This window comes from Sphingomonas phyllosphaerae 5.2 (assembly GCF_000419605.1).
GTDB classification, from domain to species: domain Bacteria; phylum Pseudomonadota; class Alphaproteobacteria; order Sphingomonadales; family Sphingomonadaceae; genus Sphingomonas; species Sphingomonas phyllosphaerae_B.
On the sequence record NZ_ATTI01000001.1, the window covers coordinates 2,310,793 to 2,422,531 of the forward strand.

The 111,739-nt window shown below is 68.4% G+C and carries 108 protein-coding genes, 1 other RNA gene and 1 pseudogene (2 of these 110 running past the window's edge); 57 read left to right on the forward strand and 53 right to left on the reverse strand.

The genetic code is table 11. From position 1 onward, the window contains the following. A protein-coding gene (locus SPHPHY_RS0110850; protein ID WP_022686707.1) for a pirin family protein crosses the window boundary here: on the forward strand, positions 1–704 show its 3' portion. It extends 199 nt beyond the left edge of the window; the window shows 704 of its 903 coding nt (coding positions 200–903); its start codon lies off the left edge, out of view; its stop codon occupies positions 702–704. On the opposite strand, the gene SPHPHY_RS0110855 is transcribed toward SPHPHY_RS0110850, so the two are convergent. Both SPHPHY_RS0110855 and nusB read right to left on the reverse strand, forming a co-directional pair. Beyond that, complete coding sequence (locus tag SPHPHY_RS0110855; RefSeq protein ID WP_022686708.1) at positions 691–870, reverse strand: DUF4169 family protein; 180 nt, start codon at positions 868–870, stop codon at positions 691–693. The two genes, SPHPHY_RS0110850 and SPHPHY_RS0110855, sit on opposite strands and share 14 nt — an antisense overlap. A 2-nt stretch (positions 871–872) precedes the next feature. Then, positions 873–1,328, reverse strand: a complete 456-nt coding sequence (gene nusB, locus SPHPHY_RS0110860) for a transcription antitermination factor NusB (RefSeq protein ID WP_022686709.1) — start codon at positions 1,326–1,328, stop codon at positions 873–875. 140 nt (positions 1,329–1,468) lie between these two features. Between nusB and SPHPHY_RS0110865 the strand changes: the two genes are divergently transcribed. Then, the gene (locus SPHPHY_RS0110865; RefSeq protein ID WP_022686710.1) at positions 1,469–1,984 is read left to right on the forward strand and encodes a ferritin-like domain-containing protein; all 516 of its coding nucleotides are present in this window, start codon (positions 1,469–1,471) and stop codon (positions 1,982–1,984) included. Between the two features lie 240 nt (positions 1,985–2,224). Here the strand turns inward: SPHPHY_RS0110865 and hisD are convergent, their stop codons facing one another. Then, positions 2,225–3,520, reverse strand: coding sequence for a histidinol dehydrogenase (gene hisD / locus SPHPHY_RS0110870; protein ID WP_022686711.1), 1,296 nt, complete (start codon positions 3,518–3,520; stop codon positions 2,225–2,227). Further along, positions 3,517–4,182 carry an ATP phosphoribosyltransferase gene (gene hisG / locus SPHPHY_RS0110875; RefSeq protein ID WP_022686712.1) on the reverse strand — a complete coding sequence of 222 codons (666 nt, stop codon included), beginning with the start codon at positions 4,180–4,182 and terminating at the stop codon, positions 3,517–3,519. Before hisG ends, hisD begins: the two co-directional genes overlap by 4 nt. A 46-nt stretch (positions 4,183–4,228) precedes the next feature. Between hisG and SPHPHY_RS0110880 the strand changes: the two genes are divergently transcribed. From SPHPHY_RS0110880 to SPHPHY_RS0110890, 3 genes are all read left to right on the forward strand, one after another. Continuing rightward, a complete protein-coding gene (locus SPHPHY_RS0110880) occupies positions 4,229–5,290 on the forward strand; it encodes a DUF2332 domain-containing protein (protein WP_022686713.1) in 1,062 nt (353 codons plus the stop codon). 18 nt (positions 5,291–5,308) lie between these two features. Further along, positions 5,309–6,187 carry a thiamine-phosphate kinase gene (gene thiL, locus SPHPHY_RS0110885; protein WP_022686714.1) on the forward strand — a complete coding sequence of 293 codons (879 nt, stop codon included), beginning with the start codon at positions 5,309–5,311 and terminating at the stop codon, positions 6,185–6,187. A 78-nt stretch (positions 6,188–6,265) separates the two neighbouring features. Next, the gene (locus SPHPHY_RS0110890) at positions 6,266–8,449 is read left to right on the forward strand and encodes a sodium-translocating pyrophosphatase (protein ID WP_022686715.1); all 2,184 of its coding nucleotides are present in this window, start codon (positions 6,266–6,268) and stop codon (positions 8,447–8,449) included. Positions 8,450–8,532: 83 nt separating this feature from the next. Here SPHPHY_RS0110890 and SPHPHY_RS0110895 read toward each other — a convergent pair whose 3' ends face one another. The 8 genes from SPHPHY_RS0110895 to SPHPHY_RS0110925 all read right to left on the reverse strand — a co-directional run bounded on the left by SPHPHY_RS0110895 (position 8,533) and on the right by SPHPHY_RS0110925 (position 14,957). Then, a complete protein-coding gene (locus SPHPHY_RS0110895; RefSeq protein ID WP_022686716.1) occupies positions 8,533–8,775 on the reverse strand; it encodes a hypothetical protein in 243 nt (80 codons plus the stop codon). Between the two features lie 597 nt (positions 8,776–9,372). After that, positions 9,373–9,696 (reverse strand): YbaB/EbfC family nucleoid-associated protein, encoded by a 324-nt coding sequence (locus tag SPHPHY_RS0110900; RefSeq protein WP_022686717.1) that lies wholly within the window; start codon positions 9,694–9,696, stop codon positions 9,373–9,375. Between the two features lie 13 nt (positions 9,697–9,709). Next, positions 9,710–11,347: a DNA polymerase III subunit gamma/tau gene (locus SPHPHY_RS0110905; RefSeq protein ID WP_022686718.1), complete on the reverse strand. Its 1,638-nt coding sequence runs from the start codon at positions 11,345–11,347 to the stop codon at positions 9,710–9,712. A gap of 638 nt (positions 11,348–11,985) precedes the next feature. After that, positions 11,986–12,083, reverse strand: an RNA gene (gene ffs, locus SPHPHY_RS21405) — signal recognition particle sRNA small type. Between the two features lie 44 nt (positions 12,084–12,127). Beyond that, complete coding sequence (locus tag SPHPHY_RS20975) at positions 12,128–12,463, reverse strand: hypothetical protein (RefSeq protein WP_022686719.1); 336 nt, start codon at positions 12,461–12,463, stop codon at positions 12,128–12,130. A gap of 57 nt (positions 12,464–12,520) precedes the next feature. Further along, entirely contained in the window at positions 12,521–12,820 is a 300-nt protein-coding gene (locus SPHPHY_RS0110915) for a 2Fe-2S iron-sulfur cluster-binding protein (RefSeq protein WP_022686720.1), read from the reverse strand. Continuing rightward, positions 12,817–13,896, reverse strand: coding sequence for a cysteine desulfurase family protein (locus SPHPHY_RS0110920; RefSeq protein WP_028056780.1), 1,080 nt, complete (start codon positions 13,894–13,896; stop codon positions 12,817–12,819). The genes SPHPHY_RS0110915 and SPHPHY_RS0110920 overlap by 4 nt, the downstream gene beginning before the upstream one ends. Further along, the gene (locus tag SPHPHY_RS0110925) at positions 13,893–14,957 is read right to left on the reverse strand and encodes a cysteine desulfurase family protein (RefSeq protein WP_022686722.1); all 1,065 of its coding nucleotides are present in this window, start codon (positions 14,955–14,957) and stop codon (positions 13,893–13,895) included. Before SPHPHY_RS0110925 ends, SPHPHY_RS0110920 begins: the two co-directional genes overlap by 4 nt. Positions 14,958–15,027: 70 nt before the next feature. On the opposite strand from SPHPHY_RS0110925, the gene SPHPHY_RS0110930 reads away from it, so the two are divergent. After that, positions 15,028–15,684 carry an alpha/beta hydrolase gene (locus SPHPHY_RS0110930; RefSeq protein WP_022686723.1) on the forward strand — a complete coding sequence of 219 codons (657 nt, stop codon included), beginning with the start codon at positions 15,028–15,030 and terminating at the stop codon, positions 15,682–15,684. 700 nt (positions 15,685–16,384) lie between these two features. Here SPHPHY_RS0110930 and SPHPHY_RS0110935 read toward each other — a convergent pair. Then, positions 16,385–16,564 (reverse strand): hypothetical protein, encoded by a 180-nt coding sequence (locus SPHPHY_RS0110935; RefSeq protein WP_022686724.1) that lies wholly within the window; start codon positions 16,562–16,564, stop codon positions 16,385–16,387. Beyond that, positions 16,561–17,523 (reverse strand): threonine ammonia-lyase, encoded by a 963-nt coding sequence (locus tag SPHPHY_RS0110940; RefSeq protein ID WP_043130015.1) that lies wholly within the window; start codon positions 17,521–17,523, stop codon positions 16,561–16,563. The genes SPHPHY_RS0110935 and SPHPHY_RS0110940 overlap by 4 nt, the downstream gene beginning before the upstream one ends. 149 nt (positions 17,524–17,672) lie before the next feature. Between SPHPHY_RS0110940 and SPHPHY_RS0110945 the strand changes: the two genes are divergently transcribed. From SPHPHY_RS0110945 to SPHPHY_RS0110960, 4 genes are all read left to right on the forward strand, one after another. After that, positions 17,673–18,905 carry a type III PLP-dependent enzyme gene (locus tag SPHPHY_RS0110945; RefSeq protein ID WP_022686726.1) on the forward strand — a complete coding sequence of 411 codons (1,233 nt, stop codon included), beginning with the start codon at positions 17,673–17,675 and terminating at the stop codon, positions 18,903–18,905. A 108-nt stretch (positions 18,906–19,013) separates the two neighbouring features. Further along, positions 19,014–20,069, forward strand: a complete 1,056-nt coding sequence (locus tag SPHPHY_RS0110950) for a 1,9-bis(guanidino)-5-aza-nonane synthase (RefSeq protein WP_022686727.1) — start codon at positions 19,014–19,016, stop codon at positions 20,067–20,069. Positions 20,070–20,131: 62 nt separating this feature from the next. Further along, positions 20,132–20,557: an MAPEG family protein gene (locus SPHPHY_RS0110955; RefSeq protein ID WP_022686728.1), complete on the forward strand. Its 426-nt coding sequence runs from the start codon at positions 20,132–20,134 to the stop codon at positions 20,555–20,557. 118 nt (positions 20,558–20,675) lie between these two features. Continuing rightward, positions 20,676–21,629, forward strand: coding sequence for an alpha/beta hydrolase (locus SPHPHY_RS0110960; RefSeq protein ID WP_028056782.1), 954 nt, complete (start codon positions 20,676–20,678; stop codon positions 21,627–21,629). Here the strand turns inward: SPHPHY_RS0110960 and SPHPHY_RS0110965 are convergent. Continuing rightward, on the reverse strand, positions 21,595–23,328 hold the full coding sequence (locus SPHPHY_RS0110965; RefSeq protein ID WP_022686730.1) for an asparagine synthase-related protein: 1,734 nt from the start codon (positions 23,326–23,328) through the stop codon (positions 21,595–21,597). The genes SPHPHY_RS0110960 and SPHPHY_RS0110965 overlap by 35 nt on opposite strands. 113 nt (positions 23,329–23,441) lie before the next feature. After that, positions 23,442–24,512, reverse strand: a complete 1,071-nt coding sequence (locus tag SPHPHY_RS0110970) for a LacI family DNA-binding transcriptional regulator (protein ID WP_028056783.1) — start codon at positions 24,510–24,512, stop codon at positions 23,442–23,444. A 178-nt stretch (positions 24,513–24,690) separates the two neighbouring features. Here SPHPHY_RS0110970 and SPHPHY_RS0110975 point away from each other — a divergent pair, with 178 nt between their 5' ends. The 3 genes from SPHPHY_RS0110975 to SPHPHY_RS0110985 are packed head-to-tail and all read left to right on the forward strand — an operon-like array spanning position 24,691 to position 29,238. Next, positions 24,691–25,650, forward strand: a complete 960-nt coding sequence (locus SPHPHY_RS0110975; protein ID WP_028056784.1) for an alpha/beta hydrolase — start codon at positions 24,691–24,693, stop codon at positions 25,648–25,650. 25 nt (positions 25,651–25,675) lie between these two features. Next, complete coding sequence (locus SPHPHY_RS0110980; RefSeq protein WP_043131041.1) at positions 25,676–27,730, forward strand: TonB-dependent receptor; 2,055 nt, start codon at positions 25,676–25,678, stop codon at positions 27,728–27,730. A 35-nt stretch (positions 27,731–27,765) separates the two neighbouring features. After that, positions 27,766–29,238 carry a flavin-containing monooxygenase gene (locus SPHPHY_RS0110985; RefSeq protein WP_022686734.1) on the forward strand — a complete coding sequence of 491 codons (1,473 nt, stop codon included), beginning with the start codon at positions 27,766–27,768 and terminating at the stop codon, positions 29,236–29,238. A gap of 22 nt (positions 29,239–29,260) precedes the next feature. On the opposite strand, the gene glmS is transcribed toward SPHPHY_RS0110985, so the two are convergent. Further along, positions 29,261–31,084: a glutamine--fructose-6-phosphate transaminase (isomerizing) gene (glmS, locus tag SPHPHY_RS0110990; protein ID WP_022686735.1), complete on the reverse strand. Its 1,824-nt coding sequence runs from the start codon at positions 31,082–31,084 to the stop codon at positions 29,261–29,263. Between the two features lies 1 nt (position 31,085). After that, on the reverse strand, positions 31,086–32,432 hold the full coding sequence (gene glmU, locus SPHPHY_RS0110995; RefSeq protein WP_022686736.1) for a bifunctional UDP-N-acetylglucosamine diphosphorylase/glucosamine-1-phosphate N-acetyltransferase GlmU: 1,347 nt from the start codon (positions 32,430–32,432) through the stop codon (positions 31,086–31,088). A 62-nt stretch (positions 32,433–32,494) separates the two neighbouring features. Between glmU and SPHPHY_RS0111000 the strand changes: the two genes are divergently transcribed. The 11 genes from SPHPHY_RS0111000 (at position 32,495) to SPHPHY_RS0111050 (ending at position 42,331) form a co-directional block, all read left to right on the forward strand. After that, entirely contained in the window at positions 32,495–33,166 is a 672-nt protein-coding gene (locus SPHPHY_RS0111000) for an HAD-IA family hydrolase (RefSeq protein WP_022686737.1), read from the forward strand. Beyond that, a complete protein-coding gene (locus SPHPHY_RS0111005; RefSeq protein ID WP_022686738.1) occupies positions 33,163–33,510 on the forward strand; it encodes a hypothetical protein in 348 nt (115 codons plus the stop codon). Before SPHPHY_RS0111000 ends, SPHPHY_RS0111005 begins: the two co-directional genes overlap by 4 nt. A gap of 43 nt (positions 33,511–33,553) precedes the next feature. Beyond that, the gene (locus SPHPHY_RS0111010; protein WP_022686739.1) at positions 33,554–34,753 is read left to right on the forward strand and encodes a sensor histidine kinase; all 1,200 of its coding nucleotides are present in this window, start codon (positions 33,554–33,556) and stop codon (positions 34,751–34,753) included. A gap of 72 nt (positions 34,754–34,825) precedes the next feature. Then, positions 34,826–35,890 carry a substrate-binding domain-containing protein gene (locus SPHPHY_RS0111015; RefSeq protein ID WP_028056786.1) on the forward strand — a complete coding sequence of 355 codons (1,065 nt, stop codon included), beginning with the start codon at positions 34,826–34,828 and terminating at the stop codon, positions 35,888–35,890. Continuing rightward, entirely contained in the window at positions 35,890–37,266 is a 1,377-nt protein-coding gene (pstC, locus tag SPHPHY_RS0111020; protein ID WP_022686741.1) for a phosphate ABC transporter permease subunit PstC, read from the forward strand. The genes SPHPHY_RS0111015 and pstC overlap by 1 nt, the downstream gene beginning before the upstream one ends. A gap of 55 nt (positions 37,267–37,321) precedes the next feature. Beyond that, on the forward strand, positions 37,322–38,530 hold the full coding sequence (pstA, locus tag SPHPHY_RS0111025) for a phosphate ABC transporter permease PstA (RefSeq protein WP_081645422.1): 1,209 nt from the start codon (positions 37,322–37,324) through the stop codon (positions 38,528–38,530). After that, a complete protein-coding gene (pstB, locus tag SPHPHY_RS0111030) occupies positions 38,530–39,330 on the forward strand; it encodes a phosphate ABC transporter ATP-binding protein PstB (protein WP_051148306.1) in 801 nt (266 codons plus the stop codon). Before pstA ends, pstB begins: the two co-directional genes overlap by 1 nt. An 8-nt stretch (positions 39,331–39,338) precedes the next feature. Then, complete coding sequence (gene phoU / locus SPHPHY_RS0111035; RefSeq protein ID WP_022686744.1) at positions 39,339–40,025, forward strand: phosphate signaling complex protein PhoU; 687 nt, start codon at positions 39,339–39,341, stop codon at positions 40,023–40,025. After that, entirely contained in the window at positions 40,025–40,717 is a 693-nt protein-coding gene (gene phoB / locus SPHPHY_RS0111040) for a phosphate regulon transcriptional regulator PhoB (protein WP_022686745.1), read from the forward strand. The genes phoU and phoB overlap by 1 nt, the downstream gene beginning before the upstream one ends. Before the next feature lie 109 nt (positions 40,718–40,826). Continuing rightward, positions 40,827–41,339 (forward strand): hypothetical protein, encoded by a 513-nt coding sequence (locus tag SPHPHY_RS0111045; protein ID WP_028056788.1) that lies wholly within the window; start codon positions 40,827–40,829, stop codon positions 41,337–41,339. A gap of 86 nt (positions 41,340–41,425) precedes the next feature. Further along, complete coding sequence (locus SPHPHY_RS0111050) at positions 41,426–42,331, forward strand: SDR family NAD(P)-dependent oxidoreductase (RefSeq protein ID WP_022686747.1); 906 nt, start codon at positions 41,426–41,428, stop codon at positions 42,329–42,331. Between the two features lie 271 nt (positions 42,332–42,602). Here SPHPHY_RS0111050 and SPHPHY_RS0111055 read toward each other — a convergent pair whose 3' ends face one another. After that, on the reverse strand, positions 42,603–42,947 hold the full coding sequence (locus SPHPHY_RS0111055) for a DUF2794 domain-containing protein (protein ID WP_022686748.1): 345 nt from the start codon (positions 42,945–42,947) through the stop codon (positions 42,603–42,605). After that, positions 42,947–43,639 (reverse strand): serine O-acetyltransferase EpsC, encoded by a 693-nt coding sequence (gene epsC / locus SPHPHY_RS0111060; protein WP_022686749.1) that lies wholly within the window; start codon positions 43,637–43,639, stop codon positions 42,947–42,949. The genes SPHPHY_RS0111055 and epsC overlap by 1 nt, the downstream gene beginning before the upstream one ends. A gap of 157 nt (positions 43,640–43,796) precedes the next feature. On the opposite strand from epsC, the gene SPHPHY_RS0111065 reads away from it, so the two are divergent. Further along, the gene (locus SPHPHY_RS0111065; protein WP_022686750.1) at positions 43,797–44,567 is read left to right on the forward strand and encodes a sulfite exporter TauE/SafE family protein; all 771 of its coding nucleotides are present in this window, start codon (positions 43,797–43,799) and stop codon (positions 44,565–44,567) included. A 174-nt stretch (positions 44,568–44,741) separates the two neighbouring features. Here SPHPHY_RS0111065 and SPHPHY_RS0111070 read toward each other — a convergent pair whose 3' ends face one another. Both SPHPHY_RS0111070 and SPHPHY_RS0111075 read right to left on the reverse strand, forming a co-directional pair. Then, entirely contained in the window at positions 44,742–45,263 is a 522-nt protein-coding gene (locus SPHPHY_RS0111070) for a carboxymuconolactone decarboxylase family protein (protein ID WP_022686751.1), read from the reverse strand. Positions 45,264–45,394: 131 nt separating this feature from the next. Next, positions 45,395–45,940: a peroxiredoxin gene (locus SPHPHY_RS0111075; protein WP_022686752.1), complete on the reverse strand. Its 546-nt coding sequence runs from the start codon at positions 45,938–45,940 to the stop codon at positions 45,395–45,397. A gap of 150 nt (positions 45,941–46,090) precedes the next feature. On the opposite strand from SPHPHY_RS0111075, the gene SPHPHY_RS0111080 reads away from it, so the two are divergent. Both SPHPHY_RS0111080 and SPHPHY_RS0111085 read left to right on the forward strand, forming a co-directional pair. Then, entirely contained in the window at positions 46,091–46,993 is a 903-nt protein-coding gene (locus tag SPHPHY_RS0111080; RefSeq protein WP_022686753.1) for a hydrogen peroxide-inducible genes activator, read from the forward strand. 105 nt (positions 46,994–47,098) lie between these two features. Next, a complete protein-coding gene (locus SPHPHY_RS0111085) occupies positions 47,099–47,770 on the forward strand; it encodes an energy transducer TonB (protein WP_022686754.1) in 672 nt (223 codons plus the stop codon). Between the two features lie 726 nt (positions 47,771–48,496). Here SPHPHY_RS0111085 and SPHPHY_RS0111095 read toward each other — a convergent pair. Genes SPHPHY_RS0111095 through pgsA form a run of 3 tightly spaced genes read right to left on the reverse strand, consistent with a single transcriptional unit; the run spans position 48,497 to position 49,801 of the window. Next, entirely contained in the window at positions 48,497–48,928 is a 432-nt protein-coding gene (locus SPHPHY_RS0111095) for a molybdenum cofactor biosynthesis protein MoaE (protein WP_022686756.1), read from the reverse strand. Beyond that, on the reverse strand, positions 48,925–49,176 hold the full coding sequence (gene moaD, locus SPHPHY_RS0111100) for a molybdopterin converting factor subunit 1 (protein ID WP_022686757.1): 252 nt from the start codon (positions 49,174–49,176) through the stop codon (positions 48,925–48,927). Before moaD ends, SPHPHY_RS0111095 begins: the two co-directional genes overlap by 4 nt. A gap of 58 nt (positions 49,177–49,234) precedes the next feature. Next, entirely contained in the window at positions 49,235–49,801 is a 567-nt protein-coding gene (gene pgsA / locus SPHPHY_RS0111105; RefSeq protein WP_028056789.1) for a CDP-diacylglycerol--glycerol-3-phosphate 3-phosphatidyltransferase, read from the reverse strand. Between the two features lie 128 nt (positions 49,802–49,929). Here pgsA and SPHPHY_RS0111110 point away from each other — a divergent pair, with 128 nt between their 5' ends. After that, positions 49,930–51,225 (forward strand): MFS transporter, encoded by a 1,296-nt coding sequence (locus tag SPHPHY_RS0111110; protein ID WP_022686759.1) that lies wholly within the window; start codon positions 49,930–49,932, stop codon positions 51,223–51,225. A gap of 164 nt (positions 51,226–51,389) precedes the next feature. Here the strand turns inward: SPHPHY_RS0111110 and SPHPHY_RS22290 are convergent, their stop codons facing one another. Next, positions 51,390–51,557, reverse strand: coding sequence for a hypothetical protein (locus tag SPHPHY_RS22290; RefSeq protein ID WP_022686760.1), 168 nt, complete (start codon positions 51,555–51,557; stop codon positions 51,390–51,392). Between the two features lie 87 nt (positions 51,558–51,644). Between SPHPHY_RS22290 and SPHPHY_RS0111120 the strand changes: the two genes are divergently transcribed. Both SPHPHY_RS0111120 and SPHPHY_RS0111125 read left to right on the forward strand, forming a co-directional pair. Then, the gene (locus SPHPHY_RS0111120; RefSeq protein WP_028056790.1) at positions 51,645–52,169 is read left to right on the forward strand and encodes a gamma carbonic anhydrase family protein; all 525 of its coding nucleotides are present in this window, start codon (positions 51,645–51,647) and stop codon (positions 52,167–52,169) included. Positions 52,170–52,286: 117 nt separating this feature from the next. Beyond that, entirely contained in the window at positions 52,287–53,243 is a 957-nt protein-coding gene (locus tag SPHPHY_RS0111125) for an NAD(P)H-dependent flavin oxidoreductase (protein ID WP_022686762.1), read from the forward strand. 461 nt (positions 53,244–53,704) lie between these two features. Here SPHPHY_RS0111125 and SPHPHY_RS0111130 read toward each other — a convergent pair whose 3' ends face one another. Both SPHPHY_RS0111130 and SPHPHY_RS19975 read right to left on the reverse strand, forming a co-directional pair. Beyond that, positions 53,705–54,166 (reverse strand): DUF1465 family protein, encoded by a 462-nt coding sequence (locus tag SPHPHY_RS0111130; RefSeq protein WP_022686763.1) that lies wholly within the window; start codon positions 54,164–54,166, stop codon positions 53,705–53,707. A 93-nt stretch (positions 54,167–54,259) separates the two neighbouring features. Continuing rightward, positions 54,260–54,469, reverse strand: a complete 210-nt coding sequence (locus tag SPHPHY_RS19975) for a DUF465 domain-containing protein (RefSeq protein WP_022686764.1) — start codon at positions 54,467–54,469, stop codon at positions 54,260–54,262. A 180-nt stretch (positions 54,470–54,649) separates the two neighbouring features. Between SPHPHY_RS19975 and SPHPHY_RS21410 the strand changes: the two genes are divergently transcribed. Continuing rightward, complete coding sequence (locus tag SPHPHY_RS21410) at positions 54,650–54,808, forward strand: YdcH family protein (RefSeq protein ID WP_022686765.1); 159 nt, start codon at positions 54,650–54,652, stop codon at positions 54,806–54,808. A gap of 44 nt (positions 54,809–54,852) precedes the next feature. On the opposite strand, the gene SPHPHY_RS0111145 is transcribed toward SPHPHY_RS21410, so the two are convergent. Genes SPHPHY_RS0111145 through SPHPHY_RS0111155 form a run of 3 tightly spaced genes read right to left on the reverse strand, consistent with a single transcriptional unit; the run spans position 54,853 to position 56,275 of the window. After that, positions 54,853–55,284: a hypothetical protein gene (locus SPHPHY_RS0111145; RefSeq protein ID WP_022686766.1), complete on the reverse strand. Its 432-nt coding sequence runs from the start codon at positions 55,282–55,284 to the stop codon at positions 54,853–54,855. After that, complete coding sequence (locus SPHPHY_RS0111150; RefSeq protein WP_022686767.1) at positions 55,281–56,018, reverse strand: prepilin peptidase; 738 nt, start codon at positions 56,016–56,018, stop codon at positions 55,281–55,283. The genes SPHPHY_RS0111145 and SPHPHY_RS0111150 overlap by 4 nt, the downstream gene beginning before the upstream one ends. A gap of 8 nt (positions 56,019–56,026) precedes the next feature. After that, the gene (locus SPHPHY_RS0111155) at positions 56,027–56,275 is read right to left on the reverse strand and encodes a hypothetical protein (RefSeq protein ID WP_022686768.1); all 249 of its coding nucleotides are present in this window, start codon (positions 56,273–56,275) and stop codon (positions 56,027–56,029) included. A 79-nt stretch (positions 56,276–56,354) separates the two neighbouring features. Between SPHPHY_RS0111155 and SPHPHY_RS0111160 the strand changes: the two genes are divergently transcribed. Then, complete coding sequence (locus SPHPHY_RS0111160) at positions 56,355–57,542, forward strand: thiolase family protein (protein ID WP_022686769.1); 1,188 nt, start codon at positions 56,355–56,357, stop codon at positions 57,540–57,542. A 547-nt stretch (positions 57,543–58,089) separates the two neighbouring features. Then, positions 58,090–59,727: a Na+/H+ antiporter gene (locus tag SPHPHY_RS0111165; protein ID WP_022686770.1), complete on the forward strand. Its 1,638-nt coding sequence runs from the start codon at positions 58,090–58,092 to the stop codon at positions 59,725–59,727. Between the two features lie 52 nt (positions 59,728–59,779). Here SPHPHY_RS0111165 and SPHPHY_RS0111170 read toward each other — a convergent pair whose 3' ends face one another. The 6 genes and pseudogenes from SPHPHY_RS0111170 to SPHPHY_RS19980 form a co-directional block, all read right to left on the reverse strand. Beyond that, entirely contained in the window at positions 59,780–60,136 is a 357-nt protein-coding gene (locus SPHPHY_RS0111170) for an L-rhamnose mutarotase (RefSeq protein WP_022686771.1), read from the reverse strand. Next, positions 60,133–60,978: a fumarylacetoacetate hydrolase family protein gene (locus tag SPHPHY_RS0111175; RefSeq protein WP_022686772.1), complete on the reverse strand. Its 846-nt coding sequence runs from the start codon at positions 60,976–60,978 to the stop codon at positions 60,133–60,135. Before SPHPHY_RS0111175 ends, SPHPHY_RS0111170 begins: the two co-directional genes overlap by 4 nt. A gap of 10 nt (positions 60,979–60,988) precedes the next feature. Continuing rightward, positions 60,989–61,708 (reverse strand): SDR family oxidoreductase, encoded by a 720-nt coding sequence (locus tag SPHPHY_RS0111180; protein WP_231370406.1) that lies wholly within the window; start codon positions 61,706–61,708, stop codon positions 60,989–60,991. Between the two features lie 27 nt (positions 61,709–61,735). Beyond that, entirely contained in the window at positions 61,736–62,941 is a 1,206-nt protein-coding gene (locus SPHPHY_RS0111185) for a UxaA family hydrolase (protein WP_022686774.1), read from the reverse strand. After that, positions 62,938–63,243, reverse strand: coding sequence for a UxaA family hydrolase (locus SPHPHY_RS22710; protein WP_196802214.1), 306 nt, complete (start codon positions 63,241–63,243; stop codon positions 62,938–62,940). Before SPHPHY_RS22710 ends, SPHPHY_RS0111185 begins: the two co-directional genes overlap by 4 nt. Positions 63,244–63,261: 18 nt before the next feature. Next, positions 63,262–64,290 (reverse strand): annotated as a pseudogene (locus SPHPHY_RS19980) (aldo/keto reductase); the annotation flags it as partial. Between the two features lie 105 nt (positions 64,291–64,395). Between SPHPHY_RS19980 and SPHPHY_RS0111195 the strand changes: the two are divergent. After that, positions 64,396–65,151 (forward strand): IclR family transcriptional regulator, encoded by a 756-nt coding sequence (locus SPHPHY_RS0111195; protein ID WP_022686776.1) that lies wholly within the window; start codon positions 64,396–64,398, stop codon positions 65,149–65,151. A 13-nt stretch (positions 65,152–65,164) separates the two neighbouring features. Here the strand turns inward: SPHPHY_RS0111195 and SPHPHY_RS0111200 are convergent, their stop codons facing one another. Continuing rightward, positions 65,165–65,539 (reverse strand): hypothetical protein, encoded by a 375-nt coding sequence (locus SPHPHY_RS0111200; protein WP_022686777.1) that lies wholly within the window; start codon positions 65,537–65,539, stop codon positions 65,165–65,167. 68 nt (positions 65,540–65,607) lie between these two features. After that, the gene (locus SPHPHY_RS0111205; RefSeq protein WP_028056792.1) at positions 65,608–66,921 is read right to left on the reverse strand and encodes a sugar porter family MFS transporter; all 1,314 of its coding nucleotides are present in this window, start codon (positions 66,919–66,921) and stop codon (positions 65,608–65,610) included. A gap of 167 nt (positions 66,922–67,088) precedes the next feature. Here SPHPHY_RS0111205 and SPHPHY_RS0111210 point away from each other — a divergent pair, with 167 nt between their 5' ends. From SPHPHY_RS0111210 to SPHPHY_RS0111230, 4 genes are all read left to right on the forward strand, one after another. Then, positions 67,089–70,343: a glycoside hydrolase family 2 TIM barrel-domain containing protein gene (locus tag SPHPHY_RS0111210; RefSeq protein WP_022686779.1), complete on the forward strand. Its 3,255-nt coding sequence runs from the start codon at positions 67,089–67,091 to the stop codon at positions 70,341–70,343. Positions 70,344–70,469: 126 nt separating this feature from the next. Then, positions 70,470–70,889 carry a YbaN family protein gene (locus SPHPHY_RS19985; protein WP_022686780.1) on the forward strand — a complete coding sequence of 140 codons (420 nt, stop codon included), beginning with the start codon at positions 70,470–70,472 and terminating at the stop codon, positions 70,887–70,889. After that, positions 70,874–71,218, forward strand: a complete 345-nt coding sequence (locus tag SPHPHY_RS0111220; RefSeq protein ID WP_022686781.1) for an HNH endonuclease — start codon at positions 70,874–70,876, stop codon at positions 71,216–71,218. Before SPHPHY_RS19985 ends, SPHPHY_RS0111220 begins: the two co-directional genes overlap by 16 nt. 415 nt (positions 71,219–71,633) lie before the next feature. Further along, positions 71,634–72,236 carry a hypothetical protein gene (locus SPHPHY_RS0111230; protein ID WP_022686783.1) on the forward strand — a complete coding sequence of 201 codons (603 nt, stop codon included), beginning with the start codon at positions 71,634–71,636 and terminating at the stop codon, positions 72,234–72,236. Between the two features lie 233 nt (positions 72,237–72,469). On the opposite strand, the gene SPHPHY_RS0111235 is transcribed toward SPHPHY_RS0111230, so the two are convergent. The 3 genes from SPHPHY_RS0111235 to lepB all read right to left on the reverse strand — a co-directional run bounded on the left by SPHPHY_RS0111235 (position 72,470) and on the right by lepB (position 75,015). Then, positions 72,470–73,378 carry an alpha/beta fold hydrolase gene (locus SPHPHY_RS0111235; protein WP_022686784.1) on the reverse strand — a complete coding sequence of 303 codons (909 nt, stop codon included), beginning with the start codon at positions 73,376–73,378 and terminating at the stop codon, positions 72,470–72,472. A gap of 111 nt (positions 73,379–73,489) precedes the next feature. Beyond that, on the reverse strand, positions 73,490–74,245 hold the full coding sequence (gene rnc, locus SPHPHY_RS0111240) for a ribonuclease III (protein WP_022686785.1): 756 nt from the start codon (positions 74,243–74,245) through the stop codon (positions 73,490–73,492). Continuing rightward, a complete protein-coding gene (lepB, locus tag SPHPHY_RS0111245) occupies positions 74,200–75,015 on the reverse strand; it encodes a signal peptidase I (RefSeq protein ID WP_022686786.1) in 816 nt (271 codons plus the stop codon). The genes rnc and lepB overlap by 46 nt, the downstream gene beginning before the upstream one ends. 95 nt (positions 75,016–75,110) lie before the next feature. On the opposite strand from lepB, the gene pgi reads away from it, so the two are divergent. From pgi to gorA, 4 genes are all read left to right on the forward strand, one after another. Next, positions 75,111–76,601, forward strand: a complete 1,491-nt coding sequence (gene pgi / locus SPHPHY_RS0111250; RefSeq protein ID WP_022686787.1) for a glucose-6-phosphate isomerase — start codon at positions 75,111–75,113, stop codon at positions 76,599–76,601. 44 nt (positions 76,602–76,645) lie between these two features. Then, positions 76,646–76,858, forward strand: a complete 213-nt coding sequence (locus tag SPHPHY_RS0111255; RefSeq protein WP_022686788.1) for a type II toxin-antitoxin system VapB family antitoxin — start codon at positions 76,646–76,648, stop codon at positions 76,856–76,858. Then, positions 76,855–77,253 (forward strand): PIN domain-containing protein, encoded by a 399-nt coding sequence (locus SPHPHY_RS0111260; RefSeq protein WP_022686789.1) that lies wholly within the window; start codon positions 76,855–76,857, stop codon positions 77,251–77,253. The genes SPHPHY_RS0111255 and SPHPHY_RS0111260 overlap by 4 nt, the downstream gene beginning before the upstream one ends. Positions 77,254–77,516: 263 nt before the next feature. Next, the gene (gorA, locus tag SPHPHY_RS0111265) at positions 77,517–78,866 is read left to right on the forward strand and encodes a glutathione-disulfide reductase (RefSeq protein ID WP_022686790.1); all 1,350 of its coding nucleotides are present in this window, start codon (positions 77,517–77,519) and stop codon (positions 78,864–78,866) included. Positions 78,867–79,218: 352 nt separating this feature from the next. Here gorA and SPHPHY_RS0111270 read toward each other — a convergent pair whose 3' ends face one another. Together SPHPHY_RS0111270 and SPHPHY_RS0111275 are read right to left on the reverse strand one after the other, a co-directional pair. Next, on the reverse strand, positions 79,219–79,659 hold the full coding sequence (locus tag SPHPHY_RS0111270; protein WP_022686791.1) for a hotdog fold thioesterase: 441 nt from the start codon (positions 79,657–79,659) through the stop codon (positions 79,219–79,221). Next, the gene (locus SPHPHY_RS0111275) at positions 79,656–80,096 is read right to left on the reverse strand and encodes a hypothetical protein (protein WP_043131059.1); all 441 of its coding nucleotides are present in this window, start codon (positions 80,094–80,096) and stop codon (positions 79,656–79,658) included. Before SPHPHY_RS0111275 ends, SPHPHY_RS0111270 begins: the two co-directional genes overlap by 4 nt. Before the next feature lie 116 nt (positions 80,097–80,212). Between SPHPHY_RS0111275 and SPHPHY_RS22660 the strand changes: the two genes are divergently transcribed. After that, positions 80,213–80,341: a hypothetical protein gene (locus SPHPHY_RS22660; RefSeq protein ID WP_269213763.1), complete on the forward strand. Its 129-nt coding sequence runs from the start codon at positions 80,213–80,215 to the stop codon at positions 80,339–80,341. Between the two features lie 22 nt (positions 80,342–80,363). On the opposite strand, the gene SPHPHY_RS0111285 is transcribed toward SPHPHY_RS22660, so the two are convergent. The 3 genes from SPHPHY_RS0111285 to SPHPHY_RS0111295 form a co-directional block, all read right to left on the reverse strand. Continuing rightward, complete coding sequence (locus tag SPHPHY_RS0111285) at positions 80,364–80,804, reverse strand: copper chaperone PCu(A)C (protein WP_022686794.1); 441 nt, start codon at positions 80,802–80,804, stop codon at positions 80,364–80,366. 481 nt (positions 80,805–81,285) lie between these two features. Further along, positions 81,286–83,700, reverse strand: coding sequence for an ATP-dependent helicase HrpB (gene hrpB / locus SPHPHY_RS0111290; RefSeq protein ID WP_022686795.1), 2,415 nt, complete (start codon positions 83,698–83,700; stop codon positions 81,286–81,288). A gap of 150 nt (positions 83,701–83,850) precedes the next feature. Further along, on the reverse strand, positions 83,851–84,843 hold the full coding sequence (locus SPHPHY_RS0111295; protein ID WP_022686796.1) for an adenosine kinase: 993 nt from the start codon (positions 84,841–84,843) through the stop codon (positions 83,851–83,853). An 86-nt stretch (positions 84,844–84,929) separates the two neighbouring features. Between SPHPHY_RS0111295 and SPHPHY_RS0111300 the strand changes: the two genes are divergently transcribed. The 3 genes from SPHPHY_RS0111300 (at position 84,930) to SPHPHY_RS19990 (ending at position 87,341) form a co-directional block, all read left to right on the forward strand. Next, positions 84,930–85,598: an EI24 domain-containing protein gene (locus tag SPHPHY_RS0111300; RefSeq protein ID WP_022686797.1), complete on the forward strand. Its 669-nt coding sequence runs from the start codon at positions 84,930–84,932 to the stop codon at positions 85,596–85,598. Further along, a complete protein-coding gene (locus SPHPHY_RS0111305) occupies positions 85,595–85,969 on the forward strand; it encodes a hypothetical protein (protein ID WP_022686798.1) in 375 nt (124 codons plus the stop codon). The genes SPHPHY_RS0111300 and SPHPHY_RS0111305 overlap by 4 nt, the downstream gene beginning before the upstream one ends. A gap of 70 nt (positions 85,970–86,039) precedes the next feature. Continuing rightward, a complete protein-coding gene (locus SPHPHY_RS19990; RefSeq protein WP_043130021.1) occupies positions 86,040–87,341 on the forward strand; it encodes a cation:proton antiporter in 1,302 nt (433 codons plus the stop codon). A 4-nt stretch (positions 87,342–87,345) separates the two neighbouring features. Here the strand turns inward: SPHPHY_RS19990 and SPHPHY_RS0111315 are convergent, their stop codons facing one another. From SPHPHY_RS0111315 to SPHPHY_RS0111325, 3 genes are read right to left on the reverse strand one after another with little or no spacing between them, the layout of a single operon-like run. After that, a complete protein-coding gene (locus SPHPHY_RS0111315) occupies positions 87,346–87,639 on the reverse strand; it encodes a hypothetical protein (protein ID WP_022686800.1) in 294 nt (97 codons plus the stop codon). Next, a complete protein-coding gene (locus SPHPHY_RS0111320) occupies positions 87,632–89,194 on the reverse strand; it encodes a PepSY-associated TM helix domain-containing protein (RefSeq protein ID WP_028056798.1) in 1,563 nt (520 codons plus the stop codon). Before SPHPHY_RS0111320 ends, SPHPHY_RS0111315 begins: the two co-directional genes overlap by 8 nt. Continuing rightward, positions 89,191–89,511 (reverse strand): hypothetical protein, encoded by a 321-nt coding sequence (locus SPHPHY_RS0111325; RefSeq protein WP_156025089.1) that lies wholly within the window; start codon positions 89,509–89,511, stop codon positions 89,191–89,193. Before SPHPHY_RS0111325 ends, SPHPHY_RS0111320 begins: the two co-directional genes overlap by 4 nt. Before the next feature lie 87 nt (positions 89,512–89,598). On the opposite strand from SPHPHY_RS0111325, the gene SPHPHY_RS0111330 reads away from it, so the two are divergent. The 5 genes from SPHPHY_RS0111330 (at position 89,599) to SPHPHY_RS20000 (ending at position 98,190) form a co-directional block, all read left to right on the forward strand. Beyond that, complete coding sequence (locus tag SPHPHY_RS0111330; RefSeq protein ID WP_022686803.1) at positions 89,599–91,866, forward strand: TonB-dependent siderophore receptor; 2,268 nt, start codon at positions 89,599–89,601, stop codon at positions 91,864–91,866. 67 nt (positions 91,867–91,933) lie between these two features. Then, complete coding sequence (locus SPHPHY_RS0111335) at positions 91,934–93,706, forward strand: type I secretion system permease/ATPase (RefSeq protein ID WP_022686804.1); 1,773 nt, start codon at positions 91,934–91,936, stop codon at positions 93,704–93,706. A gap of 3 nt (positions 93,707–93,709) precedes the next feature. Further along, positions 93,710–95,074: an HlyD family type I secretion periplasmic adaptor subunit gene (locus tag SPHPHY_RS0111340; RefSeq protein ID WP_022686805.1), complete on the forward strand. Its 1,365-nt coding sequence runs from the start codon at positions 93,710–93,712 to the stop codon at positions 95,072–95,074. 155 nt (positions 95,075–95,229) lie between these two features. Beyond that, positions 95,230–97,020, forward strand: coding sequence for an ATP-binding cassette domain-containing protein (locus SPHPHY_RS19995; protein ID WP_022686806.1), 1,791 nt, complete (start codon positions 95,230–95,232; stop codon positions 97,018–97,020). A 60-nt stretch (positions 97,021–97,080) separates the two neighbouring features. Next, positions 97,081–98,190: an ABC transporter ATP-binding protein gene (locus SPHPHY_RS20000; RefSeq protein WP_022686807.1), complete on the forward strand. Its 1,110-nt coding sequence runs from the start codon at positions 97,081–97,083 to the stop codon at positions 98,188–98,190. On the opposite strand, the gene SPHPHY_RS0111355 is transcribed toward SPHPHY_RS20000, so the two are convergent. The 3 genes from SPHPHY_RS0111355 to SPHPHY_RS20005 are packed head-to-tail and all read right to left on the reverse strand — an operon-like array spanning position 98,151 to position 101,091. Then, positions 98,151–98,972, reverse strand: coding sequence for a carbohydrate ABC transporter permease (locus SPHPHY_RS0111355; protein WP_022686808.1), 822 nt, complete (start codon positions 98,970–98,972; stop codon positions 98,151–98,153). The genes SPHPHY_RS20000 and SPHPHY_RS0111355 overlap by 40 nt on opposite strands. 20 nt (positions 98,973–98,992) lie before the next feature. Next, positions 98,993–99,874 (reverse strand): carbohydrate ABC transporter permease, encoded by an 882-nt coding sequence (locus tag SPHPHY_RS0111360; RefSeq protein WP_022686809.1) that lies wholly within the window; start codon positions 99,872–99,874, stop codon positions 98,993–98,995. Beyond that, positions 99,871–101,091 carry an extracellular solute-binding protein gene (locus SPHPHY_RS20005; protein ID WP_156025090.1) on the reverse strand — a complete coding sequence of 407 codons (1,221 nt, stop codon included), beginning with the start codon at positions 101,089–101,091 and terminating at the stop codon, positions 99,871–99,873. The genes SPHPHY_RS0111360 and SPHPHY_RS20005 overlap by 4 nt, the downstream gene beginning before the upstream one ends. A gap of 177 nt (positions 101,092–101,268) precedes the next feature. Between SPHPHY_RS20005 and SPHPHY_RS20010 the strand changes: the two genes are divergently transcribed. The 6 genes from SPHPHY_RS20010 to SPHPHY_RS0111395 all read left to right on the forward strand — a co-directional run. Then, positions 101,269–104,244 carry a TonB-dependent receptor plug domain-containing protein gene (locus tag SPHPHY_RS20010; RefSeq protein WP_231370408.1) on the forward strand — a complete coding sequence of 992 codons (2,976 nt, stop codon included), beginning with the start codon at positions 101,269–101,271 and terminating at the stop codon, positions 104,242–104,244. A gap of 56 nt (positions 104,245–104,300) precedes the next feature. Continuing rightward, positions 104,301–105,245, forward strand: coding sequence for an ABC transporter ATP-binding protein (locus SPHPHY_RS0111375; protein ID WP_022686811.1), 945 nt, complete (start codon positions 104,301–104,303; stop codon positions 105,243–105,245). Beyond that, positions 105,242–106,456 carry an ABC transporter permease gene (locus SPHPHY_RS0111380; protein ID WP_022686812.1) on the forward strand — a complete coding sequence of 405 codons (1,215 nt, stop codon included), beginning with the start codon at positions 105,242–105,244 and terminating at the stop codon, positions 106,454–106,456. Before SPHPHY_RS0111375 ends, SPHPHY_RS0111380 begins: the two co-directional genes overlap by 4 nt. Before the next feature lie 174 nt (positions 106,457–106,630). Continuing rightward, the gene (locus SPHPHY_RS0111385; protein ID WP_022686813.1) at positions 106,631–110,041 is read left to right on the forward strand and encodes a TonB-dependent receptor; all 3,411 of its coding nucleotides are present in this window, start codon (positions 106,631–106,633) and stop codon (positions 110,039–110,041) included. Between the two features lie 94 nt (positions 110,042–110,135). Then, positions 110,136–111,287 carry a sensor histidine kinase gene (locus tag SPHPHY_RS0111390; RefSeq protein WP_022686814.1) on the forward strand — a complete coding sequence of 384 codons (1,152 nt, stop codon included), beginning with the start codon at positions 110,136–110,138 and terminating at the stop codon, positions 111,285–111,287. After that, positions 111,287–111,739, forward strand: partial view of a LytR/AlgR family response regulator transcription factor gene (locus SPHPHY_RS0111395; protein WP_022686815.1) — the 5' portion only. It continues 348 nt past the right edge of the window; only the first 453 of its 801 coding nucleotides appear in the window; the start codon lies at positions 111,287–111,289; its stop codon lies off the right edge, out of view. The genes SPHPHY_RS0111390 and SPHPHY_RS0111395 overlap by 1 nt, the downstream gene beginning before the upstream one ends.

Below are 111,739 nucleotides of genomic sequence, written 5' to 3' on the forward strand. Positions count from 1 at the left end.
CGACCGTCACCTACCTGTTCGAGGGCGCGTTCCAGCACCGCGATTCCCTCGGCAGCGACGTGCGGATCACACCCGGCGCGGTCAATCTGATGACCGCCGGGGCCGGCATCGTCCATTCGGAACGTTCACCCGAAGACGTCCGCGCCGACGGACCGCGCCTCGACGGCATCCAGACGTGGCTTGCGCTGCCCGACGGACAGGAGGATCGCGGCCCGGCGTTCGAACACGTCGCCGCCGACGCGCTGCCGATCGTCACGGCCGGCGGCGCCACGGCACGCGTCGTGATGGGCACGCTGTGGGGCGCCAGCGCACCGGTCACCGCCTATGCCGAGACGATCTACGCCGACATCGTGCTGGAGCCCGGCGCGTCGGTCCCGATCGACGACAGCACCGACGAGCGCGCCATCTACCTCGCCAGCGGCACTGCAACCCTCGACGGGCTGACGCTGGAGCCACAGCGGCTTTACGTGCTGCGCCCCGGTATCGCCGCGACGCTGTCGTCGCCGACCGGCGGGCGCGCGATGCTCGCGGGGGGCGCGGCCTTTGCGACGCCGCGGCATGTCTGGTGGAATTTCGTCCATTCCTCGCGCGATGCGATCCGCGAGGCGAAGCGCGCGTGGATGGCCGGGGAGTTCGCGGGCGTGCCTGGCGACAGCGAGTGGATTCCGCTGCCCGAGGTGCCCAAGACCGTCAGCTATCCGTGAGCTTCGCGCCGTCGAGCAGCGCATCCTTGCGCGCCTGCTCGACCGTGTCCGCCGCCTTCTGCGCCTTCGTGCGCCCGAACGCAGCGCGGTTGGCGCTGGCCTGAGCCTCCCGGGTGGCGCGCGCCCTGGCCTTGCGCGCACCCTTCAGGGAGACGACGTCGCCCATCGCTAGCTGCGGACCTGCTTGCCGATCGCGTCGAGCAGGCCGTTCACGAACCCGGCCTCGCGCTTCTGGTAGAAAGCATGCGCGACATCGACATAGGAGCTGATCGCCGCCCCGACCGGCACGTCGGCACGCGCCAGCAGTTCGTACGTACCCGCACGCAGAATCGCCTTCATCGGCTTGTCGAGCCGCTCCAGCGACCAGCCGGCGGTCAGCCGCTGTTCGACCAGCAGGTCGATCTCGCCCAGCCGCTCGGCCACGCCGCGCACGACGTCGTCGAAGAACGCGACGTCCGCCTCGGCATATTCGACCTCCTCGATCGTCGCGCCTAGCCGGTGCTGGTGGAATTCGTGGAGCAGCACCGGAATCGACGTGCCCTCCATCTCATGCTGATAGAGCGCCTGGACGGCGGCGAGGCGCGCGGCGGCGCGGGCCTTGGTACGAGCAGCGGTGCGGGACATAGGCCGCGCGCTGTAGTCGCTCGCTGCGCGTTCGTCACCCCCTCGCCGCGATTGACCTGCATCAAGCGGTTTTTCGGCAACGTCCGGCGCGCGCCCCTCGTTCGAACCGACGTACCCCCGAAAGACAGAGGAGAACGATCATGGGCCTGTTCACGAAGGACATCGAAACCCTCGACGACCTGTTCCTGCACCAGCTGCAGGACGTCTATTACGCCGAGAACCAGATCACCAAGGCGCTGCCGAAGATGATCGAGAAGGCCACCTCGCCCGAGCTGAAGCAAGGGTTCGAAACGCATCTGCGCGAGACCGAGGGACAGATCGCGCGGTTGGAGCAGGCGTTCCAGGCGCTCGATCAGAAGCCGAAGGCGGTCACCTGCCCGGCGATCGATGGCATCATCAAGGAAGCCAACGAGGTCGCAGGCGAAGTCGCCGACAAGGCGGTACTCGATGCGGCGCTGATCGCGTCGGCCCAGGCGGTCGAGCATTACGAGATCGCCCGCTACGGCACGCTGATCGCGTGGGCCAAACAACTTGGCCACACGCAGGTCGTGTCGCTGCTGCAGGCGACGCTCGACGAGGAAAAGGCCACCGACGAGAAGCTGACCACGCTGGCCGAGACCAAGGCGAACAGCGCCGCGGAACTCGCAACGGCATAATCACAGGCGAAGGGGGGGGCATCGCCCCCCCCATTGCTAGGACCAATCGACATTCAGCCAGCGTCGCCGCAAGCGCCGTCATTGCGAGCGTAGCGAAGCAATCCAAGGCGCGACCAAGACGCTCCGAATCGATTTGCTATGCCGTTACGCCGACACGCAGCCCGATTGCTCCGAACCTGACGCCGAGCGCCCGAAGTGGAAAACCATTCGCATCGAAGCAACCCGCTCGCGCGTCCGGCGCTACCGGTTCGTCCTGATCCGCAACGCCACCGACCGCGCATGCGCCGGCAATCCCTCCGCATTCGCCAGTGCGATCGTCGCCGGCCCCAGCTCGTTGAGCGCCGTCTCGTCCAGTTGCAGGAAGCTGGTCCGCTTCATGAAGTCGGTCACGCCCAGGCCGCTTGCGAAGCGGGCGCGTCGCCCGGTCGGCAGCACATGGTTCGGCCCCGCGACGTAATCACCGATCGCCTCGGGCGTGTGCCGGCCGAGGAACGCCGATCCGGCATGTCGCAGCCGATCGAACAATGCCTGCGGATCGTCACACGCGAACTCGACGTGCTCGGGCGCCAGCCGGTCGACCAGCGCGATCGCCTCGATCAAGGTCGGCACGATCACGACCGCGCCATTATCTTCCCACGCCACGCGCGCCACGGCCTGCGTCGGCAACGCCTGCAACTGCCGCTCGACGGCCTCGATCACGCGCTCGCCGAATGCGGCATCGTCGGTGAACAGGATCGACTGCGTAGTGGTGTCGTGCTCGGCCTGGCTCAGCAGGTCGGCGGCGATCCACTCCGGATCGTTCGCACCATCGGCGACCACCACGATCTCGCTCGGCCCCGCGACCATGTCGATCCCGACCACGCCGTAGACCTGCCGCTTCGCCTCCGCGACCCAGGCGTTGCCCGGCCCGGTCACGACATCGACACGCGCGATCCGCTCGGTTCCATAGGCGAGCGCCGCAACCGCCTGCGCGCCGCCGACCCGCCACACCTCGTCCGCGCCCGCCAGATGCGCCGCGGCCAGCACCAGCGGGTTCACCTCGCCCCCCGGGGTCGGCGTCACTACCACCAGCCGCTCGACCCCCGCCACCCGCGCCGGGATCGCGTTCATCAGCAACGTCGAGGGATAGGCCGCACGCCCACCGGGAACGTAGATGCCGGCGGCGTCCACCGCGCGCCACCGCGCGCCCAGCCGCACGCCCGCCGCATCGGTGAAGCTCGTATCCTCGGGTCGCTGCTTCTCGTGATAGGCGCGAATGCGCGTCGCCGCGAGTTCCAGCGCCGCGCGCAATTCCGGCTCCAGTCCCGCGAACGCCGCCGCGCATGCCGCCGCATCGACGCGCCATCCGGTGTCGTTCAGGTCGTGACGGTCCAGCTTCTGGGTGAACGCGTGCAGCGCCGCATCGCCGTCGTCGCGCACCGCACGAACGATCGTCGCCACGTCGCGCGCGACGTCGCTCGCCGCCTCGCGCCGTGCATCGACCAGCGTGTCGAAGCGTCCGGCGAAATCGCCGTCGCGCGTGTCGAGGCGGATCATGCCGCCACCGCCGCGCGGAACGCCTCGACCAGCGGGAAGACGTGCGCGCGCGTCTTCATCGCCGCGCGATTGACGATCAGCCGCGCCGACACCTCCATGATCCGCTCCACCTCGACCAGCCCGTTTTCCTTCAACGTCCGCCCCGACGACACCAGATCGACGATCCGCGTCGCCAGCCCCAGCGTCGGCGCCAGCTCCATCGCGCCGTTCAGCTTGATGCACTCCGCCTGGACGCCACGCGCGGCGAAATGCTGCGCGGTAACGTGCGGATATTTGGTCGCGACCCGCACGTGGCTCCACCCCCGCGGATCATCACCCGCCGCCATCTCCACCGGCTCGGCCACCGACAGCCGGCAATGCCCGATGTTCAGGTCGACCGGCGCATACAGTTCGGCATAGTCGAACTCGGCGAGGACGTCGGAGCCGACGATCCCCAATTGCGCCGCGCCATGCGCGACGAATGTCGCCACGTCGAACGCACGCACGCGGATCAGCTCGATACCCTCGCGGTCGGTGCGGAAACGCAAGGCGCGGCTGCGCTCGTCGCCGAACGCCGGCTCGGGCACGATCCCGGCGCGCGCGAGCAGCGGCAGCGCTTCCTCGAGGATGCGCCCCTTGGGAACGGCGATGACGATCGGGGTTGGCTTCGACGGCTCGGACATGCGCGCGGCTTTACGGGGGCACCCTCATCGGCGCAATGAGGCGCGCATGGCAGACGAACCGAGCAACCGCGCCGCCTTCGAGGTGCAGGCGCAATATTGCGAGGCGATGGCCGCGCCGCTGACCGCGCGCCTGTGCCGCGCACTCGCCCGCGTGCTGACGCGTGACACCGCGATCGGCACGCGCGTGCTCGACTGGCCGGGCGAGCCGGTCGCCGATGCGGTCGTGCTTCGGCTCGTCGGCGGTCTCCACGCGCTTGCCCGCCGCGGCGACGCGGACGCGTTCGCAGCCACGGATGCCGAACTCGCCGCGCTCCTCGTCACCCACGACACCGCGCTGCTGCCGTGGCTCGACGGCCCGCCGCAGACCAACGAGGCGCAGCGGTCCGCCGGGCTGATGACCGGGCTGCTCCACGTCGCCGCCACGCTCGGCCCGCGCGTGGAGGTGCTGGAGATCGGCTCCAGTGCCGGTCTCAACCTGCTCATCGACCGCATGCGTTTCGATCTCGGCGGCGTAATGGCCGGCCCAGCCGGTTCGCCGCTGACGATCGCGCCCGAATGGCGCGGCCCCCCGCCTCCGGCCGCGCCGGTCGCCATCGCACGCACGCGCGGCGTCGATCTCGCGCCGGTCGACGTCCGCGACCCCGCACAGGCCGAGCGCCTCGCCGGCTACGTCTGGATCGACGCCGCCGAGCGGCTCGCCCGCCTGTCGACCGCGATCGCGATGGTCCACGACCGCGCGGTCGAGCTGACGCAGGGCGATGCTCCCGACTGGGTGGAGGCCCGCCTTGCCGAGCCGCAGGACGCCGGCACCACGCGCGTGCTGATGCACTCGGTGGTCTGGCAATACCTTCCCGCCACCGCTCGCGAGCGCATCCGCGGCGCGATGGAAGCGGCCGGCGCGCGCGCCACCCGCGAGCACCCGCTGGCCTGGGTGATGATGGAGCCGAACCGCGATCTCCACCGCCACGAGGTACGCGTGCAATGCTGGCCCTCCGATCAGCCGATGCAGCTCGTCGCGCTTACCCATGCGCACGGCGCCTGGGTCGAAGGTCTGGCGCCTCCCTATGAGACGCGCGACTATGTGATGCGGCGCGGCGCGTATGAATGATCGCTCGACGGCGCTGTCATGAACGAAGCCGCTTTCCTCGCCCGCCTCCGCACGCTCCCGCTCCATCCCGGCGCCGGCGGTCTGACCGACGACACCGCAACCATCGCCGGCCTGACCGTCACCACCGACACCCTGGTGGAAGGCGTGCATTTCCTCGCTGCCGACCCGCCGCAGGATGTCGCATGGAAACTGGTCGCCACCAACCTCTCCGATCTCGCCGCCAAGGGCGCGATCGTGGAGGGCGTGCTGCTCAACTACCCGCTGCGCGACGCCGCATGGGACTCCGCCTTCCTCGATGGGCTCGATGCGGCATTGGCGGCGCTCGCCTGCCCGCTGCTCGGTGGCGACACCGTCACGCTTCCCGCCGGCGCGCCGCGCATCCTCACCGTCACCGCGTTCGGTCGCGATGCCGCCGCTCCACCGCGCAGCGGCGCGCAGGCAGGTGACGCGCTCTGGGTCACGGGCACGATCGGCGACGCGGGCGCGGGCCTCGCCATTGCGCAGGCCGGCACCGGCGACGCCGCACTGCTCGCCCGCTATCGCCGCCCTGCGCCGCGCCTTGTCGAGGGTCGCGCGCTTGCCCCGCTGGTCCATGCGATGATGGACGTCTCGGACGGCCTGCTGATCGACGCGGCGCGCATGGCCGCTGCCAGCCGCCTTGCGGTCACGATCGACCTCGCGCACGTGCCGCTCGCGCACGGCGTCACCGACGCGCTCGCCGCCGCAACCGCCGGCGACGATTACGAGTTGCTGTTCGCCGCCCCCGCGGCCGCCGCCCTTCCGGTCGCGGCGACGCGCGTCGGTACGTTCGCACCCGGCGCAGGGCTGACCTTGATGCAGGATAACCGCTTGATTCCACTGCCCGGGCGGCTGGGATACCAGCACGGCTTGCGCTGACGCAGGCACCTGTTAGCCTCACCCCCCGCGCGACGTACCGGCGACAGACCGGACGCGCCACTAGGAGGGATGAAGGGCATGACGATCGTCTATCTTGCCATCGTCTGCGGCCTGATCGCCGTACTCTATGGCTTCGTGACCAGTCGACAGGTGCTGTCCGCTTCGCCCGGTAACGAGCGAATGCAGGATATCGCCAGCGCCATCCAGGAAGGCGCGCGCGCCTATCTCGGGCGGCAATACACCACCATCGCGATCGTCGGCGTCGTCGTCGCGGTCGTGCTCGCGGCGACGCTGGGCACGCTGTCGACGATCGGCTTCGTCATCGGCGCCGTGCTTTCGGGTGTCGCGGGCTTCGTCGGCATGATGATTTCGGTGCGCGCCAACGTCCGCACCGCGGAGGCGGCGCGCGGCTCGTTGCAGGGCGGGCTGACGATGGCGTTCCGTTCCGGTGCGGTGACCGGGATGCTGGTCGCCGGTCTCGGCCTGCTCGCGATCGCCTTGTTCTTCTGGTATCTTACCGGGCCGTCCGGCCTGCTTCCCAACGATCGAGCCATCATCGAGGCGCTCACCGCGCTGGCGTTCGGTGCGTCGCTGATCTCGATCTTCGCGCGGCTCGGTGGCGGCATCTTCACCAAGGCCGCCGATGTCGGCGCCGATCTGGTCGGCAAGGTCGAGGCCGGTATTCCGGAGGACGACCCGCGCAACCCGGCCGTCATCGCCGACAACGTCGGCGACAATGTCGGCGACTGCGCCGGCATGGCCGCCGATCTGTTCGAGACCTATGTCGTGACGCTGGGCGTGACGATGGTGTCGATCGCGCTGCTGATCCAGGCCAGCCCCGCCGAGCTGATGCGGCTCATGAGCCTGCCGCTCGCGGTCGGCGGCGTCTGCATCATCACCTCGATCATCGGCACCTACATGGTCCGGCTCGGGCGCGGCACGATCATGGGCGCGCTCTACAAGGGCTTCTGGACCTCGGCACTGCTGTCGGTCCCGGCGATCTGGGCGGTGACGCACTGGGTGCTGGGCGACATGAGCGCGACGATCGGCGGTGCCGGGTTCCTCGATGCCGACCGCGACGCCGCCTTCGACGCGATCGCCACCGGCGGCGTCGACAGCGCGACCGCCGGTGTGCCCGCGGCGTCCGCCTTCACCGGCACCGACCTGTTCTGGTGCATGATGATCGGGCTGGCCGTCACCGGACTGATCGTGTGGATCACCGAATATTACACCGGCACCAACTATCGCCCGGTCAAGTCGATCGCCAAGGCCAGCGAGACCGGCCACGGCACCAATGTGATCCAGGGCCTCGCCATCAGCCTGGAGGCGACCGCGCTGCCGACGATCGTGATCGTCGTCGCGGTGATCGCCGCCTACAAGCTCGCCGGGATCATCGGCATCGCCTTTGCGGCCACCGCGATGCTGGCGCTGGCGGGGATGGTCGTCGCGCTCGACGCTTATGGCCCGGTCACCGACAATGCCGGCGGCATCGCCGAAATGGCGGGGCTGGATGAGGAGGTACGCGAGCGGACCGACGCGCTCGACGCGGTCGGCAACACCACGAAGGCGGTCACCAAAGGCTATGCGATCGGCTCGGCCGGGCTTGCCGCGCTGGTGCTGTTCGGCGCCTACACCACCGATCTCAAGACCTACTTCCCCGACATCACCGTCGATTTCTCGCTCAGCAATCCATACGTCATCGTCGGGCTGCTGCTCGGCGCGCTGCTCCCCTATCTGTTCGGCGCGTTCGGGATGACCGCAGTCGGCCGCGCGGCGGGCGCGGTGGTCGAGGAAGTGCGCGAGCAGTTCCGCGAGAACCCCGGCATCATGGCGGGCACCAGCCGCCCCAATTACGCCCGCACGGTCGACCTCGTCACGCGCGCCGCGATCCGCGAGATGATCATTCCCTCGCTGCTGCCGGTGCTCTCGCCGATCGCGCTCTACTTCATCGTGCGCGCCGTCGACGGGCAGGCATCGGGCTTCGCGGCGCTGGGCGCGATGCTGCTGGGCGTCATCGTCTCAGGGCTGTTCGTCGCGCTGTCGATGACCAGCGGCGGCGGCGCGTGGGACAATGCCAAGAAATACATCGAGGACGGCAACCACGGCGGCAAGGGTTCCGAGGCGCACAAGGCCGCGATCACCGGCGACACCGTCGGCGATCCCTACAAGGACACCGCCGGCCCGGCCGTCAATCCGATGATCAAGATCACCAACATCGTCGCGCTGTTGCTGCTCGCAGCATTGGCCGCGCACGGCGGGTGACCGTTCGGTGGACAGGGGCCGGGCGCTGCCGCCCCTGACCGCCGCACTGGCGGGCTGCCGGTCATCCGACAGCCCGCCGCCATTTACTTCCCGTCGGTGGCGCCGTCGATCGCCGAGCCGGCCTTGTCGGCGGTGCTCTCGACGCTTTTCGCGGCCGACGTGACCGCGTTGTTCTTGGCTACTTCGCTGTCGTTGCGCACGAAGAGGAAATAGGCTCCGACGATCACCGCGATCAACACCGCCAGGCCGATCAGCATCCCGCCACCGCCGCTGCGCCGCTCGATGATCGTGGTATGCGGCGTCTGCGTCACGCGATCGTCACTCATGGCTCTCTCCCTTGTTGGTGGAGCCGAGAATGCCAGCGCGCCGGCAATGTTCCGTTACCGGAAGGACGTGCGCGGGGTGCGGCCCGCAGGTGCCCCAAAGCGGGACCGAAGTCCTGCCCCGTCGATGCCGCACTCCCGCTTCCGGACGCCGCCTTGAGCGTCGCGGCAGCGGATCACGGCTGCGGCGAGCGATAGAATCGGTCTCGCTCACCGCCACCGCGACCAGCATTCGATAGCGAGCGGAACGGCACCAACCGACCCGTCATCGCGACCAAGGCAACGCGCTTGCAACGACCCGATGCCATCCCGCGCCAAATTCGAAAGCCATCCGCACCTACGCGATGTATTGTCGCGTCACGTCGCGCTCCGATCTGCGCCAAGCGATATTCACCGGGTTTCCCTGCAAAAGCCGTCATCGCAAGCGTAGCGAAGTGATCCAGGGCGTTGTGCGGAACGCTGGATCGCTTTGCTACGCTCGTAACGACGGGTGGAGGGAGCAGGTCTGCCCGATAGCGCGAACGCGGGATCGACAATCTCCGCTGGTGAGCAGTCCGGCACCCGTGCGGCGCTGGATGTCGATCCCGCGTGGGCGACCGCTCAGAACGGCAGCTTGAACCCCGGCGGCAACGGCAGGCCGCTGGTCATCTTCGACATCTCGGTCGACGACACCGCATCCGCCTTAGCCCGCGCATCGTTGATCGCGGCCGCGATCAGGTCCTCCAGCATCTGCTTCTCGGACGGCACGATCAGCGAATCGTCCAGCGCAACGCCGATGATCCGCCCCTTGGCCGATGCCTTGATCTTCACCAGCCCGCCGCCGGCGACGCCCTCGACCTCGATCGTGTCGAGGCTGTCCTGCGCCTTCTGCAATTCGTTCTGGACGTTCTGGGCCATCGCCAGAATGTCGTTGAGGTCCTTCATATGATGCTCTCCATCAGGTGATGCTTCGTTGTGCGGGTTTCGGGTCGACCAGTTCGGCGCCGGGAAATGCGTCGAACGCCGCGGCGACGATCGGGTGCGCGCGCGCCGCATCGTGACGCGCCTGCACCACGTCCTGCTCGGTCTCGTACATCGTCGGCGCACCGGGCACGTCGGCCATCGCGATCTTCCACGGCATGCCGGTCGCGTCGCGCAGCACCGCCGCCAGTTCTGCTAGCGAGTCGGTCGACAACGGCCGCGTTCCGCTGAAGACGATCTCGGGCGGCGCATAGCGCACCAGGCTCGCGCCGCGGCGCATCCTCACCAGCAGGTCCAGCTTGCCACGCTCGTCGAGCAGCGCGAGCACCCCCGCAAACTCCTTGGGCGCGCGATCTTCGGGAGCGGGCGGCGGCGCTGGCGCGGCAGGCGCAGCCGCGGGTGCGACCGCCACGTCGCCGCCCGCGATCCGCCGCGCCAGCTCGCCCGGATCGGGCAGCGTGGAGGCGTGGATCGCCCGCAAAATCGCCATCTCGGCGGTCTCGATCGGCAACGCGGCACGCCCGACCTCTTCATGCCCCTTCAGGAACAATTGCCACAGCCGGTGCAACGCCGGGAAGGACAGCTTGCCCGCCCACTCACGATACGCCGCGCGTTCCTCGACGGGTTGCGCGGGATCGTCGGGGGCCCCGACCTTCACCTGCGTCACGCCGTGCACCGCTTCCAGCAGCGCACGCATCACCCCCAACGGATCGACGCCAAGATCATATTGCCGCCGCAACGCCGCCAGTGCGCCCGGCGCATCCGCGGCCAGCACCAGCGCCAGCAGATCGCGCACCGCGTTGCGGTCCGACAGCCCCAGCATCTCGCGCACCGCGTCGGCGCGCACGCCGCCGCCTTCCAGGTCGGCATGTGCGATCGCCTGGTCGAGGATCGACAGTCCGTCGCGGGCCGATCCCTCCGCCGCGCGCGCGATCAGCGCCAGCGCCTCCGCGTCGGCCTGCGCCCCCTCCGCCTCCACCACACGCGCGAAATGCTCCGCCAGCAGTTGCGCCGGGATCCGTCGCAGGTCGAAGCGCTGGCACCGCGACAGCACCGTCACCGGCACCTTGTTCACCTCGGTGGTGGCGAACAGGAACTTCACGTGCGCCGGCGGCTCCTCCAGCGTCTTGAGCAGCCCGTTGAACGCCGCCTTCGACAGCATGTGGACTTCGTCGATGATGTAGATCTTGTAGCGTGCCGACACCGCCGCATAGCGCGACGCCTCGATGATCTCGCGCACGTCGTCGATGCCGGTGTGGCTGGCGGCGTCCATCTCGATGACGTCGATGTGACGCCCCTCGGCGATCGCGCGGCACGGCTCGCACACGCCGCACGGATCGATCGTCGGCCCGCCCTGGCCGTCGGGGCCGATGCAGTTCAGCGCCTTGGCGATCAGCCGCGCGGTGCTGGTCTTGCCGACGCCGCGCACCCCGGTCAGCAGGAAGGCATGCGCGATCCGGTCACGCTTGATCGCATTGCCCAGCGTCTGGACCATCGCGTCCTGCCCGATCAGCGCATCGAACGTCTGCGGCCGGTATTTGCGCGCCAGCACGCGATAAGGCTGCGCGCTGGCCACTGGCTGCGGCGGGGCGCCGAGATCGAGGGAGTCGGACATTGCCGGCGGATATAGGAGCCGGCGCGGCGCTTGTCGAAGCCATAGTCCCGCCGCGCCCCCCACAGCCCTTCGCTGAGGAACGGCCCGGCCCGATCGACATCCAGCCGGTTCTTCCCTGCAAACGCCGTCATGGCGAGCGTAGCGAAGCAAGTCAGGGGTCGTGCGGAACGCTGGACTGTTTCGCTGCGCTGCCGATGACGAATGGAGGGAGCAAGTCTGCCGATCGTCGGCGCGCAGTTCACCCGAACAGAGCGATCATCTTCACTGGCCAGCAGTCCGGCACCCGCGAGGCACTGAATATCGATACCGCCTCGACATATGCGGGTGCAGGCCACCCTCGCGCAAGTCACTGCCAAGTCGATTAATCGGCACCACAACCGTTCGACATCCGGATTCTATCATGGGGCCAGCGCCGCTCCGCGCTCTCGGCCACCCGATCGCGAGCGTCCGGCTTCTGCTGGGGTCGACAAACACCGGGGCACGGATCAAGTCCGTGGCAACGATAGCGGCCGATCATTCATGGAGGTATGCGCCGGCGCATCAGGACGCGTAGCCGCATCGTCAGACGCGCTCGGCACCGCCTAAGTGCCGGCGGCGCTCGCCGCCGTGGAGCGGCATCGGCGCTCTCTGGCCCGCTGCACGGTGGGAGCCGGGACGACCCGCGGCGAAATCGTTGTGGCTGCTTCCGTCAGGACCTGACCAAGTTGGCGACGACCACGTCCGCCCGACTCCCGCGCGCCCTATGGCGGAGCCGGGCGGCGCAATCAAGCCGTCAGGCGATCACCGCACGCGGAAGCACCGACGCTGCGGTCCGTCATAGCCGTCGACCCAGCGGCAGACGGTGCGCGCTTCCCGCCCGCGATAGCCGTTCCAGGCGTAGCGATTGTCCCGCCAGCCGCGATCGCCGCGCCATCCACGGCCGCCACGATCCCCGCGCCAGTCGCGTCGGTCGTCGCGTCGGTCGTCACGCCGGTCCCAGCCGCGCGACCCGTCCCAGCCGCGCCGGTCGTCATCCCTGTAGTGCCGCCCGCCATGGCCGGGCTGTGCGGTCGCCGCGCTTGGCACCAGGGTGGTCGCCGCCAGCAATCCTGCGAAGCTCAAGGTGATCAGTTTCATACGCTCTACTCCCGAAATCCCCTGCCCTGCCGGTAACTTGGACCCGGAGCGCTGCACTTATCCTGAACTTGCTGGTAAGCTGACAGACAGCTTGTCGAGCGCCGGCGTCAGCACGATCTGGCACGCCAGCCGGCTGGTCCGCCGCGCGTCGGCGACCAGGTCGAGCATGTCCTCCTCCTCCTCGCGCGCGGGCGACAGGTGCTCGAACCACTCGGCCGCGACGATCACGTGGCAGGTGGCGCACGCCAGGTCGCCGTTGCAGGTGCCTTCCAGCCGCAGGCCGTTGCGCCGCGCGACATCGAGCAGCCGCTCGCCCGCGGTCGCCGCCAGTTCCACGTCGTCGACGATCACCTTCATGCCGCCACCCGCTGCGCGTCCGCCGCCGCCACGATCCGGTCGAGCGCCGCCACCAGTTCCGCTTCGCTCGTGTAGCGCCCGAATCCGATCCGGATCGTCGCGCGTGCCTCGGCTTCCGACAGCCCGATCGCGCGCAGCACGTGGCTGGTCCGCCCCGAGCCGCTCGCACACGCCGAACCGGCCGAGAACGCCACGTCGCGCACGTCGCTCATCAACCGGGCGACGTCGAGCCCGGCGCGCCGCACGCTCAGATTGCCCGGCCACCGCCCGTCCGCTGGGCCGTTCGACGTCCACCCCGCCAGCTTCGCCTGCGCCACGGCGTGCAATCGGGCGGTATAGGCGGCATCCTCCGCCATCCGCGCCGCAGCCAGCGCCGCCGCCGCGCCGAACCCCGCGCACAATGCGGGGCTGAGCGTCCCCGAGCGGCCACCTTCCTGATCGCCGCCATGCAGCAGCGGCGCCAACGTCACGCCGTCGCGCACCCACAAGGCACCGATGCCCTTCGGACCGTAGATCTTGTGCGCCGATACCGCCACCAGGTCGCACTCATCCGGCACCACAACGCGCCCGAACCCCTGTACCGCATCGCACAGCAGCAGCGCACCCAGCGGTCGCACCGCCGCGGCCAGCTCCGCGACCGGCTGGATCGTCCCGATCTCGTTGTTGATCAGCATGACAGCCACCAATCGCGCGCCGGCATCGCGTACCGCCGTGGCGACCGCTGCGGGATCGACACGCCCGTCGCGATCCACGGGCACCACCACCTGCGCGCGCCCGCTCGCCGCGATTGTGTCCAGCACCGCGGCATGTTCGGTCGCCTGGGTCACGATCGCGCCGGACAAGCCCTTGATCGCCCAGTTCAGCGCCTCGGTCGCCCCGCTGGTGAACACCACCCGCCCCCCGGCGGGCAGCAGCGCCGCGACCCGCGCGCGCGCCACCTCCACCGCCGCCTTTGCGGCGCGTCCGGCGCGATGCGGCGAGTGCGGGTTGGCATGCTGGTCGCGCAACCACGGCAGCATCGCGTCCAGCGCCTCCGGCGCCAGCGGCGTCGTCGCCTGATAATCGAGGTACGTCATGCCGCGAACCGCCCGGTTGCACGCGCCACGCCACGCCACGCCGCGATGAAGCGCTCGACGTCCGCATCGCTGGTCGTCCGCCCGAAGCTGACCCGCACCACCTCGCGCGTGGCGTCCTCGCTCCACCCCATCGCGCGCAGCACGTGGCTGGGCTTCAGGCTCCCGCTCGCGCACGCGCTCCCCGCCGATACCGCGATGCCCTGCATGTCGAAGCGGATCAGTTGCGCCGCCGATGCCACCCCCGGCATCCGGTATGCGCCGATCGCCGCATGCCGCTCCACGTCCGCGGCGACGACGATCCCGCCTGAGCGTCGCACCGCATCGTCCAGCCGCGCGCGCCGCGCCGCGTGATCCGGCTCCGGCACGGCCAGCGCTGCCGCATGCCCCAGCACGCCCGGCAGGTTCTCGGTGCCCGGACGATAGCCGCGCTCCTGCCCTCCGCTCGGGTGCAGCATCGCGACATCGCGCACCAGCAGCGCGCCCGTCCCCGGCGGCCCACCACGCTTGTGCGCCGATACCGCCACGAAATCCGCGACATCCGCCAGTTCGTCGCCAGCCGGCATCTGCGCGGCGTCGACCAGCAGCAGCCCGCCGCCGTCACGCACGGCCGCCGCGATCGCCGCGATCGGCTGCTTCACCCCGGTCTCGCTGTTGCACCATTGCACCGCCACCAGCGCGCCGGACACGTCGCCGAGCCGCGCCGGATCGACCCGCCCCGCTGCATCGACCGACAGCACCTCCGCCTGTCCGCCCGCGCGCAGCACCGCATCATGTTCCACCGCCGACACGATCCGCCGCTCCGCCGTGCACCGCCGCAGCGCGATCGCCAGCGACTCGCTCGCCCCGCTGGTCAGCAACACCTCGTGCCGCCACCCGTAAGCCGCCGCGATCTCCGCCCGCGCCGCCTCCAGCGCGGCACGCGCCGCGCGTCCCGCCGCGTGCGGGGAAGACGGATTGGCCCACGTCGCCATGCCCCGGCGCACCGCTTCCACGGCGGCGGGCGTCAGCGGAGTCGTTGCGGCGTGGTCAAGGTACAGCGGCTCGGTCAAGACACATTCCATTTTTGGCGTTCCGGCCTATATAGCGCGCTTCCCGCCGGCCCCAACGCCCGCCGACCAGTACAAGGTTGCCATGCCCGAAGTCATCTTTCCTGGACCCGAAGGCCGTATCGAGGGCCGCTTCGCCCCGGCCCCGCGCCCGCGCGCGCCCGTCGCGATGATCCTCCACCCGCATCCCAATGCCGGCGGCACGATGAACAACAAGATCGTGCAGGATCTCTACAAGACGTTCCAGCGCCGCGGCTTCGCGACGCTGCGCTTCAATTTTCGCGGCGTCGGCAAGAGCCAGGGCACGTTCGATAACGGCATCGGGGAATTGTCCGACGCCGCGTCCGCGCTCGACTGGGTGCAGAGCTTCCATCCCGAGGCACAGACGACGTGGATCGCCGGCTTTTCGTTCGGCGCGTGGATCGGCATGCAGTTGCTGATGCGGCGTCCGGAGATCCGCGGCTTCATCTCGATCGCTCCGCCCGCGAACCTCTACGACTTCTCGTTCCTGGCGCCGTGTCCGTCGTCGGGAATCATCATCCAGGGTGCCGAGGACGAGGTCGCCACGCCGCTCGCCTCGCAGAAGCTGGTCGACAAGCTGCGCACGCAAAAGCACATCACGATCCACCACGACGTGATCCCGCGCGCGAACCACTTCTTCGAGCACGAGATGGGCGACCTGATGAAGTCGGTCGACAATTACCTCGATATGCGCCTGGACCCGAACTCGCCGATCAAGTGAGACTGGCGCGAGCGGATCGGCCGCGCTGATCCGCTCCTCGCCCGCCGGCCCGGCCGGCGGCGCCGCGCGCCGACCGGCGGCACGGGCTTACCCGTGCCTAGATCGGCATCGACCTTCGGCACCGTTCCGAATACCCCGGTGATCTGAAACAGGTGCGTCGGCTGGCGCGGTTCCCGATCATGTTGCGCCATCGGCACGGAGGGAATTCGATCCGCCGCGAGGCGCTAGGGGGGGCGACGCTTTGCCGTCGTAACCGGGGAGCAACGCCGCGGCGGGCCGAAATCACCCCGCGGCGTTGCGGACGCCCGAAGGGCGATGACGGTGGTGCAACGTAGTCGGAAGCCGCTCTGGATGAACGCGGCGCGGATAGTCGCTTGCGCCACAGCAGTGACCATACGCACGCAACGCTGTCCTACACGCCAGTGCAGGTCGTATCATGTCGCTGCGATGCGCAAGCCACCCACACTGCCGCCGGCCGAAGCCTCGACGTCCAAACCCCGCGCGCTAACGCCACACGCAGCCAGCGTCTCAACATTCATAACATTCGGGGCCGCAACACGCCCTGCCAGCGTCCCAACAGTCACAACATTCGCGACCGCAACATCCCCCGCCGGCGTCTCAACATTCACAACATTCGCCGCCGCAACACGCCCCGCCAGCGTCTCAACATTCACAACATTCGCGCCGCGCCGCGACGCCCTCACAGCGTCCAGATCAGCACATTCCCCACCAGCACCGCCGCCATCACCAGCATCAGCACGCCCTTCAGCCGGTCGCGCCGCTTGGCGATCAGCCACGCGCCCCCGATCGCACACGCGAACGCCGCCAGCATCGCCACCACGGGCGCCGCGCCCGCGACGCCGGTCAGCGCCGGGTTCATGCCGCGTCTCCCGCCAGCACGCGCGCATAGGCCGCCATGTCGACGTTTCCGCCCGACAGCATCACCACCATGCCGGCCGCAAGCGCCACGCGCCCGGACAGCACCGCGGCGAGCGCCACCGCCCCGCCCGGCTCCACCACCAGCCGCAGGTGCGTCGCGGCCCAGCGTTGCGCATCGCGGATCGCCGCCTCGCTCACCGCCACCCCGGTCGCATCGCGCCGCGACAGCACGTCGAAGGTCAGCGGCGACACTCGCGTCGTCTGCAACGCGTCACATGCGGTGGCCGGCGGGTTCGCCCCGACCGGCTCGATCCAGCTCGCCTCCAGGCTGCGGCGCATATCGTCCCACCCCTCCGGTTCGACGACCGTGATCCGCGCATCCGGCAACGCCAGCGCGATCCCCGCCGCCAGCCCGCCGCCGCCGCACGGCACCACGACATGATGCGGCACGCCCAGCCCGGCCGCCGCCATCTGCGCCGCTACCTCGATGCCGGCGCTGCCCTGCCCCTCGATCACCCACGGGTCGTCGAAACTCGGCACCAGCGTCGCCCCGCGTGCCTCCGCCAGCCGCGCCGCGATCGTCTCGCGCGATTCGGTGGCGCGATCGTACGTGACCACCTCGGCCCCCAGTGCCAGCGTCGACTCGCGCTTGGCGGCGGGCGCGTCGCCGGGCATCACCACCGTCGCCGCCATCCCCAGCCGCCGCGCCGCCCACGCGATCCCCTGCGCATGATTCCCGGACGAGAAGGCAACCACCCCGCGGCGGCGCGCATCCTCGCTCAGGGCCGTCAACCGGTGCCATGCGCCGCGCACCTTGAACGCGCCGACCGGCTGCAGACATTCCGCTTTAAATGTGACATGCACCCCATTGATTTCTCGGGTGAAAACTGGCGTCTCGGGAAGGATTGCCGCTACCTTGGCCGCCGCATCGCGAACCCCGGCTCGGGTTGGTTGTCGCATTATCGTCACAAATGAACCTTTCGTCGCAAAGGCCACTTTACAATAAGCCCCGGCGATCATATTTCGCGCCTCCGCTGCCCCATGGGACTTCCAACCGCAAGGCAGCTTTTTGTCACCGTATGCCGAAAGGCAATTGGAGGTCCCTTGAGTTGCACCAGCATCATCGCGCGCTGGGGTTAGCGCCCCTCTCGACCGTCCCCGCCGATCACGTCGCCGGGGCCATCGACATCGCTATTCGGCGACCGGTTCAGCCGGTCACGATCGTTCGTCCGCACGCCGCGGCACGGGCCGCCCGCTTCTTCACGGAGAAGTTTCCGGGCCGGACCATGTATGCGGTCAAGGCGAATCCGAGCCCGGAGCTGCTACGCACGCTCTACGACAATGGCGTGACGACGTTCGACGTCGCCTCGATCGCCGAGGTGCGTCTGGTCGCCCGTACGTTGCCGGACGCGACCCTGTGCTTCATGCACCCGGTCAAGGCCGAGGAAGCGATCGCCGAGGCGTATTTCACGCACGGCGTGCGCACCTTCTCGCTCGACAGCATGGAAGAGCTGGCGAAGATCGTGTCGGCCACCCGCAGCGCTGCCGACCTCACACTGTGCGTGCGGCTGCGCGTGTCGTCGGAGCACTCCAAGCTCAGCCTCGGCGCCAAGTTCGGCGTCGCGCCTGACGAGGCCAAGGAATTGCTGCTCGCCACGCGGCAGGTCGCCGATGCGCTCGGCATCTGCTTCCACGTCGGTTCGCAGGCGATGACGCCGGATGCCTACGCGCAGGCGATGGAGCGCGTGCGTCAGGCGATCGTGTCCGCGGCGGTGACGGTCGACGTCATCGACGTCGGCGGTGGCTTCCCCTCCGCCTATCCGGGCATGAATCCGCCGCCGCTGGAGCGTTATTTCGAGACGATCCACCGCGCGTTCGAGAGCCTGCCGATCAGCTATTCGGCGGAACTCTGGGCCGAACCGGGCCGTGCACTCAGCGCGGAGTACAGTTCGGTCGTGGTCCGCGTCGAGCGGCGCCGCGGCGAGGAACTGTATATCAACGACGGCGCCTACGGCGCATTGTTCGACGCGGCGCACATCGGCTGGCGCTATCCGGTCGCGTTGCTGCGCGAACCGGAGTCGACCGTCCGCGATCACGCGTTCAGCTTCTGGGGTCCGACCTGCGACGACATGGACTATATGGCCGGGCCGTTCCCGCTTCCTGCGGACGTCACGGTCGGCGACTATGTCGAGATCGGGATGCTGGGCGCTTACGGTTCGGCGATGCGCACGGCCTTCAACGGCTTCACCTCGGACGAGACGGTGGTCGCCACCGACGAGCCGATGGAGTCGATGTACATCGCGTTGCCGCAGCAGGTTACCGGCAACGTCGTGAAGCTGTAACGTAATCACTTCAGTGATCCGGTGGCGGCGTGCGGATGTTCCGCACGCCGTCATCGTTCGGGTTTTCGCGTCCCCATGAACGACGTGTATTTCCCTGTGGGAGCCCCCATGACCGACACCAAGATCAACGACCATCGCAAGGCGGAACTGCTGTCGAAGCAGGTCAAGCACATCGACATCAAGAGCTTCGACGCGCGCCCGATCGTCGACGCGATGAGCGATATGAGCTTCACCAGCCGCGATCTCGGTCGCGCGACGAAGATCTACAACCAGATGCTGGGCGACAAGGACTGCACCGTGGTGCTGGTCATCGCCGGCTCGACCTCGGCCGGCGGCTGCATGGATCTCTATGCAGAACTGGTGCGCAACAACATGGTCGACGTGATCGTCGCCACCGGCGCGACCATCGTCGACATGGATTTCTTCGAAGGCCTGGGCCACAAGCACTATCAGGCGCTGGAGGTGCCGGACGACGACACGCTCCGCTCGCTCTACATCGACCGCATCTACGACACGTACATCGACGAGGAGCAGCTGCAGGACTGCGACCACACGATCTACGAGATCTGCAACCGCATCGAGCCGAAGGCTTACAGCAGCCGCGCGTTCATCCGTGAGATGGGCAAGTATCTCGTCGAGAACGGCAAGAAGGAGAACAGCCTCGTCAAGCTCGCCTATGAGCATGACGTGCCGATCTTCTGCCCGGCCTTCGTGGACAGCTCGGCAGGCTTCGGCCTCGTCAAGCATCAGGTCGACAATGCCAAGGCTGGCAAGCCGTACCTGATGATCGACGCGGTCGCCGACTTCCGCGAACTCACCGACATCAAGATCCAGGCCGGCACCACCGGACTGCTGATGATCGGCGGCGGTGTGCCGAAGAACTTCATCCAGGATACGGTCGTATGCGCCGAAATCCTTGGCCATGAGGATGTCGAGGTGCACAAATATGCGGTGCAGATCACCGTCGCCGACGTTCGCGACGGCGCCTGCTCGTCCTCGACGCTGCAGGAAGCGGCGAGCTGGGGCAAGGTGAATACCGGTATCGAGCAGATGGTGTTCGCGGAGGCCGGCTCGGTCATGCCGCTGCTCGCATCCGACGCCTACCACCGCGGCCTGTGGAAGGATCGTCCGGTTCGCAAGTGGGCGTCGATCTTCGACAAGTGATGTTGCGCCCGCGGGCGGATTGAGACAGCCTCCCCCGGCGACGCTCCGGGGGAGGCTTTTTCATGCACAGCGACATCCTGCGCCCGATGGTGGTGCTGATCGGCTGGACGCTGGTGATGCTCGCGTGGATGATCGCCACCCGCATGCCGGCGATGAAGGCCGCCGGGATCGATCTGCGCACGCTGATCGGCAGCAAGGGCGCTGATGCCGATCGCGCACTGCCCGCACATGCGCAGTGGAAGGCGCACAATTACAACCACCTGATGGAACAGCCCACGCTGTTCTACGCCGTGTGCACCGTCATCGCGCTCAGCGGAACCGGAAACGGCGTCAATGCATGGCTTGCCTGGGGCTATGTGATCGTGCGGGTGGTGCACAGCGCGCTGCAAGCGACCGTCAACCGCGTCGCGCCGCGGTTCGCCTTGTTCCTGCTCTCCAGTCTGCTCCTGGCTGCGCTGACCCTGCACGCCACCATGGCCGTCTTCTGAGCGACGGGATCTATCGTCGCCGCAACGATGCGCCGAACCGCACTACGATACTCCACCGTTGCACCCACGGGCGACCATGCCATAACCCGCACCGACAAAACGACGAAGGGACAAGAGGATGCGCATCGATCGACGGGCGATGATCGGCGGAGCCGCCGGTCTCGTGACCCTTGCCGCCGCCTCCGATGCGCTGGCGCAGGGCACCACCGACACGGCATGGCCGCCGCGCGAACATTTCCGCCTCTGGCCGAAGCAACCGCCCAACAGCCCGCGCCGCCTGCCGACGCCCAATGACGAGATGAGCGGCCAGCCACCGCGCCGCGAACTCCACCTGCGCGGAGTCGCGGATCCCGTCGTCGCCATCTACCGCCCCGCGAAGCCCGACGGCCGCGCGCTCCTCGCGATCCCCGGTGGCGGTTACCGCTTCCTCTCGGTCGAGAACGAAGGGATCAACGTCGCGAAGACCTTCAACCCGCAGGGAGTGACCGTCTTCGTCCTCGCCTATCGACTGCCCGGCGAGGGCTGGCTCGATCCGCAGGATGTGCCCCTCCAGGACGCGCAGCGCGCGATGCGGCTGATCCGCGCGCGCGCCACCGACTATGCGATCGATCCCGCCACGCTCGGCGTCGTCGGGTTCTCGGCCGGCGGGCTGCTCGCTGCCAGCATCGCCACTGCCTACGCCGATCCGGTGTACGACCGCATCGACGCCGCCGACGAAATCATGGCGCGCCCCGCCTACGCCGGCCTCGTTTATCCGGTGATCGGCGGCGACATGATGCGCGTCGGCACGCTCGGCGCAGCGCGGTTCGACACCGACCGGCGCGTCAACCGCGGCACGCCACCGATTTTCATTGTCCACGCGCTCGACGATCCGATCGTCCCCGCGGCGCAGCCGATGGCGATGCTGGCCGCCTGCCAGGCCGCGCAGGTGCCGGTCGAAGCGCACTTTCTCCAGCAGGGCGGCCATGGCTTTGGCCCGGCCTATCTGCCGCCCGAGCTTCCCGGCTCGCATTGGCCGCAATTGTTCGACCTTTGGATCAAGCGGACGCTGGCCACCCGAACAGCCGGCTGAGGCTCCGCTCGAGCACCAGCAACCGCCACAGCAGCACGGCATGGTCCGCTTCTCCGGCGCGATGCGCAGCGGTGAGCCGGGCCACACGATCGAGGTCGAACCAGCCAAGCTCGGCCAGCAACGCCGAACGCGCCACGTTCCTCATCGCTGCGTCAAGCGGCCCGCGCAGCCACGCCGCGACCGGCGGTGCAGGTGCCTCGACCCGCATCGCCGGCAAATGCCGTGCCATCGCCGCCGCCAACGCCGATCCGCCGCCGGCCGGCAACCCATGCGCAAAGGCCACCAACCGGTGATCCGCGAACGGCGCGCGCCATTCCACGCCCGCCGCCATCCCGGCCCGATCGGCAAGCGTCAGCGCCGTCGCGGGCAGCAGCAACGCCAGATCCGCCGCCATCGCGCCGGCCAGGGGATCACGGCCCGTCCAGTGCGCCACGAACCGCGCCTGTGGCCGGTGTCCCGCCAGCGCACGCCGCCCCGCCGCGCTCCACACGTCGTCGCACACCGCCGCTGGCAGCATTCCGAGTGCGGCGCCATGATCCGTCTCCGCCTTACCCAACAGACCCGCGGCCCAGCCCGGCATCCACCCGGCACGTCGCAGCCGTTCGCGCTGCGCAAACCCGCGCCACCGCCGCGCGCCATCCAGCACCAACGGCGCCCCGGTGCCGGCCAGCGCCACGACCCCGGCACCCCGCGCTGTCTCCGCGGCGGCGAGTGCCGCAATCGCCTCCGGCATGGCAAACGGCTCGTCGAACGCCGCCGCGAGTACCGGTAGCCACGCCGTCACGTCGCTCGCCTCGGCGGTGCGATGTGCGGTGGCAAAGCGCGCCGCGACCGCCGCGTCGTCACCCGCCGCTACCGTCCGCACCGCCTTCACACTCGTTTCGGCCAGCAAGGCGACGATCGCGGCGTCGGCCATCCCGCCCAGCAGCAGTGCCCCCGGCACCGCTCCCGTGCTCGCGCGCGCCACGGCGCCGCGTAGTTCGGGCAGCAACGCATCCGGCGTGCTCGCCCCCGCGTCGCGCAACGTCCACCAGCGCCGCGGCGCGCGCACCATTCGTCCGCGTTCGATCAGCAGAAAGTGCCCCGCCGGCAGCTTCTCGATGCCCGCGATCACGCAGGCATCGTCGGGCACATGACCGAGCGCCAGAAAGTCCGCTATCGCCGCCGCATCGGGTGCACGGCGCAACAACGGATGCGCCAGCAGGCCCTTCAACTCCGAAGCGAACGCCAATGAGCCGTCGGGCAGCGCCGCATGGTGCAACGGTTTGGCTCCCAACCGGTCCCGACCCAGAAGCAGCGTCTGCGTCGCGGCGTCGTGAACGACGAGCGCAAATCCGCCTTCCAGTCGGTCGAGTAGCGCCGGGCCCCATGCCGCGAAGCCGTGTAGCACCACCTCCGCATCACCCTCGCCCGTGAAGCCGTGCCCAAGCGCGCGCAACTCCTCGCGCAGCGTAGCGTGGTTCAGGATCGTCCCATCCAGCATCGCGGCATAGCGCAGGTCCGGAGTCGCAACCGGCTGCGTCGCCGTCGCGCCGCCCACCGTCGCCAACCGGCGGTGCGCGAAGCCAATACCAGGGGCGGTCCACTCGCCTGCGCCGTCCGGCCCGCGATGTGCCATCGCCGCCACCATCGCGCGCAACCGCGCCGGATCGACCGGCTTGGGCGTGGCCGGATGGAATATCCCCGCGATCGCGCCCATGTCAGCGCCGCCCCGGCGCCATGCCGCACCGTCGTGCGCTCACCACCCGTACCTTCTCACCCCCGACTTTCTCACATCGCAGCATCGCCGCGCGCTAACACGCGCTGCCGCGTTCAGCGACCCCGCACGGATGGGCGTCGTCGCGGCGCCGCGTCGGATCGCCGCCGCACCAACGTGTAGTCGAGCGTGATCCGCTTGGCCTCGCCGCGTCCCGCCTCGCGCCGGTCGAACAGCATCGTCGCCAGCAACTGCACCGCCGCGCGGCTCATGTCCGCGATCGGCTGGCGGATCGTGGTCAGCTCGGGCCAGATCGTCGTCGCCAGCGCACTGTCGTCGAACCCGCACACCGTCAGGTCTCCCGGAACATCAAGTCCGCGGCGATGCGCCACCGCAACCGTCGCCGCTGCCATATCGTCGTTGCTCGCAAAGATCGCGGAGGGAGGATCGGAGAGGTCCAGCAACTCCTCGGCCGCTTCCAGCCCCGACCGGTAGTTATAGAGGCCACGGGCGATCAAGGTCTCGTCGACCGGCTTGCCATAGTCGGTCAGCGCGTCGCGATATCCCGCCAGCCGTTCGCCACTGGCATGGATGTTGTCATCGCCGCGGATGAACCCGACGCGCTCATGCCCCAGCGCGAGCAGGTGCGTCGTCATCTCGTGCGCCGCCGCACGGTCGTCGATCGCGACCACGCCGACCTGCGCGGGCGGCGAATTGGTCGCCACCACCACGGTCGGGATGCCCGCGGCGAGCAACACCTCCAGCACGATCGGCGAATCGCACAGCGGCGGTGGCAGGATGACCCCGTCCACGCCGCCGCGGATCAATCGCTCGGCCACCTCGCGCTCGTGGTCGCCCAGATCGCATTTCTGCACGACCAGCTGGATGTCGGATCGCCCGGCCTGGTCGAGGCTGCCGAGCAGGAATGCGCTCAGATATGCCTCGCTGGGATTGCTGAACAGCAAGCCCATGCGCACCTGCGCCGCGCCTGCCAGCCGCCGCGCCGCCGGATTGGGCGCATAATCTAGCTGGCTGATCGCCGCGTTCACGGCGTCGCGCGTTTCCGCGCGCACGTTGCTCTCCGAATTGATGACACGCGACACCGTCATCGGCGAGACGCCGGCCAGTCGCGCGACATCTGCGATCGTGGGCACTCCCGAGCGCCGCTTACGTTTCTCCCCCGTCATGATGCCTGCTTAGCAGGCTCGCGCACGCAGGTAAGCCTGTCGTCGCGTAATTTGCTGGTAGCGTTCACACACCGGGTCACTTAGACGAAGCGCCAATGAATCGAGGAGGATCGCGCGTGACGTGTTGCACCCGGATGGCGCCGACAGCACCGTGCGTGGTGCAGGTATGAACAGCGATATGACGCGCCGTGCACTGCTCGGCACGCTTGCCGCCGCCCCACTCGCCCCCTCGCTCGCTGTGGCGCAAGCGACCGCCGATACGATCCCGTTGTGGCCAGGCAGCCCTCCCGGCGCACCCGCGAAGCTCCCGACGCGCAAGGTCGAGCAGCGCTCCAAGACTGTCGGCTTCGACGATCGCTGGCTCACCGGCATCGCGACGCCGGCGCTCACCGTCCGTCGCGCGGCACAGCCGAACGGCGCGGCCGTGATGCTGATCCCGGGCGGCGGCTACGGGTTCCTGGCTTCGGATAACGAGGGCGAGGAGCAGGCGCGCTGGCTCACCGCGCGCGGCGTCACCTGCTTCATCCTCACCTATCGTTTGCCGGGCGAGGGCTGGCGTGACCGCGCGCTCGTCCCGCTTCAGGATGCGCAGCGCGGGCTGCGGCTGATCCGTGCACGTGCCGCCGATTTCGATGTGGACCCTAAGCGCGTCGCGATCCTCGGCTTCTCCGCCGGCGGGCATCTCGCCGGCAGCCTCGCGACCCGTCATGCCGAGCGCACCTATGCGGCGGTCGACGCCGCGGACCGCGTGTCGGCGCGTCCGGACTTCGCCGGACTGATCTACCCCGTCGTCTCGCTGGTGGAGCCGTACACCCACGTCGGATCGCGCGACAATCTGCTCGGCCCGGCGTCCAGCGAAGCCGCGCGCCGCATCGCCTCGGTCGAAACCCGTATCGACGCGCAGACCCCGCCAGTCTTCCTGGTCCACGCCAGCGATGACGGCACCGTGCCGATCGCCAACAGCATCGCGCTCTACCAGGCGCTGCTCGCCGCAAAGCGCCCGGCGGAACTCCACGCCTTCGATCAGGGCGGTCACGGCTTCGGGGTTCGCCTGCCCGCGACCACGCCGGCAGCGGCATGGCCGACGCTGTTCGCGGCTTATGCCGCTCTTACCGGCATCCTTGCCCCCGCGGCCTGACCGACCGACGCGGAGAATGTCGATCATGAAGCGCTTGCCCGCCGTCCTGTTGCTCGCCGGCACCGTCGCCGCACCCGCCACCGCGCAAGAGGCGGAGGACATCGTCGTGCGCGGCCGCGGCCTCGCGCCCCGCCCCGGTGACAAGGCTGCCTCCGTCGTCACCATCGACGCACGCCGCATCGCCGACAACGCCAGCAACCGGCTGGAGAGCGTCCTCGCCGACGTTGCCGGGCTCCAGCAATTCCGCCGCGCCGATTCGCGCTCCGCCAACCCGACCAGCCAGGGTATCTCGTTGCGTGGAATCGGCGGCAATGCGTCGAGCCGCGCACTGCTGATCCTCGACGGCGTGCCGCAGGCGGACCCCTTCGGCGGCTGGGTGCCGTTCCCCGCCTATGCCACCGACCGGATCGGCCAGATTCGCGTCACGCGGGGCGGGGGCAGCGGCTATTTCGGCCCCGGTGCGCTCGCCGGCACCGTCGAGATCGAGAGCGCCGGCCCGCGCGACCAACCCGCGTTCGCGGCGGATCTCGCTTATGGCAGCCGCAATTCGGTGGATGCGTCCGCGTCCGCGCTGCTCGATCGTGCCGCCGGTTTCGCGACGCTCTCCGCCGCCTACGCGCGCGGCGATGGCTTCACGCCCACGATCGCGGGCCAGCGTGGCCCCGCCGATCGTCCCGCCCCCTACGAGCAATTCTCCGCCGCGGCGCGCACGGTCGTCACACTCGCACCCGCCACCGAGTTGCAGGCCAGCGTCTCCGGCTTCACCGACACGCGCGAACGCGGCACCGCCTTCACCCGCAACCGCAGCGAAGGCGCCGACGCCAGCCTGCGCGTCGTCGGACGCGGTGCGCTCGGCTGGTCTGCGCTCGCCTATCTCCAGACACGCGCCTTCGCATCGCAATTCGCCAGCGTCGATGCCGCGCGCCGTACCGCGACGCAAACCCTCGACCAGTACAACACCCCCGCCACCGGCATCGGCGGCCGCATCGAGTTGGCGCCGCGCCTCGGCAGCGGAAGCGACCTGCGGCTCGGCGCCGACGTTCGCCGCGTCGACGGACGTACGCAGGAGGCGTACACCTACGTCGCCGGGCTGCCGACCCGCCGCCGCGTCGCCGGCGGCGCCGCGCTCACCTACGGCGTGTTCGGCGATGCCAGCCTGACGCATGGCCCGCTGACCTTCACGCTCGGCGGCCGCGTCGATCGCTGGGAGCTGAACGACGGTCGCCTGCGCGAAAGTACGCTCACAACCGGCGCCGCACTCACCAGCAGCGACTTCGCCGATCGCCGCGGCACCGAGTGGACCGGCCGCGCCGGCGCCGCCTGGACGATCGCCGCCCCGCTCACGCTGCGCGCCTCGGGCTATCGGGGCTGGCGGCTCCCGACGCTCAACGAACTGTATCGCCCGTTCCGCGTCGGGGCCGACGCGGTCGCCGCCAACGCCGCGCTCGCGCCCGAGCGGCTTACGGGCATCGATGGCGGTGTCACGCTCGTGCCCGGTGGTGGCGTCACCCTGACCGGCACCGTCTTCTGGAACCGGCTGGACGGTGCGATCGCCAACGTCACCGCCGGCCGCGGGCCGGGCACCTTCCCCGGCGTCGGCTTCGTCGCTGCCGGCGGCACCTACCGCGTCCGCCAGAATCTCGACGCGATCCGCTCTACCGGCCTGGAGCTCGACGCGCGCTGGGACCATGGCCCGTGGTTCGCGCAAGCCTCGTGGAGCCACGTCGATCCGCGCGTCCGCGCCTCTGCCGCCGCCGCCGCGCTCGACGATCTCCGCCCCGCGCAGACCCCGCGCGACCTCGTGTCGACCGCGCTCGGCTGGCGAAGCGGTGCCGCTGCGCTGTCGGCGACGCTCCGCCACGGCGCCGCACAGTTCGAGGACGACCAGAACACGCGCCGGCTCGCGCCTGCCACCACGCTCGACGGATATGCCGCCCTGCCGCTCACGCCGCGGATCGCGATCGAGGCGCGCGCCGAGAACGTCTTCGATGCACGCGTCGAGGCCGGCATCAGCGGCGCGAACATCGTCGAGCGCGCCACGCCGCGCACGCTGTGGCTCGGCCTGCGCCTCCGATCGTGACAGGCCCAGGCGCGCGGCGGTAGACTGCGCCCGGCATGAACGACCGCGTAGAACAACTCGACGTCCTGATCGTCGGCGCCGGCCTGTCCGGCATCGACGCCGGTTACCGTATCGGGCACGCCGCGCCTGCGCGGCGCTGGGCGATCCTCGAAGCGCGGGATGCGATCGGCGGCACGTGGGACCTGTTCCGCTACCCCGGCATCCGTTCCGATTCGGACATGACCACGCTCGGCTTCCCGTTCAATCCGTGGCGCGGCGAGAAGGCGATCGCGGACGGCGCCGACATCCGCGACTATATTCGCGACACCGCGCGGACTTTCGGCATCGATCGGCACATCCGCTTCGGCCACCGTGTCGTCGCTGCCGACTGGTCGTCCGCAGATGCGCGCTGGACGGTCACCTGCGAGACCGGCGGCCAACGGACGCGGCTTACCTGCGCGTTCCTCTATCTCTGCTCGGGCTATTACGACTATGCCGGCGGCCACGCCCCCGATTGGCCGGGCATGAGCGACTATACCGGCGCGATCGTCCATCCGCAGGCTTGGCCCGCCGCGCTGCGGGTCGCAGGCCGGCGCATCGTCGTGATCGGATCGGGCGCGACCGCGGTCACGCTGGTGCCGGCGCTGGTCGCGCAGGGCGCGACACACGTCACGATGCTCCAGCGGTCGCCGACCTACATTGTGGCGATGCCGGCGCGCGACCGGCTCGCGGCCGCGCTCCGCCGCCGCCTGCCGACGACACTTGCCGAGACGGCGATACGCTGGAAGAATATCGGTTATGGCATCTTCGCCTACACGCTGGCGCAGCGGCGCCCCGCGCTGGTCAAGCGACAGATCGCGAAACTGCAACGCGCCGCGCTCGGCGAAGGCTACGACATCGCGACTCACCTTACCCCACGCTACGGGCCATGGGACCAGCGGCTCTGCCTCGTTCCCGACGGCGACCTGTTCACGGTATTGCGCGACGGCCGCGCCACGATCGTCACCGACCATATCGATCGCTTCGTGCCCGAAGGTATCGCACTCGCGTCAGGCGAGATGCTCCCTGCCGACATCGCCGTCACCGCCACGGGGCTAAACCTGCAACTGCTCGGCGGCGCGACACTCTCGGTCGACGGGGCGGTGATCGATCCCGGACAGCACCTGCTCTACAAGGGCGCAATGCTCGGCGATGTCCCCAATCTGGCGTTCGCGATGGGCTACACCAACGCATCATGGACGCTCAAATGCGATCTGACCGCCCGCTTCGTCGCGCGGGTGCTGGAGCATATGACTGCGAGCGGCCACGACACCGTCGTCGCGCGCGCACCGGTCGACGGCAGCCTGGACGCCCCCGTCCTCAACCTCGACTCCGGCTACATCCGCCGCGGCGGCGGGCTCCTCCCGCGGCAAGGCAAGCGCGCGCCGTGGCGTACCCACCAGAACTACGCCCGCGACGCTCTCGCCATGCGCGGGCGGCTGGAGGACGGAACATTGCGGTTCGAACGACGGGGTCCCCGGGAAACGTAACCCGTGACCGATCGCCGCCGGATCACTCCACCGTCACGCTCTTCGCCAGATTGCGGGGCTGATCGACATCCGTACCCTTCGCGACGGCGACGTGATACGCCAGCAACTGCACTGGCACCGCATAGACGATCGGCGCGATCAGCGGGTGGACCTTGGGCATCGTGATCGTCGCGACGCAGCCCTCGCCGGCCGCCTGAACCCCATCGTAATCGCTGATGAGAAGCACCTTGCCGCCGCGCGCCTGCACTTCCTGCATGTTGCTGACGGTCTTCTCGAACAGCGGGCCGGACGGTGCGATCACCACCACCGGCACGTTTTCGTCGATCAACGCGATCGGACCGTGTTTCATCTCGCCTGCGGCATAGCCTTCGGCGTGGATGTAGCTGATTTCCTTCAGCTTCAACGCGCCCTCCAGAGCCAGCGGGTAATCGGTGCCGCGCCCCAGATACAGCACGTCGCGCGCACCCGCGATCACGCCCGCGATCGCCTCGATCGACTCGTCGTACGCCAGTGCGCCATTGATCGCCGCCGGCGCCTCGGCAAGCTGGCGCACGATGTTGCGCTCCTCGCTTTCGGTCAGCCGCCCCTTCGCCTTGGCGAGATTCGCCGCCAGTGCCGCCAGCACCGCCAGCTGGCAACTGAATGCCTTCGTGGAGGCGACGCCGATCTCCGGCCCGGCGTGCGTCGGCAGCAGCAGGTCGGCCTCGCGCGCCATCGTGCTGGTCGGCACGTTGACCACCACCGCGATCGTCTGCTTCTCGGCGCGTGCGTGGCGCAGCGCGGCCAGCGTGTCGGCGGTCTCGCCCGACTGGCTGATGAACAGCGCCAGCCCACCCTCTTCCATCACCGGCGCGCGGTACCGGAACTCGCTGGCCACATCCAGGTCGACGGGTACGCGCGCGAATTGCTCGAACCAGTATTTGGCGACCATCCCCGCATAGAAGCTCGTCCCGCACGCCACGATCGTGACGCGCTTGATCCCGGACAGGTCGAAGTCGGGGATCGGCAGCACGATCTTGCCCTCGAACCGCTGGAGGTAGCTGCGCAACGTCTGCGCGACCACGATCGGCTGTTCGTAGATCTCCTTCTGCATGAAGTGGCGGTGATTGCCCTTGTCGATCAGCGCGCCCGTCACGCCGCTGATCGTCACCGGCCGGTCGACCGGCTGGTTCTCGCGATCGTAGACCTGCACGCCCGCGCGCGTGCAGACCACCCAGTCGCCCTCGTCCAGATACGCGATGCGCTGCGTCAGCGGTGCCAGCGCGAGGGCGTCCGAGCCGAGATACGTCTCGTCGTCGCCATGGCCGACCACCAGCGGCGACCCGAGCCGCGCGCCGATCAACAACTCGGGGTGGCTGCGAAACAGGATCGCCAGCGCGAACGCGCCGTGCAGCCGTGGCAGCACCTCTTGCACGGCATCCTGCGGTGACTTGCCCGCCTCCACCTGCTCGCTGATCAGGTGTGCGACCACCTCGGTGTCGGTCTCGCTGGTGAATACACGCCCGCGCGCCTGCAATTCCTCGCGCAGCGGCTTGAAGTTCTCGATGATGCCGTTGTGAACCACCGCCACTTCGTCGGTCGCATGCGGATGCGCGTTGTTGGTGGTCGGCCCGCCGTGCGTCGCCCAGCGCGTATGCGCGATGCCGGTCGTGCCCGGCAACGGGTGCGCCGCCAGCTCCCTGCCCAGGTTGACCAGCTTGCCCGAGGCCCGCCGCCGCGCGATCGCACCATCGACGATCGTCGCGATCCCGGCCGAGTCGTAGCCGCGATATTCGAGCCGCTTCAGCCCGTCGAGCAGGCGGTCGGCCACATCGTCATGGCCGAGGATTCCGACGATACCGCACATCTTACTTGCCCTTCTTCTTGGCCGTCATCGCGTCGCGAAACCGCTTCGCCCAGCCGCCGCGCTCTTCCTGCCGTCCGCGCGCCACCGCAAGTGAATCCGCGGTAACGTCGCGGACCACGACCGAGCCGGCCGCGACGATCGCGCCGGCCCCGATCGTGACGGGCGCGACCAGCGCGCTGTTCGAACCGACGAACGCGCCTTCCCCGATCACCGTGCGGTATTTGAAGAACCCGTCGTAATTGCAGGTGATCGTCCCGGCGCCGATGTTTGCCCCGGCGCCCACTTCCGCGTCGCCCAGATAGGTCAGGTGGTTCACCTTCGCCCCGACGCCTACGCGCGCCTTCTTGATCTCGACGAAGTTGCCGACCTTGGCCGCGTCGGACAGGATCGCCCCCGGACGCAGCCGCGCATACGGGCCCACCGCCGCATCCCTGCCAACCTCGGCGCCCTCCAGATGGCTGAAGGCATGGATCGTCGCACCGTCATGCACGGTCACGCCTGTGCCGAACACGACGTTCGGCTCCACCGTCACGTCGCGACCCAGTACCGTATCATGCGAGAAGAATACGGTTTGCGGCGCAATCAACGTCGCACCATCGGCCATCGCCTGCGCGCGCCGTGCCTGCTGCCACGCATGCTCGACGGCGGCGAGTTCTCCGCGGCTGTTGACGCCAGCCACTTCCCCCGCGTCCGCCTCGATCACCGCCGCGGCGCCCGACAGCTCGACCACGTCGGTCAGGTAATATTCGCCCGCCGCATTGTCGTTGCCCAGCTTGGCGAGCAGCGCGAACAACGCCGCGCCGCGCGCCGCCATCAACCCTGAATTGCAGAGTGTGACCGCGCGCTCGGCCGCGTCGGCGTCCTTGAACTCGACGATCTTTTCCAGCCGATCGCTGCCCGGCGCGACGATCAGCCGCCCGTACGCGCCCGGATCGTCGGTGCGGAAGCCCAGCACCACCACCGCCGGCGCGTCCGGCGCGTCCAGCCGGGCGACCATGGCCCGCATCGTCTCGGCCCGCACCAGCGGCACGTCGCCGTAGAGGATCAGCACGTCGCCATCGAAACCGGCCAGCGCATCCCTGGCCTGCATCACCGCGTGTCCGGTGCCGAGCTGCTCGGCCTGCACCGCGATCTGCGCACCTCGTGGCGCAACCGCCGCCTCTACCTGCGCGCGCCCCGCCCCCGTGACCACCACCGTCCGCTCCGGCGACAGCGTGTCCGCGGCGGCCAGCAGGTGGAGCAGCATCGGCCGCCCCGCCACCGGGTGCAGCACCTTGTGGAGGTCGGATTTCATGCGCGTGCCCTTGCCCGCGGCGAGGACGACGACGGCGATGTTGCGGCTCGACATGCACGACGCCCTGCCACCCTTTGCTTGCCAATTCCAGTATCGCACGGCAACGCGCCAGGCAGATGACCAGCTTTCCCTTCGCGATCGTCGGGTTCGACCTCGACGGCACCTTGCTCGACACGTCCGGCGACCTCGCCGCGGCGCTCAACCATGCGCTCGCCAGCGCCGGCCGCCCGACGTTGCCGGTCGAGCGGGTCAAGCCGATGATCGGTGGTGGTGCGCGCCACATGCTGGCGCAAGGGATGGCCGTCACCGGTGGTTGCACCGAAGTGGAGCTCGACCTGCTGCAACGCCGCCTGCTCGATCATTACGAGGCGAACATCGCCGTCCTCACCCGCCCGTTCCCGCAGGCGCTGGAGGCGCTCGACCGACTTGCGGCGATGAACGTCACGCTCGCGATCGTCACCAACAAGCTGGAGGCGCTCGCGCGGCAGATCCTCGCCGAACTCGACCTCACCGATCGGTTCGCGACGATCATCGGCGGCGACACGATGGGGCCGGGCAACGGCAAGCCTTCACGCCTGCCGATCGACGCCATGGTGGAGCGCTGCGGCGGCGGGCGGGCGGCCTTCGTCGGCGATTCGATCTACGACATCCGCGCCGCGCATGCCGCCGGGCTGCCGGCGATCGCCTGCTCGTTCGGATTCCTGATGCAGCCCGTCGAGGAACTCGGTGCCGAGCAGGTGATCGACGCTTTCGACGCTCTCATCCCCGCACTGGAGCGACTGGCATGACGCAGGTCCGCGTTCCGTGGTTCTTCGCGCTGATCGTCGCCGTCGCCTTCGCGGTCGGTATGGCGCTGATTCCGCACCCGCCGCAAACCGTCGAGGTCGGCGACAAACTGCAGCACATGGGCGCGTTCGGCACGCTCACGCTGCTGTCGGTGCTGGCGTTTCCCGAAGGGTCGTTGCTGCGGATCGGCGAGCGGTTGTCGTTCCTCGGCGCGATGATCGAGGTGCTGCAATCGATCCCCGCGCTCCACCGCGATTGCGACATCATGGACTGGGTGGCGGATACGACGATCATCGTCGGCGTGCTGCTGGTGGTGCGCGTCGGGCGCAGGGCGCGGCGACGCTGATCCCCCCTGCCTTTCGCGGTGACGCTGCGCTATCGCGACACGCGTGATCGATGAAATCCCCCTGCGCGCCTGGCTGGCGGTCGCGATCGCGGTGGCGACCGCCGCCGTCGTGCTGGTGCTGTCGCGCGACGGACAGGCGGCGCTTGCCGCGCTGGCGGGCGGCGCGGCGCTGGTCGTCATCATCGCCACCATTCCCGAAGATGCCGCCGACGAAGCCGCCGAGCCGGACGCCCCCGTTCCCGATCTCTCCACCGCCGCGATGGTCGAGGCGATCGCCGATCCGGTGCTGGTGCTGCGCGGCGGGCGGGTCGCGCTGGCCAACGTCGCCGCGCGCAAGCTGCTCGGCGACCACATCGTCGGCGAGGATGCGCGCGTCGCGATCCGGCATCCCGGTGCCGCCGAGCATCTCTCCGAAGGCGCCACGCAGCCCGTAGACCTCGTCGGCATCGGCACGCTCGATCAGCGGTGGGAGATGCGCGCCGCCCCGATCGGCGCCGACGCGCGGCTCGTGCAGCTCGTCGACCGCACCGGACAGCATGCCGCCGAGAAGATGCGCGTCGATTTCGTCGCCAACGCCAGCCACGAATTGCGCACCCCGCTCGCCTCGATCCTCGGCTATGTCGAGACACTCGCCGACGAGGCCGGCGACGATCCCGGCATCCGCAAGCGCTTCCTCGGCATCGTCTTCGACGAGGCGCGCCGCATGGAACGGCTGGTCGAGGATCTGATGAGCCTGTCGCGGATCGAGGCCGAGAAATTCCGCGAGCTGCGCGCCGCGGTCGATCTTGCCGACCTGACGCGGGAAGCGTGCGACGCGCTGGCGACCACCCACGGCGATCGCGGCGGCGATATCCAGCTCGACATCGCCGACGCGTTGCCCGCGGTCATCGGCGATCCCGTGCAGTTGTCGCAGCTGGTCCACAATCTGATCGGCAACGCGATGAAATATGGCCGCGCCGCCACCCCGGTCGAGGTAACGCTCTGGGCGCACGCGCAGAACGTGTGCCTGCGCGTCGCCGATCATGGCGAGGGCATCCCGCCCGAGCACTTGCCACGCCTGACCGAGCGCTTCTACCGCGTCGATCCGGGCCGCAGCCGTTCGGTCGGCGGCACCGGGCTCGGCCTCGCGATCGTCAAGCACATCGTCGAGCGGCATCGCGGGCGGCTCGACATCGCCAGCACCGTCGGCGTCGGTACGCGCGTCACGATCACGCTGCCCGCCGCACCGGGTGCGCTGTCATGAAGGCGTAACCTCTATGTCACACGGCGCGCTGCATGAGGGCGCCGTGTCGGCGCCGTCCGTTCCGGGGGAATGATGTCGCGCTTCGTTCAGGCGCTTGCGGCCATGTTGTCGCTCGCTGGTGCGGGCGGGCTGGCGGCGTGCGTCGATCAGGCAGCGGGCGGCGGCGCGGGCGCACGGGATCAGATCACCGCCGTCGGCTCCTCGACGGTCTATCCCTTCACCACGATCGTCGCCGAGCAATATCTCGCCAACGCGCCGCAAGCGCGCCCGCCGGTGATCGAATCGACCGGCACGGGCGCGGGCGTGAAGTTGTTCTGTGCCGGCGTCGGTGCCGCGCATCCGGATATCGAGGACGCCTCGCGCCGACTGCGCCGCGGCGAATATGCCGAATGCGTGCGTCACGGGGTCGATGCGATCCTGGAGGTGCAGATCGGCATCGACGGCATCGCCTTCGCAGAGGCACTGTCCGGCCCCGGCATGGCGCTGACCCCGGCCGACATCTACCGCGCGCTCGCGATCGCGCCGCACGGCCGCCGCAACACCGCACGGCTGTGGCGCGACGTGAATCCGGCGCTCCCCGCGATCCCGATCCAGGTCTATGGCCCACCCGCGACCAGCGGCACACGCGACGCGCTCGCCGAGCTTATCCTCGCGAAGGGCTGCGAGACCGTCGAGCCCGACACGATCGGCATGCACGAACGCGATCCGAATACCTTCGCGACCCGCTGCCAGCGGATCCGCGAGGACGGCGCCTATGTCGATGCGGGCGAGAACGATAATCTGATCGTGCAGAAGCTGCGCGCGAACCCCAACGCGCTCGGCATCTTCGGTTATGGTTATCTCGAGGAGAATGCCGATGTCGTGCGCGGCGTCGCGCTGAACGGCGTCACGCCGGGCTATGCCACGATCGCGTCGGGCGCCTACCCCGGCGCTCGCCCGCTCTACATCTACGTCAAGAAGGCGCATCTGCGCGCGATTCCGGGGCTGCGCGCGTTCCTGCGTCGATATGCCGCCTTGTGGGGCGCCGACGGCCCGCTGGTTAAGCGCGGGCTGATCGCTGCGCCGCCTGTCGTCCAGCGCCGCTCCGCCGCGATCATCGCTGGCGAGATCGCACTCGACCCGCGCGAGCTGCGCTGATGTCCGCGCTGGCACTCCTCTTCCTCATCGCCGCCCTTGCGCTGATCGGCTGGGTCAGCGCCCGTGCGCGCGCCGCACGCTTTCGCAGCACAACCGCACGCCGCTTCAGCTCGCTGCCGCAACATCACGGCTGGTTCGTCGCGATGTGCATCCTGCTTCCGGCGTTCGTCTTCCTCTCGGTGTGGCATTTCGTCGCCCCGGCGCTCGTCACCGATGCGGTGATCGCAAGCCCCGGTGCCGCGTCGTTGCCCGCGCCGGGGCTCGACCGTGCCGCAATCCTGTCAGAGGCGCGCAACCTCGCCAACGGCGATGGCTGGGGTGCCTTCCATCCGCTGTCCGAACGGCTCGCTCCCGCCTATGCGCGTGCGCAATCGCGCTACGACTGGATCGCCACCGCCGTCGCGCTGCTGCTCGCCTTCGCCGGCGGCGCGCTCGCCTTCCTCCGTATCCGGCCCGGCTTCTCGGCGCGCACCCAGGTAGAGCGTGTGGTGATGGCGCTGCTGCTGATCGCTTCCCTGATCGCGATCCTCACCACGATCGGCATCGTCGCCTCGCTGCTGGTCGAAAGCGCGCGCTTCTTCCGGATCGTGCCGATCACCGAATTCCTGTTCGGCACGCACTGGAGCCCGCAGGTGATCGACGCGCGCGATCCCGGCGCGACATTGGGCGCGGTCCCGCTGTTCTGGGGCACGTTCTTCATCGGCGCGGTCATCGCGATGCTCGTCGCGGTACCGCTGGGGCTGATGAGCGCGATCTACCTCACCCAATATGCGCACGCCACGACGCGCCGCTGGATGAAGCCGATGCTGGAGGTGCTCGCGGGCGTTCCCACCGTCGTCTACGGCTATTTCGCGGCACTGACGGTCGCTCCCGCGGTCCGCGACCTCGGCGTCGCGCTCGGCATACGCTGGGCATCGTCGGAAAGCGCGCTGGCGGCCGGCGTCGTGATGGGGGTCATGATCATTCCCTTCGTCTCCTCGATGGCCGACGATTCGCTCTCCGCGGTGCCCGCATCGATGCGCGATGGCAGCCTCGCCATGGGCGCGACCAGTTCGGAGACGATCCGCAAGGTGCTGGTGCCCGCCGCGCTGCCGGGGGTCGTCGGCGGCGTGCTGCTCGCGGTCAGCCGCGCGATCGGCGAGACGATGATCGTCGTCATGGCCGCCTCGGGGGTCGCGACGCTTACGCTCAACCCGTTCGCCAGCACCACGACAGTCACGAAGCAGATCGTCGACCTGCTGACCGGCGAGGCGGCGTTCGACTCCGCCAAGACGCTCGCCGCCTTCGCGCTCGGGCTGACGCTCTTCGTCATCACGCTGCTGCTCAACGTCATCGCCTTGATCGTCGTGCGGCGTTACCGCGAAGCTTATGAATAAGCCGCTCGCCCCCGCAGCGGCCGAGCGCCGCCCGACCGACTGGCAGACACCGGCGATGCAGCGCCGCGTCCGACGCCGCTACGCTGCCGAGCGTCGCTTCCGGCTGCTCGGGCTGGCGGCGGTGTTCGCCTCTGCGGCGTTCCTCGTCTACCTTCTGGCCACGATGCTCGCCCAGGGTGCCAGCGGCTTCACGGAGACGCGTATCGCACTCCCGCTCGACTTGCGCCGCCATGTCGCGGTCACGCCAGCCCAACTGCACGGCGCCGGTGCCGATCTCGCGCTCGCCGGTGCCGGGCTGGAGGGCGCGGTCGATGCCGCCGCCAACGCCGCTTATGGCCGGCAGGGCGGCGCATCCTTGCTGTCCGATGGCGCATGGCTGCGTGTCCGTGACGCGATCAAGCGCGACCCGGAGCTGCTGAGCGCCCCCGCCACGATCGACGTGCCGGTCGCGACCGCCATCGACATGGCCTACAAGGGTGACGGCACGCCGGAGAGCGAAGCGGCGGTCGCCCGCCTCGGCAATCGCCTGTCGCGCGGGCTGAACGTCAGCTTCTTCACCGGCGCCGACGCGACCGACCCGACGCGCGCCGGCATCTGGGGGGCGCTCAAGGGCTCGCTGCTGACGATGATCGTCACACTCGGCCTCGCCTTCCCGATCGGCGTCCTGTCGGCATTGTACCTGGAGGAATACGCCCCTCGCAATCGCTGGACCGACCTGATCGAGGTGTCGATCAACAACCTCGCCGCGGTGCCCTCGATCATCTTCGGGCTGCTCGGGCTCGCGGTGTTCCTCGGCACCTTCCACATGCCGCGCTCCGGCGCGATCGTCGGCGGGTTGACGCTGGCGTTGATGACGATGCCCGTCATCGTCATCGCCGGGCGCAACGCGATCACGGCGGTTCCGCCGTCGATCCGCGACGCCGCCCGCGCGCTGGGCGCCTCGCCGATCCAGGTGGTTTTCCATCACGTCCTGCCGGCGGCGCTTCCCGGCATCCTGACCGGCACGATCATCGGCATGGCGCGCGCGCTGGGCGAAACCGCACCGCTGCTGATGATCGGGATGCGCGCCTTCATCGCCGCGCCGCCGGGGAAGCTGACCGATCCGGCCACCGCGCTGCCGGTGCAGATCTTCCTCTGGTCGGACGAGGTGCAGAAGGGTTTCGTCGAGAAGACCTCCGCCGCGATCATCGTCCTCCTGGTCGTGCTGCTCGCCATGAACGGCGTCGCAATTTACCTCCGCAACCGTTTCGAGACCCGCTGGTGATGTCCAACGCTCATGAAAAGGCCCCCGCCTCGCGGGCGGCGGATGGCCCAAAGATGACCGCCGCCGGGGTCAACGTCTTCTACGGGCGAAAGCAGGCGATCCGCGACGTGTCGATCGACGTCCGGCGCGAGGACGTCACTGCGTTCATCGGCCCGTCCGGGTGCGGCAAGTCCACCTTCCTGCGCACGCTCAATCGCATGAACGACACCATCCCCGGCGCGCGGGTAGAGGGCGACATCCGCCTGGACGGGGAGGACATCTATGCCAAGGCGATGGACGTCGTGCAGCTGCGCGCGCGCGTCGGCATGGTCTTTCAGAAGCCGAACCCGTTTCCCAAGTCGATCTTCGAGAACGTCGCCTATGGGCCGCGCATCCACGGCCTCGCCCGCTCGAAGGCCGATCTCGCGCAGATCGTCGAGCGCTCGCTGGCGCGGGCCGGCCTGTGGAACGAGGTGAAGGACCGGCTCACCGAAAGCGGCACCGCGTTGTCGGGCGGGCAGCAGCAGCGGCTGTGTATCGCGCGCGCGATCGCTGTCGATCCGGAAGTGATCCTGATGGACGAGCCGTGCTCGGCGCTCGATCCGATCGCCACCGCCAAGATCGAGGAGTTGATCCACGAACTGCGCGGCCGCTACGCGATCGTGATCGTCACCCACAACATGCAGCAGGCCGCGCGCGTCAGCCAGCAGACCGCCTTCTTCCACCTCGGACAGCTCGTCGAATACGGCGACACCTCGGACATCTTCACGAACCCGCGGCAGGATCGGACGAAGGATTATATCACGGGCCGCTACGGCTGAGGACGAACATGGCAAACACGCAGGAACATACCGTCAAGGCGTTCGACCAGGACATCGGCCAGCTCCGGGGGCTTATCTCGCAGATGGGCGGCCTGGCCGAAACCGCGATCGCCGATGCGATGGTCGCGCTGCAACGCGGCGACGCCGTGCTTGCCGCGCGCATCGCCGCCGACGACAAGAAGATCGACGCGATGGAGACCGAGGTCGAGCGAACCGCGGTCCGCATCATCGCGCTGCGCGCGCCGATGGCCGACGACCTGCGCGAGGTGGTCGCCGCGCTGAAGATCGCCAGCGTGATCGAGCGGATCGGTGATTACGCCAAGAACATCGCGCGTCGCGTCCCCAAGATCGAGAGCGAGCATCGCATCGAGCCGTTGTCGATCCTGCCCGCGATGGGGCGGATGGCCGCCGCGATGGTGCACGACGTGCTCAACGCCTTTGCCGCGCGCGATCCCGAGGCGGCGCTGGCGGTGTGCGAGAGCGACAATGCGCTCGACGATTTCTACGACAGCATCTTCCGGACGCTGGTGACCTTCATGGTCGAAAATCCCAAGACGATCAGCGAGTGCGCGCAATTGCTGTTCGTGGCCAAGAATCTCGAGCGGATCGGCGACCACGCCACCAACGTCGCCGAGATGGTCTATTTCGCCGCAACCGGGGTGCGGCTCGTGGAACGCGAAAAGGGAGTCGATTGATGGCCAAGGCCCGCATGCTGCTGGTGGAGGACGACGCCAGCCTGGCCGAGCTGCTCGTATGGCACTTCACCCGCGAGCATTTCGACGTGCAGCACACGATCGATGGCGAGGAGGCGCTGCTGCTGGCGCGCGAGACGCCGCCCGACATCGTGCTGCTCGACTGGATGGTCGAGGGGATTTCCGGGATCGAGGTCTGCCGCCGGCTGCGCCGCGCCGCCGAGACGCAGAACGTGCCGATCATCATGCTCACCGCGCGTGGCGAGGAGGAGGATCGCGTGCGCGGGCTGGAGACGGGCGCCGACGATTACGTCACCAAGCCGTTCTCGCCGCGCGAATTGGTGGCACGGGTCGGCGCAGTACTGCGTCGCGTGCGTCCCGCACTGGCGGGAGAGCAGCTCACTTACGCCGATCTGGAGATGGATACCGTCGGCCACAAGGTCCGTCGCGGCGGCGACGTCGTCGCACTCGGGCCGACGGAATTCCGTCTTCTCAAGCACTTCCTCGAACATCCCGGGCATGTCTTCTCGCGCGAGCGGTTGCTCGACAGTGTCTGGGGACATGACAGCGACATCGAAAGCCGCACCGTAGACGTCCATATCCGACGACTTCGGAAAGCCATCAATGAAGGCGGTCGCCCCGACATCATCCGCACCGTCCGTTCGGCGGGTTATGCGCTCGATACGGGTCACTGAGTCTTTCCACTCGCGCAACGATGGACCTTTTCTCTGCCGTGGGGCGTTGGCCGGACCGCGTGATAACGACGCGTTTCTCACCGAACGCACACGGCAGGAGAAATATAAGATGAAGACCATTCTTCTCGCAGCAGCTGCGATGATCGCCGTCCCGACGACGGCCATCGCACAGGATACGCCGCAGACGACGACGGCTACCCCGGACACGGGCGCCGCCCCCGCCACCAGCGCCGATCCCGCTGCCGATCCCAACGCCGCGCCGATGGCGCCGCAGGCGGATCCGAACGCGGCGCCGATGGCGCCCCCGGCCGATCCGGCCGCGACCACCCCGCCGGCCGATCCGGCCGCCGGTGCGCCGATGGCACCGCCGGCAGGTGGCGCGATGACGCCGCAGTCCGGCGGCGCGATGGGCACCGAATCCGCGGGCGGCTACCAGCCGTCGCAGCCTGCCGTCTCCGGCACGCCGCAGCCCGGCGCTACGGTTCGCTTCCAGCCGGCTCCTTCGCCGGCGCAGGCGTTCCCGGCTCCGGCGGCCAAGGAAAGCTACCCGGTCTGCAAGAAGGGCCAGTATGATGGCTGCATGCAGGCCAGCGACCGCAAGCCGGCACGTCGCCGCCGCTAAGCGGAGTGTCGGCGAACGGGCATTGCGCCCGTTCGAAGGCTGAGTATGGAAGGCGCTTCATCCATAACGGAGGGAGCGCCTTTTCCATGTCGATCCGTTTCGACGATCGTGTCGCCATCGTCACCGGCGCCGGTGGCGGGCTGGGGCGGCACTATGCACTCGAACTCGCCCGTCGTGGCGCGCGGGTCGTGGTCAACGATCTCGGCGCGAACCGCAGCGGGGATGGCGCATCCGACGCCGCGCTCACGGTTGTCGAGGAGATCCGTGCGGCCGGCGGCACCGCAATCACCGACGGCGGCAACGTCGCCGATCACGAACAGATGACCGCGATGGTGGCGCGCGCGCGTGAGGCGTGGGGCGGCGTGCACATCCTCATCAACAACGCCGGCGTGCTGCGCGACAAGACCTTCGCGAAAATGACGCCCGAGGACTTCTCGTTCGTCGTACAGGTTCATCTGCTCGGCAGCGCCTATGCCACGAAAGCCTGCTGGGACGTGTTCCGCGAGCAGAATTACGGCCGCGTGCTGATGACGTCGTCATCCTCCGGCCTGTTCGGCAATTTCGGCCAGGCCAACTACGCCGCTGCAAAGCTCGGCATCGTCGGGCTCGCGCGGACGCTCCATCTCGAGGGTGCCAAGCACGACATCCGCGTCAACACGATCGCCCCGACGGCGGGCACGCGCATGACGGAGGGGTTGTTCCCCGACGCCGCCTTCGCCGCCTTCGCACCGGAGAAGGTAGCGCCCGCCGCGCTCTTCCTGGTCAGCGACGATGCGCCCTCCGGCCAGATCGTCGGCGCCGGCGCAGGCGTGGTACAGGCCAGTTACATCACCTTGACGCCCGGCGTGGCGCTCACCGGCGAAGACCTCTCCCCCGAGGGCGTCGCTCGCCATTGGCAGGCGATCACCGACCGCGCGGGCGAGATCGTGCCGGGCTCCGGCGCGGAACAGGCAATGCTGATCGGGAAAACGCTCTCGACGTCGGAGGCGTAGCGCCCCGCCGTTCGCGTTACGACAAGCCTCGCGATCACGTGGGGCCGGCGCGGCGATCGCCGTCTGCATCCTACAGCTTCGCCGGACCAGGCTTATAGCCGCGCTATCCACCGGTACAGGCACAGGCGACCTCCTGCCTCAGGCCAGACCTCGGCGAAGATGGGATCGTCCGCTCGCGAGACAAATTCCGTTTTGATCTCTCGACCCGCGTACCGATCGCTCCCGAGTATCGCGCGGTGCCGCCGAGGTGCTGGCGACGAGCCCGCGCCGCCTATTCCTCGACCAGCTTCATCAGCCGCCGCTCGACGGGTGCCAGCACCGGTCCCAGCTCGTGCCCGCGCCGAATCACCTGCCCGGCCTCGCCGACCAGCGCCCACATCCCCTGGCGGTTGCGCAATGCCGGGCGCTTTTCGACCCGGAACTCGGGCCGCTCCGCCGAGCGACGAAACATCGAAAACACCGCCGCGTCGCGCCCCATGTCGATCGCATAGTCGCGCCAATGACCGGCGGTCACCATCCGGCCATACAGGTCGAGAATGCGCATCAGTTCGGCACGCTCGAAACCCACCTGCCGCGGCTGGCGTGCGTCGGCGGGAAAAGGCGTCACGATCCCCATCAGGCGCGGTCGCGCTCCCGGTCGCCGTCCTGCACCTGTTCCTCGACCAGTGCATCGAGGCGCTTTTTCATCGCCTCCAGTTCGCAGCGCAGCGTCTCGATACGCTGCGTCGCGGGGTCGAACATTTCGCGGCACGGCGTTCCATACGGGACGAAGCGCGGCTCCGGCGCCGCGCCGCCCTCCACGACGGTCGGTCGCGCCGGGATGCCGACCATCACCGCGCCGGCGGGCACGTCACGCGTCACGACCGCGTTGGCGCCGACCCGCGCGCGCGGGCCGACCGTGATCGGCCCCAGCACTTGCGCGCCCGATCCGATGATCGCGCCGTCGGCGATCGTCGGGTGCCGCTTGCCCGCGACACCGTTGTCGGGGCTGGTCCCGCCCAGGGTGACGCATTGATAGATCGTCACGTCGTCGCCGATGTGCGCCGTCTCGCCAATCACGACGAAGCCGTGGTCGATGAAGAAGTTACGACCGATCGTCGCGCCGGGATGAATATCGATCGCGGTCAGCGCGCGCGAGAAATGGTTCACGATCCGCGCCGGCAGGTACAGCCCGGCGCGATAGAGCCGATGGGCGACGCGGTGCCACGCCAGCGCCCAGACGCCCGGATAGGTCAGCACCTCCAGCCGCGAATGCGGTGCGGGGTCGCGCGCGCGGATCGAATCCAGGTAATCGGTCAGTCGCGACATCCGCGTTCCCTTGTTCTCTCGCGCCAAGATAGAGCGTTGCCGCGCCGGTTTCCATAAGCAGCGCTATCTTGCCCGAAACCGTATTTTCCTATCGCCATTGTGGGATATGACCGATGAGAAAGGAACGCGGGCGATATGGTTCGCGTGGGGAGACCTAATGCAGGCGCTGACGCAACTCGACTTTTCCGCCTTGTGGCCGTTCATTGCGGTCGGTTTCGGCGCGCAGCTCGTCGACGGCGCGCTCGGCATGGCGTTCGGCGTCATCTGCAATACGTTGCTGGTGGCGGTGATGGGGCTTCCCCCGGCGCGCGCTTCGGCGAACGTGCATATCGTCGAGACGTTCACCACCGCGATCTCCGGGATCAGCCACGCGATCACCGGCAATATCGACAAGACGCTGTTCCTGCGCCTGTTGGTGCCGGGCGTGCTCGGGGGCGTGGCGGGCGCGTATCTGCTGACCAATATCGATGGTGCGACGATCAAGCCCTTCGTGCTCGGCTATCTCGTCTGCATCGGCATCTACCTGTTGGTACGCGGATTGTTGTTCCCGCCGCGCGTCAGCAAGCCGAAGGTGGTGGAGCCGCTGGGATTGTTCGGCGGCTTCATGGATGCGGCGGGCGGCGGCGGCTGGGGGCCGATCGTGACGTCAAACCTGCTGGTGCAGGGCGTCGAGCCGCGCAAGGTGGTCGGCACGGTCAGCGCGGTCGAGTTCTTCCTGACCGCCACTGTCTCGGCGACCTTCATCTATCATCTCGGGCTGAAGGATTTTGCGACCGCCACCGTCGGCCTGCTGATCGGCGGCGTCCTTGCCGCGCCGTTCGGTGCCTTCTTCGCCAAGCGCATTCCGATGAAGGTGATGCTGGTGCTGGTCGGCACCGTCCTCACCATCACCAGCACCTACGGCTTCATCCGCGCCGTGCTGATGTAGCGCCGCGCCTCTCTTCCGTCATTGCGAGCGCAGCCAAATAACACAGAGCCGGACCCAACGCCGTGGCCCGATTAGCTACGCTCGCGATGACGCGCCGGCCTGATGTTACGCCGAGCCGCGCCCGGCTCCGCCCTGCGGAACCGTCCAGCGACCCGGCACGACGTAGCGGAAAGCTTACGCGCTCACCGCATGAACAGTCGCCACCGCCTTCATCACCGAGGCGATGCGGGCCGCGGTCTGGATCATCTCGGCGGTCGCGCCGGCCTTCTTCAGTACCTGCTCATGGCTGTCGATGCACATGCCGCAGCCGTTCATCGCGCTGACCGCCAGGCTGAACAGTTCGAAATCGAGCTTGTCGATCCCCGGCGCGCCGATCACGTTCATGCGCAGCTTGGCCGGCATCCGCGCATATTCCTCGTTGCTGGCGAGGTGCGTGAAGCGATAATAGACGTTGTTCATCGCCATCACCGCGGCGGCGGCGCGCGCCGCATTGGCGGCCTCCGGCGACAGCTTGTCCGCAACTTCCGCTTCGGTCGCCTCGACAAGCGGCTTGTAGCCCGAACCGTGCGCACAGGCGAGCAATGTGCCGTACTTGCGCTGATCGTTCAGCACCGTCTCGTTCAGCAGCGAGCCGACGTTGAGCCGGATGTCCTTGGCGAAATCGGGCAGCGCGCCCGCGAATTCCTTGAGTGCCATTGTCTGTCTCATCTGAAAACACCTCACCCCGACGCAGACTGGGGTCTCCCAGTGACGGAGAGACCCCAGCTCGCGCCGGGGTGAAGTGCGGGAGTTGAAGGGGCGGGAGCGATCGTCCCGCCCCGGATAAATCAGGCAGCGACCTGCAGGACGTCGTCGCCCTTGTTCCAGTTGCACGGGCACAGCTCGTCGGTCTGCAGCGCGTCGAGCACGCGCAGCGTCTCGGCGGGGTTGCGACCGACGTTCAGCCCGTTCACCTGCACCGCCTGGATGACGTTGTCCGGATCGACGATGAACGTCGCGCGGAACGCGACATGCTCGTTCTTGTCGACGATGCCGAGCGCGTCGGCCAGCTTGCGGCCGTTATCGGCCAGCCACGGGAAGTCCGCAGCGGCCAGGTCCGGGTCCGACTTGCGCCAGGCCAGATGGACGTGCGCGGTGTCGGTCGACGCGCCGATCAGCACGGCGTCGCGGTCCTCGAAGTCACCCTTGATCTGGCTGTAGCCGACGATCTCGGTCGGGCACACGAAGGTGAAGTCCTTCGGCCAGTAGAACAGCACCTTCCACTTGCCCGGATAGGCAGTGGTCAGGTCCAGCGTCTCGCCGTTCGGCAGTGCGCTCGTCCCCTGCTGGACGGGGACGGTCAGGGCGGGGAAGGTATCGCCGATGGTCAGCATAATCTGGCTCCTGTTGTGAATTGCGGAGTTCCAGTCATCCTCTGCACCTGGATCGCTCGACCGCGATCTCTCGTTGCATGCCCGATATAGGGGCTTCGCGTGATCGAACAAATCGTCTATCTCATCAGCAGTGATCGCCGGAGACGATAAATGGCCGCGACCTATCTGCCGACCCTGAAGCAGCTGCAATATCTCGTGGCATTGAAGGAGCATGGCCATTTCGGCCGTGCGGCGGAAGCGTGCTTCGTGACGCAATCGACGCTGTCTGCGGGCCTCCGCGAACTCGAAACGCTGATCGGCGTGACACTGGTCGAGCGTACGCGGCGGGTCGTGCGCTTCACCCCGCTTGGCGAGCAGATCGCCACCAAGGCGCGGGTCGTGCTGCGCGAGGCGGAGGAACTCGGCGATCTCGCGCGCGCCGCCGGGCGGCCGCTGTCGGGCGAAATGCGGATGAGCGTCATCCCCACGATCGCGCCCTTCCTGCTGCCGCGCATCCTGCCGCGGCTGCGGCGCGACTATCCCGATCTCAAGCTGTTCCTGCGCGAGGAACCGAGCGGCCCGGCGTGCGAGGCGCTCCACAACGGTCGCACCGATTGCGTGCTGCTCGCGCTTCCGTATTCCTGCGGCGAAGTGACCGTCCTGAAGCTGTTCGACGACCGCCTCTTCCTCGCCTTCCCGGAGGGCGAGATGCCCGCCGGCATCACCACCGTACAACCCGCCGATATCGACGAGACGCGGCTGCTGCTGCTCGAGGACGGGCATTGCCTCAAGGAACATGCGCTCGCCGCCTGCAACCGCGCCGAATTGCGCGCCGAGGCGACGATGCTCGGCACCTCGCTGCACACGATGGTGCAGATGGTCGACAACGGACTGGGCGTCACGATGCTGCCCAAGATCGCGCTCGACGCCGGCATCCTCGACCATACCAATGTCATCGCGCGCCCGCTCGACGCCGCCTCGCCGGTCCGCACGCTGGCGCTGGTCTGGCGCCGCGCCTCGCCGCGCGAACGGGATTTCCAGCTGTTGGGCGAGGTGCTGAAGGCCGCCGCCTGATGGCGATTGACGCGCAGTCGCAACAGGCGCAGCTTCTTCTTCTGGAGTTCGCCGTCTGTCGGGCATCGTGCCCGCCGCGGCCGCTCCGGTCGGGAGGTGTGTCTCATGGCTTATGCGGCTCGAATGGACAATTCGCGGCGTCTCACCACGATCGCCGGCGTCGCCGCGATCCACGGCCTGCTTGGCTACGTCTTCATCAGCGGGATGGCGGCCAGCTTCGTTCACAAGATGGTCGATCCCTTCACCGTCACCAACATCCCGATCGAGACCCCGCCGCCGCCGCTGACGCCCAAGCCGCCGACCCTGGAAAAGGTCACCCCGCAACAGACCACGGTCGCGCCGCCATTGACCGCCGTCGTGCCGATCATCACGACGCACACCGTCGATCCCGTCGTGGTGGTGCCGCCACCACCGATGACCGGCACGTTTGGCAATGGTGTGGTCACCGTCGATCCTCCCGTCGCGCCGGAAGCGGCGAGCAAGGCGGCCGGCGTCCTCGCCCGCGGCGACCGTAACCAGTGGATCACCACCGACGATTACCCGCCCTCGGCATTGCGCGGAGAGGAGCAGGGCGTCGTCGGGATCGCGCTGCGCATCGCTGCGGATGGTCGCATCGACTCCTGCACCGTGACGGCGTCGAGCGGGCACGTGGCGCTCGATCAGGCGACATGCCGGCTCTATCAGCGCCGCGCGCGCTTCACGCCGGCGCGCGACGATGCTGGCACCCCGGTGGCCGGCACGTTCACCGATCGGGTGCGCTGGCAATTGCCGCTGTAACTGGAAACCCGCAGCGGAGGAACACGAGCAGGACCGGGTGCGTCATTGCGGGCGTCGCGAAGCAATCCAGGCGCCCTGGTCCGGCGCCGAATTGGTTCGCCGCGCTCGCCATGACGAGCGTGAACGCACCGGCCGTCAGCGTTCGCGTTCCAGAAAAGTCAGATCCCATCGCCCCGTACGTGATCCGCGGCCTCGCCCTTCCGCCGTCAAGTCAGCAGCGTGCTCCGGCTCATGCCCGGAGCGACGGGATCAGGGCGTCCCCGTCGAGAAACGGCGCTGCCTGGGCCGGCGCCCCCGATCATCGATCGCGGCCTGGGCGGGATTGACGTTCAGCGCCTCACGGGTGCCCGGCTGCTCTCCGATGAAGATCGTCGACCTGCTCCGGCGAACCACGCTCCCGCGACCGGGCAGACTTGCTCCCTGCGCCCGTCATCGCGAGCGTAGCGATGCAAGCCACGTTGTCGTGCCTAACGCTGGATGCTTCGCCACGAGCGCACCGACGGCGCCTGCGGGTAATCGGGCTGATCGTCGATCGCGCCCTGGAGCGGTTTCGGATCATGTTGCGCCATCGGCACGCAGGGAGTTTCGATCCGCCGCAAGGCGCGAGGAGGGCGCGCTGCTCTGGCATCGCAACCGGGGAGCAACGCCGCGGCGGGCCGGAATCACCCCGCCGCGTAGCGGGCGCCCAAGGGCGATGACGGTGGTGCAACGTGGTCGGAAACCGCTCTAGCTCCAGCGCGCCGCCGCATCGTCGTCGGCGGCGCGCGCCTCCACCCAGCGCGCCTCGCCACCTACCGTCTCACGTTTCCAGAACGGCGCATCGGTCTTCAGCCGGTCGATCAGGAACGCACACGCCGCCAGCGCCGCGGCACGATGCGCCGAACATGCACCGACGAACACGATCCGCTCGCCCGGTGCCATCGGCCCGACGCGGTGAACGATCGTTGCCGCCGCGAGCGACCAGCGGGCGCACGCCTCTTCCGCCAGCCGCGTCAGCGCCGCCTCGGTTGCGCCGGGATAATGTTCCAGCTCCAGCGTGGCGACCCCGTCGTCGGCGCGCACCAGTCCGGTGAACGTCGCGACCGCCCCGCCCTGTTCCAGGGACTCAAGCTCGCGCGCCACATCGATCGCGTCGCGCGCGACGATCACGCGGATCATCCGCCAGTCACCGGCGGGAAGATCGCCACCTCGCGCGCACCCGCGATCGGCGCATCCAGCGCCACGAACGTCTGGTCGACCGCGGCGCGCAGCCGTGCCGGGTTCGCGAAGGCAGCGGCATGGCCTTCGCTACGCTGCGCCAGCCACGCGATCAGCCCGGCGACGGTGGCCACGTCGGCAGGCGGCGCGACGTCTTCCTCGCCCGTCCCGATCCGCTCGCGTACCCACGCGAAATACAACAGCTTCATGTGCGACCCCGATGATGACCGCGGACGAACGCGCGATCCGCCACGAAAGTGGCGTCGTTCAATCCATGTGCCGCAGGCCGACGCGCAGGTAATCCCACCCGGTGACGATCGTCAGCGCCGCCGCCCCCCACAGGCTGGCCAGCCCGGCGACCTTGATCCACGCCTCGCCCGGCGCTGCGCCCGACAGGATCAGCGCGCCCAGCGATACCAGCTGCAACGTCGTCTTCCATTTCGCCAGCCGCGATACCGGCAACGATACCTGCAACCCCGCCAGGAACTCGCGCAGCCCGCTCACCGCGATCTCGCGCAACAGGATCACCAGTGCGGCGATGATGTGCACGCCGGTGATCGCCGCGACATCGTCGTGCCGCGTGCCGACCAGCATCAGGATGACCGCGGCCACCATGATCTTGTCGGCGATCGGGTCCAGGAACACCCCCAGTTTCGAAACGGTGCCCTGCGCGCGCGCCAGGTATCCGTCGAAATAATCGGTGATCCCCATCAGGCAATATAGCGCGAAGGCGATCGCGAACCCCAGCGACCAGCTCGGCCACCACAGGAACGCCACGAGCAGCGGCACCATGACGATCCGCGACAGCGTCAGGATGTTGGGCAGGGACAGCATGGTCGCGACGTGGACCCATGGCGCAGGCGACGCAAGCACCTCCGCCATGAAAATCGCCGTTGGAACGCGCGCAGGCAGCCGCTATGGCTCGCCGGATTGTCAACTATCCGGGGGCCCGGTCCCGCGTCATGATAAATGCCCTCGGGCTTATGAAACGGCGGCGGTTCCTGCCGCTGTTCACCACGCAATTCCTAGGCGCCTTCAACGACAATCTCTTCAAGACCTCGATGGTGCTGTTCGCCACCTACGAGATATTTGCCGACGAAACGCAGGAAAGCTTTTTCAACGCGCTCAGCGCAGCGCTCTTCATCCTGCCGTTCTTCATCCTTTCCGCCCTGTCGGGGCAGCTGGCCGATTCGTCGGACAAGGCGCGGATCATCCGCATCGTGAAGACCGTCGAGATCGCGATCATGGCGGTCGGCGGTGCCGGGCTGCTGCTCGCGCGCACCGGCGCGGTCACGCTGCCGCTGGTGCTGATGCTCGCCGCGGTGACCGGGCTCGGCGTGCATTCGACGTTCTTCGGGCCGATCAAATACGCGATCCTGCCGCAGCATCTGGACGAGGACGACGTGCTCGGCGGCACCGGGCTGGTGGAGGCGGGCACTTATCTCGCCATCCTGCTCGGCACGATCGTCGCGGGCTTCGTCTATCGCTCGCCGGTGCTGGTCGTGCTGCTGACGCTCGGCGCGGGGCTGCTCGGGTGGCTCAGCGCGCGCGCGGTGCCGCCCGCCCCGCGGCTCGGGCCGAAGCTGAAGCTCGACTATAATCCGGTACGCGCGTCGTGGCGGCTGATCGCGGGCACGATGCACATACCGCGGCTGTTCCTGGCGATCTGCGCGATCAGCTTCTTCTGGACGATCGGTTCGGTGCTCATCATCGTCTTCCCGCCGCTGGTGAAGAACGTGCTCACCGCCGACGCCAGCGTCGCCAGCCTCGTGCTGGCGGTGTTCTCGATCGGCGTGGCGATCGGCTCGGTGGTGATCAACCTGATGCTGCGCGGGCAGATCTCCGCGCGCTTCTCGCCGATGTCGGTGATCGCGATGGGGCTGGCGGTGCTCGCCTTCTGGTGGGTGGTCGGGCTGTGGACACCGGCCCCGGAAGGGCATCTGTTCGACATGCTCGACTTCATCCGGCAACCGCACGCCGTGCCGGTGCTGCTCGCGCTGCTGGGCGTCGCGATCTTCGGCGGCATGTTCGTCGTCCCGCTCTACGCCTTCCTGACGACGACCGTCACCAAGGACCATACCGCCCGGACGGTCGCGGCGAACAACGTGGTCAATGCCGGCGCGATGACCTTCGGCTCGATCGCTGTCGCCGGCATCACCGCGCTTGGTGTCACCCCGTCGCAGTTGCTGCTGGTCGTGGTCGGCATGTGCGGCGTCTCGGCGCTGCTCGCGCAACGCCTGCATCGCGCGTGCGATTGAGGCGGAAGCGCTGAAGCTGGCGGAGGACGGACGCGAGGTCCGTCCTTCGGCGGGCGTCCGGACCTGACGCCGATCGATGGAACAGTAGCGACCTGCCTGACTGTTCGGGTGGCGCGGTCCGGTCGCCTCTCCACGCGGGATAGAGTGCGGGCCGCAACCCGGGGCTAGAAGAACAGCGTCGAGAAAGTGACGAAGAACGCTGCGAAGCTGAGCAGGAACAATCGCACGTCATTGTCCCCGCTCACGGCCGCCGGGACGCACGGCGGCGGCGGCAGGGTGCGGCGGAAGGGGTGCCCGGCACCCTCGTTCGTCATGACCAGTCGGCGTTGCATAGTAATGTCTTAACGCACCGTTTACGCTTTCGGCTACCGCACGCTGCGCGCACCGCTGTATCGTGTCGGGACATGCAGGAGACCGCGATGCCGCTCTACGCCTTCAAGGGGCAGCGCCCCGTCCGCCACCCCTCCGCCTGGGTCGCGCCCAGCGCCGACGTGATCGGCGACGTGGTGCTTGGCGAGGATGTCGGCGTGTGGTTCGGCGCGGTGATCCGCGGCGACAACACCACGATCCCGATCGGCGCGCGCAGCAACGTGCAGGAAGGCGCGATGCTCCATTCCGATCCCGGCACCCCGCTTCGCGTCGGCGAGGATTGCACGATCGGCCATCACGCGGTGCTGCACGGCTGCACGATCGGCAATCGCGTGCTGATCGGCATGGGCGCGATCATCCTCAACCGCGCGGTGATCGCGGACGATTGCATCGTCGGCGCAGGCGCGCTGGTGACCGAGGGCAAGACCTTTCCGCCCCGCTCGCTGATCGTCGGGAGTCCGGCACGCGCGGTCCGCGAACTCGACGACGCCGCGGTCGCCGCGCTCAAGGTCTCGGCGGCGCATTACGTCGCGAACGCCCGCGCTGCCGCCGACGGACTGGAACGCGTCGAATAGCGAACGGGACCGCCAGCACGCTCTCGGCAGGATTGCACGCCGCTCGGAAAAACCCGCTCCAGGGTGACGTGGCGTCAATCTTGCCACGCCCCTGCGCGCCGCACATAACCCGCACCTATGTCGATCCCGCCTATCCTGTCGCAGCTGCGGCTTCCCGTCATCGGCTCGCCGCTGTTCATCATCTCCAACCCGGATCTGGTGATCGCGCAGTGCAAGGCCGGGATCGTCGGCTCCTTCCCCGCGCTCAACGCGCGGCCCGCGGCGATGCTGGACGAGTGGTTGCACCGCATCACCGAGGAACTCGCCGCACACAACCGCGCACATCCGGATGCCCCTGCCGCACCGTTCGCGGTCAACCAGATCGTCCACAAATCGAACGACCGGCTGGAGGCAGATCTCGCAACCTGCGCCAAATGGAAGGTGCCGATCACGATCACTTCGCTGGGTGCACGCGAGGAATTGAACCGGGCCGTGCATGGCTGGGGCGGCATCACGCTCCACGACGTCATCGACGACCGTTTCGCGCGCAAGGCGATCGAGAAGGGCGCCGATGGGCTGATCGCGGTCGCCGCCGGTGCGGGCGGGCATGCCGGGCGGCTCTCGCCATTCGCCCTGATCCAGGAGATCCGGGCGTGGTTCGACGGCCCGCTCGCGCTGTCGGGCGCGATTGCCAGCGGCGGCGCCGTGCTCGCCGCGCAGGCGCTGGGCGCTGACTTCGCCTATATCGGCTCGGCGTTCATCGCCACCGACGAGGCACAGGCGGATGCGCGCTACAAGCAGGCGATCGTCGACGGTCGGGCCGCCGACATCGTCTATTCGGACCTGTTCACCGGCGTCCACGGCAATTACCTGCGCGCCTCGATCGTCGCTGCCGGGCTGGACCCCGATGACCTGCCCCACGGCGACCTCACGACAATGAGCTTCGCCTCGGGCGGCGCGGCCAAGGCATGGCGCGACATCTGGGGCTCGGGCCAGGGAATCGGAGCGATCGACGCCGTGGTACCGGCGTCGGAGCGCGTAGCGCGGCTGGCGGAGGAGTACCGGGCCGCAAGGACGCGTCTGCTACAAGGCTGACCGCCTGGCGCTCCTCGTCGCATCGAACCTGGCAGCGAGCCGCTAACCGCACCGCTCGCAAGCATTTCGTGGCTTGGGCTTAGGCTCCCTGCGGCCGCGAACAATCGCGGCCTCGGATCAGCCCGTGCCGACGACGAGCAAGCTCTCTCGCCGCCGCGCTTGAACCGAAGCTCCTGCCCGCGTCGACCTTGCCGACCGCCACGCTTGATCCGCAATCCCGACGGTTATCGACAGAAGAAGAACCGGCCCCTCGACTCAAGCCGGGGAGATGGAGCCAGGATGACGCGGAGCGCAGAAGCGAGCCGGCGCGTCACGCGGACGCTGGATTGCTTCGCTACGCTCGCGATGACGGGTGGACGGAGCGAACCTGCCCGATCGTGGGAACGCTGTCCCCCCGAACAGATCGATAATCTTGTTGGCGAGCAGTCCGGAACCCGCGAAGCGCCGACTGTCGATGCCGACTAGAAAGCCGTCGCCAGCCGGTCGAGCATCGAGCGTGCGGGACTTGCCACCGGCAGCTCGCCCGCGTGCGCGGCGTCGAGCAGCGCGACCCGGCGGTGCAACTCCACGCTGCTCACGATCACGCCGCGCGCCTGCGCCGGGAAGCGCTCCAGCACTTCGCCCTCGGTCGACGGCGCCGTACCCAGCCGCCGCGCCGGATCCAGCGCCTGCAATGCCGGCAGCTCTCCGGCCGCGACCGCGCGTTGCGTCAGCAGCCAGGCGATGACGTGCATCAGCCGCGTCGTCACCTTCAGTGATTCGCAACTGAACGCCACCCGTTCCATCGGCGGCAATGCCTCGCGCTCGGCACGCCCGCCCTCGTCGAAATAATGGCGCGCCTCGTCGGCCAGCACCATCGCCTCCGTGTAGAAGGAGTCGACAAGCCGTCGTTGCAATCGCGGATCATGGACGTGGTCGGCCATCCGCTTTCCTTGCCACGACCCCGCACGCGCCCCAAGCGCGTTCATCACCTTTGTCGCGGCATTCTGTCCCGTTATGCGCCGCCGCGCCGTAGATCAGGCGATGATGTCCGGGATCATGTCGTCTTCGATCGAAGCGATTTCGTCACGCAGCCGCAGCTTGCGCTTCTTCAGCCGCATCAGCTGCAACTGGTCGGACGATCCGCCATCGGCCAGCGCCGCGATCGCGGCATCCAGGTCGCGGTGCTCCAGGCGTAATACGCCCAGCCGCGCCGTCGTTTCCGCATCATCGCCAACGTCGTTCATCGCACGCGCCCCCGACCCCGAGTCGCGCCTGCATAGCGCAGCGCGCCGCGCGGCGGTGCCCCCTTTTCGCGACCCGTCGCACGATAGCCGCGAGTGGCCGAGGGCAAGCAAAAGTCACGGGACACAAGGTACGTTTCGTGGTTTCTTCCTTCTGCCTCTCAACCACGAAGGAGACTGCCCATGCAGACCGCTCACATCTCGGCCCTCGAGGCCAAGCATGCGACGCTCGACCAGCGCATCGCCGCCGAGTCGCAACGTCCCGTGCCCGACACGATCGTGATTGCGGAGCTGAAGAAGCAGAAACTGCGGTTGAAGGAGGAAATCACCTCCTCGCACTGATTGAAGCAAGGCGCCCGGCAGACACGGTTCCGCCGGGCGTTTCCTTACCCCTGGCAGCCCACGAGCCCGGCCAGCGGGATCACGACCGTGTCGCGCCCCTCGCGATCAAGCCGCAGCGTGGCACTCGGCACCGCGGCACCCGCGGTCAGGTTCTGCCGCATCTCTATCGTCAGTTGTACCGTCGCCACCGCGTCGCCAGCGCGGTAGACGTTTTCGGCATTGAACCCCAGCAGCGCGTTGCCGGTCGCGCCCGTTCGCGGCAGGTCGGTCACCTTGCCGTCGATCGTCACCCGCAGCGCCGCCGGGTCTGCCGTCACCATTGCCGCCAGCGTTCGCGTCGTTCCGGTCGTGAAGAGATACGCCGCGCAGCCACGCGACGGCAGCGCCTGTTGCGGCAGCGGACCGATCGGCAATCCATCGATGGTGGCGGTGGGTGCGGCGGCCTGCGCCGCCGCCAGCAAAAACGCGAACATCATGCCGCCATGCCTATCATGAGCAGCCACGCCGGGTAAGCCGCGATCGCCAGCAACGTCCCCAGCGGCAGCGCATCGTTTGCCGCGACCGCGCGCCCGCGCACGCGCTCGACCAGCACCCAGCCCAGCCCGATCAGCCCGGCGACCAGCAGCACCGCCGGCAGCATTCGCCATCCCAGCGCCAGGCCGATCGCGCCGAACAATTTGGGGTCACCGCCGCCCAGCCCGTCACGCCCCCGCCATCGCCGATAACCCGCCCCGATCAGCCACAATATCGCGAAGCCGCCCGCGCCACCGATCACCCGCTCGCCCAGCGCAGGCGGCGCCACCCACGCTCCGGACAGCGCCACCAGCGCCAGCGCCGCGACCAGCGGGTCCGGCAGCCAGAAATCGCGCGCATCCATCACCGCCAACACCAGCAACAGCCACCCGAATGCTGCCCCGGCCAGCGCGACCGGCGGGGCCGCGACCAGCGCAGCCGCCGCGCCTATCCCCGCGCACCCGATCTCGATCGCCGGGTGTAGCGGGTCGATCCGCGCCGCGCATAACCGGCACCGCCCGCGTGCGATCACCCAGCTCAGCAGCGGCACCAGTTCGTGCGCGCGCAGCGTCCGCCCGCACCCGTCGCACGCCGATCGCCCGCGCAGCACCGAACGGTCCTCTGGCCAGCGCACCGCGATCGTCGCCAGGAAGCTGCCGATGATGGCGCCAAGAATACTTAACGCCACCACTGACATCGACCGTCTCAGTCCCGCTTGCGAATCAGGTAGCGATACACGCCAAAGCCGTTGATGCCGAGCAGGACGCCGTTCTGCACGCCCAGTGGTTCGTCGCCGGTCAGCCACGCGCCGGTGATCCACGCGATCGAGGATGTGACGAAGATCGCCATGCCCCACCCGGTCACCCGGCGGCCATTGTCCAGCGACACCATGAACGCCGCGGCGATCCCGCTGATCGCGGCATACCATTTCAGTGCTTCGTCAATGCTTTGCATGAAGCCGCGCGTAGCGGTTTGCGCAAGGGGGGACGAGTGCCTAGATGGCGATCAAGATCAAGAGAGGAACCGCGGAACCATGGCCACCGATCCCATCGTCATCCTGTCCTATGCGCGCACCCCGATGGGCTCGATGCAGGGCAGCCTTTCCGCCCTGTCCGCGGCCGATCTCGGTGCCGCCGCAGTGAAGGCGGCCGTCGCCCGTGCGGGCGTGGACGCTGCCGCGATCGAGCGTATCTACATGGGTAACGTCCTGTCGGCCGGTGTCGGCCAGGCTCCCGCCCGCCAGGCCGCGATCCGCGCCGGGCTTGGCGAGCATGTCGAGGCGACGACGCTCAACAAGGTTTGCGGCTCCGGCATGCAGGCCGCGATCCTCGGTGCCGAGGCGCTGGGCGCCGGCTCGATCGACCTGCTGGTCGCCGGCGGCATGGAGAGCATGACCAACGCGCCATATCTGTCGAAGGCGCATCGTGGCGGCGCACGCTTCGGCCACGATCGCCTCTTCGATCACATGGCGCTCGATGGCCTAGAGGATGCCTACCAGCCCGGCACCGCGATGGGCGTGTTCGCCGAGGAGACCGCGCAGGAATATCAGTTCACGCGCGAGGCGCAGGACCAGTTTGCGATCGCCTCGCTCACCCGCGCGCAGGCGGCGCAGAAGTCCGGCGCGTTCGACCGCGAGATCGTCGCCGTCGAAGTGACCGGCCGCAAGGGCACCACCACCGTCGCGATCGATGAACAGCCAGGCAAGAGCGACGCCGCCAAGATCCCGACGCTGCGTCCCGCCTTCACCAAGGACGGCACGGTGACCGCCGCCAATGCGTCGTCGATCTCCGACGGCGCCGCCGCGCTGGTGCTCACCCGCTTGTCGGTTGCCGAGAAGCTCGGGATCACCCCGGTCGCGCGGATCGTCAGCCATGCCGCGCACGCGCACGCGCCGGCACGCTTCACCACCGCTCCGGTGCCGGCGATGCGCAAGGCGCTGGAGAAGGCCGGCTGGTCGGTCGGTGACGTCGACCTGTGGGAAGTGAACGAGGCGTTCGCATGCGTCGCGATGATCGCGATGCGGGAACTCGCGCTCGATCATGAGAAGCTGAACATCAACGGCGGCGCCTGCGCGCTCGGCCACCCGATCGGCGCCTCGGGCGCACGCATCCTCGCCACGTTGCTTGGCGGCCTTCAGACCACCGGCCAGAAGCGCGGCGTCGCCTCGCTGTGCATCGGCGGCGGCGAAGGCGTCGCGATGGCGGTCGAACTGATGAACTGACCGACAGCCTGCGGCATGGCGGGTCCGGCCTCGCGCCGGGTCCGCCATGCCGGGCTTATGGCTTCTCACGGTCGAATAGCCCCGCTCACCCTCCCTTCGTGCTCGAAGGGAGAGTGAGAGGATTGATCGGACGAGCGGCAATCCGAACTCGATCATGGTCCCGCGATCCAGAAAGCCGACCAAGGCGGGCTGGCCTGCTTCGCCAGGCTCGCAAGGCCTGGTGGAGAGAGCAGGTCCGCCCGATCGTGAGAGCGCGGTTCGCCCGAACAGGTCGATCAGCACCATTCGCCCGCAGGCCGGCACCCGTGAGGCGCTGAGTGTCGACCCCACCCGGCCCGCACGCGGACCAGTTCGGCTTGCCAGATCATAGGACCGCAACCGGGCTGCCGCGGCCCACGCGCCAGACATCGCACGGCCGACGCCACGAACACCGCTCGTCAGGCAGCTATGCTCCCGATGCACGTTAACCGATAATCGCCCTCGCGCGGTTGCGCTGCGCGCCACTTCCGGCGATCTCCCGCCACACCCCATCGAGGAGAAGAACGCGTTGGAAGTAGTATCGATCGTCCTCCTGTTGCTCCTCGCCGTGGTCGTCAGCGGCGCGATCGCGCGCATCCTGCCGGTCAACGTGCCCGCACCGCTCGTCCAGATCGCGTTCGGCGCGGCGATCGGCATGGCGGCGGATCTGCGCGTGACGCTGGTGCCGGAGCTGTTCCTGCTCGTCTTCCTGCCGCCGCTGCTGTTCATCGACGGCTGGCGCATCCCCAAGGACGAGTTGCTGAAGGACGTGCCGGTCGTCGTCGAACTCGCGCTCGGACTGGTCCTCACCACCGTCGTGGGGATCGGCTTCTTCATCGACTGGCTGATCCCGGCGATGCCGCTCGCCGTCGCCTTTGCGCTCGCCGCCGTCGTCTCGCCGACCGACCCGATTGCGGTGTCGGCGATCGCCGCGCGCGTGCCGATCCCGCGCCGCATGATGCACATCCTAGAGGGCGAGGCGCTCCTCAACGACGCTTCGGGCCTCGTCTGCCTGCGCTTCGCGATCGCGGCCGCGCTGACCGGCGCCTTCTCGCTTGCGGAGGCCGCGGTCGGCTTCGTGTGGCTCGCCAGCGCCGGCATCGCGATCGGCATTCTCACCACGCTGGCGATCACCCGTGCCAAGGCTTGGGTGTCGCGTCGCTTCGGCGAGGACATCGGCTCGCAGGTGCTGGTCAGCCTGTTGATCCCGTTCATCGCGTATATCGCCGCCGAGCACGTCCACGCCTCCGGCATCCTCGCGGTCGTCGCAGCGGGCGTCACGATGACCTTCGCCGAGCTTTCGCGGCAGGCGCTCCCCGCCACGCGGATGCGCCGCAACTCGGTGTGGGACACGCTGCAATTCGCGCTCAACGGCATCATCTTCGTGCTGCTAGGCGAGCAATTGCCGGTGATCCTCTCCGGCGCGCGGGAGACGGTGAAGCTGACCAACCACGACAATCCATGGTGGCTCGCGCTCTACGTCCTCGCGATCGTCGCGGTGCTCGCCACGCTGCGCTTCGTCTGGGTGTGGCTGTCGTTCCGACTGACCGTCCTGCGCCGCGGCGTGAACGATTCGCCGCTGCGCAGTCCGGACTGGCGCGTGTTCGCGGCGATGTCGCTGGCGGGCGTGCGCGGAGTCATCACGCTGGCCGGCGTGCTCACGCTGCCGCTGACGCTCGCCGACGGCACGCCCTTCCCCGCCCGCGACCTCGCGATCGCGCTGGCGGCCGGGGTCATCATCGTATCGTTGGTCGCGGCCAGCATCGGACTGCCGCTGGTGCTGCGCGGGCTGGCGCTTCCACCCGAGCCGTCCAAGCAGGGCGAGGAGAACCGCGCGCGCGTCGCCGCGGCGCGCGCCGCGATCCGCGCGGTCGATGCCGCGCAACACGATCTCGCGCAGCGCGAAGACGATGTCGACGTCTATACCGAGGCGGCGACGCGGATCATGGATCTCTATCGTGAGCGAATCCGCGTCCGCGTCGACGGCGCGCCCGAGCTGGCGCTGATCCAGCAGAACGAGCGGATCGATCGCCTCCTGCGCCTGTCCGCGATCCGCGCCGAACGCGAGGAGGTATTCCGGCTGCAACGCACCCGCGCCATCGGCAGCGAAACCGGCCGCAAGCTCACCCGCGAGCTGGATCTGCTGGAAGGACGGCTGCGCGCCTAAGACGCGCATCCGGTCGCCCGGTCATCCCGGCGCGCGGGGATGACCGGGTCCGCTAGTCCTGTTCGGCCAGCGAGAAGATGCGCCGTGCCTCGACCCACTTCACCCCCGGCGGCGCCCACGGCAATCGCCGCTGCACAGTGTCCATCTGCGCTTCCCACGCCTGCACGTCGGCACTGGCGGCGTCCCTCGCCGCCTTCGCGTCCGCATCGAACGTGTCGTCGGTCTCCATCACCATCACCAGCCGGCCACCGCTGCGATAGATGTCCATCGCAGTGATGCCGGCGGCGCGGATGCTGGAGACGATCGGCCCGGGCACCGCGCCCGCGGCGTGCCATGCCTCATAGGCCGCGGTCGCCTCCGGCTCGTCGATGATATCGACCAGCAGGACGTGGCGACCTGCCGCGCTCATGCGCGATGCGCCACGACGGTCTGCCGCTGCGTGCCGAGCCCGTCGATACCCAGCTCCATCACGTCACCTGCCTTCAGGAACACCTGCGGCTTCTGCCCCATGCCCACGCCCGGCGGCGTGCCGGTCGAGATCACGTCGCCGGGCTGAAGCGACATGAACTGGCTGACGTAATGGACCAGGAACGCCGGCTTGTAGACCATCGTCGCGGTCGATCCGTCCTGGTAGCGGTGGCCGTTGACCTCCAGCCACATGCCAAGCGCGGTCGGATCGGCGACCTCGTCGCGGGTTACCAGCCACGGGCCGATCGGCCCGAACGTGTCGCAACCCTTGCCCTTGTCCCACGTCCCCTGTCGTTCGAGCTGGAACGCGCGCTCGGAGACGTCGTTGATCACGCAATAGCCGGCGATGTGGTTCAGCGCTTCGGCCTCGTCGACGTAGCGCGCGGTGGTGCCGATCACGATCCCGAGCTCGACTTCCCAATCCGTCTTCGTCGATCCGCGCGGGATCTCGACATCGTCGTCGGGGCCGATGATCGCGCTGGTCGCCTTGGTGAAGATCACCGGCTCGGTCGGCACGGTCGCGCCGGTCTCGGCGGCATGATCCGAGTAGTTCAGCCCGATGCACAGGAACTTGCCGACCGCACCGACGCACGGGCCATAGCGATCGACCTCGACCACCGGCAACGTCGCCGGGTCGATCGCCGCCAGCTTCGCCAAAGCGGCATCGCCCAGCATCGCGCCCGCGATGTCCGCGACGTGCGCCGACAGGTCGCGCACTGCGCCGTCGGCATCGATCATCCCGGGCTTCTCGGCGCCCGTCGCACCGTAACGTACCAGTTTCATGCGCTTTTCCTCAATTGACCCAACCGCCGTCGATGACGTGCACCGCGCCGGTCGTGAATCCCGCCTCGTCGCTGCCCAGATAGGTCGCCAACGCCGCAATCTCTTCCGCCACGCCCAGCCGCCCCATCGGCTGCCGCGCGACGAACGCCGCCTGTGCCGCCTCATAGTCGCCGGTCTCGCGCAGACGCTGCTGCAGCGACGGCGTATCGACAGTGCCGGGGCAGATCGCGTTGCAACGCACGCCCTGCCCGACGAAATCCGCCGCCACCGACTTGGTGATCCCGATCACGCCGGCCTTGGTCGCGGTATAGGCGAAGCGGTTGGGTATGCCCTTCACCGAACTCGCGATCGACGACATGTTCACGATGGCGCCGCCGCCCGCCGCCAGCATCCCGGGCAGCACCGCGCGGATCGTGCGGATCATGCCGGTCATGTTGATCGCGACTGCCTGGTCCCATTCGGCATCGGTCAGGTCGAGGATCGTCCCCGAGTGGACGATGCCCGCGATGTTCGCCAGCACGTCGATGCGGCCCACCGCGGCGACCAGCGCGTCGATCTGCGCGGCGTTCGTCACGTCCAGCGCATGATGCTCGCATCCGTCCAGCCCCGCCAGTGCGCCCGCGTCGATGTCGGTCGCGATAACGCGCGCGCCTTCCGCGGCATAGCGTTCGGCGGTCGCACGACCGATCCCGCGGGCCGCCGCGGTGACCAGCGCCACCTTGCCCTTCATTCGGCCTTCCATTCAACGAACCCCCATTCAACGACTACGTGCAGCGACCGGCAAGCACGCCGGACCGACCGGATCGAACGCCTTGTAGGTCAGAATGAATTCGCGGTGGCCCAGCGCTTCCGAGACGCTGGGCTGCCCGCCCGCAACCGCCATGATCGCGTCGACGATCTCGCTGCCGACCTCGTCCAGCGTCGCCGCGCCCTCCAGGATGCGGCCGGCGTTGATGTCCATATCCGCCGCCAGTCGCCGCGCCGTCTCGGGATTGGCGCAGATCTTGATGACCGGCGCGATCGCCGAGCCCACCACCGATCCGCGCCCGGTCGTGAACAGCGTCAGGTGACACCCGCACGCGATCATCTCGACGATCTCGGCATTGTCGGAGATATTGGGGAAGCCGAAGCGCGGCTCGCCGTCGGGTACCACGTCCAGCAGGTAGAGGCCGCCGGCCGGCGGCACGTCGCCGGGCTTGATGATCCCGCTGATCAGCGACGATCCCGATTTGGAATACGCCCCCATCGACTTCTCTTCCTGCGTCGTCAGCCCGCCTTCGGCATTGCCGGGCGCGAAGCTGCCGAAACCCATGATCGTGTAATATTCCTCGGCCTTGCGCACGCAGGCGACGATCTCCTCGCCCAGTTCCGGGGTCAGCGCGCGGTCGGCCATGATGCCCTCGCACCCGACCAGTTCGCCGGTCTCCTCGAAGATGCAGGTCGCGCCGTCCGCGACCAGCCGGTCGAATGCCCGCCCGACGGCCGGGTTCGCGGTGATCCCGCTGGTCCCGTCCGATCCGCCGCAGATCGTGCCGACAATCAGTTCGTCGACCCGCATCGGCACCCGCGGCACCTCGGCGATCTGCGCCTTGACCCGCGCGACCGCCTCGAGGCCGGCGCCGATCGTCGCCGCAGTGCCGCCCGTCTGCTGGATCACATAGAGCTCGACGGGACGCCCGCTGTCGCGGATCACCTGTTGCAACCGCTCGCGGTCGAAGCTCTCGCAGCCCAGCGACACGATCACGACGCCGCCGACATTCGGGTGCGTCGCCACTGCCTCCATCACCCGCGCCGCATAGGCATTGGGGTAGCAGCCGGGAAAGCCGATCAGATGCACGTCGGCGTCGTCGGCCTTGTCGACGATCTTGCGCGCGACGTGATGCGCGCATTCGACCAGATAGGCGACCGCGACGGTGTTGCGGATGCCCTTGCGCCCGTCGGCGCGCTGCCATGCCTGGATCATGCGCGCTGCTCCGTCACGGTGCTGCGCGTATGGCTTGCGATATAGTCGCTCTTCATGTTGTGCATATGGACCCATTGCCCCGCGACCGCCGCATCGGTCATCGACCCGATCGGTGCGCCATACTTTATGACCTTCTCGCCCGGCGCCATCGGCACGCGCGCGATCTTGTGCCCGACGGTCACGCCCTCGCGCGCCGGGATCGTCCCACCGGACACGGTCAGGATGTCCCCCGCCGCGATCGGCGCGACGCAGATCAGGACGTTGTCGTCGGGATGCAGCAGGATCAGCTGTTGCTGCTGCACCGGCCCGTCCAGCGCCCGCCAGAGGTCGTCGGGCACCGGCACCGCGATTCGGGCGGCGAGATCGGCGACCTCGGCCGGACTGGCCAGCCCCGCCACCACGCACGCGACCGCTGGATGACGAAGCGGAAACTGGATCGCGGCGGCCGGCAACGACACGCCTGCGGTCGCGCAGGTGCGTGCCAGCGCCTGCGTTCGCTCGACCAGCTCCGGCGAGGGCGCGGCATAATCGTAATGCGACTGCGCGGGATCGGCCTCGGCCGGGTCGCGCGCCAGGATGCCGCTGTTATACGCCCCGCCGATGATGACGCGCACACCTTGGGCGTGGCAGCGATCGAGGAACGCCGCAGCGCTGCGATCGAGCAACGTGTAGCGTCCCGCCAGCAGGATCACGTCGAGCGCGACGCGATCGAGCAGTTCCTCGCACACCGCGATCTCGTTCACCCCGATGCCGATCGCGCGGACCACGCCCGCTTCACGCAATGCGACCATCGCGGGATAACCGCCGTCCAGGAAATCGCGCAGATGTCGCGCATGGTCCTCGCCATGGGTCAGCGTGCCGAGATCATGCGCAAGCAGCACGTCGACCCTGTCGCGTTGCAACCGGGCAAGGCTTCCGTCGAACGACCGCCGCACGCCATCGGCGCTATAATCGAAAACCGGCGCGAACGGATCGGCATCGACGAAGCCGTGCCGTTCACCACGCGCCTCTGTCGGCACCAGCAGCCGCCCGACTTTCGTCGACACCGCACATGCCTGCGCCGGATCAAGCCGCGCCAGCGCTGTGCCCAACCGCCGTTCCGCCAGCCCGAAACCGTAATGCGGCGCGGTGTCGAAATAGCGGAACCCGGCGTCGAGCGCGGCCGCCACCGTCGCTTCCGCGGTGGCATCGTCGATCGCGCGATACAGGTTGCCGATCGTCGCCGTCCCCACGCCGTAGCGCGGCAATGCGCCGCGCGGACCTCCTGTAGAAGGTGTAGGGGAACGTACCGGCTCGATCATGCGCGCTTCCTCTCGCGACGCCACCCTGATCTGTGATCGTCGCGGCATCAACCTAGCCCGCCGATGCGCGGATTGAAATGTAAAATTAGTTTTTATCGGCGCGAACTGGAGGTGCTGGCGCGGACACCGCGCTGCGGCTAGGCTGCCGTCATCATGACCAGCACGCCGCGTTACCAGGCTCCCGCGCTCAAGAAGGGGCTGGAGATACTCGAACTGCTCGCCACCGCCGAACGCGCGTTGACGATGTCCGACATCTCCGGCGCGCTCGGGCGCTCGGTGGGCGAGATCTTCCGCATGCTTCAGGTCCTCGAGGAGCATCGTTACATCGCGCGTGACGACGATGGCTATCGGCTGACCAACCGGTTGTTCGCGCTCGGTATGGGACGACCGCCGGTGCGTGACCTCACCGTCACCGCCGTGCCGATCATGCACGGTCTGGCGCATGCCACCGGCCAAAGCTGCCATCTCGCGGTCGCATCCGGAGCGGAGATGGTGGTGATCGCCGGCGTCGAGGCACCCGGTCTGTCGGGTTTCGCGGTGCGCGTCGGTTATCGCCGCCCGCTGCATCGTTCGGCCTCCGGCCGTATCCTGCTCGCTTTCCAAAGCCCGGGGGTGCGCGATGCCCTGCTCAGCGAGATCCGCGCTGCCGGCGGCGATCCCGAGGCCGAGACCCTGCTGCCGCGTCTGGACGCGCTTGCCGTCGCCGGCGACAGCGTCACCCCCAGCCCGGTGCTCGACGGCATCACCGATCTGTCGGCGCCGATCCTTGAACATGATGCGGCACGCGCCGCGTTGACGGTGCCATTCGTCGCGGGGCGCACCGCACGTGCGTCGCTGGAGGAAACCCGTGCGCTGCTACGCGACGCCGTGCGCGCGATCAGCGGACAGCTTCAGCCGACGCTCGACTGAGGCGGCGCGGGCGTCAGCCCGCCAGCGCCAGCATGATCCGCGTCGAACACAGCGAGCAATCCAGCGCCTTCGCCGCCCCCTCCGCGCACCCGAGGCATGCGCGCGGCCGCTGCGACCCTGCGAGCATCCCGAGCAACAGCCGTTCGTCGGCCGACAACCTGCTCGCCACCCCGACCGCGAAGCGACGCCCCATTGCCGCCTCGCACAACGTCATCAGGCTGTCGAACACCGGCGCCAACATCCCGCCGTCGCGCGGCGCGAGCAGCCTGTGCAGCCGCTGCTGCGTGCACGCGCCCTGATCGCGTGCCGCGCGCCAGCCGCGCGCGAGCAACGGCAACAATTCCTCGATCCTGCCGAGGTTTGGCGGGCGCATCGCCTTGTTCGTCATGCCTGATCCTCCACGCCGCTTCGCGGATCAGGGCATAACCTAGTTGATAATCACTCGCAACTGCTCCGTCAGGCGTCCGCGCCGATCGCCTCGAGCGAACGGCGCTTGGTCTCGGGAAAGAACAGCAGCACGACCACGAACTGCACCGCCATCATCGCCGCGAACAACACGAAGGGCAGCCCGCGCGTGTGTGCCGCGACGACCGGGAAGGCCATCGCGATCACCGCGTCCATCGCCCAGTGCGTCGACGAACCCAGCGCCTGCCCGCGCGCGCGCACGTCGGTGGGAAAGATCTCGCTGATGTACACCCAGATCACCGCGCCCTGGCTGAACGCGAAGAAGGCGATGAACGCGATCAGCAAGGCGAGCAGATATTGCTGTCCCTGACCGCTCAGGAACACCGCCGCGGTGCCGGCCAAGGCCAGCGTCAGCCCCACCGACCCGATCAGCAGCAACGTGCGCCGCCCCAGCCGGTCGATCACCGTCAGCGCCAGCGCGGTGAAAACGAAATTGCACAATCCGATCGTCACGGCCTGGCGGTCTGCCGATACGGCGTCATACCCCGCCGCCGCGAAGATATCGTTGAGATAGTAGAGGATCGCGTTGATCCCGGAGAGCTGGTTGAACGACGCGATCGCGAAGGCGAGCAAAATCGGCTTGCGATGCCGTGTCCACGACAGCCGCGGCGCGCTGCCCACCGCCACCGCCGCCGCGGCGCGCGCATAGCTGTCCAGGTCGGCGCGCGGGTCGGCAACGCCCAGCCGCAGCAGCACGTCCTCGGCCTCCGCCTCGCGCCCCTTCGCGGCCAGCCAGCGCGGGCTGTCCGGGATCGTGAACATCAGTGCCAGCAGCAGCAGCGCCGGCAACGCGCTCACGCCCAGCTTCACCTGCCAGTCGCCCGCGCCCGGCGCCAGGCTGCCGACGATCGCGTTGCTGAGATAGGCGACCAGGATGCCGAGCACGATGTTCAGCTGGAACGTGCCGACCATCCACCCGCGGCGTTCGGCCGGCGCGATCTCCGCGAGATAGACCGGCGCCAGTACCGACGAGGCGCCCACCGCCAACCCGGCCATCACGCGGAACACGATCAACGCGGGCCAGTTCCACGCGATCAGGCAGCCCAGCCCCGACACGCAATAAAGCAGCGCGATGCCCTTCAGCGCATTGCGCGCGCCATAGCGGTCGCCCGGCAAGCCCGCCAGCAACGCGCCCGCCAGCGTGCCCCACAGCGCCGCCGACACCGTCACCCCGACGCCCCCGGCATCCAGCGCGAACGCCGCGCGTATTCCCTCGGTCGTACCGGCGATCACCGCAGTATCGAAACCGAAGAGCAGGCCGGCCAGCCCGCCGACGAGCACGCCGCGCAGCAAGGTGATGTTCAAGGGCTTATGGCTCCGCCAGCGACGCCCGCGCCTGCCGCGGACCGATGCCGCGAACGGACCGGAAAGCAGCGCGCGCGTCAACCCGCCCCGGCTGCGCGGCCCGACCCTTGGCAAAGCCCGGCATGGCCGGTAGTTGTCTTACAAAATGACATAAGGGGAGGATCATCGTGCATCACGTCGGCCATCGTCGGACCGTTGCTTTCGCCGCAGCGCTGCTCGCAGGCGTCTCGACGCAGGCCGCCGCGCAGGATCAGCGCCCGCTGCCCCCGACCCCGCTCAAGCCGCAGATCGATCCTGCCCGCCCGGACTGGGAAAATCCGGCGATCAATTACATCGGGCGGATGCCCGCGCACGCCACCGGCTTCCCGTTCGAGACCCGCGCGAAGGCGCTGGCCGGGCACCGGACGCAGTCCGCGCGCTTCATGTCGCTGAACGGGCAGTGGCAGTTCAGCTTCTCGCCCGACGCCGACACGCTGCCGACGGGATTCGAGCGCCCCGATTACGACGCATCGCAGTGGAAGACGATCAAGGTCCCGGCCGACTGGCAGACCGAGGGCTACGACCAGGCGCGCTACAACAACATCACTTACCCGTTTCCTGCCAATCGCCCGCTGATCCCGCACGCGACCAATCCGGTCGGATCGTACCGGCGCACGATCGACCTGCCGGCGGGATGGAGCGGACAGGATGTCGTGCTCCACGTCGGCGCGGCCGGCTCCGCCTACAAGGTCTGGGTCAACGGTGAGCAGGTCGGCTATTCCGAGGACAGCAAGCTGCCGTCCGAGTTCGACGTGACGCGCTTCGTGAAACCCGGCGCGAACACCGTAGCGATCCAGATTTTCCGCTGGTCGGACGGCAGCTACCTGGAGGACCAGGATTTCTGGCGCGTCTCCGGCATCGAGCGCGAAGTCTATATGATGGCCGCACCGAAGACGCGCGTTCGTGACTTCTTCGTCCACGCCGGGCTCGATGCGGCGTATCGCGACGGCAAGCTCGGCGTCGACGTGACGGTGGCGTCGGGTGCGGCGGTCAACGCGCGCTACGTGCTCATGGACGGCGCCCGCATCGTCGCGCAGGGCCGGACCGCCGTGGCCGCGTCGCAATCCGAGCGCAAGGTGACGCTCGCCGCGACCGTGCCGGGGGTAAAGCCATGGAGCGCCGAGACGCCCAACCTCTACATGCTGCTGGTCGAGCTTTACGACGCCAGGGGTGCGATCATCCAGTCGACCTACCAACGCATCGGCTTTCGCACCGTTGAGATGAAGAACGGGTTGGTCAGCGTGAATGGCAAGCCGATCACGATCCGCGGCGTCAACCGCCACGAACACGATCCCGAGACGTTCCACGTCGTCAGCCACGAGTCGATGGAGCGCGACATCGTCTTGATGAAGCGCAACAACATCAACGCGCTGCGTACCTCGCATTACCCCAACGATCCGTATCTCTACGAACTCGCCGACCGTTACGGCCTGTACGTGATGGACGAGGCGAACATCGAGAGCCACGCCTACATGGAAATGGGGAACAACTTCCCCGACCATCGCAGCGTCTACCAGCTCGGCTTCGATCCCGCGTGGAAGTCGGCGCATGTCGATCGGGTCCTCAACATGGTCGAACGCGACAAGAACCATCCGTCGGTGATCTTCTGGTCGCTCGGCAACGAAGCCGGCATCGGCCCGAACTTCGCCGCCGCCGGCACCGCAGCGAAGGAGCGCGATCCCGGCCGTCTCATCAGCTATCTCGGCTGGGGCACCTATGAAGGCGTGCAGCAGCACCGCACGAACTGGTTCGCGGACATCTACGCGCCGATGTACGACCCGGTCACCAAGATGATCGATTACGCGACCAACTGGAATTACAAACAGCCGATGATCCAGTGCGAATATGCCCACATGATGGGCAATTCGGGTGGCAACATGAAGGAATATTGGGACACGATCTACGCTCATCCCGACAAGTTGCAGGGCGGGTTCGCATGGGACTGGGTCGATCAGGCGATGTACCGTTATACCAAGGACGGCCGTCGCTACTGGGGTGACGGCGGCGAATATGGCCCCAATCCGGGCGGCGAGATCGAGTTCGGCGACGGTATGCTTCAGGCGGACCGCACCCCGAACCCGCAATTGTACGAGGTGCGCAAGGTCTACGCCCCCGTGCAATTCACCGGCTATGACGCCGGCACCGGGCAGCTCACGATCGCCAACCACCACGATTTCCTCGGTGCGGACGCCTATGACTATAGCTGGGAGCTGCTCGAGAATGGCGTGCCCGTCGCGCGCGGCGCAATGCCCGCGCCCACCGTGGCAGCGCACCGGACGGCACAGGTCGCGCTCACGCCGAGCGGCTTCACCCGCCGCGCCGACGCCGAATATTATCTGACCGTCAGCTACCGCGCCAAGGCCAACGTCACGCCCGGCGTCGCCGCGGGCACGCTGGTCGGCTGGGAACAATTCGCGCTCGGCACCGCCCCGGCGCCGGTCGCGCTGGCCGATGCCGGCGCGGTGAAGCTCGACAATCGCGGCGGCACGATCCGCCTCGGCGCCGGCGACACCGAGTTGGTGATCGATCGCAGGACCGGGCTGGTCGAGCGCTACGCGAAGGGTGGACGCCTGCTGCTTTCCGGTGGCGCGCCGAACTTCACGCGCGCGCTGACCGACAATGATCTGGGCGTCGGCACCGAAAAGCGCGACCTGCCATGGCGACGTGCCAGCGCCGAGCGCGTCGTCGAGGGCATCGACACGCAGAAGCTGCCCGGCGGCGGTGCGGCAGTGACGGTTCGCTGGCTGACGGGTGGCAACGTCGCACGCTTCACCGCGCAATATCGGATGGCGGGTGACGGCAGCGTCGCGGTGACCGGCGACTTCCAGCCGCTCGACACCACCCTCGGCGATCCGCTCCGGATCGGCATGTCCTACGTCACGCCGCGCGATTACCGCACCGTGCAATGGTACGGCCGCGGCCCGCACGAAAGCTACAGCGATCGCAAGACCTCGGCACCGATCGGGCTGTGGCGCGGCGACATCGCCCGCCAGGACCACGACTACATCCGCCCGCAGGAAACCGGCAACAAGGTCGACGTGCGCTGGATGGAGCTGGTGCGCGGCACCGACGGCGGCTTGCGCGTCGCCGGCGAGCAGCCGCTGTCGATGAATGCGCTCGCCTTCCCCTATGCGGAGCTCGACCGCCGCACGCCGGGAACGCGCAAGAGCACCGACATCGTGCCGGGCGCGAATGGCAGCCTCCTGATCGATGCGGTGCAGTCGGGCGTTGGCGGCGATACGCAGTGGAGCGATTGGGGCCGTCCCCTCCCGGCCTATCGCATCAACGTCGCGCCGTTGCGCTACGGCTTCACGCTCTCGCCGGTCGGCGATGATGCGCACGGCGCCGGCGCGAAACCGGCGACCGCGACCGGCGAGGAATAAGCGATGGTCGTCGCCCCGTCGCCGGTCGCGCGATGGGGCGACGCCACCGACGAAAGCCCTTGCACGGCACCGTCCGTTCGCGCGATGCTTCACCCTTCGTCGCAGCACGACAGGAGCCGGCGTCCGATGCTTCCCGCCGACCCGCCTCGCCAGACCCGCCTGCGGGCCGCCGCACGCCTCGGCTGGCTGGCGCTCGGCTTCGTCTGCGTCGCGCTCGGGATCATCGGTGCGCTGCTGCCGCTGATGCCGACGACGATCTTCCTGATCCTCGCCGCCGGTTGCTTCGCCCGCTCGTCGCCGCGGCTCGAGGCGTGGTTGCTCGATCACCCGCGCTTCGGGCCGACGTTGCGCGCGTGGCGCCGCGACCGCGCGATCCCGCGCCGCGCCAAGCTGCTCGCCTGCACCGGGATCACCGCGGGCTATGCGATCTTCCTCGCCACGGCCGCGCCGCATTGGCCGCTGGCGCTCGGCGTCGCCGCTGCAATGGCCGCGTGCGCCGGGTTCATCGTCACCCGCCCGTCGCCGCCCGAATGGTCGGACGGGTAAGGCGCAAGGCAGGGCTGGTCGCCGCGGCCGCGCTCGCCGGGCAGCGCGCCGCAGTCCCGGCCGTCTGCGCCTTGTGCAGGCGCCCGCTCGGCACACGCGTCGAATGGCACCACGTCGTTCCGCGCAGCGAGGGCGGAACCGATACCGTCCCGCTCCACCCGATCTGCCACCGCGCGATCCATGCCGCCGCCGACAATGGCACGCTCGCGCGGGCGGGAACCCTCGACGCGATCCGCGACCTCCCGGCGCTGGCGCGTTTCCTGCGGTGGATTGCCGACAAGCCGCCCGACTTCCACGCCCCGACCCGCCGGGCCCACGATCCCGCCTAGGTGCGATCGACGCCACGCCTGAACGTCGACGGCCCGCGCGTTACGATATCGACGGATAATCGCGGTCACGCGCCTCTCGGATCGAAGGTTCGGGGACCGTTCCGCTGGTCGGCACCGACGCTGGCATCGGCGATCATGTGGATCGCCGACGAGCCGCCCCGACCGTCGAGCGCGACCATCGATCCGCTCCAATAAGGCACCTTTGTGACGGTTGACCCCGACTATGGCCGAGATGCGGCGGGATCGTTCATCGCGCCGACAGAAAGCGTGGCCATTCCGCCACACCATCGCGGTTCCTTACAGTCCGCGCATCTTTTCGAGCAACCAAGCCGTGGGGTTCTGGTTAGTGCAGTCCCGGCCCGGTCGCACCGTGCGTCGCGATAAACCGGGCAACGACACTGTTCTGAGGTATATTATGCGTAAGCTAGTTCTTGCGGCCGTTGCCGCGTCCGCCGCGTTTGTCGCCACCCCGTCGCTGGCGCAGGATGCCACCACGACCGATACGGCAACCGCCCCCGCCACCGCGCCGGACGGTACCCGCGCGTTCGGGATCGAGCCGTACGTCGCCGTTCGTGGCGGCTGGGAAGAGTTCCAGAGCGACAGCGTTCCGGGTGCACCGCGCTCGAACAAGCTGAACGGTTCGCTGGTCGAGGGTCTCGCCGGCGTCAACATCCCGCTCGGGCCGGTGTTCGTCGGTGCCGAGGGCAACGTCGCCAAGGGCGTGTCGGGTGATATCGACTGGCAGTACGGCGCCGCCGGCCGCTTCGGCTTCCGCGCTGGCGACAGCGGCCTGATCTACGGCAAGGTCGGCTACCAGTGGGTCAACTTCGACAAGCGCGTGAACACCGATCGCGACTTCCACGACATGACCTACGGCATCGGCTTCGAGGTCGGCCCGAAGGACATCGGTCTCGGCGGCATCACCAGCAACTCGGGCATCCGTCTGCGTGGCGAAGTGTCGACCTATGGCTGGACGAACAGCTTCCGTCCGACGCTGGGCATCGTCGCGCACTTCTGATGCGCTGACGATCAACGGTTCCGGTCGTCAAGGGAGCACCAGGCGACCGGCCGCACCTGTAGCGTTTCGTGCGGGAAGAGAAGGGCGTGGCCGCAAGGCCGCGCCCTTCTCGCGTTGGCGCGCAACGCCATTCGAGCAATGGTGTCGCGACAATCCGGTTCGCGTTCGGTATGCGCCAGGCTCGTTGGGGTCAGGATCGCCTTCGGGACGACCACGTCCGGCGTCGATCCGGCTCAGGAAGCGGCCGCACACCCGCCCGGCAGCCAGTCGGACAAAATCGCGTTCACATCCGCGGCGGCTTCCTGCTGCACCCAGTGCGACACGCCCGGAAGGCGGCGGATCGTCAGCTCGGGGACGAACTGCTCGGTGCCGTCCAGCGTCTCCGGACCCAGCGCGCTGTCCGCCTCGCCCCACACGATCAACGTCGGCAAGTCGACGCATCCTTCGTTCGGCAACGCGCGCGGCGGCGGGTTGAGCGGGATCGCGCGGTACCAGTTGAGCATCGCGGTAAGCGCGCCGGGCCGCAGCGCCGACGCGGCATAGACGTCCAGCACCTCGTCCGGGAACTTGGACGGATCGACGGCGCGGCGATGGAACGTCCCGCGCAGGCCGGCCGCGTCGTTGCGCCCCAGCATCCGCTCGGGCAGCTCCGGCGCCTGGAATGCACCGAGATACCAGCTGCGCCGTTGCTGCGGCCATTGCCGCAGCGCGCGCGCGAAGCAGCGTGGATGCGGCATGTTCATCACCACCAGCCGCTCGAGCGGGCGCAGGCGATGGATCGCGAACGACCACCCGACCACGCCGCCCCAGTCATGCCCGATCAGCGTCAGCCGTTTCGCCCCGCTCGCCTCGAACAATGCCACCACGTCCGCGGTCAGCCGGTCGATCCGGTAATCCTCGATCGCAGTCGGCTTCGACGTCGCGCCATAACCGCGCTGGTTGGGTGCCCATACGCGATAGCCCATCGCCGCCAGCACCGGGATCTGGTGCCGCCAGCTGAAGGCGAGTTCGGGATAACCGTGCAGGCACAACGCCAGGTGATCGCCCGCGCCCGCCTCGACGACTTCGAAGGACAGGCCGTTCGCCTCCACCCGACGAACCGTCATCCCGCTTTCGGGGGCGGGCTGCCAGCTGGGGATCATCCCCGCTTGCCCCTGCGAACTGACAACGGCCGCGGCCTGGTCATCGACGCGCTCCCTGCACTCTCCGGCCGTCGATCATAGATCATGGAACGGTCGCGGCAAGTCGCCGCGTCAGCGCCGCCGCTTGCGGCGCGTTGCCGGCTGTTCGCGCAATATGTCGAGCAGCGCCCGTGCCGCGGCGGTCTCCGCCTCCTGCTTGCTCGTCCCTTCCGCGGTCACCTCGTCCGTGCCGACCGCCGCGCGGATCGTGAAGCGCGGCGCGTGGCCGGGGCCGGAGCGGTCGACGATGCTGTAGGCGGGCACGCCGCGCCGGTTCGCCGCCGCCCATTCCTGCAAGGCGGATTTAGGATGCTGCGGCGCGCTGTCGTCGGCGTGGATGCGATCCGCCCACAGCCGCCGTACCGCCGCACGCGCCGCCTCCAGCCCCGCCGTCCGGTATAGCGCGCCGAGCAGCGCCTCCATCACGTCGCCGAGCAGATTGTCGCCATGCTGCGCCCCGTCGTCGCGCGCCTGCTTGCCGAGCCGCACGTACGCGGTGGCACCGATCCCGCGCGCCACCTCGGCACACACCGCACCGGTGACCAGCGCATTGAAACGTCGCGACAATTGCCCCTCGGGCTCGTCGGGGAAAGCTTCCCAGAGCCACTCGGCCATCACCAGCCCGAGCACGCGGTCGCCCAGGAATTCCAGCCGCTCGTAGCTGCCCCCCGCCTGCCCGACGGCGTGGCTGGAATGGGTCAGCGCGCGGACGAACGGCGCGGGATCGTCGGGGTGGACGCCCAGCGCCTCGCCCACCCACGCCGCCACGTCGTCGCTCACGTTCAGAAGCCGTGCCCGATCCGGCTGAGCCTCGCCGCCGATGCCCATGTCCACGGCTTCAGCCATTCCGCGCCGCCGTCGGTCGACCAGAAGGTGACCAGCGCCTTGCCCTCGATCCGCTCCATCGGGATATAGCCCATGCCCTCGGGTGGTGCGAAGCGGCTGTCCGCGCTGTCGTCGCGATTGTCGCCCATCAGGAACACGTCGCCGGCCGGTACGCGGTAGAGATCGGTATCGTCGGCGATCGGCATGTCGCCCTGGTCCAGCACCTCGTAGCTGCGCCCGCCCGGCAACGTCTCGCGGAAGCGCGGGTAGCGGCAGATCGGCTTCCCGGTCGCATCGACGTCCTGGAACTGCACGCCGCATTTCTCGGCCGGGAAGTTCGCGGTCAACGGCACGATGAAGTCGGCGATCCGCTGCTTCGGGATCGCCTTGCCGTTCAAAAACAGCTGTCCGGTCTTCATCTGGATCGTATCGCCCGGCAGCCCGATCACACGCTTGATCACGTCATGATCGTCCGGCCCCATCGACCGGAACACCACCGTATCGCCTCGCGTCGGCGTGCTTGCGAAGATGCGTCCCGGAATCAACGGGATGCCCCAGGGCAGCGACCAGCGGGAATAACCGTAGTTCCACTTGGAGACGAACAGATAGTCGCCGATCAGCAGCCGCGGCAGCATCGATTCGGACGGGATCGAGAACGGCGAGAAGATGAAGCTGCGCAGCACGAAGACGAACAGCGCCAGCTTCAGCAGGAAGCGGATCGTCTCGCTCGTTTCCGAACGCGCGGGCTTGCCGGGAACAACGGGGGTGGCCATGAAGCACCGCGTCGCGCAATGCCTGCGCTTCGTCAAGCGGAGCGTTCATCGCCGCGAACGGTTGTGGCCCGGAATTGGTCGGAAGGAACGTACAGATGGCGGATTGGTCGAAGATCGAGGCGCTTCCCAAGGAACGGCTCGAGACATTGTTCGCAAACGAGCCGGACCGGCTCGCGCGGTTGTCGCTCGACGTCGCGGGCATCCACTTCGACTGGTCGAAGACGCATTTGACCCCGGATGCGGTCGCCGCATTCGAGGCGCTGGCGAAGGAGACCAATCTCGCCGGCAAGCGCGAGGCGATGTTCGGCGGCGAGCACGTCAACGTCACCGAGGACCGCCCGGTCGAACACACCGCCGAGCGCGGCGAGGGCAAGGCCGAAAGCGTGTCGCGTTCGGCATCCTATCACGCGCGGATGCGCGCGGTGATCGACGCGATCGAGGCCGATGCGTTCGGCGCGATCCGCCACGTCCTGCACGTCGGTATCGGCGGTTCGGCGCTCGGCCCGCACCTGCTGGTCGACGCGCTGGGTCGCGACAGCGATCGCTATGACGTCGCGATCGTCTCCAACGTCGATGGCATGGCGCTCGACGACGTGTTCGACCGCTTCGATCCGGCGACCACTCTGCTGGTCGTCGCATCCAAGACCTTCACCACCACCGAGACGATGATGAACGCCGAAAGCGTCATCGCGTGGATGAGCGGTGCCGGGGTCGACGATCCCTATGGCCGCGTGATCGCGCTCACCGCCTCGCCGGAAAAGGCGATCGAATGGGGTGTCGACGAGACGCGCATCCTGCCGTTCTCTGAGGGCGTCGGTGGGCGTTATTCGCTGTGGTCGTCGATCGGCTTTCCGGCCGCGATCAAGCTTGGCTGGGAGCAGTTCCAGGAACTGCTCGAAGGCGCCGCCGAGATGGACCGCCACTTCCGCCTCACCGCGCTGCACGAAAATGCCCCGGTGCTCGCTGCATTCGCCGACCTTTACTATACGCAGGTCCGCCATGCCGAAACTCGCGCGCCGTTCGCCTATGACGAACGCCTGCGCCTGCTGCCCAGCTATCTCCAGCAGCTGGAAATGGAATCGAACGGCAAGGGCGTGACCGCCGACGGCCAGCCGGTCGGTCGCCCCACCGCGCCGATCACGTGGGGCGGCGTCGGCACCGATGCGCAGCATGCGGTGTTCCAGTTGCTGCATCAGGGCACGCATCTGGTCCCGGTCGAGTTCCTCGCCGTGATCGAGGCGAGCGACACCCTGCCGCCCGAGCACCACCGCCAGCTGCTGCTCAACGCATTCGCGCAGGGCGCGGCGTTGATGCAGGGCAAGCAGGCCGATGATCCCGCACGCAGCTATCCCGGCGACCGCCCGTCCTCGACGCTGCTGCTCGACCGCCTCGATGCGCGTACGCTGGGCGCGCTGATCGCCTTCTACGAGCACCGCGTGTTCGTGAACGGCGTGCTGCTCGGCATCAACTCCTTCGACCAGTTCGGCGTCGAGCTGGGCAAGGAAATGGCCAAGGCCGCTGCGAAGGGCGGCGGCGACTTCGACCCCTCCACCACCGATCTGATCGCGCGCGCCGGACTGGCGTAGCCGCGGGTGACCGATTATGTGTATGGCTCTGCGGAGCCATACACATGCGGACCAACATCGACATCGACGACGCGCTCATGGCCGAGGCCATGGAAGTGCTGGGCGTGAAGACCAAGCGAGACGCGGTTGTCGAGGCGCTGCGTCGATCGATCCGCGCACGCCGGCAGCTCGACGCGATACGCGGCCTACGCGGGCTTGGCTGGGAGGGTGACCTCGACGAGATGCGTACCAGCAAGTACCTGTCCGAAGGCGAATGATCCTGGTCGACAGCAGCGTGCTGATCGACACGTTGAGAGCACGTACCACCCTGCAAACACGGCAACTGGAGGCGTTTGCGATCGACGAACAGGAGCTTGCCGTCGGCGATCTGATGATCGTCGAAGTCCTGCAGGGCACGCGCAGCACGGGCGCCTTCGAACAGGCCCGGGTCTATCTGTCCACCTTCTCGCACATTCGGATAAGCGATGGCACGGTCGCCGAACAGGCCGCTCGCAACTACCGCACGCTGCGCGCACTCGGCATCACGATCCGCAAGACGATCGACACGCTCATCGCCACGCGTTGCATCGTCGACGGCATCCCGCTTCTCTACGCCGATCGTGACTTCGACCCGTTCGTCGAGCACCTCGGGCTGCGCTCGGCGATGCAGTGAGCCGCTGTCCTACACCGGCACGCGTTGATATCGACGTCACCGCCCGGCCACGTACCGATCTGCCAATCCGACGCGCCATCGTCTCAACATTCGCAACATTCGCGCCGCCATCTGGACCGCCCGCTGCCGGCTTCCTTGTCACCGCGCTGTCCTACGCCGCGCCCTGCTGCTAGGCACCCGGGTTGCAAGACGGGTGCCCCGTATCGACATTCAGGCGCGACCCCCTCAACATTCGCAACGTTCGCGCCCTCACGGAGCCTTTCATGTCCGACTTCGACTACGACCTTTTCGTCATTGGCGCCGGTTCCGGCGGCACGCGCGCGGCGCGCGTGGCGGCGGCGCACGGCGCGAAAGTGGCGGTAGCGGAGGAATATCGCGTTGGCGGCACCTGCGTGATCCGCGGTTGCGTGCCCAAGAAGCTGCTCGTCTACGGTGCACACTTCGCCGAGGATCTGCGCGACGCGCGCCACTTCGGCTGGGACGTGCCGGATGATTGCGCCTTCAACTGGCCGCGGCTCCGCGACAACGTGCTGAAGGAGGTGGACCGCATCAACACGGCCTACACCACCACGCTCGGCAACGCGGGCGCGGAGATCATCCACCAGCGCGCCACTGTCTCCGGCCCCAACGAAGTGACGCTGGGTGATGGCACGAAGAAGACCGCGAAGACGATCCTCATCGCGGTCGGCGCGCATCCGGCGGTGCCGGAATGTCCCGGTCACGAACATGGCATCACCTCGAACGAGGCGTTCCACCTCGAAAGCATTCCCAAGCGGATCCTGATCGCGGGCGCCGGCTATATCGCCAACGAATTCGCGGGGGTCTTCCACCAACTCGGCGCGCACGTCATCCTGATGAACCGCACCAAGGAGATCCTGCGCGGCTACGACCTGCAGATCCGCGACCGGCTGCTCCAGATCAGCATGATGAAGGGCCTGGAGTTCCGCTTCGACGCCGCTTTCCAGGGCATCGAGAAGCACGAAAACGGCTGCCTGACGGTTCATATGTCGAACCACGAGCCGGTCACCGTCGACCTCGTGATGTTCGCCACCGGGCGCAAGCCCAACACCTTCGGGCTGGGGCTGGAGACGGCCGGGGTAGAGCTCGACGATCACGGCGCGGTGAAGGTCGATGACGACAATCGCTCGACCTGCGCATCGCTCTACGCGGTCGGCGACGTCACCAATCGTATCCAGTTGACCCCGATCGCAATCCGCGAGGGGCAGGCGTTCGCCGACAACCTCTACGGCGGCAAGGCGACGAAGGTCGATTACGACTGCGTGCCATCTGCGGTGTTCAGCCACCCGCCGCTCGCCGGCGTCGGGCTAACCGAGGCGCAGGCGCGACAGAAGCTGGGTTCGGTGAAGGTCTATTCGTCGGACTTCCGCCCGATGAAAAACGTGCTGGCGGGCCGCGACGAACGCGCGCTCTACAAGATGGTGTGCGACGGCGAGACCGATCGCGTCGTCGGCATTCACATGATCGGCCCGGACGTGCCGGAGATCATCCAGGCCGCGGCCGTTGCGGTGAAGGCCGGGCTGACCAAGGCGCAGTTCGACGCCACCGTCGCGCTCCACCCGACGATGGCCGAGGAACTGGTGCTCCTGAAGTAAGTACGTCTGGCTCGCGCTGCCGTCCGTACCGAGGCGGCAGCGCGAGACGTCTGGATGCCGGCTCGAAGCACTGCTTTTCGACACACTGCTTCGTCAGGCTCGCCCTTTCGTCGGCGCGGGCGGCCGATGCGTACCAAGCGGGATCGACATCCAGCGCTACGCGGGGGCCGAACCGTACGCGACTGAAGATCATTCATCTGTTCGGGCGAAGCTTCCACGATCTCTCCGTCCGTCCGTCGTTGCGAGCGTAGCGAAGCAATCCAGCGTTCCGCGCGACGCCCTGGTCTGCTTCGCTACGCTCGCCACGACGGCGTTCGCAGTGGAAACCGGCGCGATGTCGATCGGCCCTAGCTCACCCGACCTCGCCCCGCACCGCGGCGATCACCGCTGCGGTCATCCGCGCGAGGCACACGAGCCGCCCGGCCTGGTCCTCGACCCGGATCGTCCACACCTGCGACGTACGCCCGCGCGCCTCGCAGGTGGCGGTGGCGTGGACGAAGCCTTCACCCACCGGGCGCAGATGGTTGGCGTTGATCTCCATGCCGACCGCCGCCGCCGTGGCCGGATCGAGCGTCGCCATCGCTGCGACCGAGGCCACCGTCTCGGCCAGCGCCACCGAAGCGCCGCCGTGCAGCCGGCCATACGGTTGGCGGGTCCGCTGATCGACGGGCATCCGCGCGCGCAGCCAGTCGTCGCCTGCCGCGACGAACGTGATTCCCAGGAAGCCCGGCATCGATCCGGCGCAGGCGGCGGTGACGGCGTCGAGGTCGATGGGGGTGTGCCAGATGCTCACGGGCGTTCTCCGAACGGAAGGATCGATTCGTATTGCGTACGATCCGGCGCACCCGGCACCACCGCCCCGCGCCGCAGCAGGAAGGCATGCCGGACGATCTCGGCCTGCTGCTCGATGCCATAGCGCTCCAGGCGCCAGCCGGGGCGGATCGCGTAGTGATAGCGGCAGAACGGATGGCGTTTCAGCGGCAGGAATATCCCGCGCTGATGCTGCCAGACATGGCACAATTCGTGGATCAGCAGCCCTTGCGCGTCGAGCGAAGCCGCAGCGAAATCCTCGCACCACAGCGTCCCGCCCGGATGGAAATGGATGCACCCGCGCGGCGCCATCACCGTGTCGCGAGGCTGGAAAAACGCCCATTTCCGCTGCACCAGTCGCACCGGCGCATAGTCGATCGCATCGCCATACACCGACCGGGCCAGTGCCACCTCCCCCATGGTCAGCGCGCGTCCGGTCACCACGGTGACAGCGCCTCCAGCACGAGTTCACCGGCACCATGCCCGGTAAGATGCCGGCAAGGCCGGTCGATCCACGATAGTGCGATCCCATCGCCATGACCGACATCGACCCGCTCGGTCCTCACCAGGCCGGGCACGACGAAATCCGCGATACGCGCGACGGCAAGCTCCACGCCCGGGAACCTAGCGAACACCACCCGCCCCGCCGCGCCGTCGAGACTTGAGCTGGATCGACGATGCGACGGATCAGTCGGGCGCGGCATCGCCCGCCGCTATCACCTTCGCGGGAACGGCAGTCGAGCTCCCATCGGCGAAGCGCATCGTCAGCGGCAGGGTTGCGCCTGCTCTCACCGACGCCGGCACGTCGAACAGCATCACGTGCCGCCCGCCCGGCGCGAAGGCGACGTCCGCTCCCGTCGGAACCGGCACGTTCGGCAGCGAGTCCATCGTCGCCATGCCGTTGCCGGTCATGCGGCTGCCATGCAGTTCGGCGCGCGGAACGCCCGCCGCCTCTACCTTTACCAGCGTTGCGTCCTTCGCTCCGCCGCGCATCATGAAATAGCCCGCCGCCGGCCGGCCCGGCACCGCAGCCAGCCGGATATAGGCATCCTTCACCACCGGCGTCTGCGGCTGCGCGGAGCAGGCGGCGAACAGCATCAGCGGCGCAATCGTCCAGCGGCGGTCCATCACATCTCCTCGTATCGTGGCGCCGGTGTAGGTGCGCCGCCGCGCCCCGACAAGCCAGCGCCGGTCGACACCCGGCGTCCCGAAGCAATCCGCTTCGTTCGCGCTCTCGGGACGGCTTGATCTACCAGCCGAGGTCGCCCTTCTCGCGCCGATCGACAATCAGCGCTTCGCGGGTGCCGGACTGCTCGCGAATGAAGATGATCCATCGGTTCGGGCGAGCCGCGCTGCCACGATCGGGCAGGCTTGCTCCCTTGCTCCGTCATTGCGAGCGCAGCGAAGCAACCCAGCGTTCCGCACGACGCGCTGGCTTGCTTCGCTGCGCTCGCAACCACGGGGGAGCCGGCTGGCTGTCGATCGGCTCCAGAAGCAGGCAGACCTCGCAATCCGTCGCCCCGGCGTGGCACTTCGCCCTTCATCTGCAAGTTGAAACCGCCGAAACGCATTCAGCGCGACGGCCGCCATAGCCGAAGGAGGTCCTCGCCTAGCGCCGCGCATCCGCGCGCTTTGTGCGCAGCGTCGGCGCCGCCGCCGCGGGATCGTCCGGCCACGGATGCCGCGGGTAGCGCCCGCGCATCTCGCGCGCCACCTCGCGCCAGCTACCCTGCCAGAACCCCGGCAAGTCGCGGGTCGTCTGGATCGGGCGCCCCGCCGGTGACGTCAACGACAGCACCAGCGGCACGCGTCGTTCGCCGACCAGCGGATGCTCGGCCAGCCCGAACAGGGCTTGCACGCGCAACTCCACCGTCGGGCCCGCTTCGGCGCCATAATCGATCGCATGCGTCGATCCTGCCGGGCTCGTGAACTCGGCCGGCGCGAGGCGGTCGATCTGGCGCAGCGCATCCCAGCCGATCAGCTGCCGCAAAGCCTCGGTCAACGCACCCGGCGCGATCGCATCCAGCCGCCGCCGCCCCGCCACCAGCAGCGGCAGCCATTCGTCGAGCCGCTCGACCAGCACCGCATCGTCGAGCGGCACGCCCGCGAACAGCGCGCGCGTCCGCAGCGCCGTCGCGCCATCGGACCACGGCAGCAACGCCACCCCGTGCACGCGCACCCCCTCCACCAGTGCCGCCGCCAGCACCGCCGGATCGGCCTGTGGGTCGGGGCCGCTCGACAGCCGGATCGCGCCGATCCGCCGCTCGCGCAGCGACTGCACGGCACCGGTCGCCGCATCGAAGGTGGCGGTGCGATGCGTCACGATCCGGTCGGCGAACAACGCCTCGACCTCTCCCGCGTCGATCGCCGCGGCGGACAGGATGCGCGCGCCCGCCGCCATCCCCTGCGTTTCGGCGACCGCCAGCCATTCCGCACGCGCCAGCGTCGACGTGGCGTCAAGCCGGAAGCCGCGCCCGCCCGCCGACACCCACCGCTCGCCACTGGCATCGCGACGCCGCGCGACGCGGTCCGGGAAGGCCAGCGCGACACACGCCGCGATCGTCTCCGCCGCGCCGCCGCGGCCCGCCATCCCCGCCCAGCGCTTCGCGAGTGCCCGCGCGCTTTCCGCCTTGGCGGAACGATCGCCGCGCCAGCGTCGCAATCGCAGTTCGAGGTCGGCGTCAGGCCCGCCCAGCCCGCGCTCCTGCAACAACACCGCGATCTCCGCGGCGAGCCGCCTGTCGCCCGCCTCCAGCAGCATGTGCGCCAGCCGCGGCGTCATCGGAAGCGCAGCGATGCGCTTACCGTGCGAGGTCGGCCGCCCGTCCGCATCGATCGCCCCCAGCGTCAGCAACCGTGCCCGCGCTTCGGTCACCGCGACTTCCGGCGGCGGATCGAGCCAGCGCAGCGCCCGCGGATCCGCCACGCCCCACATCGCGCACGCCAGCACCAGCGCCGACAGGTCCGCCTCGAGGATTTCGGGCGGGTCGAAGCGCGGTGTCCCCGCGGTACCCGCCGCTTCCCAAAGGCGATAGGCGACGCCCGGCTGCTGCCGCGCGGCGCGACCGGCGCGCTGCGTCGCCGACGCCTGGCTGGCGCGCTCGGTCACCAGTCGCGTCATCCCCGCCGCGCGGTCGTAGCGTGGGCGTCGCGCCAGCCCGCTGTCGATCACCACCCGGATACCGTCCAGCGTCAGGCTCGTCTCCGCGATCGACGTCGCCAGCACCAGCTTGCGCGCGCCGTCCGGCTCGGCACGGATCGCGGCGCGCTGGGCGCTCGGGTCAAGGCTGCCGTGCAGCCGGTGGACGCGCACGCCAGGGATTTCGGCGATCCGCTCCGCCGTTCGCTCGATCTCCGCCACGCCGGGCAGGAACGCCAGCACCCCGCCCTGCTCCTCCCCCAGCGCACGGCGGATCGCCCCCGCCATCGCATCCTCGATCCGCGCCTCGGCGGCGCGCCCGATGTGGCGCAGCTCGAGCGGATGGCTGCGTCCTTCGCTCTCGACCACCGGCGCGCCGTCCATCAGCGTCGCGAAGCGCGCACCGTCCAGGGTAGCGGACATGGCCACGATCCGCAGGTCGGGCCGCAAGCCACCCTGCGCGTCAAGGGCGAGCGCCAGCCCGAAGTCGCCGTCCAGGCTCCGCTCGTGCACTTCGTCGAACAGGATTGCGGACACACCGGTCAGCTCGGGATCGTCCTGCAGCCGTGCGGTCAGGATGCCTTCGGTCAGGACGGTGACCCGCGTGGCCGCCGACCGCTTCGTATCGAGGCGCGTCGCATAGCCGAAAGTACCTCCGACCGGCTCACCCGCCTGTGCGGCCATCCGCTCCGCGGCGGCGCGCGCGGCGAGGCGGCGGGGGCTGGTGACCAGCACCTCGCCGCTGCACCACGCCGCGCCGATCAGGGCGGGTGCGACGGCGGTGGTCTTGCCCGCTCCCGGCGGGGCCACCAGCACCGCCGACGATCGCTCGGCGAGGACGGCGAGCAACTCGGGCAGGACGGCATGGATCGGCAGCGAGGTCACGCGCCGGTGTGTGGCAGATCGTAGCGCGGTTGAGAACCGCAACGCCCGGCATCGCCCGCCGCGAAGGTCATGGGAGCGCCACCCCGGCAAGAGCGGACATGGCGCGCCACGCAGGAGGTTCCAGCGTTCGCCGGAACGACGATCGCTCGGTCAGACCGCGGCGGTGATCGCCTTCAGGTCGACGATCGGTCGTGCGCCGAAATGCTGGATCACCTCCGCCGCACAGATCGCGCCGAGCGTCAGCGACGCTTCGAGCGTCTTGCCGCGGGCCTGCCCGTGCAGGAAGCCGGCCGCGAACAGGTCGCCCGCACCGGTCGTGTCGACGACCTTGTCGATCGGCTGCGCCGGCACCGTGGTGCGCTCGCCGCCGGAAATCGCCATCGCCCCACGCTCCGCCAGCGTGACCACGACCAGCGGCACCTTGGCTTGCACCGCCGCGACTGCCGCGTCGACCGAGTCGGTCTCGGTAAGGAACATGATCTCCGCCTCGTTGGCGAACAGCACGTCGATCAGGCCGTGCGCGATCAGCTCGTGGAAGGCGGCGCGGTGGCGATCGATCACGAACTCCGCCGACAGCGTGAACGCGACCTTGCGCCCGGCCTGGCGCGCGATGTCGATCGCGGCGCGCATCGCCGCGCGCGGCTCCTCCGGGTCCCACAGATAGCCTTCGAGATACAGATAGCGCGCCGCGGCGATCAGCGTCGCGTCCAGCGCCTCGGCCGGCAGATAGTGCGATGCGCCCAGGAACGTGTTCATCGTGCGCTGTCCATCGGGCGTCACGAAGATCAGGCAACGCCCCGTGGTTGGCGCACCGGCGCGCGATGGCGTGTCGAAGCGGATGCCCGCCGCGCGGATATCGTGTGCGAAGACCTCGCCCAGCTGGTCGTCGGCGACCTGCCCGATGAAGGCGCACGCGCTGCCCAGCGCCGCCATTCCCGCGATCGTATTCGCCGCCGAACCGCCCGACACTTCCTGCCCCGGCCCCATCTTCGCATAGAGCGCGTCGGCTTCCTCGGGCGAGAAGACCAGCGCCATCGCGCCCTTGGTCATGCCGTTGTCGGCGATGAAGTCGTCGGCGGCGGGCGAGAGGATGTCGACGATGGCATTGCCGATCGCGACCACGTCGTAGCGGGGTTCGGTCAAGGTCGTGGTTCCTGGCAGCGGGAAAGCGCCCGCCTAGAGCGCGCCCGCGGGTTGCGCAACGGCCAAGCGTGGCGCATCGCCTTGCCATGATACGCGCTTTCCTGCTGTCGCTGCGGCAACTCGCCGATCCGCCGGTGCTGCGGGTGCTGGCGCTGTCGCTGGCGATCACGCTAGTGATGTTCGTAGCGCTCGGCGGGTTGCTGTGGTGGGCGATCGATGCCGCGCTGGCCGGGTGGAGCTGGCACGGCGCGCTGGCGGGCGTGGCCGCGACGGTGGCGACCGTGCTGGGCGCATGGCTGCTGTTCCGCGCCGTCGCGATGGTGGTGGTCGGGCTGTTCGCCGACACGATCGTGGCGGCGGTGGAGCGGCGGCATTACCCCGATGCGTTGGCGACGGCGCGGCCGGTGTCGCTTGCGCGCGGGCTTCGCATGGGGCTGGCCTCGGCAGCGCGGTTCATCGCGGTCAACCTGCTCTTCGCGCCCGTCTATCTGGCGCTGCTGGTCACCGGAGTCGGCACCGCCGCGGCGTTCTTCGTCGTCAACGGCTGGCTGCTCGGGCGCGACCTGGGCGAGATGGTCGCGGCCCGCCACTTGCCCGGTGCGGCGATGCGAGACTGGCGTGCGGCCACCGCGGGGCAACGCTTCGTGCTGGGGCTTGCCGCGACCGGGCTGTTCGTGGTTCCGCTGCTCAACATCCTCGCGCCCGTCATCGGCGCGGCGATGGCGACGCATCTTTTCCACAGGAACCGCCGATGAAGCCGTTCGTCCCGGCCGCCCTCCTCGCCCTGCCGCTCTTGGCCGGGTGCGCGACCACCACCGTGCCACGCCCCACCGTGTCGCGCGCGATCCCGGTCGCGCTCCCGACGCTCGGGCTGGAGGCGGTGATGGGGCAGGATGTCGCGCAACTGACCCGCACCTTCGGGCAGCCCGATGCCGACGTGCGCGAAGGCACCGCGCGCAAGCTGCAATTCTCCAGCGCGATCTGCATCCTCGATGCCTATCTCTATCCCACCGCCGGCCATGCCGAGCCGCGCGTCACCTGGGTCGATGCGCGGCAGCGCGACGGCAGCAGCATCGATCGCGCCAGCTGCGTCGCGGCACTCAACCGGCGGACCGGCGGGCGGTAGCACGACCATAAGACCGTTGAGCGCGTCCGGCCACGGCGCTAACCCTCAGTAAAACGGAGGGGGACAATCGATGGCACCGGCACAGCTGAGCGTCATTTTCTTCATGCAGCTGTTCGCGATCGTCGCGGTGTCGCGCGCGGTCGGCTGGCTCGCGAAGCGTTATCTGGGGCAACCGCAGGTGGTCGGCGAGATGATCGCGGGCGTGCTGCTCGGGCCGTCGCTGCTGGGGCTGTTGGCGCCGGAGTGGCAGGCGGCGCTGTTCCCGAAGGAGACGCGCGGGCTGCTTTATGCCGTCGCGCAACTCGGCGTCGGGCTCTACATGTTCATCGTCGGCCTGGGTTTCCGCGCCGATCATTTCCGCAGCAACGCGCGCAGCGCCACGGCCGTGTCGCTCTCCGGAATGATCGCCCCGTTCGTGCTGGCGATCGCGATCGCGCCGTGGCTTCGGTCGATCCCTGGATTGTTCGGGCCGAGCGTCACCGCGACGCAGGCGGTGCTGTTCACCGGCGCATGCATCGCGATCACCGCCTTTCCGATGCTGGCGCGGATCATCCACGAACGCGGCCTCTCCGACACCCCGCTCGGTACGCTGTCGCTGTCGTCGGGGGCGATCGACGACGCCGGGGCGTGGACGGTGCTGGCGGTCGTGCTCGCGACGTTCGGCGACGGGCCGGGCGTGGCGGTGAAGGCGATCGGCGGCGCGGCCCTGTTCGCGTTGGTCGTGCTCGGGCTCGGGCCACGGCTGCTGCGGCCGCTGGGCGCGCGTGCGGCGCGGGCCGGGCGGATCGGTCAGGGCGATACCGCCATCGCGCTGATGCTGTTCCTGCTCGCCGCCTTCGCGATGGATGCGGTCGGGATGCACGCGGTGTTCGGCGGGTTCCTGCTGGGCGTCGCGATGCCGCGCGGCGTCTTCGCGGACGGTTTGAAACAACAGCTGGAGCCGCTCACCGTCCTGCTGCTGCTACCGTGCTTCTTCACCTTCTCGGGGCTCAACACCCAGCTTGGGCTGGTCGCCGATCCGGCGCTGATCGGCGTCACGCTGGTCGTGCTGGCGGCATCGGTGCTCGCGAAAGGCGGCGCCTGCTGGGCCGCGGCACGGCTGACCGGGCAGGACAATGCCACCGCGATGGGGGTCGGCGCGCTGATGAACGCGCGCGGGCTGATGGAACTCATCATCATCAACATCGGGCTGGCCCGCGGCATCATCGGCCCGGCGCTGTTCTCGATGCTGGTGCTGATGGCGATCGCGACGACGCTGATGGCCTCGCCGCTCTTCGAACTGGTCTATGGCCGCACGGCACGCGCACGCGGCGAACTCGGCGCGCTCGGCGAAGCGGAGGACGGCACGGTGCGCGAGGCGGTCGCCTCCTGACGGATCAGCGGCGACGCAGCGTCCGGCGCACGGGATAAAAGACCGCGCCGGGCGCCACCGACAACGCCAGTACCACCGCAACCGCGGCGATCGACGCGCAGGTCAACAGCCGTACCCAGCGCTCGCCATCCATCGGCGTACCGACGCGCACCAGCGCCAGCGCGATCAGCACCGCCGCGCCGCTGCGCAGGGCGCGCACCGCCCGTTCGCCGGATACGCCCGCCTCGCGCCGGAACTTGTAGGACGCCGCCGCCAGCAGGACGAACGCCAACGCACACAGCAACACGCCTTCACACATGCACCATCTCCTTGACACGACGCGTCGCGCGCACCGCCTGCGGCCGGCCTGCCCGCCACGCGGCGGCTCCCAGCAGCACAGCCGTCACCAGCATCGCCAGATCGAACCCCACGAACAGCCAGTCGCCAGCTTGCCACGACGCGAGCAGCCCCCGCGACGTCGTCAGCGCGTTCGCCACCGGGATCGCGACAAAGACCAGCGCACCGATCGCGAAGAGCGCTGCCCAGGCCTGTCGCGCCGGGCGCAGCAGTTGCAGCAGCGCCGCCGCACCCCAGGCGTAGAACATCGTCGCCACCTCGGCATCGGCGCGCCCCGTCGCCGCGGCGGGGATCAGCCGATTGGCGAGCAGAAAGGCACCCATCCCGATCGGTAGCCCGGCGATCGTCGCGATGTTCAACCGCTCGACCAGTCGCAGGCCGAAGAACGGCGTCGCGCCCGGGCGCCGACGCGCCGCGGTCCACAGCAACAGCCCGGTTCCCACCATCGCCGCGCCGGTCAACCCGAGCAGGAACAGCACCCAGCGCAACCCGGGCGCGGCATATTGCGCGATGTGCAGTCCCAGCATCACGCCGACGGTCGATACCGCCGCTCCGCTGTTGCTCGGCGACTGCAGCAACGCGCCCGTCGCACCCGAATAGACCGCGGTGCCGGTGCGTGCGTTCAGCGCACTCACCGTCGCCGCCGAGATCGCCACGGTCGCGGCGGCGTCGCCGGGATGGCGCACCACGACGCGCGAGACCGGCGCCTTCAACCGCGCCTCGGCATCGCGGACCAGCGGCGCGATCGGGACCAGCGGCGCGGGCCGCTTGCTCGCCTCGGCATCGACCGGCAGGCCGTAGGCCTCGCGTCCGAAATCCAGCGGCTGCTTGTAGTTGATCGCGATCGGATACGGCAGGTACATCAGCACCAGCGTCATAAGCCCGGTGTAGGTGATGACGGCATGATAAGGGAGCGCCAGCACCGCGGAGACGTTGTGCGTGTCCAGCCAGCTGCGCTGTCCCTTGTTCCAGCGCAGCGTGAAGAAGTCCGCGAAGATCCGCTTGTGCGTCACGACTCCGGAAACGATCGCTGCCAGCATGAACATCCCGCAGACACCTGCCAGCCAGCGCCCCCACGGATGCGGCAACTGCAATTGGAAGTGGAAGCGATAGAAATGCTCGCCGCCGCGCGTTTCGCGTGCATGGATCGGCTTGCCCGTCGCCGGGTCCAGCTCCAGCTCGCCGCCGCGCTTGCGCCGCTTGCCGGGGGCGGGCTTGGCGGTGGCATCGGGCTGCGGGATCGTGAAGACGCGCGTGATCGCGGTGCGATCGTCCGGCAGCATGATGAACCATTGCTGGTCGCCGCCGTTGCTTCGCGCCAGTTCCGCGACCGCCGCCTGCGTGGCCTGCGCGCCGCTCGTGCGGTGCATCGGCAGTTCGGGCTGCATCCAGCGCGTGATCTCCGGCCGGAAATAGCTGGCGGTGCCGGTCAGGAACATCGCGAAGAGGATCCAGCCCGCCAGCATGCCCAGCCAGCCATGGATCCACGCCATCGACTGGCGCAGCGACCGCGTCATGGCCGCACCCCCAGCAGCCACACCGCGCCGCCCGCCACGATCGCGCTGCCCCAGACCCACGCCATCACCCGGCCGGTCCGGGGTTCATGGAAACACCACAACGCCACCACCGCATAGAAGAGGAACGCCGGCACCATCGCCCAGACGGTCGCCTCAACCCGCGAGATCGGAAGGAGCCGCGCGATCAGCGTCGCCACGATGGCGGTCAACGCATAGCCGCCCAGCAGCGCGGTTACGCACCGCGCCGCCATTGCCACCGCCGCGCGCCGCAGATGACGCGCAGGATGGGCCGGCGTCGAGGGCTCCACCCGCTGCATCAGCATCCTTTACTTTCCCCTTGCCCGACACTCAGTAGCCCTATAGCGGCGATTGCGACTGACTAGCAATAGTAATCGGGAGGTGACATGCGTAACGGACGATGGTCCGCGGCGGTGCTGGCGGCTGCGCTCGGCGCCGTGGCGGGACCGGCAATGGCGATGGCCGAGGCGCGGGCGGATGAAACGGGCACGGACCGGTCAAGCGACGAGGGCGTTGCCGATCGCGACGAAGTGCTCGTGACCGGCGAACGCCTGCGCCGTGGCGGGGCTGTCGGCGCGAAGAGCGAGACGCCGCTGATCGAACTGCCGCAGACCGTCACCGTCATCGACGGCGAGGAGTTGCGCCGCCGCAACGCGCAATCGATCAACCAGGCGCTCGGCTATGTCGCCGGCGTCGCGCCCAACCAGCGCGGCAACGTCGCGACCCGCTACGACCAGTTGTTCATCCGCGGCTTCACGCCCGGCTTCTTCGTCGACGGCATGCGCGCACAGGGCGGCGTCTACGCATCGTCGCAGACCGACTTCCACCTCGTGGAGAGCGTCGACATCATCAAGGGCCCGGCCTCTGTCCTGTATGGCAGCGGTACGCCGGGCGGGCTCGTCAATCTCACCAGCAAGCTGCCCTATGCCGAGGCGGGTGGACGGATCGAGCTGGCGACGGGCAATTTCGCGCTGCTTCGCTCTTCGATCGACGTGAACCAGCCGCTCGACGACGCCGGGCATTGGCAGTTCCGCATCATTGGCGGCGGCGAGAAGTCGGATGGCTACCTGACGCAGACCTATAACCGCCGCTACTATCTGCGCCCGATGCTGACCTTCGCGCCCGATGCGGCGACCAGCGTCACGCTGATGCTCAGCTATCAACGCGATCCCGAAGCGGCTTCCTACAGCGGCGTGCCCGCGATCGGCTCGGCGCTCACCAACCCGTTCGGGCGCTTTCCCGTCGACTTCAACACCTCGGAGCCGTCGTACGAAGCGTTCGACCGGACGCAAAAGTCGGCGACCCTGTTGTTCCGCCATCGCTTCAACGACGCGCTGACCTGGACCACCAACGCGCGCTATTATGACGTCGACCTGCACTACCGGCAGATATACCTGAGCGCCTTCGCCACGACCGGAACCGGCGCGGCACGCACCGCCGACTTCTCCACCGCCGTGCGCGGCGGCGGCGGATCGGACGAGCACTTCCGTACGCTGACGCTCGACAATCGCCTCGCGGCCCGCGTTTCGACCGGACCGGTCGAGCACACGCTAATCGCCGGGCTCGACTATGCCCATAACGAAGGCCGCGCCGAGCAGCAGTTCAACACCGGCGAGACCACCAACCCGAACACCAGCATCCCCGACCTGGACCTGTTCGCCCCCCGCTATGGCGGGCCGATCCCCAACTTCGCGCTCACGCAGTCGCGCACGCTGCGCCGCATCGATCAGGTCGGCGCCTATGTGCAGGACCAGCTGAAGCTCGGCGGGCTGAACCTGATCGCGAGCGGCCGGTGGGACTGGTACGACCAGCTCACCCGCAACCGCACCAACGGCGCGGTCACCCCATCCTCGCAGACCGCGTTCACGACGCGGCTGGGCGCGCTCTACGAAAGCAAGCTCGGCCTCTCGCCGTTCGTCAGCTACTCCGAAAGCTTCGAGCCGCAGGGCGGCGCACGGTTCGACGGCTCGCCGTTCGTGCCCGTGACCGGGCGTCAGTATGAGGCGGGCCTGAAGTTCCAGCCGCGCGGCGGGTCGGCGATCTTCACCTTCTCCGCCTATGATCTACGCCGCCAGAATGTGCCGGTCGCCGACCCGGATCACGCCAATTTCTCGATCCAGGTCGGGGAGGTGAAGGTCCGCGGACTGGAACTGGACGGGCGTGGCGAGATCGCGCCCGGGCTCGATCTGGTCGTCGCCGGCAGCTACACCGATGCGCTGGTGACGCGCGGCAACCCCGCCGTCGGCACCGGCCCGCAATTGTCGGGCGTCACCGGCACGCGCCCGCTGGGCGTGCCGAAGTGGAGCGCGTCCAGCTTCGTGTCGTGGGATCTCGGTCGGATCGCGAGCGGCGCACTGGGTGGCGTGACGATCGGCGGAGGCGTCCGCTACGTCGGCGAATCGGACGGCACCGTCAGCTATGCACGCGGCGTCGCGACGGTCGTGGAGCGATTCGGTTCGCCCGGTTTCGTGCTGGCCGATGCGCTGGTCGGCTACGATCTCGGTCGGCTGGGGGCGAGGTTCCAGGGCCTCGAGCTGAACGTCAACGCCGCCAACCTGTTCGACACGCGCCACATCGCAAGCTGTTTCTTTAACAATAGCTGTTACTTCGGCGCATCTCGCACGGTGGTCGGCACGCTGCGGTATCGTTGGTGACGGGATTGTGGTCATCTGACGGGGAGAGTGTCGCCACGCTGTAACCGTAATGCTAGGCATTGCTCCCATGAGACTGACCACAAATCCCGGCTCCGAAGGCCCGATGCGGGCGGCACTGGCGTTGTGCCGCCGCCATGTTGTGGCGGCTTTCGGGTTCAGCGCGCTCGTCAACCTGCTGTATATCGCGCCCACCCTGTACATGTTGCAGGTGTACGACCGGGTGGTGCCCACGCACGGGCGGCTGACGCTGGTGTTCCTGACCGTGGTGTTGCTGTTCGCGCTCGTCACCCTGTCGCTGCTCGATCGCATCCGTACCCGCCTGCTCGTGCGCGCCGGTGTCGGGCTGGATGCCGCACTGGCGCCGGTCCTGCTCGACGCCACGATCGGGCGCCCGGATCAGCCGGTCGCCCGCCAGGCGCTGCGCGAGTTCGATACCGTCCGCCAGACGCTGAGCGGGCCGGGCGTGCTCGCGCTGTTCGACGCGCCTTGGACCCCGATCTACGTCGCGGTGTGCTTCCTCGTCCACCCGGCGCTGGGGATCGTCGCACTCGTCGGCGGATCGATCCTGCCGTTCCTGGCGTGGCGCAACGAGAAGGCGACGCGCAGCGCGATGGAGCGCGCGCAGATCGCCGCCGCCACCAGCTACGCCAGCCAGGAAGCGATGCTGGGCGGCGCGGAGGCGGTCCGTGCGCTGGGGATGCGCCGTGCGATGGTGACGCGCCAATTGCGTCACCGCGAAACGATGCTGGCGTTGCAGACGCGCGCCGGCTTCGTCGGCGGCAACTACATGACCGCCACGAAGTTCGTGCGCCTCGCGTTGCAAAGCCTTGCGCTCGGGCTGGGCGCGCTGCTCGCGATCGACAACCAGATATCGGGCGGCGCGATCTTCGCCGCCTCGTTCCTGATCGCACGCGCGCTGGCCCCGATCGAGCTGCTGATCGGCAGCTGGAAGGGTATCGCGCAGGCGCACGGCAGCTACCTGCGCCTCGACAAGTTGCTGGCCGAGGCGCAGGGCACCGGCGTGGTGACGCAGCTTCCCGCCCCCAGGGGCGCGCTGACGCTGGAGAATGTCACGGTCCTCAACGACACCCGCGACGGCGCGATCGTCAACGACGTCTCGCTCTCGATCGCGGCCGGCGAAGTGATCGCGATCGTCGGCCCGAGTGGCGCGGGCAAGTCGACGCTGGCGCGCGCGATCGCCGGCGCGATCCGCCCGGATCGCGGGCGCGTCCGCGTCGACGGTGCCGATGCGGGCGACTGGGATCCTGAGCGATTGGCCGAGCACGTCGGCTATCTTCCGCAGGACCCGTCGTTGTTCGCAGGCACCGTGAAGGAGAATATCGCGCGCTTCCGCACCGAGCTGGAAGCCGACGAGACGGCGCTCGATGCCGCCGCGATCACCGCCGCCGAGCGCGCGCGGGCGCGTGAGCTGATCCAGCGGCTGCCGAACGGCTTCGATCATGAGCTGAAAGCCGGCGGGCGCGGCCTGTCGGCCGGTCAGGCGCAACGCGTCGCGCTGGCACGCGCGATGTTCGGCGATCCCGCGGTGCTGATCCTGGACGAGCCCAATGCGCATCTCGATGCCGAGGGCGACAGCGCGCTGCTGGCCGCGATCGACCATTACAAGCAGGCCGGGCACACCATCCTGGTGGTCAGCCACAAGCTCGGCATCCTGCCGGTGGTCGACAAGCTGCTCGTGATGCGCGGCGGGCGGGTGGAGATGTTCGGCCCGCGTGACGAGATCCTGCCGAAGATCGCGCCGCGCCGACCGCGCGCCGTGCCCAATACCGCCGTTTCCGGCCCCGCCCCTACTATCAACGCCCCGACCGCGAGCGCCTGACCCATGGCCACCCTGCCCCTCTCCGATCCCTATGCCGCGGTCGCCGACGACAAGGTCCACTTGCCCGCGGACCCGCGCCGCGACATCCGCAACGGCCTGATCGTCGCCGCCATATTCTTCCTCGGCTTTCTCGGCTGGGCGACGTTCGCGCGGCTCGACGCGGCCTCCTATGCCGAAGGTGTGCTGGCCGTATCGGGACAGCGCCAGTCGGTGCAGCACCGCGACGGCGGCGTGGTCGAGAAGATCTTCGTTCGCGACGGGCAGCGCGTGAGGCAGGGCGAGTTGCTGCTCCGCCTCGGCTCGCCCGAAGTGTACGCCAGCGAGCGCGCGCTCGCCTCGCAGACGATCCGGCTGCTGGCGCAGCGCGCCCGGCTTCAGGCCGAGCAGCTCGGGCAGACGCGCGTGCCCGAACCGCGCGAGTTCGCGACGCTGAACAGCGAGGACCAGGCGGAGGCACGGCTGGCGATGCGGCTCCAGCAGACCGAATTGAGCGCGCGCACCGCCACGCTCGCGGCGCAGCGCGATGCGCTGGGTCAGCGCGGCGCGCAGTCGAACGAACAGGGCCGCGGTTATGGCGAGCAGGTGCTGTCTGCACAGGAGCAGCTGAAACTGCTCGAGGCGCAGCTCGACGCGTTGCGCCCGGTCGCCGCCAAGGGCTTCGTCTCGCAGACGCGGCTGCGCGAGCTTGAGCGGATGCGCGCCGAATTGCAGGGTCAGCGCGGCCAATATGCCGCCAGCGTCGCGCAGACGCGCGAGGCGGCGCGCGAGAGCCAGATCCAGCGGCTGGAGGCCGAGCGTACCTTTACGGAGCGAACCGCCGCCGATCTGCGCGACGTCGAGGTGCGGCTGGGTGAGCTCCTGCCGAAGCTGGGTGCGGCGCGCGAGCAGCTGGCGCGTACCGAGATCCGTTCGCCCGCGACCGGCGCCGTGGTCGGGTTGACCGTCTTCACACCCGGCGGCGTGATCCAGCCGGGGCAGAAGCTGATGGACATCGTGCCCGAGGAAGCGCCGCTCCGCATCCAGGCCCGTATCTCGCCCGACGATGCCGACGACCTGAGGGTCGGTCAGGCGACGAGCGTGAAGTTCCCCAGCCTGCACGAGCGCGACATCCCGCCGCTCAACGGCACGCTCACCCGGCTGTCTGCCGACAGCTTCACCGACGAGAAGACCGGCGTCAGCTATTTCACCGGGGAGGTGACCGTGTCGCCCGCAGAGCTTCACGTCCTCGCCCGGTTCCGCGGCGAACAGTTCAAGCTGCGCCCCGGCATGCCCGCGCAGGTGCTGATCCCGCTGCGCAAGCGGACCGCGCTCGATTACGCGCTGGAGCCGCTGGTCGGCGGTTTCTGGTCATCGTTCCGCGAGCATTGATCCCGATCGAATGACTCTCCGCCCCGGCCCCGACGCGCATCGGGGCCGGGGCGACAATACGATCCGTTAACCATGGCGATGCTAGGAGATGGTCATCCCGGTTGACCGCGAGCGCGGCGGCGGGTGCACCGTCAACTCCGTTTCGTGAGGTCGCCGTGGCCGCGTCCATTCCCGCAGAGCGTCAGGGCTCGTTCCAACTCGTCCGGCGCGCCATCGCGTTGCTCCGTCCCGAACGGCTGAAGGCCGGCTCGCTGCTCGGCGCCGGTGCGCTGGTGGCATTGTTGCAGGTCGCCGAGCCGCTGCTGTTCGGTCGCGCGGTCAACGGCCTCACGACCGGCGCGAACCCGATGCGCTACGTCGCGATGTGGTGCGCGATCAGCGTTACGGTGTTCGGGGCGGGCGTGGTGATCGCGCTGCTCGCCGATCGCATGGCGCACCGCCGGCGGCTCGCGGCAATGTCCTCCTATGTCGAGCATCTGCTCGCCTTGCCGCCCGCGTTCCACACCCAGGCGCGTTCGGGCCGGCTGATGCGGATCATGATCTCGGGCTGCGATGCGCTCTTCACCCTATGGCTGCCGCTGCTGCGCGATCAGATCACCAACATCGGCATCCTCGCACTGCTGCTGCCGATCGCGCTGCTGACCAATTGGCGCTTGGCGATGGTGCTGGTGGCGCTGATGCTGGTCTATTCGGCCGTGAACCTGGTGGTGATGCGCCACACCGCGACCGGTCAGGCGCGCGTCGAGGATCGCTTCACCGACATCTCGGGCAATCTCGGCGACCTGTTCGGCAACGTCACGGTGCTGCAAAGCTTCCTCGCGGTGCCCGGCGAACTCGGCAATGTCCGCCGTTCGCTCCACGACCTGCTCCATGCCCAATATCCGGTGCTCAGCTGGTGGGCGGTGTCGGCGGTGCTGACGCGCGGCGCATCCTCGATCGCGATCGTCTCGGTGTTCGGGTTCGGTGCGACGCTGATCACGCGCGGTCTGGCGACGATCGGTGACGTGGTGTCGTTCGTCGGGTTCGCTACGCTGATGATCGCGCGCCTGGAAACGGTCACCGCCTTCATCGTCAACGTCGCGCAACGTCTGCCGGCGCTGCACCAGTTCTTCGATGTCCTCGACCAGCAAAGCCACATCGCCGAAGCGGAGGACGCGCAGCCGCTGTCGGTCGCCAAGGGCCGCGTCACCTTCGAGGACGTCTCGTTCCGCTACCCCACCGGCTCCGGCGCGGTGCACGATCTCAGCTTCGAGGTCGCGCCGGGCGAGACGGTGGCGATCGTCGGCCCGACCGGATCGGGCAAGTCGACTGCGCTCGGGCTGTTCCAGCGCGCCTGGGATCCGGAAAAGGGCCGGATCCTCGTCGATGGACAGGATATCGCAGCTGCCACGCTTGCCTCGTTGCGCGCGGCGACCGGCGTGGTCTTCCAGGAAGCAGGGCTGTTCAACCGCTCGATCGCCGAGAACATCGCGATGGGCAATCCGGACGCCACGCTGGAGCAGATCGAGGATGCGGCCCGCATCGCCGGCGCCTACGACTTCATCATGCGCAAGCCCGACGGTTTCGCGACCGCGGTCGGCGATCGTGGCGCCGGCCTGTCGGGCGGCGAGCGGCAGCGGATCGCGATCGCGCGCGCGCTGCTGAAGAACGCGCCGATCCTGCTGCTCGACGAGGCGACCAGCGCGCTCGACGTCGCCACCGAGGCGCGCTTGCAGGAAAGCCTCGAGCGATTGCGGCACGGCCGCACCACCTTCGTGATCGCGCACCGGCTGTCGACGGTGCGTGCCGCCGACCGGATCGTGGTGCTCGACCAGGGCCGGATCGTCGAACAGGGCGGGTTCGACGAGTTGCTCGCCGCCGGGGGGGCCTTCGCGAAGCTGGCGCAGGACGGCGGCCTCACCACCCCCGCGGCGAACGACGATGCCGGGGCCAGGGCGGCCGCATAGATCGTCGTCCGGGCGCCGCTAAGCGCTTGAACTCCGGTCCGGCACCGTCGAGGATGCGCGGTGGCCAGCGTCGACATCCATGAGCTCGGCAAGCGCTTCGGCGCTGCGACCGTCCTTCATCCTACCAGCCTGACGATCGCGGATGGCGAGTTCGTCGTCATCGTCGGCCCGTCCGGCTGCGGCAAGTCGACGCTGCTGCGGCTGATCGCCGGGCTGGATAAGCCGAGCGGCGGAACGGTGCGGATCGGCGACCGCGACGTCACCCACGCCGCCCCCGCCGACCGCGATCTGGCGATGGTCTTTCAATCCTACGCGCTCTACCCGCACCTGTCGGTGCGCGAGAACATCGCCTTCCCGCTGAAGGTGCAGCGCCTGTCGCGCGGCGAGATCGCCGCCCGCGTCGAGGCCGTCGCCGCCACGCTCGACCTCACCGCGCTGCTGGACCGGCGCCCGCGCGCACTGTCCGGCGGGCAGCGGCAGCGGGTGTCGATCGCGCGCGCGATCGTCCGGCGACCGAAGGTGCTGCTGCTCGACGAACCGCTCTCCAATCTCGACGCCGGACTGCGGGTACGGATGCGCCACGAATTCGCGCGGCTGCACCAGCAGCTGGGCAGCACGATGATCTACGTCACCCACGACCAGCTGGAGGCGATGACGCTCGCCAACCGCATCGTGGTGATGAACGCCGGCCGCGTCGAACAGGTCGCCGCACCGCTCGAACTCTACGCCCGCCCGGCCACGCTGAACGTCGCCGCCGCGATCGGGTCGCCGGGGATGAACCTGCTGACCGGGACGGTCGAGCCCGACGGCACGGCGGTGCGGCTGGCGGACGGCGCGACGATCCCGATCGCGGTCGACGTGCCCGCCGCGGCGATCGGCAGCGCAGTGACGCTCGGTATCCGCCCCGAACATCTCCACGCCGCGGACCACGGCCCGTTCGACGGCGTCGTCGAGCTGTTCGAGCGGCTCGGCCCGTTGTCCTTCGCGCATCTCGGGCGCGGCGCGGGGGTCGCACCGCTGGTGGCGCAATTGCCCGGCGACCGTGCGGTGACGCTGGGCGAGCGGTTGCGCTTCGCCGCCACGCCGTCGCACGTGCACCTGTTCGACGGCGACGGGCGCGCCTTCGCGCCTCAGCCCTTGACGCTGCCCGCCAGCAACCCGCCGATGTAATAACGCTGCAGGGCAAGGAAGAGCGCCAGCACCGGCAAGGTCGTGACCACCGCCGCCGCCATCATCAACTCGCCATCCGCGGCATGTTCGCGCGAGATTGCGGCGACGGCGACGGGCAGCGTATATTTCTCCTGATCCGCCAGCACGATCAGCGGCCACAGGAAGTCGTTCCAGCTCCCGAGAAACAGGAACAGCGCCAGCGTGACGGTGATCGGCGCGATCAACGGCAGGACGATCGCGACGAATATCCGCATCTCGCCCGCGCCGTCGAGCCGCGCGGCGTCCAGCATCTCGTCGGGGATCGCCAGCGTCGCCTGCCGCACGAACAGGATCGCGAACACCCCCGCCAGCGACGGCAGGATCACGCCGGCATAGCTGTTGACCAGCCCGATTTCCTTGAAGATCAGGAACAACGGCAACATCGCCACCTGCCCCGGCACCACCAGCGACGCGATCAGCAGCTTCAGCAAGCGCTCGCGTCCCCGGAAGTGCAGCTTGGCGAATGCGTAACCCGCCGGCACCGTCAGCATGAGCCCCAGCAGCGTCGACAGCGCCGCGATCCCCACGCTGTTCCACAGCGCGGGCACGATCCGATAGTCGAACCACGCACCGTCGATCAGCCGCCGCGCGAGCAGTTCGTGATAATTCTCCAGCGTCCAGCGGCTCGGCCACAGCGACGGCGGGAAGCGGCTGCTCTCGCCGCGCGGCATGAACGAGACGATCACCATCCAGACGATCGGCGCGGCGGTCGCCAGCGTCAGCAGCGCGACCGCCAGGTTCATCGCGATCGCACGGGCGCGCCTTACAGCCATTCGTAACGCCGCCCGATCCTGGCCTGCGCGAAGGTGAGCGCCAGGATCATCAGGAACAACACGAACGCGACGGCGCTCGCCTGCCCCAGGTTCCACCATTTGAAGCCTTCGTCGAACATGAAATACAGGATCGTCACCGTGCTTTGCGCCGGCCCGCCCATCGTCATCACATAGGGTTCGGCGAAGATCTGCAGGAAGCCGGCGACGCTCATCACCGCCGCCAGCAGCAAGGTCGGGCCGATCGCGGGCAAGGTGACGTGGCGAAAACGCAGCCACCGCGACGCACCGTCGAGCCGCGCCGCCTCCATCAGGTCGTGCGGCACCGCCGAAAGCGCGGCGGTGAAGACGATCATATTGTAGCCGAAGATCTTCCACGTCACGAAGATGAGGATCGCGGGGATCGACGCATGCGGATCGCCCAGCCAGTCGACCGCCGGCAACCCCGCTGCGGCCAGTGCGCGGTTGACCAGCCCGAAGCGCGTGTTGAGCAGGAAGCGCCACACCACCGCGGTCGCCACGACGCTGGTCACATAGGGCGTGAACAACAGCACGCGCCACAACGGCTTCCACCGCACGGTGACATCGTTGAGCAGCAAGGCGGCGAACAGCGACGCGCCGATCGCCATCGGCACGCCCAGGATCGCGAACAGCGCGGTGTTGCCCAGCGCGCGCCAGAACAGTGGTTCGCGCAGCAGGTACAGGTAGTTTCCGAGCCCGACGAAACTGAGATTGCGCCAGTCGGCGAGCGCGTACACCGAATAATCGGTGACGCTCAGCGCCAGCGCCAGCACGGTCGGCAGCACCAGCACGAATGCGGTGATCGCCAGCACCGGCACGAAGAACACATAGGCGGTGCGCGCCGCGCGCGTCATGCGAGCCGTCCCGCCGCCACCAGCGCGCGGCGCTTGGCGAGCAGGCCATCGACGCGCACGTCCATCGCCGCGAGCGCTTCGTCGAGCGTCAGCACGCCGCGCACCGCTTTCTCGGCGAGCAACTGCACTTCCAGCCGGATCCGCTCCCATTCCACGATGTTCGGATCGACGGCGGGCGCGCGGAGCTGCTCGGCGAACGGCGCAAGCAACGGGGTGGCGAGCTGCGGCGCGTCCCATGCACTGACGCGCGCCGGCAAATTGCCGATCAGGCGCTGGAAGCGCAACTCGCTGCCACCGGAGGTCAGATGTCGCACGAGGTCCCAGGCTGCGGTCGGGTTCGTGGTGGTCGCGGACACGCACAGGCTGGCGCTCACGCCGGAAACGCGGCCCGGCCCGTCCGGCCCCGGCATCCGCGCGGTCGACCAAAGTTCGGGGGCGATCTGGTCGGCGCGGCGATGCAGGTCGAGCAGCAGGCTCGGGCCGCTGGGATAGACCGCGAAATAGCCCTGCGCGAACGCGGCGAGCGGATCCTGCATCTCCGTCGACAATACCGGCGGTGCCAGCCGCTCCTGGAAAAGCGAAACGTAGAAGGCCAGCGCGTCGCGAAACGCCGGTGAGCGGAACTGCGCGCGCGTCTGGTTCTCGACCAGCGGCGTGGCGCCGGCCTGCGCGGCAAAGGTGAACAGCGTGTCCCACCAGTTCAGCAGCATCAGGAAGGCGTAGTCGTCGGGCGCACGACGCTTCAGCCGCTGCCCCATCACCCGCCACCCGTCCCAGTCGGTGGGCGGCGCATCGTAGCCGACCTCGCCCAGCAGGTCGCGTCGGTAGAATTGCACCTGCGGCGCGACCGACCACGGCACCGCATAATCGCGACCGCGCTGGCGCATCCCCGCGACCACACCGGGAAAATTGTCGGCGAGCAACGCCGGCACCGCGACCGGTGAAAGCGCATCGATCATCGCGAACTCGCCGACCCATCCGTTTGGCAGCATCACCACATCCGGCATCGCACCGCCGGCATGCGCGGTCAGCAGCTTCTCGTGCGCCGCGGTCCATGGCAGCGACTGCACGTCGACGGTCGTTCCGGTCGCGCGCGTGAAGGCCGGGATCAGCAGCGGCGCATAATCGCCTTCGTATCCCATCGCCCAGAACGACAACGCGGCGGCGTCACGCCGTGGCGCACAGCCGAGCGGGGAAGCGGCGATCGCCGCCAACACGGACCGACGCCCGATGTCCCCCCCCTTCACCACCTTTCACGAACGCCGCCCCGGACAAGGAGTTGCGCTATATCAACAAGAAACAGCAACCATCCCATCGGCGATGCGTAGAACGACGGCAGAACGAACCGGCGCGGCCAACGACGACCGGGACGCAAGGGAACAGGGGAGACTGCAATGAGGTCTACGCCGATCGTGCGGGCGCTATGGCTCGCCGGGATGATGACTGCGGCGTCCACCGCCCTCGCCAACGCTGCCCTCGCGCAGACCGCCCAACCTGCGCCGTCCCCTGCACCCGATGCGAGCGATCCTGCCCCGACCGGCGACATCGTCGTGACCGGCTCGCGGATCGCGCGGCCCGACTATCAGGCGCCCAATCCGATCGTCTCCTACGGCGATGCCGCGATCCGCCAGTCCGGCAACACCAACGTCACGACCTTCCTGCAACGCGTGCCCGCGTTGACCAACTCGGTCGACAGCGGCGACAGCGCCGGGCCGAACCGGCCGGGCGGGCAGTTGTTCGGGGCGGCGGGGTTGAACCTGCTCGATCTGCGCGGGCTCGGCCCGGCCCGCACGCTGGTGCTGGTCAACGGCCGACGCCATGTCGCCGGACAGATCGACACCGCCGCGGTCGATATCAACGCGATCCCGACCGACCTGATCGAGCGCGTCGACGTGCTGACCGGCGGTGCATCCGCCGTCTATGGCGCGGATGGCGTGTCGGGCGTGGTCAACTTCATCCTGAAACGCGATTTCGACGGTGTCGCGGCGCGCACGCAGTTCGGCGTGTCCGAGCGCGGCGACGCCGGCAACCGCTTCGGCTCGGTGATGGCGGGGCGCAATTTCGCCGGGGGCCGCGGCAACGTGACCGCTTATTACGAATACAACGCCGACGACCGGGTCCGCTACGAAGACCGCGACTATCTGCGTGGCGACCGCCGCCAGTATGTCGTGTCCAATCCCGCCTATGCCGGGCCGGGCTCGGGCACCTTCCAGCAGGGATTGGCCGGCGACCTGCGCTATCCCGGCGGATCGCCGGCCGGGGTGATCGACATCGGCGGCACGCTCTATAACGGTGATGGATCGCGCTACGATCCGGGCACCAGGGTCGGCGGCGGGTTCGTCTCCGGCGGCAGCGCGACGCCGGTCGCAGGCTATGTCGGCGACCTGTTGCCGCAGACCGAGCGGCACGCTGCCAACCTGCTCGCGCATTACGACGTCTCGGATGCCTTCCAGCTGAGCGTCGAGGGCAAGTTCGTCCAGTCGACCGCGACCACCTTCGGCGGCTTCTCGGGTAATTACACCGGCAATTCCAGCACGCTCGACAATCCGTTGGTCCCGACGACGCTCCGCGACGCCGCGTTCGCGAACTCGCAGCTGGTGCTCGCGTCGAACCGCAACAACACCGATTTCCCGCGGCTCGGCGAAAGCGACCGGCGGCGGACGTGGCGCGGCGTCGTCGCGGCGACCGGACGCCTCAGCGATCATGCCCGCTACGACGTTTCCTATACCTACGGCCAGACCGACGTGCGGATCACCAAGCGCAACGATCGCTGGGAGGATCGCTATTACGCCGCGCTCGACGTGGTGACCGATCCCGCGACCGGGCGCGCGACGTGCCGGTCGAACCTGAACCCCGCGGCCGTGCAGGTGCCGACCGTCAGCTTTACGCCGGGCGCCGGCAGCGGGTGCCTGCCGCTCAACACCTTCGGCGTGAACGTCTACGATCCGGCGGCGCTGGCGTGGACGATCAACGACAACGTCAGCACCGCGCGCGTCACGCAATCGGTCGCCAATGCCGCGCTGACCGGCGATTTCGGCGCGCTGTTCGCACTGCCGGGCGGTCCGGTCCGCTTCGCGCTCGGCGGAGAATATCGTCGCGAGACCAGCCGGTTCCGGCCGAACGCCTTCCTGACGGGGGAGCAATGGTATCAATATGACGAGGGCGACAAGTTCGACCCGTTGTTCGTCATCTCGCCCTCGCGCGGCGCCTTCGACGTGTGGGAGGGGTTCGGCGAGCTCGAGCTGCCGCTGTTGAGCGACCTGCCCTTCGCGGAGACGCTGACGGTCGGCGCGGCCGGGCGTTATTCCGACTATTCGACGATCGGCAACACGCGCGCCTATCAGTTCAACGGGCTGTGGGCGCCGGTGCGCGACATCAGCTTCCGCGGCTCGTACAGTCAGGCGGTGCGTGCGCCCAACATCGGCGAGCTGTTCGCGCCGACCGGCCCGGCCACCAATTACTTCGTAGATCCCTGCTACGTCGAGAACCGCGGCAGCGGATCGTCCTCGCGCGCCGCCAATTGCGCCACGCTCATCACCGGGCTCGGCGGCAACCCGGCCACCTTCACTGCCGACAACAATCCCGATGCCTCGGTGCTCATCAACGGCGCGCGCAGCGGCAACCCGGACCTGCGCCAGGAAACCGCACGGACGTGGACCGCCGGGATGGTGCTGCGCCCGCGGTTCGTCGCCGGGCTCGCGGTGGCGGTCGACTGGTACGACATCCGGCTGCGCGACGCGATCAGCGTGGCGGACGCCAACACCGTCGCCTCCTTGTGCGTCGACCAGCCATCGCTCGACAACGGCTTCTGTTCGTCGATCCGACGCGCGCAGGGCAACGGCTATATCAACGGCTATACGATCCAGCCGCAGAACGTCGCGGAGTATCGCACCGCCGGACTCGATCTAAACGTGAACTACGCGGTACGCACCGGACGATTTGGTGACATCGACCTGCGTTTTGTGGGTGGATACCTGCACCGGCTGACACAGATCGCGACCCCGGGGGCGCAATCCGAGGATCAGGTCGACCAGATCGGGCGACCGAAGTTCAACTTCGTCTTCTCGCCGACGTGGACGCTGGATCGCATCACGATCAGCTATAATCTGCGCTGGGTCGATGCGATGCGGCGCTTTCCCAAGCAAGCTACGGACAACAGCCCGGATTATGCGCCCGCCGCGCTGCTGCGCTACGACGAGGTGTGGCAGCACGACGTGCAGGCGCAGGTCGCCGTCAACGACGCCATGTCCTTCTACGGCGGGGTGAATAACGTCGGCGACCAGCGGCCGGGCGTGGATTCGGTCGATCAGCCGATCTCACCGCTCGGCCGCTACTTCTACGCGGGCGCGCGGGTACGGTTCGGGCGATAGCGATTGGCGCGGCCGCCGGGCACGGCTAGGCTGCCCTCGTAATTGGGGGCAAGTGCGTGGCATCCAGCGATTTTGCCGTCATCGCCGACGGTCTGGTGAAGCAGTACGATGATCGGCGGGTGGTCGACGGGGTCGATCTCGCGGTGCCGGGCGGCGCCATCTACGGCGTGCTGGGGCCGAACGGCGCCGGCAAGACCACGACGCTGCGCATGATTCTGGGGATCATCGAGCCCGACGCCGGGACGCGCTCGCTGCTGGGCGCGCATCATCCTCGTGATGCCGGCGATCGCGTCGGCTATCTGCCTGAAGAGCGAGGACTTTATCCTTCCATGAAGGCGCGCGATGCGGTGGCGTTCATGGGCGCATTGCGCGGCCTCGACTGGCAGACAGGGCGGGCGCGCGCGGCCGAGATGATGGAAGCCGCGGGGCTGGGCCACGCGGTCGACGAGAAGATCCGCAAGCTTTCCAAGGGAATGGCGCAGCTCGTCCAGTTGCTGGGCGCGTTGGTCCACCACCCGGACCTGCTGGTGCTCGACGAGCCGTTCTCGGGGCTGGATCCGGTCAATCAGGAACGGCTTGAGGCGTTGATCCTGGCCGAGCGCGACCGCGGCGCGACGATCCTGTTCTCCACCCACGTCATGCAACATGCGCAGCGACTGTGCGACCGGCTGGCGATCATCGCCGGGGGCAAGCGGCGGTTCGAAGGAACGGTCGAGGAGGCGCGGGCGATGTTGCCGCAACAGGTACAATACGTGCCCAACAACGCCGACATCCACCTCGCGCAGATGCTGCCACCAAGCGCCCTTCCACAAGGGGAAGGGTGGCGTTTCGAACTACCAAAAGAGGGAATCGAGACGCTTTTGAAGCGACTTGTCGACGCCGGATACGGCATCAAGGGGCTTTCGATCGAGCGCCCCGGATTGCACGAAGCCTTCGTGCGGATCGTCGGGCAGGCGGCCGCGCCCCCCGCCCCCACGCCTGCGCCGGAGCATCGGGCATGAGCCCGCTGCGTCGTCAGATTCGCCAGACGCTGACCATCGCACGGCGCGATTTCACCGCGACGGTGTTTACGCCGATCTTCCTGCTGTTCCTGTTCGCGCCGGTCATCATGGGATCGTTCGGCGCGATCGGCGGACTGGGAGCGGCATCCGCGTCGCAAGGCTCGGCGGACAAGGCGCGGCTGGTGGTGATGTTGCCGGCTGGCGACATGGCAGCCGTGCGCGCGGCCGATACACGGCTGCGCCCGCTTTTCGGCGGCGAGGCGCGACCGCCCGCTATCGTCTCACATCCCCCCGGCCCGGCGCCGCGCGCGCTGCTCGGCGATCGCAGCGTCGATGTATCCGCCGTGCTGCATGGCACGCTGGCGAAGCCCGCGATCATCTATGCCGCCGGGCATCGTGGAGAGGCGCGCTACCTGGCCGCGATCGCGCATGCCGCCGCGTTGGACATCCAGGCGCGTGCCCGTCCCGCCGAGCCGACCGTGGAGCGGGTGGTCGGCGCCGCGCCGTCGCTGGGCGGGCGCAGCACCGCGTCGTTCTTCGCGGTGTTCGGAATTTTCTTCCTGACGCTGTTCCTGTCCGGTCAGGTCGTCGGTACGATGGCGGAGGAGCGCAACAACAAGGTCATCGAGATCCTTGCCGCCGCAGTGCCGCTGGAAAGCGTTTTCCTCGGCAAGCTGCTCGGCATGTACGGGGTCGCGGTGCTGTTCGTCGCATTCTGGGGCACGGTCATCAGCCAGATCGGACTGGTGCTGCCCGGCGACATGGCAGGGGCATTGCAGGACCTGCGTCCGGCGATCGGTGTCGCGCCGTTCGCTTTGTTGTTCGCTGCCTATTTCACGACCGCTTACCTGCTGCTGGGCTCCGTGTTCCTCGGGGTCGGCGCGCAGGCGTCGACGATGCGCGAGGTACAGATGCTGTCGCTGCCGATCACGATCGTGCAGGTGGCGATGTTCGGGCTGGCGTCGTCCGCGGTGTCGCATCCCGGCAGCTGGCTGGCGAGCGCCGCCGAACTGTTCCCCCTGTCCTCGCCGTTCGCGATGGCGGGGCGTGCGGCAGGCGGAACGCAATGGTGGCCCCATGCCGCCGCCCTGGCGTGGCAGCTTCTGTGGGTGGCGATTTTCATTACCGTCGGCGCACGGCTGTTCCGGCGTGGTGTGTTGCAATCCGGGAGCGCCAAGCCGGCGTGGCGGCGGCTGTTTTCACGGCGTTGATCCTGCGTCAGGTCATTGCTGCTGTCGCTTTTTTGCAACGGCGCAGCAAAGTGTTGCGGCGCAACGCGTTTCGACTCGTGAGTGTCACGTAACCGACATATTGAAGCCCCATCGGCGCCCCTGACGACGAAGCCGTCGCGGGATCGCGCTTCGGACTAAAGGGGAAATTTTTCGATGCGAAACAACCTGTTCGTGGGTGTGGCTGCTGTCGCGCTGGTCATCCCGGCCGCCGCGATGGCGCAGGAGACCACCTCCGCGATCCGCGGCACGGTGACCGCCAATGGCGCGCCGGTTGCGGGGGCGACGGTGACGATCGTGAACGTACCGACCGGCGGCACGTCCACGGTCACGACCGATGCCAGCGGCAGCTTCAACGCCACCGGCTTGCGCGTCGGCGGCCCCTACACGGTGAGCGTCGCAGCACCGGGTTTCGCAAACACGCAGGTCACTGAAATCCAGACCGTCGTCGCGCAAAGCTTCGAACTGCCGATCGAGTTGACCGCCGAGACCGCCGGCGGTGCCGACATCGTCGTCACGGCATCGCGCCTGCCCAACGCCCGGAACCTGAGTCAGGGCCCGGCCACGGTGCTGTCGGCGGCGCAGATCGCCAGCGTCGCCTCCGTCAACCGTGACGTCCGCGACCTGATGCGCCGCGATCCGTTCGCGCGCCTCGACTATTCCGAAGGCAGCGGCCGCGCCGTCAGCTTCGCTGGCCAGAACGCGCGCTTCAACCGCTTCTCGGTCGACGGCGTGCCGGTGACCGACAATTTCGGTCTGAACCCGGACGGCCTGCCGACCCGTCGCTCGCCCGTCCCCTTCGATGCGATCGGTCAGTTCCAGACCAAGGTCGCACCGTATGACGTGCGCGAGGGCAACTTCCAGGGCGGCGCGATCAATGCCATCCTGAAGTCGGGCACCAACGAATTCCACGGCACCGGTTTCTACGCCTATTCGGCGGACGAACTGACCGGCAAGCGCACCAAGGCGGGTCCGGGCGTGCCGACCGGCCGGGTGACCATCCCGGACTTCAAGTACGAGAATTACGGTGCCGAAATTTCCGGTCCGATCATCAAGGACAAGCTGTTCTTCATGGTGGCGGGCGAGCGCATCCGCGCGGGCACGCCGATCACCGAAGGTACGCCGGGCAATAATGCCGGCACGATTATCCCGAACATCACCGACGAAGCGGTGTCGCAGATCCAGCAGATCGCGCAGAGCCGCTACGGCTACGACACCGGCGGCGTCCTGAACAATTCTGACGATCAGGACGACCGCTTGGTCGCCAAGCTGGATGCGAACCTGTCCGATACGCAGCGGCTGTCGGCGACGTACATGTACACCAAGGATTCGATCCGCTTCGGCCAGAACACCCAGGTCGGCCCGGCAAGCGGCACCGCCAACGCACCGGGTCTGGGGCTGGAGTCGAACGGCTATGTCGGGTCGAACCGGTTGCATACCGGCGTGGCCCAGCTGAACTCCGACTGGTCGGACGATTTCTCGACTGAAGTCCGCGGCTTTTACAAGAACTACCTGCGCGGGCAGGATCCGATCCTCGGCCGCGGCTTTGCACAGATGCAGGTCTGCACCGCGCCGACCTCTGATCGCGGCACTTTCGGCGCCGGCAGCAATTCGGGGAGCCTAGGCACCGGCATCGATCTGTCGACCAACTGCCAGTCGGGCAGCGGCGTGGTATCGTTCGGGCCGGACATCTCGCGCCAGTCGAACGAGCTGACCAGCCGTACCTGGGGCGGCCTCGTGCAGACGCGCTACACGCGCGGTGACCACGATCTACGTATCTTCGCCGAAATGCAGGATACGAAGATCAACAACCTGTTCGTGCAGCGCACCGCAGGCGATTATTACTTCGATTCAATTGCCGACTTCCAAGCCGGCAATGCGCAGCGATTCCGTTATCAGAACGCGGTACCGACGCTCGATCCTGTCAATGGCGCGGCACGCTTCCGCTACCAGACCTACTCGTTCGGCATCCAGGACAACTGGCGTATAAGCGACCTCCTGACGCTGTCTTATGGCGCACGCTATGACATGTATGGCGGCGGCGGATCGGAACGGCCGGCATTCAACCAGAACTTCCTCAATCGCTACGGCTATACCAACCAGAGCTACATCTCGGGCCGCGGCGTGTTTCAGCCGCGCGTCGGTTTCGACTTCAAGCCGACCGCCGGACTTACGTTCCGCGGCGGCATCGGCATCTTCTCCGGCGGATCGCCCGACGTGTACGTGTCGAACAGCTTCTCGAACACGGGCTTCCTGACCAACAGCATTGACGTCACGCAGAATAACAACGGGGCATACTCGGCCAACACCGGGCAACAAATACTGACGGGCGTGAACGGCACCACCGTTCCGGGTGCAGCCAACGACCTGGTGCGCTTGCCCGCCAATACGATCAACGCGCCGACCAACGCTCTTCGTCCCGAATTCCAGCTGCCATCGCAGTGGCGAGGCACGCTGTCGGCCGACTATGACAACGATTTTGGCGGCTTCCTTGGCGGCGGGTGGCATTTCGGTGCAGACTTCCTGTGGTCCGGCGTGCGCGATCAGGTCTATTTCGCCGACGAGCGTGTGCGCGCCACCGCGCTGCGCACACCAGATGGCCGGGTCCGTTACGAAGCGGTGACCAGTTTCGGTGATCGTTTTCAGGATATCGTACTGACGAACACTCAGCGCGGCCGGACCTTTATCGGCGTCGCGCGCTTCGACAAGTCTTTCGATTTCGGGTTGAACGTGTTCGCCAACTATTCGTACCAGGATGTGAAGGACCAGGCGCCTGCCACGTCCTCCACGGCCGGTTCGAACTACGCCAACGGTGCGTTCCTCGACGGAAGCGGCGCGGCCTACGGCATCTCGAACGACGAAGTCCGGCACTTCATCAAGTACGGCTTCACGCTCGATCGCGCCTTCTTCGGCGACTACAAGACCAACATCTCGCTGTTCGGCGAAACCCGCATCGGAAAGCCTTACAGCTACACGATGCAGGATGCGTCATCGAACCGGAGCCCGATCTTCGGCAACGTCGGCACGCAGGCGCGCTACCTGCTCTACGTGCCCACCTCAACCACCGATGCGCTGGTCAGCTACGGCGACCGCACCGTGGGCGGGCGCGTCGTGACGGCGGCGGAGACGCAAGCGGCGCTGGAGTCGCTCATCAACGGCACCGATCTCTCGAAATATCGCGGCGGCGTCGCGCCGCGCAACGGCTTCAACTCGCCGTGGTTCACGAAGATCGACCTTCACCTGTCGCAGGAACTGCCCACCGGCCTCGGCGGCAGCCGCATCACCCTGTTCGCCGATGTTGAAAATGTGGGCAATCTGATCAACCGAAAATGGGGCCAAATTCGCGAATACGGCTTCCCCTACACGGTAGCTGCGGTGCAGGTGCAGTGCCTGCAACGCGCGGTTCCGACCGGCACCGCGCCGGGCGCGGCGCAAGTGAGCGACACGTCGCAGGCGTGCGCGCAGTACCGTTACACCGCAGCGAACGTCGCGCCGGACCAGCAGAACGTGATCTCGTCGCGTCAGTCGCTTTACTCGGTCCGCATCGGCGCGCGTTTCACCTTCTGATCGCACCCACCTGACCGGCGGGGCCGTCGCTTCTTCGTGGAGCGGCGGCCCTTCCTTTTTGCGCCGGGCGCGCCGGCGGTGTAGAGGGGGCGCGATGGCGACTTCCGTGACTTCCGTCTCCGCTGCTCCTGCCCCGTCCGCTTACGCCGGCACGCCGGAGCGCCCGCTGTTCGTCCGGCCGTTCTTCGAAAACAAGGCGTCGGCGTTCTGGAAGCTTCAGGCGGTCGGATGGACCGGCTACCTGGTGCTGCGCTCGGTATCGTCGCTCAGCAGCAATGCGTCGTTGCAGGTGATCATCTCGGTGCTGATCGAGTCGATCATCGGCTATTGCATCACGCTGCTGCTCTCGACGCTATATGGGCATTACCGGCGGTTGCCGCGCGTCACTGGGATCCTGCTGTCGATCTTCACGCTGGCGGCGGCGACCTTCCTCTATGCAACCCTCAACGCCTTCTCGTTCAGCCTGATCCGGCTGGCGGCGCCCGGGGTCGACCTTTCGCTGCTGCTTGCGGCACTTTTTCTCAGCTTCACGGCGCTGGCGGGCTGGTCGGCGCTGTACTTCGGGATCAATTTCTACCTGATCCTCGAGGAGCAGATCGACCAGAACGTGCACCTGGAGAATCAGGCGTCGTCGGCGCAGCTGGCGATGCTGCGTTACCAGCTGAACCCGCACTTCCTGTTCAACACGCTCAATTCGATCTCGACGTTGGTGCTGCTCAAGCAGACCGAGCGCGCGAATGCGATGCTGAGCCGGTTGTCGTCGTTCCTCCGCTACACGCTGGCCAACGAGCCGACTGCACATGTCACGGTGTCACAGGAGGTCGAGACACTGAAGCTCTATCTCGAAATCGAGAAGATGCGTTTCGAGGACCGGCTGCGTCCGAAATTCGAGATCGATCCGGCGGCAGAGAAGGCACGGCTGCCGTCGATGCTGCTGCAGCCGCTGGTCGAAAATGCGATCAAATATGCAGTGACGCCGCAGGAGGACGGCGCCGAAATCTGCGTTACCGTTCGGCTCGTCGGCGACAGGGTGCTGCTCGGCGTATCCGACACCGGACCGGGTTTGATGCCGACGAAATCGCGGCCAAGCCTTTCAACCGGCGTGGGCATCGCCAATATCAGGGAGCGGTTGGCGCAGGCTTACGGGCCGGACCACCGCTTCGATGTGCGCGCCATGCCGACGGGCGGGTTCGGGGTCGAGATCGAGATCCCGTACCAGCTCGAAGTACCCAATAGAGAGGTGTGATGACCATTCGTACCATCCTCGTCGACGACGAGCCGCTTGCGATCCAGGGATTGGAACTCCGCCTGGCGGTGCACGACGACGTCGAGATCATCGCCAAGTGCCAGAACGGTCGCGAGGCGATCAGCGCGATCAAGACCCACAAGCCCGACCTCGTTTTCCTCGACATTCAGATGCCTGGGTTTGACGGCTTTTCGGTCGTGCAGGGCCTCATGGACGTAGAGCCACCGTTGTTCGTGTTCGTCACCGCCTATTCGGACCACGCGATCCGCGCGTTCGAGGCGCAGGCGACCGATTACCTGATGAAGCCGGTCGAAGAATCGCGCCTGGCCGACACGCTCGATCGTGTCCGGCAGCGATTGTCGGAGCGGCAAAGCGCGGGCGAGGCCGAAAAACTGAAGGAGGCGTTGGCGGAGCATGCGCCCGAAGCGGCCGCGGAAATGGCCGATGGCGGC

Coding starts and splice junctions, on each gene's coding strand:
- SPHPHY_RS0110855 (WP_022686708.1), bottom strand. CDS start 870: ATGGGCGACGTCGTCTCCCTGAAGGGTGCGCGCAAGGCCAGGGCGCGC.
- nusB (WP_022686709.1), bottom strand. CDS start 1,328: ATGTCCCGCACCGCTGCTCGTACCAAGGCCCGCGCCGCCGCGCGCCTC.
- SPHPHY_RS0110865 (WP_022686710.1), top strand. CDS start 1,469: ATGGGCCTGTTCACGAAGGACATCGAAACCCTCGACGACCTGTTCCTG.
- hisD (WP_022686711.1), bottom strand. CDS start 3,520: ATGATCCGCCTCGACACGCGCGACGGCGATTTCGCCGGACGCTTCGAC.
- hisG (WP_022686712.1), bottom strand. CDS start 4,182: ATGTCCGAGCCGTCGAAGCCAACCCCGATCGTCATCGCCGTTCCCAAG.
- SPHPHY_RS0110880 (WP_022686713.1), top strand. CDS start 4,229: ATGGCAGACGAACCGAGCAACCGCGCCGCCTTCGAGGTGCAGGCGCAA.
- thiL (WP_022686714.1), top strand. CDS start 5,309: ATGAACGAAGCCGCTTTCCTCGCCCGCCTCCGCACGCTCCCGCTCCAT.
- SPHPHY_RS0110890 (WP_022686715.1), top strand. CDS start 6,266: ATGACGATCGTCTATCTTGCCATCGTCTGCGGCCTGATCGCCGTACTC.
- SPHPHY_RS0110895 (WP_022686716.1), bottom strand. CDS start 8,775: ATGAGTGACGATCGCGTGACGCAGACGCCGCATACCACGATCATCGAG.
- SPHPHY_RS0110900 (WP_022686717.1), bottom strand. CDS start 9,696: ATGAAGGACCTCAACGACATTCTGGCGATGGCCCAGAACGTCCAGAAC.
- SPHPHY_RS0110905 (WP_022686718.1), bottom strand. CDS start 11,347: ATGTCCGACTCCCTCGATCTCGGCGCCCCGCCGCAGCCAGTGGCCAGC.
- SPHPHY_RS20975 (WP_022686719.1), bottom strand. CDS start 12,463: ATGAAACTGATCACCTTGAGCTTCGCAGGATTGCTGGCGGCGACCACC.
- SPHPHY_RS0110915 (WP_022686720.1), bottom strand. CDS start 12,820: ATGAAGGTGATCGTCGACGACGTGGAACTGGCGGCGACCGCGGGCGAG.
- SPHPHY_RS0110920 (WP_028056780.1), bottom strand. CDS start 13,896: ATGACGTACCTCGATTATCAGGCGACGACGCCGCTGGCGCCGGAGGCG.
- SPHPHY_RS0110925 (WP_022686722.1), bottom strand. CDS start 14,957: ATGGAATGTGTCTTGACCGAGCCGCTGTACCTTGACCACGCCGCAACG.
- SPHPHY_RS0110930 (WP_022686723.1), top strand. CDS start 15,028: ATGCCCGAAGTCATCTTTCCTGGACCCGAAGGCCGTATCGAGGGCCGC.
- SPHPHY_RS0110935 (WP_022686724.1), bottom strand. CDS start 16,564: ATGAACCCGGCGCTGACCGGCGTCGCGGGCGCGGCGCCCGTGGTGGCG.
- SPHPHY_RS0110940 (WP_043130015.1), bottom strand. CDS start 17,523: ATGCGACAACCAACCCGAGCCGGGGTTCGCGATGCGGCGGCCAAGGTA.
- SPHPHY_RS0110950 (WP_022686727.1), top strand. CDS start 19,014: ATGACCGACACCAAGATCAACGACCATCGCAAGGCGGAACTGCTGTCG.
- SPHPHY_RS0110955 (WP_022686728.1), top strand. CDS start 20,132: ATGCACAGCGACATCCTGCGCCCGATGGTGGTGCTGATCGGCTGGACG.
- SPHPHY_RS0110960 (WP_028056782.1), top strand. CDS start 20,676: ATGCGCATCGATCGACGGGCGATGATCGGCGGAGCCGCCGGTCTCGTG.
- SPHPHY_RS0110965 (WP_022686730.1), bottom strand. CDS start 23,328: ATGGGCGCGATCGCGGGGATATTCCATCCGGCCACGCCCAAGCCGGTC.
- SPHPHY_RS0110970 (WP_028056783.1), bottom strand. CDS start 24,512: ATGACGGGGGAGAAACGTAAGCGGCGCTCGGGAGTGCCCACGATCGCA.
- SPHPHY_RS0110975 (WP_028056784.1), top strand. CDS start 24,691: ATGACGCGCCGTGCACTGCTCGGCACGCTTGCCGCCGCCCCACTCGCC.
- SPHPHY_RS0110980 (WP_043131041.1), top strand. CDS start 25,676: ATGAAGCGCTTGCCCGCCGTCCTGTTGCTCGCCGGCACCGTCGCCGCA.
- SPHPHY_RS0110985 (WP_022686734.1), top strand. CDS start 27,766: ATGAACGACCGCGTAGAACAACTCGACGTCCTGATCGTCGGCGCCGGC.
- glmS (WP_022686735.1), bottom strand. CDS start 31,084: ATGTGCGGTATCGTCGGAATCCTCGGCCATGACGATGTGGCCGACCGC.
- glmU (WP_022686736.1), bottom strand. CDS start 32,432: ATGTCGAGCCGCAACATCGCCGTCGTCGTCCTCGCCGCGGGCAAGGGC.
- SPHPHY_RS0111000 (WP_022686737.1), top strand. CDS start 32,495: ATGACCAGCTTTCCCTTCGCGATCGTCGGGTTCGACCTCGACGGCACC.
- SPHPHY_RS0111005 (WP_022686738.1), top strand. CDS start 33,163: ATGACGCAGGTCCGCGTTCCGTGGTTCTTCGCGCTGATCGTCGCCGTC.
- SPHPHY_RS0111015 (WP_028056786.1), top strand. CDS start 34,826: ATGTCGCGCTTCGTTCAGGCGCTTGCGGCCATGTTGTCGCTCGCTGGT.
- pstC (WP_022686741.1), top strand. CDS start 35,890: ATGTCCGCGCTGGCACTCCTCTTCCTCATCGCCGCCCTTGCGCTGATC.
- pstA (WP_081645422.1), top strand. CDS start 37,322: ATGCAGCGCCGCGTCCGACGCCGCTACGCTGCCGAGCGTCGCTTCCGG.
- pstB (WP_051148306.1), top strand. CDS start 38,530: ATGTCCAACGCTCATGAAAAGGCCCCCGCCTCGCGGGCGGCGGATGGC.
- phoU (WP_022686744.1), top strand. CDS start 39,339: ATGGCAAACACGCAGGAACATACCGTCAAGGCGTTCGACCAGGACATC.
- phoB (WP_022686745.1), top strand. CDS start 40,025: ATGGCCAAGGCCCGCATGCTGCTGGTGGAGGACGACGCCAGCCTGGCC.
- SPHPHY_RS0111045 (WP_028056788.1), top strand. CDS start 40,827: ATGAAGACCATTCTTCTCGCAGCAGCTGCGATGATCGCCGTCCCGACG.
- SPHPHY_RS0111050 (WP_022686747.1), top strand. CDS start 41,426: ATGTCGATCCGTTTCGACGATCGTGTCGCCATCGTCACCGGCGCCGGT.
- SPHPHY_RS0111055 (WP_022686748.1), bottom strand. CDS start 42,947: ATGGGGATCGTGACGCCTTTTCCCGCCGACGCACGCCAGCCGCGGCAG.
- epsC (WP_022686749.1), bottom strand. CDS start 43,639: ATGTCGCGACTGACCGATTACCTGGATTCGATCCGCGCGCGCGACCCC.
- SPHPHY_RS0111065 (WP_022686750.1), top strand. CDS start 43,797: ATGCAGGCGCTGACGCAACTCGACTTTTCCGCCTTGTGGCCGTTCATT.
- SPHPHY_RS0111070 (WP_022686751.1), bottom strand. CDS start 45,263: ATGGCACTCAAGGAATTCGCGGGCGCGCTGCCCGATTTCGCCAAGGAC.
- SPHPHY_RS0111075 (WP_022686752.1), bottom strand. CDS start 45,940: ATGCTGACCATCGGCGATACCTTCCCCGCCCTGACCGTCCCCGTCCAG.
- SPHPHY_RS0111080 (WP_022686753.1), top strand. CDS start 46,091: ATGGCCGCGACCTATCTGCCGACCCTGAAGCAGCTGCAATATCTCGTG.
- SPHPHY_RS0111085 (WP_022686754.1), top strand. CDS start 47,099: ATGGCTTATGCGGCTCGAATGGACAATTCGCGGCGTCTCACCACGATC.
- SPHPHY_RS0111095 (WP_022686756.1), bottom strand. CDS start 48,928: ATGATCCGCGTGATCGTCGCGCGCGACGCGATCGATGTGGCGCGCGAG.
- moaD (WP_022686757.1), bottom strand. CDS start 49,176: ATGAAGCTGTTGTATTTCGCGTGGGTACGCGAGCGGATCGGGACGGGC.
- pgsA (WP_028056789.1), bottom strand. CDS start 49,801: ATGCTGTCCCTGCCCAACATCCTGACGCTGTCGCGGATCGTCATGGTG.
- SPHPHY_RS0111110 (WP_022686759.1), top strand. CDS start 49,930: ATGATAAATGCCCTCGGGCTTATGAAACGGCGGCGGTTCCTGCCGCTG.
- SPHPHY_RS22290 (WP_022686760.1), bottom strand. CDS start 51,557: ATGCAACGCCGACTGGTCATGACGAACGAGGGTGCCGGGCACCCCTTC.
- SPHPHY_RS0111120 (WP_028056790.1), top strand. CDS start 51,645: ATGCCGCTCTACGCCTTCAAGGGGCAGCGCCCCGTCCGCCACCCCTCC.
- SPHPHY_RS0111125 (WP_022686762.1), top strand. CDS start 52,287: ATGTCGATCCCGCCTATCCTGTCGCAGCTGCGGCTTCCCGTCATCGGC.
- SPHPHY_RS0111130 (WP_022686763.1), bottom strand. CDS start 54,166: ATGGCCGACCACGTCCATGATCCGCGATTGCAACGACGGCTTGTCGAC.
- SPHPHY_RS19975 (WP_022686764.1), bottom strand. CDS start 54,469: ATGAACGACGTTGGCGATGATGCGGAAACGACGGCGCGGCTGGGCGTA.
- SPHPHY_RS21410 (WP_022686765.1), top strand. CDS start 54,650: ATGCAGACCGCTCACATCTCGGCCCTCGAGGCCAAGCATGCGACGCTC.
- SPHPHY_RS0111145 (WP_022686766.1), bottom strand. CDS start 55,284: ATGATGTTCGCGTTTTTGCTGGCGGCGGCGCAGGCCGCCGCACCCACC.
- SPHPHY_RS0111150 (WP_022686767.1), bottom strand. CDS start 56,018: ATGTCAGTGGTGGCGTTAAGTATTCTTGGCGCCATCATCGGCAGCTTC.
- SPHPHY_RS0111155 (WP_022686768.1), bottom strand. CDS start 56,275: ATGCAAAGCATTGACGAAGCACTGAAATGGTATGCCGCGATCAGCGGG.
- SPHPHY_RS0111160 (WP_022686769.1), top strand. CDS start 56,355: ATGGCCACCGATCCCATCGTCATCCTGTCCTATGCGCGCACCCCGATG.
- SPHPHY_RS0111170 (WP_022686771.1), bottom strand. CDS start 60,136: ATGAGCGCGGCAGGTCGCCACGTCCTGCTGGTCGATATCATCGACGAG.
- SPHPHY_RS0111175 (WP_022686772.1), bottom strand. CDS start 60,978: ATGAAACTGGTACGTTACGGTGCGACGGGCGCCGAGAAGCCCGGGATG.
- SPHPHY_RS0111180 (WP_231370406.1), bottom strand. CDS start 61,708: ATGAAGGGCAAGGTGGCGCTGGTCACCGCGGCGGCCCGCGGGATCGGT.
- SPHPHY_RS0111185 (WP_022686774.1), bottom strand. CDS start 62,941: ATGATCCAGGCATGGCAGCGCGCCGACGGGCGCAAGGGCATCCGCAAC.
- SPHPHY_RS0111195 (WP_022686776.1), top strand. CDS start 64,396: ATGACCAGCACGCCGCGTTACCAGGCTCCCGCGCTCAAGAAGGGGCTG.
- SPHPHY_RS0111200 (WP_022686777.1), bottom strand. CDS start 65,539: ATGACGAACAAGGCGATGCGCCCGCCAAACCTCGGCAGGATCGAGGAA.
- SPHPHY_RS19985 (WP_022686780.1), top strand. CDS start 70,470: ATGCTTCCCGCCGACCCGCCTCGCCAGACCCGCCTGCGGGCCGCCGCA.
- SPHPHY_RS0111220 (WP_022686781.1), top strand. CDS start 70,874: ATGGTCGGACGGGTAAGGCGCAAGGCAGGGCTGGTCGCCGCGGCCGCG.
- SPHPHY_RS0111230 (WP_022686783.1), top strand. CDS start 71,634: ATGCGTAAGCTAGTTCTTGCGGCCGTTGCCGCGTCCGCCGCGTTTGTC.
- SPHPHY_RS0111235 (WP_022686784.1), bottom strand. CDS start 73,378: ATGATCCCCAGCTGGCAGCCCGCCCCCGAAAGCGGGATGACGGTTCGT.
- rnc (WP_022686785.1), bottom strand. CDS start 74,245: ATGGGCATCGGCGGCGAGGCTCAGCCGGATCGGGCACGGCTTCTGAAC.
- lepB (WP_022686786.1), bottom strand. CDS start 75,015: ATGGCCACCCCCGTTGTTCCCGGCAAGCCCGCGCGTTCGGAAACGAGC.
- pgi (WP_022686787.1), top strand. CDS start 75,111: ATGGCGGATTGGTCGAAGATCGAGGCGCTTCCCAAGGAACGGCTCGAG.
- SPHPHY_RS0111255 (WP_022686788.1), top strand. CDS start 76,646: ATGCGGACCAACATCGACATCGACGACGCGCTCATGGCCGAGGCCATG.
- SPHPHY_RS0111260 (WP_022686789.1), top strand. CDS start 76,855: ATGATCCTGGTCGACAGCAGCGTGCTGATCGACACGTTGAGAGCACGT.
- gorA (WP_022686790.1), top strand. CDS start 77,517: ATGTCCGACTTCGACTACGACCTTTTCGTCATTGGCGCCGGTTCCGGC.
- SPHPHY_RS0111275 (WP_043131059.1), bottom strand. CDS start 80,096: ATGGGGGAGGTGGCACTGGCCCGGTCGGTGTATGGCGATGCGATCGAC.
- SPHPHY_RS22660 (WP_269213763.1), top strand. CDS start 80,213: ATGACCGACATCGACCCGCTCGGTCCTCACCAGGCCGGGCACGACGAA.
- SPHPHY_RS0111285 (WP_022686794.1), bottom strand. CDS start 80,804: ATGGACCGCCGCTGGACGATTGCGCCGCTGATGCTGTTCGCCGCCTGC.
- SPHPHY_RS0111300 (WP_022686797.1), top strand. CDS start 84,930: ATGATACGCGCTTTCCTGCTGTCGCTGCGGCAACTCGCCGATCCGCCG.
- SPHPHY_RS0111305 (WP_022686798.1), top strand. CDS start 85,595: ATGAAGCCGTTCGTCCCGGCCGCCCTCCTCGCCCTGCCGCTCTTGGCC.
- SPHPHY_RS19990 (WP_043130021.1), top strand. CDS start 86,040: ATGGCACCGGCACAGCTGAGCGTCATTTTCTTCATGCAGCTGTTCGCG.
- SPHPHY_RS0111315 (WP_022686800.1), bottom strand. CDS start 87,639: ATGTGTGAAGGCGTGTTGCTGTGTGCGTTGGCGTTCGTCCTGCTGGCG.
- SPHPHY_RS0111320 (WP_028056798.1), bottom strand. CDS start 89,194: ATGACGCGGTCGCTGCGCCAGTCGATGGCGTGGATCCATGGCTGGCTG.
- SPHPHY_RS0111325 (WP_156025089.1), bottom strand. CDS start 89,511: ATGCAGCGGGTGGAGCCCTCGACGCCGGCCCATCCTGCGCGTCATCTG.
- SPHPHY_RS0111330 (WP_022686803.1), top strand. CDS start 89,599: ATGCGTAACGGACGATGGTCCGCGGCGGTGCTGGCGGCTGCGCTCGGC.
- SPHPHY_RS0111335 (WP_022686804.1), top strand. CDS start 91,934: ATGAGACTGACCACAAATCCCGGCTCCGAAGGCCCGATGCGGGCGGCA.
- SPHPHY_RS0111340 (WP_022686805.1), top strand. CDS start 93,710: ATGGCCACCCTGCCCCTCTCCGATCCCTATGCCGCGGTCGCCGACGAC.
- SPHPHY_RS0111355 (WP_022686808.1), bottom strand. CDS start 98,972: ATGAACCTGGCGGTCGCGCTGCTGACGCTGGCGACCGCCGCGCCGATC.
- SPHPHY_RS0111360 (WP_022686809.1), bottom strand. CDS start 99,874: ATGACGCGCGCGGCGCGCACCGCCTATGTGTTCTTCGTGCCGGTGCTG.
- SPHPHY_RS20010 (WP_231370408.1), top strand. CDS start 101,269: ATGAGGTCTACGCCGATCGTGCGGGCGCTATGGCTCGCCGGGATGATG.
- SPHPHY_RS0111380 (WP_022686812.1), top strand. CDS start 105,242: ATGAGCCCGCTGCGTCGTCAGATTCGCCAGACGCTGACCATCGCACGG.
- SPHPHY_RS0111385 (WP_022686813.1), top strand. CDS start 106,631: ATGCGAAACAACCTGTTCGTGGGTGTGGCTGCTGTCGCGCTGGTCATC.
- SPHPHY_RS0111390 (WP_022686814.1), top strand. CDS start 110,136: ATGGCGACTTCCGTGACTTCCGTCTCCGCTGCTCCTGCCCCGTCCGCT.